Annotated in this window: 84 protein-coding genes and 2 pseudogenes; 33 read left to right on the top strand and 53 right to left on the bottom strand. The window is 67.4% G+C overall.

From position 1 onward, the window contains the following. Nucleotides 1–173 precede the first annotated feature (173 nt). Nucleotides 174–575 carry a DoxX family protein gene (locus IEW22_RS11735; protein ID WP_188586785.1) on the top strand — a complete coding sequence of 134 codons (402 nt, stop codon included), beginning with the start codon at nucleotides 174–176 and terminating at the stop codon, nucleotides 573–575. Here the strand turns inward: IEW22_RS11735 and IEW22_RS11730 are convergent. Both IEW22_RS11730 and IEW22_RS11725 read right to left on the bottom strand, forming a co-directional pair. Beyond that, nucleotides 544–3924, bottom strand: coding sequence for an ATP-dependent helicase (locus IEW22_RS11730; RefSeq protein WP_188586784.1), 3381 nt, complete (start codon nucleotides 3922–3924; stop codon nucleotides 544–546). The genes IEW22_RS11735 and IEW22_RS11730 overlap by 32 nt on opposite strands. Next, entirely contained in the window at nucleotides 3917–7264 is a 3348-nt protein-coding gene (locus tag IEW22_RS11725) for an ATP-dependent helicase (protein ID WP_188586798.1), read from the bottom strand. The genes IEW22_RS11730 and IEW22_RS11725 overlap by 8 nt, the downstream gene beginning before the upstream one ends. A gap of 140 nt (nucleotides 7265–7404) precedes the next feature. Here IEW22_RS11725 and IEW22_RS11720 point away from each other — a divergent pair, with 140 nt between their 5' ends. The 5 genes from IEW22_RS11720 (at nucleotide 7405) to IEW22_RS11700 (ending at nucleotide 10602) form a co-directional block, all read left to right on the top strand. Next, on the top strand, nucleotides 7405–8190 hold the full coding sequence (locus IEW22_RS11720; protein WP_229742517.1) for an alpha/beta fold hydrolase: 786 nt from the start codon (nucleotides 7405–7407) through the stop codon (nucleotides 8188–8190). Between the two features lie 4 nt (nucleotides 8191–8194). Further along, the gene (locus IEW22_RS11715; protein WP_188586782.1) at nucleotides 8195–8494 is read left to right on the top strand and encodes an MGMT family protein; all 300 of its coding nucleotides are present in this window, start codon (nucleotides 8195–8197) and stop codon (nucleotides 8492–8494) included. A 44-nt stretch (nucleotides 8495–8538) separates the two neighbouring features. Then, nucleotides 8539–9477: a universal stress protein gene (locus tag IEW22_RS11710; RefSeq protein ID WP_188586781.1), complete on the top strand. Its 939-nt coding sequence runs from the start codon at nucleotides 8539–8541 to the stop codon at nucleotides 9475–9477. Between the two features lie 244 nt (nucleotides 9478–9721). After that, complete coding sequence (locus tag IEW22_RS11705; protein ID WP_188586780.1) at nucleotides 9722–10108, top strand: DUF5313 domain-containing protein; 387 nt, start codon at nucleotides 9722–9724, stop codon at nucleotides 10106–10108. Between the two features lie 11 nt (nucleotides 10109–10119). Beyond that, entirely contained in the window at nucleotides 10120–10602 is a 483-nt protein-coding gene (locus IEW22_RS11700) for a MarR family winged helix-turn-helix transcriptional regulator (RefSeq protein ID WP_229742516.1), read from the top strand. A 5-nt stretch (nucleotides 10603–10607) separates the two neighbouring features. On the opposite strand, the gene IEW22_RS11695 is transcribed toward IEW22_RS11700, so the two are convergent. The 3 genes from IEW22_RS11695 to IEW22_RS11685 form a co-directional block, all read right to left on the bottom strand. Continuing rightward, entirely contained in the window at nucleotides 10608–11468 is an 861-nt protein-coding gene (locus IEW22_RS11695) for a TIGR02569 family protein (RefSeq protein ID WP_188586779.1), read from the bottom strand. A gap of 159 nt (nucleotides 11469–11627) precedes the next feature. Continuing rightward, nucleotides 11628–12803, bottom strand: coding sequence for an adenylyltransferase/sulfurtransferase MoeZ (gene moeZ / locus IEW22_RS11690; protein WP_188586778.1), 1176 nt, complete (start codon nucleotides 12801–12803; stop codon nucleotides 11628–11630). Between the two features lie 97 nt (nucleotides 12804–12900). Beyond that, a complete protein-coding gene (locus IEW22_RS11685) occupies nucleotides 12901–14091 on the bottom strand; it encodes a DUF3152 domain-containing protein (protein ID WP_229742515.1) in 1191 nt (396 codons plus the stop codon). 200 nt (nucleotides 14092–14291) lie between these two features. Here IEW22_RS11685 and IEW22_RS11680 point away from each other — a divergent pair, with 200 nt between their 5' ends. After that, complete coding sequence (locus IEW22_RS11680) at nucleotides 14292–14936, top strand: TetR/AcrR family transcriptional regulator (RefSeq protein ID WP_188586776.1); 645 nt, start codon at nucleotides 14292–14294, stop codon at nucleotides 14934–14936. A 228-nt stretch (nucleotides 14937–15164) separates the two neighbouring features. Here the strand turns inward: IEW22_RS11680 and IEW22_RS11675 are convergent, their stop codons facing one another. Both IEW22_RS11675 and IEW22_RS11670 read right to left on the bottom strand, forming a co-directional pair. Continuing rightward, nucleotides 15165–15401: a DUF3107 domain-containing protein gene (locus IEW22_RS11675; RefSeq protein ID WP_188586775.1), complete on the bottom strand. Its 237-nt coding sequence runs from the start codon at nucleotides 15399–15401 to the stop codon at nucleotides 15165–15167. A gap of 131 nt (nucleotides 15402–15532) precedes the next feature. Continuing rightward, nucleotides 15533–16273 carry a ferritin-like fold-containing protein gene (locus IEW22_RS11670; protein ID WP_188586774.1) on the bottom strand — a complete coding sequence of 247 codons (741 nt, stop codon included), beginning with the start codon at nucleotides 16271–16273 and terminating at the stop codon, nucleotides 15533–15535. Between the two features lie 532 nt (nucleotides 16274–16805). Between IEW22_RS11670 and IEW22_RS11665 the strand changes: the two genes are divergently transcribed. The 4 genes and pseudogenes from IEW22_RS11665 to IEW22_RS20100 all read left to right on the top strand — a co-directional run. Continuing rightward, nucleotides 16806–18677, top strand: a complete 1872-nt coding sequence (locus tag IEW22_RS11665) for a DEAD/DEAH box helicase (protein WP_188586773.1) — start codon at nucleotides 16806–16808, stop codon at nucleotides 18675–18677. Nucleotides 18678–18804: 127 nt separating this feature from the next. Then, nucleotides 18805–20076, top strand: coding sequence for an Rv3212 family protein (locus tag IEW22_RS11660; RefSeq protein ID WP_229742513.1), 1272 nt, complete (start codon nucleotides 18805–18807; stop codon nucleotides 20074–20076). A gap of 80 nt (nucleotides 20077–20156) precedes the next feature. Then, nucleotides 20157–21350 carry an alpha/beta hydrolase family protein gene (locus IEW22_RS11655; protein WP_188586772.1) on the top strand — a complete coding sequence of 398 codons (1194 nt, stop codon included), beginning with the start codon at nucleotides 20157–20159 and terminating at the stop codon, nucleotides 21348–21350. A gap of 238 nt (nucleotides 21351–21588) precedes the next feature. Next, nucleotides 21589–21933: pseudogene (locus IEW22_RS20100) on the top strand (helix-turn-helix domain-containing protein); the annotation flags it as partial. A gap of 52 nt (nucleotides 21934–21985) precedes the next feature. On the opposite strand, the gene IEW22_RS11645 reads toward IEW22_RS20100, so the two are convergent. Continuing rightward, nucleotides 21986–22774: a ParA family protein gene (locus IEW22_RS11645; protein WP_188586771.1), complete on the bottom strand. Its 789-nt coding sequence runs from the start codon at nucleotides 22772–22774 to the stop codon at nucleotides 21986–21988. Between the two features lie 175 nt (nucleotides 22775–22949). Between IEW22_RS11645 and IEW22_RS11640 the strand changes: the two genes are divergently transcribed. Together IEW22_RS11640 and IEW22_RS11635 are read left to right on the top strand one after the other, a co-directional pair. Further along, nucleotides 22950–23606, top strand: a complete 657-nt coding sequence (locus IEW22_RS11640) for an acid phosphatase (protein WP_188586770.1) — start codon at nucleotides 22950–22952, stop codon at nucleotides 23604–23606. Between the two features lie 54 nt (nucleotides 23607–23660). Beyond that, complete coding sequence (locus tag IEW22_RS11635) at nucleotides 23661–24182, top strand: GNAT family N-acetyltransferase (protein WP_188586769.1); 522 nt, start codon at nucleotides 23661–23663, stop codon at nucleotides 24180–24182. 181 nt (nucleotides 24183–24363) lie between these two features. Here the strand turns inward: IEW22_RS11635 and IEW22_RS11630 are convergent. Next, nucleotides 24364–24738 (bottom strand): annotated as a pseudogene (locus IEW22_RS11630) (hypothetical protein); the annotation flags it as partial. A gap of 140 nt (nucleotides 24739–24878) precedes the next feature. Between IEW22_RS11630 and IEW22_RS11625 the strand changes: the two are divergent. Further along, complete coding sequence (locus IEW22_RS11625; protein WP_188586794.1) at nucleotides 24879–25811, top strand: diacylglycerol/lipid kinase family protein; 933 nt, start codon at nucleotides 24879–24881, stop codon at nucleotides 25809–25811. A gap of 286 nt (nucleotides 25812–26097) precedes the next feature. Continuing rightward, entirely contained in the window at nucleotides 26098–26352 is a 255-nt protein-coding gene (locus IEW22_RS11620) for a WhiB family transcriptional regulator (RefSeq protein ID WP_188586768.1), read from the top strand. Between the two features lie 193 nt (nucleotides 26353–26545). Here IEW22_RS11620 and IEW22_RS11615 read toward each other — a convergent pair whose 3' ends face one another. Both IEW22_RS11615 and IEW22_RS11610 read right to left on the bottom strand, forming a co-directional pair. Then, on the bottom strand, nucleotides 26546–28027 hold the full coding sequence (locus tag IEW22_RS11615; protein WP_188586767.1) for a sensor histidine kinase: 1482 nt from the start codon (nucleotides 28025–28027) through the stop codon (nucleotides 26546–26548). An 18-nt stretch (nucleotides 28028–28045) separates the two neighbouring features. Beyond that, nucleotides 28046–28261 carry a biotin/lipoyl-binding carrier protein gene (locus IEW22_RS11610; RefSeq protein WP_188586766.1) on the bottom strand — a complete coding sequence of 72 codons (216 nt, stop codon included), beginning with the start codon at nucleotides 28259–28261 and terminating at the stop codon, nucleotides 28046–28048. Between the two features lie 249 nt (nucleotides 28262–28510). Between IEW22_RS11610 and IEW22_RS20560 the strand changes: the two genes are divergently transcribed. Next, a complete protein-coding gene (locus IEW22_RS20560) occupies nucleotides 28511–28585 on the top strand; it encodes a 50S ribosomal protein bL37 (protein ID WP_373279550.1) in 75 nt (24 codons plus the stop codon). Between the two features lie 99 nt (nucleotides 28586–28684). Here IEW22_RS20560 and rsrA read toward each other — a convergent pair whose 3' ends face one another. Both rsrA and IEW22_RS11600 read right to left on the bottom strand, forming a co-directional pair. Next, a complete protein-coding gene (gene rsrA / locus IEW22_RS11605; RefSeq protein WP_229742520.1) occupies nucleotides 28685–28960 on the bottom strand; it encodes a mycothiol system anti-sigma-R factor in 276 nt (91 codons plus the stop codon). A 56-nt stretch (nucleotides 28961–29016) separates the two neighbouring features. Next, entirely contained in the window at nucleotides 29017–29895 is an 879-nt protein-coding gene (locus tag IEW22_RS11600) for a sigma-70 family RNA polymerase sigma factor (RefSeq protein WP_373284174.1), read from the bottom strand. A gap of 172 nt (nucleotides 29896–30067) precedes the next feature. Between IEW22_RS11600 and ybaK the strand changes: the two genes are divergently transcribed. Further along, nucleotides 30068–30550 (top strand): Cys-tRNA(Pro) deacylase, encoded by a 483-nt coding sequence (ybaK, locus tag IEW22_RS11595; protein ID WP_188586764.1) that lies wholly within the window; start codon nucleotides 30068–30070, stop codon nucleotides 30548–30550. Nucleotides 30551–30586: 36 nt separating this feature from the next. Here ybaK and IEW22_RS11590 read toward each other — a convergent pair whose 3' ends face one another. The 3 genes from IEW22_RS11590 to soxR all read right to left on the bottom strand — a co-directional run bounded on the left by IEW22_RS11590 (nucleotide 30587) and on the right by soxR (nucleotide 32693). Continuing rightward, complete coding sequence (locus tag IEW22_RS11590) at nucleotides 30587–31258, bottom strand: HAD family hydrolase (RefSeq protein ID WP_188586763.1); 672 nt, start codon at nucleotides 31256–31258, stop codon at nucleotides 30587–30589. Beyond that, complete coding sequence (locus IEW22_RS11585) at nucleotides 31255–32091, bottom strand: SOS response-associated peptidase (protein WP_188586762.1); 837 nt, start codon at nucleotides 32089–32091, stop codon at nucleotides 31255–31257. Before IEW22_RS11585 ends, IEW22_RS11590 begins: the two co-directional genes overlap by 4 nt. A gap of 146 nt (nucleotides 32092–32237) precedes the next feature. Then, nucleotides 32238–32693 (bottom strand): redox-sensitive transcriptional activator SoxR, encoded by a 456-nt coding sequence (soxR, locus tag IEW22_RS11580; protein WP_188586761.1) that lies wholly within the window; start codon nucleotides 32691–32693, stop codon nucleotides 32238–32240. 164 nt (nucleotides 32694–32857) lie between these two features. Here soxR and aroA point away from each other — a divergent pair, with 164 nt between their 5' ends. After that, entirely contained in the window at nucleotides 32858–34135 is a 1278-nt protein-coding gene (gene aroA / locus IEW22_RS11575; RefSeq protein WP_188586760.1) for a 3-phosphoshikimate 1-carboxyvinyltransferase, read from the top strand. Continuing rightward, a complete protein-coding gene (gene rsgA, locus IEW22_RS11570) occupies nucleotides 34096–35196 on the top strand; it encodes a ribosome small subunit-dependent GTPase A (protein WP_229742511.1) in 1101 nt (366 codons plus the stop codon). The genes aroA and rsgA overlap by 40 nt, the downstream gene beginning before the upstream one ends. A 59-nt stretch (nucleotides 35197–35255) precedes the next feature. On the opposite strand, the gene IEW22_RS11565 is transcribed toward rsgA, so the two are convergent. The 4 genes from IEW22_RS11565 to IEW22_RS11550 all read right to left on the bottom strand — a co-directional run bounded on the left by IEW22_RS11565 (nucleotide 35256) and on the right by IEW22_RS11550 (nucleotide 40389). Continuing rightward, complete coding sequence (locus IEW22_RS11565) at nucleotides 35256–36434, bottom strand: polysaccharide pyruvyl transferase family protein (protein WP_188586759.1); 1179 nt, start codon at nucleotides 36432–36434, stop codon at nucleotides 35256–35258. Further along, complete coding sequence (locus IEW22_RS11560) at nucleotides 36431–37651, bottom strand: fatty acid desaturase family protein (protein WP_188586758.1); 1221 nt, start codon at nucleotides 37649–37651, stop codon at nucleotides 36431–36433. The genes IEW22_RS11565 and IEW22_RS11560 overlap by 4 nt, the downstream gene beginning before the upstream one ends. 171 nt (nucleotides 37652–37822) lie before the next feature. Then, on the bottom strand, nucleotides 37823–39121 hold the full coding sequence (locus tag IEW22_RS11555; RefSeq protein ID WP_188586757.1) for a fatty acid desaturase family protein: 1299 nt from the start codon (nucleotides 39119–39121) through the stop codon (nucleotides 37823–37825). A 146-nt stretch (nucleotides 39122–39267) separates the two neighbouring features. Beyond that, nucleotides 39268–40389 (bottom strand): ferredoxin reductase, encoded by a 1122-nt coding sequence (locus IEW22_RS11550; protein WP_188586756.1) that lies wholly within the window; start codon nucleotides 40387–40389, stop codon nucleotides 39268–39270. A gap of 149 nt (nucleotides 40390–40538) precedes the next feature. On the opposite strand from IEW22_RS11550, the gene IEW22_RS11545 reads away from it, so the two are divergent. Both IEW22_RS11545 and IEW22_RS11540 read left to right on the top strand, forming a co-directional pair. Continuing rightward, entirely contained in the window at nucleotides 40539–41837 is a 1299-nt protein-coding gene (locus IEW22_RS11545) for a lipase family protein (RefSeq protein WP_188586791.1), read from the top strand. A 148-nt stretch (nucleotides 41838–41985) separates the two neighbouring features. Then, on the top strand, nucleotides 41986–42585 hold the full coding sequence (locus IEW22_RS11540) for a GNAT family N-acetyltransferase (protein WP_188586755.1): 600 nt from the start codon (nucleotides 41986–41988) through the stop codon (nucleotides 42583–42585). Here the strand turns inward: IEW22_RS11540 and IEW22_RS11535 are convergent. The 9 genes from IEW22_RS11535 to mtrA all read right to left on the bottom strand — a co-directional run bounded on the left by IEW22_RS11535 (nucleotide 42528) and on the right by mtrA (nucleotide 54525). After that, nucleotides 42528–43136 carry a DUF6912 family protein gene (locus IEW22_RS11535; protein ID WP_188586754.1) on the bottom strand — a complete coding sequence of 203 codons (609 nt, stop codon included), beginning with the start codon at nucleotides 43134–43136 and terminating at the stop codon, nucleotides 42528–42530. The genes IEW22_RS11540 and IEW22_RS11535 overlap by 58 nt on opposite strands. After that, a complete protein-coding gene (locus tag IEW22_RS11530; protein ID WP_188586753.1) occupies nucleotides 43133–44521 on the bottom strand; it encodes a wax ester/triacylglycerol synthase domain-containing protein in 1389 nt (462 codons plus the stop codon). Before IEW22_RS11530 ends, IEW22_RS11535 begins: the two co-directional genes overlap by 4 nt. A gap of 120 nt (nucleotides 44522–44641) precedes the next feature. Continuing rightward, entirely contained in the window at nucleotides 44642–45202 is a 561-nt protein-coding gene (locus IEW22_RS11525) for an Rv3235 family protein (RefSeq protein WP_188586752.1), read from the bottom strand. Nucleotides 45203–45346: 144 nt separating this feature from the next. Then, nucleotides 45347–48157 (bottom strand): preprotein translocase subunit SecA, encoded by a 2811-nt coding sequence (gene secA / locus IEW22_RS11520; RefSeq protein ID WP_268235481.1) that lies wholly within the window; start codon nucleotides 48155–48157, stop codon nucleotides 45347–45349. 160 nt (nucleotides 48158–48317) lie between these two features. Continuing rightward, nucleotides 48318–49076, bottom strand: a complete 759-nt coding sequence (gene hpf / locus IEW22_RS11515) for a ribosome hibernation-promoting factor, HPF/YfiA family (RefSeq protein ID WP_188586750.1) — start codon at nucleotides 49074–49076, stop codon at nucleotides 48318–48320. A 433-nt stretch (nucleotides 49077–49509) separates the two neighbouring features. Next, nucleotides 49510–50175 carry a ComF family protein gene (locus tag IEW22_RS11510; protein ID WP_229742507.1) on the bottom strand — a complete coding sequence of 222 codons (666 nt, stop codon included), beginning with the start codon at nucleotides 50173–50175 and terminating at the stop codon, nucleotides 49510–49512. A 182-nt stretch (nucleotides 50176–50357) separates the two neighbouring features. Continuing rightward, entirely contained in the window at nucleotides 50358–52127 is a 1770-nt protein-coding gene (gene lpqB / locus IEW22_RS11505; RefSeq protein WP_229742505.1) for an MtrAB system accessory lipoprotein LpqB, read from the bottom strand. Between the two features lie 23 nt (nucleotides 52128–52150). Next, nucleotides 52151–53851 (bottom strand): MtrAB system histidine kinase MtrB, encoded by a 1701-nt coding sequence (gene mtrB, locus IEW22_RS11500; protein ID WP_188586748.1) that lies wholly within the window; start codon nucleotides 53849–53851, stop codon nucleotides 52151–52153. Continuing rightward, a complete protein-coding gene (gene mtrA, locus IEW22_RS11495) occupies nucleotides 53848–54525 on the bottom strand; it encodes an MtrAB system response regulator MtrA (protein WP_188586747.1) in 678 nt (225 codons plus the stop codon). Before mtrA ends, mtrB begins: the two co-directional genes overlap by 4 nt. A 138-nt stretch (nucleotides 54526–54663) precedes the next feature. Here mtrA and IEW22_RS11490 point away from each other — a divergent pair, with 138 nt between their 5' ends. Together IEW22_RS11490 and IEW22_RS11485 are read left to right on the top strand one after the other, a co-directional pair. Then, a complete protein-coding gene (locus IEW22_RS11490) occupies nucleotides 54664–55296 on the top strand; it encodes a dTMP kinase (protein WP_229742503.1) in 633 nt (210 codons plus the stop codon). A 229-nt stretch (nucleotides 55297–55525) separates the two neighbouring features. After that, nucleotides 55526–56068: an Rv0361 family membrane protein gene (locus IEW22_RS11485; RefSeq protein ID WP_188586745.1), complete on the top strand. Its 543-nt coding sequence runs from the start codon at nucleotides 55526–55528 to the stop codon at nucleotides 56066–56068. Between the two features lie 44 nt (nucleotides 56069–56112). Here IEW22_RS11485 and ahcY read toward each other — a convergent pair whose 3' ends face one another. The 3 genes from ahcY to IEW22_RS11470 form a co-directional block, all read right to left on the bottom strand. Beyond that, a complete protein-coding gene (gene ahcY, locus IEW22_RS11480) occupies nucleotides 56113–57585 on the bottom strand; it encodes an adenosylhomocysteinase (RefSeq protein ID WP_188586744.1) in 1473 nt (490 codons plus the stop codon). 178 nt (nucleotides 57586–57763) lie between these two features. Next, nucleotides 57764–59230, bottom strand: a complete 1467-nt coding sequence (locus IEW22_RS11475) for an APC family permease (RefSeq protein WP_188586789.1) — start codon at nucleotides 59228–59230, stop codon at nucleotides 57764–57766. 213 nt (nucleotides 59231–59443) lie between these two features. Next, entirely contained in the window at nucleotides 59444–60394 is a 951-nt protein-coding gene (locus IEW22_RS11470) for a cation diffusion facilitator family transporter (RefSeq protein WP_188586743.1), read from the bottom strand. A gap of 257 nt (nucleotides 60395–60651) precedes the next feature. On the opposite strand from IEW22_RS11470, the gene IEW22_RS11465 reads away from it, so the two are divergent. Together IEW22_RS11465 and IEW22_RS11460 are read left to right on the top strand one after the other, a co-directional pair. Then, entirely contained in the window at nucleotides 60652–62565 is a 1914-nt protein-coding gene (locus IEW22_RS11465) for a MinD/ParA family ATP-binding protein (RefSeq protein WP_229742501.1), read from the top strand. Between the two features lie 317 nt (nucleotides 62566–62882). Continuing rightward, complete coding sequence (locus IEW22_RS11460) at nucleotides 62883–63923, top strand: alpha/beta fold hydrolase (protein ID WP_188586787.1); 1041 nt, start codon at nucleotides 62883–62885, stop codon at nucleotides 63921–63923. Between the two features lie 110 nt (nucleotides 63924–64033). Here IEW22_RS11460 and IEW22_RS11455 read toward each other — a convergent pair whose 3' ends face one another. Continuing rightward, the gene (locus IEW22_RS11455; protein ID WP_188586742.1) at nucleotides 64034–64756 is read right to left on the bottom strand and encodes a VIT1/CCC1 transporter family protein; all 723 of its coding nucleotides are present in this window, start codon (nucleotides 64754–64756) and stop codon (nucleotides 64034–64036) included. A gap of 150 nt (nucleotides 64757–64906) precedes the next feature. Between IEW22_RS11455 and IEW22_RS11450 the strand changes: the two genes are divergently transcribed. Continuing rightward, the gene (locus tag IEW22_RS11450; RefSeq protein WP_188586741.1) at nucleotides 64907–66091 is read left to right on the top strand and encodes an arylsulfotransferase family protein; all 1185 of its coding nucleotides are present in this window, start codon (nucleotides 64907–64909) and stop codon (nucleotides 66089–66091) included. 129 nt (nucleotides 66092–66220) lie between these two features. Beyond that, nucleotides 66221–68542: a glycosyltransferase family 39 protein gene (locus IEW22_RS11445; protein ID WP_188586740.1), complete on the top strand. Its 2322-nt coding sequence runs from the start codon at nucleotides 66221–66223 to the stop codon at nucleotides 68540–68542. Between the two features lie 149 nt (nucleotides 68543–68691). Here IEW22_RS11445 and truA read toward each other — a convergent pair whose 3' ends face one another. The 8 genes from truA to infA form a co-directional block, all read right to left on the bottom strand. After that, nucleotides 68692–69525 carry a tRNA pseudouridine(38-40) synthase TruA gene (gene truA / locus IEW22_RS11440; protein ID WP_188586739.1) on the bottom strand — a complete coding sequence of 278 codons (834 nt, stop codon included), beginning with the start codon at nucleotides 69523–69525 and terminating at the stop codon, nucleotides 68692–68694. Nucleotides 69526–69591: 66 nt separating this feature from the next. Further along, nucleotides 69592–70194 carry a 50S ribosomal protein L17 gene (gene rplQ, locus IEW22_RS11435; protein ID WP_188586738.1) on the bottom strand — a complete coding sequence of 201 codons (603 nt, stop codon included), beginning with the start codon at nucleotides 70192–70194 and terminating at the stop codon, nucleotides 69592–69594. A gap of 51 nt (nucleotides 70195–70245) precedes the next feature. Beyond that, nucleotides 70246–71301, bottom strand: coding sequence for a DNA-directed RNA polymerase subunit alpha (locus IEW22_RS11430; RefSeq protein ID WP_188586737.1), 1056 nt, complete (start codon nucleotides 71299–71301; stop codon nucleotides 70246–70248). Nucleotides 71302–71389: 88 nt separating this feature from the next. Beyond that, complete coding sequence (gene rpsD, locus IEW22_RS11425; protein WP_188586736.1) at nucleotides 71390–71995, bottom strand: 30S ribosomal protein S4; 606 nt, start codon at nucleotides 71993–71995, stop codon at nucleotides 71390–71392. A gap of 26 nt (nucleotides 71996–72021) precedes the next feature. After that, nucleotides 72022–72429, bottom strand: a complete 408-nt coding sequence (gene rpsK, locus IEW22_RS11420) for a 30S ribosomal protein S11 (protein WP_188586735.1) — start codon at nucleotides 72427–72429, stop codon at nucleotides 72022–72024. A gap of 3 nt (nucleotides 72430–72432) precedes the next feature. Beyond that, a complete protein-coding gene (gene rpsM / locus IEW22_RS11415; protein WP_188586734.1) occupies nucleotides 72433–72804 on the bottom strand; it encodes a 30S ribosomal protein S13 in 372 nt (123 codons plus the stop codon). Between the two features lie 188 nt (nucleotides 72805–72992). After that, nucleotides 72993–73106, bottom strand: coding sequence for a 50S ribosomal protein L36 (gene rpmJ, locus IEW22_RS11410; RefSeq protein ID WP_026917227.1), 114 nt, complete (start codon nucleotides 73104–73106; stop codon nucleotides 72993–72995). Nucleotides 73107–73408: 302 nt separating this feature from the next. Next, complete coding sequence (gene infA, locus IEW22_RS11405) at nucleotides 73409–73630, bottom strand: translation initiation factor IF-1 (protein ID WP_188586733.1); 222 nt, start codon at nucleotides 73628–73630, stop codon at nucleotides 73409–73411. 366 nt (nucleotides 73631–73996) lie between these two features. On the opposite strand from infA, the gene IEW22_RS11400 reads away from it, so the two are divergent. Then, nucleotides 73997–75367: an inorganic phosphate transporter gene (locus IEW22_RS11400; protein WP_188586732.1), complete on the top strand. Its 1371-nt coding sequence runs from the start codon at nucleotides 73997–73999 to the stop codon at nucleotides 75365–75367. Nucleotides 75368–75396: 29 nt separating this feature from the next. After that, the gene (locus IEW22_RS11395; protein ID WP_188586731.1) at nucleotides 75397–75789 is read left to right on the top strand and encodes a phage holin family protein; all 393 of its coding nucleotides are present in this window, start codon (nucleotides 75397–75399) and stop codon (nucleotides 75787–75789) included. A 28-nt stretch (nucleotides 75790–75817) separates the two neighbouring features. On the opposite strand, the gene IEW22_RS11390 is transcribed toward IEW22_RS11395, so the two are convergent. Continuing rightward, a complete protein-coding gene (locus IEW22_RS11390) occupies nucleotides 75818–76645 on the bottom strand; it encodes an LLM class F420-dependent oxidoreductase (RefSeq protein WP_188586730.1) in 828 nt (275 codons plus the stop codon). Nucleotides 76646–76715: 70 nt separating this feature from the next. Between IEW22_RS11390 and dtd the strand changes: the two genes are divergently transcribed. Together dtd and IEW22_RS11380 are read left to right on the top strand one after the other, a co-directional pair. After that, the gene (dtd, locus tag IEW22_RS11385) at nucleotides 76716–77153 is read left to right on the top strand and encodes a D-aminoacyl-tRNA deacylase (RefSeq protein ID WP_188586729.1); all 438 of its coding nucleotides are present in this window, start codon (nucleotides 76716–76718) and stop codon (nucleotides 77151–77153) included. Nucleotides 77154–77214: 61 nt separating this feature from the next. After that, nucleotides 77215–77736: a dihydrofolate reductase family protein gene (locus tag IEW22_RS11380; RefSeq protein WP_188586728.1), complete on the top strand. Its 522-nt coding sequence runs from the start codon at nucleotides 77215–77217 to the stop codon at nucleotides 77734–77736. Nucleotides 77737–77960: 224 nt separating this feature from the next. On the opposite strand, the gene IEW22_RS11375 is transcribed toward IEW22_RS11380, so the two are convergent. Then, entirely contained in the window at nucleotides 77961–78605 is a 645-nt protein-coding gene (locus tag IEW22_RS11375) for a maleylpyruvate isomerase family mycothiol-dependent enzyme (RefSeq protein ID WP_229742497.1), read from the bottom strand. Between the two features lie 65 nt (nucleotides 78606–78670). Here IEW22_RS11375 and add point away from each other — a divergent pair, with 65 nt between their 5' ends. Beyond that, nucleotides 78671–79720 (top strand): adenosine deaminase, encoded by a 1050-nt coding sequence (gene add / locus IEW22_RS11370; RefSeq protein ID WP_188586727.1) that lies wholly within the window; start codon nucleotides 78671–78673, stop codon nucleotides 79718–79720. 84 nt (nucleotides 79721–79804) lie between these two features. Here the strand turns inward: add and map are convergent, their stop codons facing one another. From map to IEW22_RS11320, 10 genes are all read right to left on the bottom strand, one after another. Then, nucleotides 79805–80599 (bottom strand): type I methionyl aminopeptidase, encoded by a 795-nt coding sequence (gene map, locus IEW22_RS11365; protein ID WP_188586726.1) that lies wholly within the window; start codon nucleotides 80597–80599, stop codon nucleotides 79805–79807. A 62-nt stretch (nucleotides 80600–80661) separates the two neighbouring features. Next, a complete protein-coding gene (locus IEW22_RS11360) occupies nucleotides 80662–81207 on the bottom strand; it encodes an adenylate kinase (protein ID WP_188586725.1) in 546 nt (181 codons plus the stop codon). Next, complete coding sequence (gene secY, locus IEW22_RS11355; protein ID WP_188586724.1) at nucleotides 81204–82529, bottom strand: preprotein translocase subunit SecY; 1326 nt, start codon at nucleotides 82527–82529, stop codon at nucleotides 81204–81206. The genes IEW22_RS11360 and secY overlap by 4 nt, the downstream gene beginning before the upstream one ends. Nucleotides 82530–82788: 259 nt before the next feature. Next, nucleotides 82789–83229, bottom strand: a complete 441-nt coding sequence (rplO, locus tag IEW22_RS11350) for a 50S ribosomal protein L15 (RefSeq protein WP_188586723.1) — start codon at nucleotides 83227–83229, stop codon at nucleotides 82789–82791. Further along, nucleotides 83226–83411, bottom strand: coding sequence for a 50S ribosomal protein L30 (gene rpmD, locus IEW22_RS11345; RefSeq protein ID WP_188586722.1), 186 nt, complete (start codon nucleotides 83409–83411; stop codon nucleotides 83226–83228). Before rpmD ends, rplO begins: the two co-directional genes overlap by 4 nt. A gap of 5 nt (nucleotides 83412–83416) precedes the next feature. Then, entirely contained in the window at nucleotides 83417–84067 is a 651-nt protein-coding gene (rpsE, locus tag IEW22_RS11340; RefSeq protein ID WP_188586721.1) for a 30S ribosomal protein S5, read from the bottom strand. A 37-nt stretch (nucleotides 84068–84104) separates the two neighbouring features. Further along, nucleotides 84105–84509: a 50S ribosomal protein L18 gene (gene rplR, locus IEW22_RS11335; RefSeq protein ID WP_188586720.1), complete on the bottom strand. Its 405-nt coding sequence runs from the start codon at nucleotides 84507–84509 to the stop codon at nucleotides 84105–84107. 3 nt (nucleotides 84510–84512) lie between these two features. Further along, complete coding sequence (rplF, locus tag IEW22_RS11330) at nucleotides 84513–85049, bottom strand: 50S ribosomal protein L6 (protein ID WP_188586719.1); 537 nt, start codon at nucleotides 85047–85049, stop codon at nucleotides 84513–84515. Between the two features lie 17 nt (nucleotides 85050–85066). Next, a complete protein-coding gene (gene rpsH / locus IEW22_RS11325) occupies nucleotides 85067–85465 on the bottom strand; it encodes a 30S ribosomal protein S8 (protein WP_188586718.1) in 399 nt (132 codons plus the stop codon). A gap of 340 nt (nucleotides 85466–85805) precedes the next feature. Next, nucleotides 85806–87206 (bottom strand): MFS transporter, encoded by a 1401-nt coding sequence (locus IEW22_RS11320; RefSeq protein WP_188586717.1) that lies wholly within the window; start codon nucleotides 87204–87206, stop codon nucleotides 85806–85808. 141 nt (nucleotides 87207–87347) lie between these two features. Here IEW22_RS11320 and IEW22_RS11315 point away from each other — a divergent pair, with 141 nt between their 5' ends. Continuing rightward, entirely contained in the window at nucleotides 87348–88196 is an 849-nt protein-coding gene (locus tag IEW22_RS11315) for a LysR family transcriptional regulator (protein ID WP_188586716.1), read from the top strand. The last annotated feature ends 115 nt before the right edge of the window (nucleotides 88197–88311 follow it).

The raw sequence follows: 88311 nt of genomic DNA, 5'->3' as shown, positions 1-88311 counted from the left end.
GTCGCGGAACTCCTGGGGATAGGGCTTGGGCACAGCTGGCATCCTTCCAGGCCGCCCGGCAGGGCAAGCCAGATCAGATGTCACCTACTCGTGCACCAGCCCCGATCGACGGGGTGCTGCACGGCGTCACCAGCCAGACACCTGCGTGAACACCCGGATGCAACACTGAAGCCATGACCTCAACTGCACACACCATCTCGTCCACCGACCGCGCGACCAGCCGCCGCGCGCGTGCCCTGTCGGCGCTGCTACTGAGCACGGGCGTGCTGCATTTCGCGGCCCCGGCGCCGTTCGACTCGATCGTGCCCGAGTCCGTGCCGCTCTCGCCGCGATCGGCGACCTACCTCTCTGGCGCGGCCGAGTTGGCGATCGGTGCTGGTCTGGCCACCTCGCGGACCCGCCGACTGGCCGGTGCGGCAGCGGTCGCACTGTTCGTGGCGGTGTTCCCCGCGAATGTGACGATGGCCGTGCAGTGGTGGAACAAGGGCGCGGTGCCGCGTGCCATCGCCATCGGGCGTCTTCCCCTGCAGATCCCGCTGATCGTCACCGCTGCACGCGTCGCTCGTTCACGCTGAGCAACTCGGCCAGCTCGGTCTCGCCGGGCAGGTCGCGAGGTTCGAGTGTGCGGCCGCTGCGGACGTAGTGGAAGGCCGCACGCACCTTGTCGACGTCGATCCCCCGCAACCGGGCCCACGCGATGCGGTAGGCGGCGAGCTGTATCGCCGCCGACTCCCGCTGATCCGGTGTCGGTTCGGCGCCGGTCTTCCAGTCCACCACCGTCCACCGCCCATCCGGCTCGGCGAACACCGCGTCCATCCGGCCCCGGATCTTGATGCCGCCGATGGTCGTCTCGAACGGCACCTCGATCTCCTGCGGTGTCCGGTCGGCCCAGCGCGATTCGAGGAATCTGCGCTGGAGCAGTTCGAGGTCGGCGTCGGATCCGTCCTCGGCGTCGGCGGCACCGGGGAGTTCGTCGAGGTCGAGCAGTCGGGTGGCGCCGAAGCGCCGCTCGACCCAGGCGTGAAATGCCGTGCCACGGCGCGCCATCGGGTTGGGACGCAACGGCACCGGACGGCGGATGCGCCGAGCGAACGCCTCCTCGTCGCGATCGAGGTCGACCAGCTGACTCACCGACAGATGCTTCGGCAGTTCCACTGCGGCGACCGTCGCGATCTGGCGGCGTTCGTTGAGGAGCGCCTCGAGCTCCCTGCGCCACGCGTCGATCTCCGGATCGGCACCGTCGGCGGCCAGCACACCGGGGTCGAACAGTGTCGAGGCCGCAGCGGAGTCCCGTGCCGCCCGTACCTGTTGCGCGGCACGTTCGTAGGCCTCGCGGTAGGTGCCGAGATGATCGACCGGCCACACCCGACTCTCATCGACATCGTCGAGCGGGTTGTCGGCGCCGTCGGCAATCGGGTCGGGCCAGCCGTGCACCCGCATGCCCGGCGGCGGGCCGACATCGGGCCCGCCCGAGACGATCTGGTGGAGTTCGGTGAGGAAGGCCGACGGTCCGCTGGGCTTCTTGCGACCGGGCATCCAGTGGCTGCCGGAGATGATCAACGCATCGCGTGCCCGCGTGAGCGCGACGTAGAGCAGCCTCCGGTCCTCGTCGAGACGCCGGTCGCGTAACGCCTGCTTGTGGTCCTCGATCGCCACCTCGAGCTCTTTGCGGTCGGCGACGCTGTCGATCTCCAGCGGGGGGAAGCCCTCACCGCCGACCTCCTCGGCCAGGTCACCGCGCAGCTGCGCCGGCAGTTCGGCTGCGCTGCCGAGCCAGGTGGTGTCGGATCGATCGCTGGGGAACACCCCGGCCGTCAGATGCGGGATGGCCACCACATCCCACTCGAGCCCCTTGGCGGCGTGCACGGTGAGGATCTGCACGCGATCGTCGGCGATGTCGATGCGACCCTGCTCGAGTCCGCGTTCGATCTCGTCGGCGGCGTCGAGGTAGGCCAGCAGACCCGCGAGTCCACCTGACCCGCGGTCGGCGTAATCGGCGACGTAGTCGGCGAAGGCGTCGAGATGTTCACGCCCGCTGATGTTCCCGCGCATCCGACGCGCCCGCACCGACACCTCGACGTCGAGCCCGAGTTCGTGTTCGACCTCACCGACGAGATCGGGAAGCGGGGCACCGACCCGGCGACGCAGCATGTCGATCATCTCGCCGAGCCGACGGATCCGCCGATAGCCGGCCGGGCTGTATCTGTCGGGCGGGCCCGGGTCGGCCAGCGCGTCACCGAGTCCGGCGACGTCGGCGAGTTCGCCGGGCAGTGCTGCGTCGAGGGCGGCGTCGAGTTCCTCGGGAGCGGTGACCGCGCCGGTGGTCGCCATGAACTTGTCGGCGGCGAGTTCGCGGGCACGTCGCCACAGTGCGGACAGGTCGGCGGCGCCGAGTTCGAACTTCGCGCCGGTGAGCAGGCGCATCGCCGCTGACCCCGCCAGCGGGTCGGCGATGAGCGCGAGCATCGCCACCACATCGGCGACCTCGGGGACTCCGAGGAGTCCGCCGATGCCGACCACCTCCACCGGGATCCCCCGCTTCTCGATCTCGGCGGCCAGCGGCGCCGAGTCCTCGTTGCGTCGCACCAGCACCGCGGTGGCCGGCGGTTTCTCACCGTTGTCCTCGGCCAGCGTCCAGCGCTCGGAGATGCGATCAGCGACCCACTCCCGTTCGGCGACAACGGTCTCGGCGAGCATCAGGTCCACGGTGCCCGCCGGCGCGCCGGGACGCGGCTGCAGCGTGGAGACCGGAACGCCACGCGCCCGCAGGTCCGCCGACACCGCGTTGGCCAGGTCGAGTGTGCCGGAACTGTTGCGCCAGCTGGTGAGCAGCTCGAGTCGGTGTGCGGGTCGTCGGTCGCTGCGGCGGAAGTCGCCGGCGAACCGGGGCAGGTTGGCCGCCGAGGCCCCGCGCCACCCGTAGATCGACTGGATCGGGTCGCCCACCGCGGTGACCGCGATGCCGGGACCTGCCGACGGGGACGCGCCGGGAGTTCCGAACAGATGCGACAACAGGATTCGTTGTGAGTGGCCGGTGTCCTGATACTCGTCGAGGAGAACCGCCCTGGTGTCAGCCCGCTCGGTCGCCACCACCTCGGGGTGGTCGCGGACCAGTCGCGCGGCCAACGACATCTGGCTGGCGAAGTCGAGCATGTTGTTCTCGCGCAACACCTCGGCCAGACGCACCACCAGCGGCAGCAGCGCCCGGCGTTCGGCGATGACGTCCTGATGTCCGCGCAATTTCGCACTCGGAGCATCGCGCTGTCCCTTGCCCTTGGGCAGCGCGTCGATGAGGTCGTACAGCTCGTCGCCGCTGCCCTGCAGCTCGTCGAGGTCGACGAGATGCTCAGCCGCCTCGCCGTAGAGATTGAGCACCGCACGAGTCACTCCGGCAGGACCGCGACTGGTCGCGATGTCCTCGGGCCAGGCGGCCACCACCGAGTAGGCCAACTGCCACAGTTCGGTCTCTGAGAGCATCGTCGACGACGGCTCCACCGGCAGCAGCAGACCATGATCGGCGACCAGTCGTCCCGCATAGGCGTGATAGGTGCTGATCTCGGGTTCTGCGCTGCGCAACTGATCCCGCAGTGATCCGTCGACATCCCATCGCGACAGTTCCCGGGTGCCCGCGAGCATCGCCAGCCGGGTGCGCACCCGCTGGGCCAACTCGGAGGCCGCTTTGCGGGTGAAGGTCAACCCCAGTACCTCGTCGGCGGTGACGAGGCGGTTGGCCACCAGCCACACCACCCGTGAGGCCATCGTCTCGGTCTTGCCCGCACCAGCACCGGCGACCACCAGCAGCGGCTCCAGCGGCGCCTCGATCACCGCGACCTGTTCGGGGGTCGGGGGCGGACGACGTAGGGCACGCGCGAGATCCAGTGCGCCGATCGTCGCCACCGGGCTCTGGCCGATCGTCTCAGTCATCGGTCACCGACTTCCCCGACGGACGCGCCGGACACGACGACGTGACCGGGCAGTGGCCGCATCCAGGATTCGGTGTCGCCGCGAATGTGGGACCGATGGTGCGCCGTGCGATGGCGCGGATGTGAGCGATCCATTCGTCGATCATCTCCGGGGTCATCGGACTCTGACCGCGTACGGCCGACCCCGTCTTGTCGGTACCGGAATTGACGTAGACCAGCTCTCCCCCACCGGGTTCGACCGCGCCGAGCTCGTCGACACCACCCAGCGCGATCGCGGTCTGGTAGGTGCGCAGCTGCGGATGCTCCTGTGCGTCGTCCTTGGTGACCACCGTCTTGCCGGTCTTGACGTCGACCACCACCGGGCGCCCCTGCTCATCGCTCTCGAGCCGGTCGATCCGGCCGACGATGCTCACCGGCAGGTCGTCGGAATCGTCGGGCGGCAGATCGGCGCGGACCTCGACCTCCACACCGAGTTCGGTGAACCGCGACCGCGACAACGTCAGCCACGCCCGAAAGTGTTCGAGCATCTGTTTGGTGCGCTCGAGCTCGTGCTCGGAGTACCACTGGGCACCGTTGTCGATACGTTCCCACACCGTCTCCAGCGCCGCATCGACATCCTCGGGCGGCACCTGACCGGCCAGCGCCTGTACGAGGGTGTGCACCACGGTGCCCGCGACCGCGGGCGAGGAGTCGTCGGCGTCACGACCGCCCGCGCGTTCGAGCATCCACCGCAGCGAACACCGTGAGAGCGTCTCCACCGACGACGGCGACATGAGCACCGGCGCCATCACCCCGTCCTCACCCGGAGCCCGCAGCGGCGCGTCGGTACTCGACCCGGCCAGCCCGAACCACTCGTCGGGATCGGCGCCCGCGACGCCATCGGCAGCCAGCCGTGCCAGCAGCTCGGTGGCCGCCTCGGCACGTGCCCGGACCGCCGGATCGGACGCATCGCCCCGGTATGCCTCGACGAGTTCGGCGCGCAATGTGGCGACCAGTGACGGCAACGACAGCACGCGCCGGACACCCGGATCCACCGGCAGCGACTCCAGCGGCACATCGGATCCGGAATCGCCAGTGCTGGGATCACCGGCGGCGGAATCGCCGGTGCCTGCCCCACTCACCGAAACCCGTTGGCGCGCAGCGATCTCACCGATGAACCGGGACGGCGCAGCATCCCCACCGGCGTCGTCGACGGCGGTCACCAGCAACCGGCTGCGTGCCCGCGAGCAGGCGACCAGCAGCAGCCGGCGTTCCTCGGCGACGGCGACCGCGTTACGCGAGATGGTCGCCAGCGCGGATGCGTCGATACCGTCGAGCAGATCCACCAGCTCCGCGGTACGCAGCACGCCGCCGCGGCTTCTCAGCGACGGCCACAACCCGTCGAGTACGCCGGCCACGGCGACCACGTCCCACTCCCGGCCCGCCGCGGTATGCGCCGAGCACAGCGTCACCGCCTCCGATCGCGCACCGACCGTGGGCGCCGAACCCCCGATCTGCATGGCGTTGACGTAGTCGATGAACCCGATGACCGAAGCGGCCGGCAGGTTGTCGCTGTAATCGGCGGCCGCGTCGAACAGCGCGATGGCCGAGTCGAGATCGCGATCGGCCTGATCTGCGGCGACACCGCCGCGCACCGACGCACCCGTCCACAACCGCTCCAGTCCGCTGGCTTCCCACACCGCCCAGAGGATCTCCTCGAGGGCGGCGTGCCGACCGGCGGCCGAGCGTCCGGCGGCCACCACCCGCAGTACCCGGTCGAGTTGGGTGCGTTCGATCTCGGTGAGTGCGGTGATCGCCGGCTCCTCCGACCCGGCGATTGCGTCGGCGATCACCTGCAGCGAGTCGCGGTCGTCACCGGAGCCGTCTGCATGCAGGCGGCGCACACCGCGCCGCAGGCGTCGCAGGGCGGTCGGGTCGGCGCCCCCGATCGGCCCGGTGAGCAGCGTGTACACCTCGTCGGCGTCGAGCGTCTCGACTGCCGCGCGCAACGCGGTGAGCAGCGCGACGACACTGCGCTGACGACTCAGCGGGGTCTCGCCGGATGCGGTGGTCACCGGGATGCCGACCGACCGCAGCGCGCGCCGCAACGGGACGGCCGTTCGTGAGACCGAGCGCACGATCACCGCCATCTGCGACCACGGCACCCCGCCGAACAGGTGCGCTCGGCGCATCGCGTCGGCGATCGCGGTCGCCTCCTTGGCGGCCGAACCGTAGACCGCGACGGTGACGGCGTCAGCGGACGCGTCCCCGGTACGCGCCGACACGGCCACCGGGTGGATCCGCGCTCCGGGCAGGCGTGCGGTGATCGACCCGGTGATCTCGCAGATCGGCTCGACCGAACGGAAATTCTCGGTGAGCACGATGTCGCGGTCGCTGCCGGCCGGCACGAGATCCTCGAGGAATGTCGACGACGCACCGCGGAAACCGAAGATGGACTGGTCGGGGTCGCCGGCGACGACGGTCTGCGCTGTTCCGGTGCCGATGAGTCTGATCAGCTGCGCGGCCTGCGGATCGAGATGCTGCGCGTCGTCGACGAGCAGGTGCCGGATACGCATGCGCTCGTTGCCCAGCAGCACCGGGTCGGTGGCGAACGCGTCGAGTGCAGCCCCGATCATCTCGGCCGCGTCGACCGCCGGCGCCGAGGCCTGCGGAGCCTCGGTACCCACCGACCCGCGCAGCAGGGTCACCTGCTCATACTGGCGATACTCCTGACCGGCTGCGATCCATTCTGGGCGAGAGTGCTTGCGGCCCAAGGCAATCAGCTGTTCCGGGCCGACCCCGCGTTCGGCGGCGCGCATCAACAGGTCACGCAGCTCCTGCGCGAAGCCGTCGGTGAGCAAGGCCGGCCGCAGGTGCTGCGGCCAGCGCACGCCGCTGCCGTCGGCGTCGCCGGCGAGCAGCTCCCGCAGCACCACGTCCTGTTCGGACCCGGTGATGAGCCGCGGCGGCGGGTTGTCGTGCGCGGCAGCCTGCAGCCGCAGCACGCCGAAGGCATAGGAGTGGATGGTGCGCACGAGTGGTTCCCGAGTGGCACTCACGCGTGCCGCGGCGCCCAGGACACCGTCGCTGATCTGCTCGCGAACCCGGGCCGCAGCACGCTTGTCGGACACCAGAACCAGGACGCTACCCGGATCGACCTGGCCATCTCGCAGCCGCGCGATGGCCAGATCGGTGATCAGCGACGTCTTACCCGTTCCGGGACCGCCCGTGACGCGCACGGGATCCCACGCGTTCTCGCTGCGCCGCACGCGATCGCCCGACGGCGTGTCGAGCAGTCGTGACACCTCCGGCGCCCAGGACCTCACCGGCGCCTCGGGCGGATCGCTGCGGACGAGTTGCATGGCGTCGATGCTGTCACGGACCCCCGACACCGTGCGATCGACACCGTGCGATCGCACCGACTCCGCACAGCCGAGCCGACCCCCCGCGCGACCGGCACCGTCGTGGCGCTGCGAGGAGATCAGCGGGCAAGATGTCGGACATGGCACGCCTGCACGTCGAACGCTACGGCGCACCCGACGCCCCGACCGTCCTCGCGATCCACGGCATCACCGGACATGGGAAGCGCTGGGAGTCGTTGGCGCACAACCAACTTTCCGACTACCGCGTGCTGGCCCCCGACCTGATCGGGCACGGCAGCAGCGACGCGAACCCGCCCTGGTCGATGGAGGCGCAGATCGCCGCGCTCGCCGAACTGCTCAGTGCGGAGCTGCCCGCGGGCACCTCCTCGGCCGACGTCACCGTGGTCGGGCACTCCTATGGCGGAGCGCTGGCCATACATCTGTCGCGCCACATCCCGGTGCGAGGCCTCGTCCTGCTCGACCCGGCCATGGCACTGGCTCCCCACCTCGCGCGGGCGATGGCCAACCACACCCTCGCCGATCACGACTACGCCGACATCGACGAGGCGCGGGCGGCGAAGAAGGCCGAGGCGTGGGGTGAGGTGGCCGATGAACTCCTCGACGCCGATCTGCACACCGACCTCGTCCCCACCGACGACGGCCGGGTCCGGTTCCGTTTCGACCCCGCGGCCGTGATCGCGACGTGGGGGGAGCTCGCTCGGCCCACCCAACTGCCTGCCGCGGGCATCCGGATCGAACTGGTCCGGGCCGCCAAGGTGGTACCCCCCTACATCCCCGACAGCTATGTCGATGCGCTGCGCGCCTCACACGGCGATCTGCTCACCGTGCACGACATCGACACCGATCACATGGTCCCCCAGGTCGTTCCCGACCTCGTGGCCGATCTCGTCGCCGCGATCGGCTGAGTCGATGGCGGCGATCACCGACGAGGATGTGGAACGCGTGCGCGCACTCGTGGTGTCGGTCCCGACCGGTTCGGTGACCACCTACGGCGATCTCGCGGCGGCGGCCGGACTGTCGAGTCCGCGCGTGGCGGCCACGATCATGCGTACCGACTCCGCCGACATCCCCTGGCATCGGGTGCTGCCGGTGTCGGGGATCCCGGCACCGCATCTGCGCGAGAGACAGCTGTCGGCACTGCGCGCGGACGGTGTGCCGATCACCGACGGCCGCGTGGTCATGCGTGTTGCGCGTCACCGATTCGATTGAGCCGTAACGGCGTCAGATCCGGTCCGCGCGACGATACTGAGATCATGAGCGGGGCATATGCGCGGCCACGGTCCGGGGTTCTCGTCGGCGTCGACGGGTCGGAGCCGTCGATGGCGGCGTTGCGATGGGGCGCCGAGACCGCCGTCCTGCACGAGACGGATCTGACCATCGTCGCGGTGGTCGCCGGCACCGCAGGTGCCGAGGTTGCCGACGCCCGCACGGCACTACTCGCGGAATCGCAGCGGATTGCCGCGAAGACCGCCGCCGAACTCGGCGGCAAACTCGAGATCACCACCGAACTGACCCGCGGCGACCCGGCAGATGTGCTGCTCAACCGGGCGCGGACATCCTGTGTGCTGGCCCTGGGTCCGCGCGGGCTCGGCGAGTTCTCCTCGGGTCTGCAGACCTCGGTCACCTCCCGTATCGCCGAGGTGTGTCCCACGGCGCTGGTCATCGTCTCCCGCTGGCCCGTTCCACCGACCGGCGCGGCAGATCTCACCGCCCGCGGGCCCGTGGTGGTCGGTGTCGACGGGTCGGCCGCCGGAACACCTGCGGTGGCGACCGCCTTCGATGAGGCGTCGGTGCGCGGTGTACCACTGGTCGCGGTCTACGCCTCGCGCGACGCGGCCTTCCACGATCCCAGCGGCCACGATCCCAACGGCCACCACCCGAGCGGACCCGACACCGACAGAGGCCCGGGCGCCGGCCAGGGGTCGGGTACCGCCGGTCCGGAGACGACCGGCCACGAGATCCTCGAGAACGCGATCGACGAGTACCGGGTACGCCACCCCGAGGTGAAAGTGATCACCGAGGTCACCGTCGACCGACCAGTGCGGCGGCTGGTGGAAGCCAGCGAGACCGCACAGCTGCTGGTGGTCGGCAGCCGGGGACGCGGCGGCTTCACCGGGATGCGGCTGGGGTCGGTGAGCACCGCTCTTCTGCACGCCAGCGCATGCCCGCTGATGATCGTCCGCGATCACTGATCCACCCGACCACCGACCCCTGCCCACCCGACCACCGACCCCTGCCATCCCTCCGACCCGTGCGCCCGACCACCGAATCGTGGTGTGCCTGGATGTGTCACTGGTTCCCGGGTGTACTAATGGTTAGTGCGATAAGTGTTGCCGGCCGACCACCGCGCCGCATCGCTGGTGACTGCATGCGCCACCACACCACCACCGCAACGACAACGACAACGAACAAGCAACAACAACGAGGGGCTGTCCCATGAACGCCAAGGCTGCAGCAGATCGGCCGAACATCGTTCAGTACGTGCTGTACTGCTACGGAAAGCGACTTCCCGCATCGATGTCGGACTGGGTGATCCGCGACCTCAGCGGCCCCGGCGCGGCGTTGCGCATGGTGATCCGGTGGGCGATCCCCTGCATCCTGTTGTTGCTGCCGTTCATGTTCGTGCCCGGCGGGTGGTACGTCCGTTCGGGGATGACCATCCCGATCCTCATCCCCTACATCTATTTCGCGGTCGCCTTGAACGGCGTCTATCGCAGGCATCGTCTGTCCCAGCACGGTCTGGACCCCGAACTCGCCGGATTGCAGGCACGCAAGCGCGATGAGCTCAGGCGGATCGAGTACGAGCGTCAGCACCGGTGGTGAGCAGCGACCGCGTGAACAGCGACGGTGTGAACGCCGACACCGACCCGCTGACGATCGAGCGGCAGGTGTGCTTCGCCCTTGCCGTCGCCAACAGGTCGGTGCTCGGGGTGTACCGCCCACTGCTCGAACCGCTCAACCTGACCCATCCGCAATACCTGGTGATGCTCGCGGCCTGGGAGTCCTCGCCGCGATCGGTCAAGGACATCGCCGAGACGCTGCAACTCGATTCGGCTTCCCTGTCGCCGCTGCTCAAACGACTCGAATCGCTGGGCTATCTCACCCGCACCCGTGCACCCCACGATGAACGGGTGCTGCTGATCGAACCGACCGCCACGGGGTGGGAGTTGCGCCAGTCCGCACTGCGGATCCCCGAGCAGGTCGTCGAGCGGCTCGGCGTACCGCTGGCCGAACTCGAGGAGCTGCGGGCGATGCTGCAGCGAATCAACCAGCAGGCGCTGTCGGCACGCGCGCGCTCGTCATCGGTCGGGGTCTAGCGGCTCTAGACCATCAGTCGCACGATGTCCACCACATGTTCCAGACCGGGCAGCGCCGCAGCCGTGGAACTCGGATGCAGTGCGTGGACGCCGAGTCGGAACATCGTGGCCCGCAACATCATCTGCGGCCACTCGGGCTGATCCGACCACCGGTCCACCAGATCGATGTCGGCATCCCCCCAGGCCAGCGCATCCACCACCACCACCGCGGCCGCCCAGGACGCCGGCCGCCAGTAGGGCACCAGATCGGTGATCCCGGGTGCGGCCGAACCGGCGAACAGCACCGTCCCGAACAGGTCACCGTGGACCAGTTGCGGCTGGACGTCGACATCCTTGCGCAGCGTGGCCAGCATCTTGAGCAGCTTGACGCTGCGCTGACCGTCCGGCGAGGTCGGCTCGGCGATCCCGGCCGCCCGCGCCGACCGCAGCGGCTGCTCCTCCCACGCGCCTCGGTCGGCGGCGCTGAACACGTCGACGTCGGTGATCGGCGGCGCCGGTGGCTGCAGCAGGAAACGCGGACGTTCGAAGTCGGCGGTCACCCGGTGCAGCCGGTCGGCAAGTGCCACGATCTCGTCGTAGCGCGGTTCGGGCAGACCCGCCACGTAGGTGTCCGCCCGCCACCCCGACACCACATAGCGTCCGTCGGTGGCGCGGACGGGGCGGGAGACCCGCAGACCGTCGACCGAGAGGTTCTCGCGGACCGCGGCAGACCAGGCGGCGCGGGCGTGATCGGCGACCGGCGTCAACACGATCTCGCCGACGCGGAAACCGCCCTCGGTCACGTCGTCGAGAGGCAGCGGCTCGGATTTCCCGAGGCCGAACGTCTGCAACACATGGGCCGGTGGTGGGGTCGTCGGTGCGGTCACAGACCTCAGGTTAAGCCAGGCAGTCGCGTTGACCGGGGATCTGGTCGCGCGATTGCGACACTGATCGTCTGGTCGCGCGATTGCGCCACGATCGCTCTGAATCCGGTCGCCGTGCACACGCCCGGTCCTCGAAGCGCCCGACACCGACCTCGCGACGCGTCAGTAGACGGGCAGCTCGGGTTCGATTTGGCTGACCCACGACAGCACGCCGCCCTGCAGATGCATCGCATCGGCGAAGCCGGCGCGCTTGAGTGCTGCGAGCGCCTCGGCCGAACGCACCCCCGACTTGCAGTAGAGCACCGTCGGGCGGTCATGCGGCAGCTTGTCGAGAGCAGCACCCGAGAGGATCTCGTCCTTGGGGATGAGCGTCGCACCGTCGATGTGGACGATGTCCCATTCCACCGGCTCGCGTACGTCGATGAGTTCGATCGGATCACCGGAGTCCAGCCGCGCCTTGAGCTCGGCGGCGGTCAGCGTCGAGCCGTCGGCCGCCTCGGCGGCGTCGGTGGAGACCACACCGCAGAAGTCGTCGTAGTCGATGAGGCCGGTGATCGGTTCGGCATCGGGATCCTTGCGGATCTTGATCGTCCGATAGGTCATGTCGAGTGCGTCATAGACCATCAGCCGGCCGAGCAGCGGCTCGCCGATACCGGTGATCAACTTGATCGCCTCGGTGCCCATGATCGATCCGATCGAGGCGCACAGGATGCCCAGCACGCCGCCCTCGGCGCAGGAGGGAACCATTCCCGGCGGCGGGGCCTGCGGGTAGAGGTCGCGATAGTTGAGCCCGCGTCCGTCGGGGGCGTCCTCCCAGAACACCGACGCCTGACCCTCGAAGCGGTAGATCGAACCCCACACATAGGGCTTGTGGGCGAGTACGGCCGCGTCGTTGACCAGATACCGGGTGGCGAAGTTGTCGGTGCCGTCGAGGATCAGGTCGTACTGGGCGAACAGCTCCACCGCATCCTCGGGTTCGAGTCGCTGCTCGTGGAGGTTCACCGTCACGAACGGGTTGATCTCGGCGATCGACTCGGCGGCACTGAGCGCCTTGGACTTGCCGATGTCGGACTGCCCGTGGATCACCTGACGTTGCAGGTTCGACTCGTCGACGACGTCGAATTCGACGATGCCGATGGTGCCCACGCCGGCCGCGGCGAGATACAGCAGTGTCGGTGATCCGAGTCCGCCGGCACCGATCACCAGCACGCGCGCGTTCTTCAGTCGCTTCTGCCCGTCCATTCCCACGTCCGGGATGATGAGGTGGCGGCTGTAGCGGGCCACCTCGTCTTTGCTGAGCTCTCCGACCGGATCCACCAGTGGCGGCAACGATGACACGACGTTCCTCCCAAGCTCGTCAGATGCTGATCGGACAACGCCGGGCACGCGGCGAAGATTCCGCCGGGCCGGGCGCGCGGCGAAGATCCCGCCGGGATCAGCGGTCGGGGTAGGGCCAGGGATTGGGGCGGCACACGAAGCTGGGGTCGCCGTGCAGATCCGGGTCCAGCGAGAGCACCTGTTTGTTGGCCACCCCGAAGGACTGCTGCATCATGACCGGGGCGAGCGCCCCGTTCTCCCGGCACGGTTCGTGGTGCGCGTAGCCGATCGCATGCCCGACCTCGTGATTGACCTGATACTGCCGGTAAGCCAGACCGTCGCCCCCGAAGGCCTTGGCCCCACGCACCCAGCGGGCCTCGTTGAGGACCACGCGCGTGTCGGGCGGGTAGTAGCAGGACGATTCGAGCTTGATCTCGTAGCCGCACAGTTCGCGCGTGGTGTCCGAGGAGCTCAGCGAGATACGGAAATCCGGGTCGCCGCTGTCGACGCGCTGAAAGGCGACCTGACCACCGCCGATCCAGCTCTTCGGATTGGACAGGGTCTGCGTGACCATGTCGGCGAACATGGCGTCGTCCCCGTAGTCCGAGGCATGCAGCCCGTCTTCCACTTCGATCGTGTAGCGGTACACCTTGGCCGCGGTCCCGATCTTGGGGGTGGTCCCGGGGACCACGTGGTAGACCCGTTCGCCGCTTTGTGAATACGGTCCGCCGGCGGGCAGTGCACCGGAGTCGGTGAGCGCGCTCTGGTCGATCTTGCCGACCGGCGAACCGATCGCCTTGGTCTGCGCCGACACATCGGTTTCGCGCGCCTGGGCCGGTGTCGCCGAGTGGTCATGCGATCCGGCGTCGCCGATCGTCATCACGATCAGCACCACCGTGAGGATCGCGAGCACCGGGATCGCATAGGCCCGCCAGCCGTAGGTGTCGACGAACCGCCCCACCGACGTGCGGCGGCGCACGTTCTTGCGAGCGTGCGGGTCGCTACGTTTACGACCGCCACCCGCCTCGATGGGGTCCCATTTCGCCCGCAACGGCTGGTCGTCGGCCGGTCGCCACCGCGGGCGGACACCCTCGTCCCGCGCCTCGTGCGGACCTACCCGGCTTCCGTCCGTGCGAGGGCGGCCTGCGAATGTGCCATCGGCGATCCGACCATCGGGAAATGCCCCGGCGGGAGATGTCAACGGGCGGTCGTCGAGCGGCCCGGAGCCGTACGACGGCTCGTGCGAGAACCTGTCGCTGTCTGGTCCCCCGTCGGACGTCGGCCCGGTACCGCGGTGTGCGGTGTCCACGTCCGTCAGCTTCTCACAACCGCCACATCGATCACAGGACTGCGCCCGGCCACGTCGGGCCCAGTCCGCGCGGGTGCGGACGGACATGTCAGCGCGGTCCGCACAGGAGCGTATGTGTCGCAGGTCGCATCACCGAGCCATTGTGCGTGAGCACCCATATCCGGCATCCGCGCTCATATCCCGACAGGTATTCTCGATCCATGTCCACTGCCGCAGGCGATTCTCCGACCCGCCGTGGCACGCGTATGCCACGTAGCGCGCGCCGGCTCCAACTGCTCGACGCCGCCAGCGAGATCTTCGTCGAACGCGGGTACCACTCGGCGGGTATGGATGAGATCGCGGTACACGCGGGTGTATCGAAACCTGTTCTCTATCAACATTTCCCGAGCAAGCTCGATCTCTATCTGGCAGTGCTCGACTCCCACGCCGAAACGCTGGTGTCCCAGGTCCGCAAGGCATTGCTGACCACCACCGACAACAAGCAGCGCGTGCGCGCGGCCGTCGGCGCCTTCTTCGATTTCGTCGACTCCGACAACCAGGGGTACCGGTTGATCTTCGAGTCCGACGCACTCGATCCTGCCGCGATCCGACGTGTGGAAGGTGCCACCGAGGCCTGCGTCGACGCGGTGTACGGCCTCGTGATGCACGACTCCGGCTTCGACCCCTACCGATCGCGGATGCTGGCGGCCGGTCTCGTCGGCGCCAGTCAGGTCAACGCGCGCTACTGGCTCGACGCCAAACGCCCCATCAGCAAGGAGGAGGCGGTGACCACCACCGCCGGCCTGCTGTGGGGCGGCCTGTCGCGAGTTCCACTGCAGGCGGGCTCAGGCGAACTCGACGACTGACCGGATACAGAGCTCCGGCGACCGCGATACGGCAACAGAGATGCGGCCGCCGGACCGAACACGGCCAGCACCACTACAGACAGCGCCACACACAGAAGGGGCCGGAGCGTCACACGCTCCGGCCCCTAATCTGTCTGGTCCTTCTGTCTGGTCGCCGCCCGCATCTGTCGTCACCCGTGCGGTCGTCGCATCTGCCACGGGCCGCCCAGCCGATCAGACCCGCACTCGTCAGACGGCGGTGCCGAATCCCACCCGTCGGCTCTCGGGGACACCCACCTCCACATAGGCGATGCGCTCGACGGGAACGAGCACACGAACACCTTTGTCGTCGGTGAGCGAGAGGATCTTCTCGTTTCCGGTGAGCGCGGCCTGGACCAGCGCATGCGCATCATCGCTGGACTGATCGGTGTGCACCACGAGCTCACGCGGACTCTCGGTGATTCCGATCTTCACGTCTACGGCCACAGCCACCCTCCTGATCGATCTGGTTCGGCGGATCTCGAGCATCCGCTCACCCAGGCTAGTGGAGCCCGACCCGGCACCTCCGAGGACTCCGCTCTCAGCGGAGCCGACGTGGCGGAAGCCGATCCCCGGCATCACCCCAAACCGAGGTCGGCCATCCGCGCAGCGTGGCGTTCCTGGATCGCGTCGAAGAACCGGGTGAGCATCGACAGATCCGACATGCCGCTGAAGAGCATGTCGGTCAGCGATTCCTCGGCCGCGAGCGCGTACTGCGTCTGGGTGATCGCCTCCCCGAGCAGTCGCCGACCCCACAGTGTCAGAGGCGAACGCAGCGCCGGATCGTTCTCGAGCGCGCGGTGCACCTCCGCGCAGGCGAATTCGGAGTTGACGGTGGCACTCATGACGTCGCGGACCACCTGCTGAGCGGGCGCCGGCAGTGCCTCGGCGACCTCGACGTAGAAGTCGGCGGCCAGCGCATCACCGATGTAGGCCTTGACCACCGACTCCAGCCAGTTCCTGGGCGTGGTCGATCCGTGGTAGCGCTCGATGACGTCGGAGTAGCGTTCGATCGCCGACATCACGTCGACACCGCGCTCCTCGAGTGCGGCACTCAGTGTCTCGAAGTGACCCATCTCCGAGGCCGCCATCCGCGCCATCGCGACCTTCGCGCGCATCGATAGCGCCATCGTGGCCTCGCTGGTCAGCCGGTAGAACGCGGCGATCTCACCGGCGGCCAACACTCCGAACAATGCGCTGATCCCCGGGTGGTCGACGGCGACGGAGGCGCGTGCCGTCCCGAGGTCGGTGGTCGGGGCGGAGACCGGGTCCCGGGACTCGTCGGTGGTCTGGGTGTCGGCAGACGATCGCGTGGTCATGACCGCATGCTACTGCCGTCGGGGGCGCAGATTGCGCCCATCGCCACACACCGCGCGGACCCGGTCGACACGGGTGTGGTGGCGCCCCGGGGCAGCGGGACGTACAACGCCATCCGGCGCTCGCCGGAGGGGATCCACGCCGCAGTCAGAGCCACCGCGTACCGGCACACATCGTCGAGACAGCTCCACGTGATACCTCGTGTCGGGGTGCTGCGGGTACACTTCGACGTGGTGGATCAGAAATGAACCCCACGATGCTCGCCGCCGTCGGTGGCACGGCCATCGGTTCTCTCGAGTTCCGATCCGCCGGTGAACCGCAGCGGATGGCGCATCGACGGGCGTTTTCCTCCACCGGGCAATGTGCGCGCACCCAGGTTCGACCCCGAACCGGGCCGACGCGATGTAGCAGGCGAAGTCCCTGTGCAACGTCGCACGACTCGCCTCCCGTCGCACCGACGGAATCCTCTTCGGCGAGATCCTCGGAAGCCTTATGTGCGCGCTGGCGCACAACCGAACGCAGTTATGACCTGCGATGAAAGGCTTTTCCGTGACCGAATCCACGTCCAGCACCCCCGCCACGGCGACGGCCGACGACCTCGAACCCCAGACGACGCTCGTCGACGACGAACATGTGGCCCCCACCTTTGCCGAACTCGGTGTCGACGCACAGATCGTCGAGGCACTCGAGGCCGACGGCAAGACCCACACCTTCGCGATCCAGGAACTGACCCTTCCGCTGGCCCTCGCGGGCAGCGACCTGATCGGTCAGGCCCGCACCGGCATGGGCAAGACCTTCGGATTCGGTGTGCCGTTGCTGCACCGCATCGCCCGGACCTCCCCCGCCGTGGACAGCGACTCCTCCGATGGCGAGTCTGACTCCTCCGATGGCGACTCCTCCGATGGCGACTCGACCGCGACCACCTCGACCGGCCTGCGTCCCCTCGACGGAACACCGCGCGCGCTGGTGATCGTGCCCACGCGCGAACTGTGTCTGCAGGTGACCGGCGACCTCGAGGTGGCCGCCAAGAACATCACCCTCAACGTCAAGGGCACCAACCGCCCGCTGCGCATCGCGTCGATCTACGGTGGCCGCCCCTACGAGTCCCAGATCGCCGAGCTGCAGTCGGGCGTCGATGTGGTGGTCGGTACCCCGGGCCGACTCCTCGACCTCGCCCAGCAGGGCCACCTCATCCTCGGCAAGGTCCAGATGCTGGTGCTCGACGAGGCCGACGAGATGCTCGACCTGGGCTTCCTGCCCGACATCGAACGCATCATGTCGGCGCTGCCCGCCGAGCGTCAGACGATGCTGTTCTCGGCGACGATGCCGGGTCCGATCGTCACACTGGCCCGCACCTTCTTGCACAAGCCGATGCACATCCGCGCCGAGCACGTCCACGACTCGGCGGTGCACGAGCGCACCACCCAGTACGTCTACCGCGCACACGCGCTCGACAAGGTCGAGCTGCTCTCGCGGGTTCTGCAGGCCGAGGGTCGCGGCGCGACGATGATCTTCACCCGCACCAAGCGCACCGCACAGAAGGTGGCCGACGATCTCGCCGAGCGCGGTTTCGCCGTCGGCGCCGTCCACGGCGACCTCGGTCAGGTGGCACGCGAGAAGGCGCTCAAGCGTTTCCGTGAGGGCACCGTCGACGTGCTGGTGGCCACCGACGTCGCCGCCCGTGGCATCGACATCGACGACGTCACCCACGTGATCAACTACCAGACCCCTGAAGACGAGAAGACCTACGTGCACCGCATCGGCCGCACGGGTCGCGCCGGTCGCACCGGCATCGCGGTCACCCTGGTGGACTGGGATGAGCTGCACCGCTGGGAGCTCATCGACAAGGCGCTCGGTCTGGGCATGCCCGAGCCGGTGGAGACCTATTCGAGTTCGGCGCATCTGCGCAGTGACCTCAACATCCCCGAGGGTGTGACCGGCCGCGTCGGCGCCTCGACGAAGGCCCCCGGCAAGGACGGCGGCACGGATTCCCGCAAGGATTCGGACTCGCGCGGTTCGCGTCGTGGCGGATCGCGCGGTCGCGGTGGCGCTTCCGACGGTGCTGGTGCTGGGTCCCACGGTGCCGGATCCCACGGTGCTGGGTCCCACGAGGCCACCGACGGCGAGCGCCCCTCACGCAATCGCAACCGGTCGCGCCGCCGCACGCGTGGCGGACGTCCCGCCGAGACCGCCGGCACCGCGACCGGTTCCGTTGCCGACGGCGCCACCGCCGCGTCGGCCGACGGATCGCCCGCGACCGCGTCCGGCGCACCCGGGTCGGGATCCGGGGAGTCTGCCTCGACCGGCGCACCGCGGCGTCGCCGTCGTCGCGGTCCTCGCTCCGGCGCCTCATCGACCGGCGCGGGCGCGACATCCACCGGCGCCGAGAGCAACACTGCACAGTGACACCGCCGCGTCGCTGATGCCGCCCCGATGGCACCATCGGTAGCGTGAATCGGCCACGCAGACGCCCCGGAGACAGATCTCCCGGAGACACGGGGCTGCCCCCGACGCCCGGCTGCGGAGTCCGCGCGTGCTGAAGAAGCGCGAACGGTCCGCGCCGGAGCGGCGCACGCGGCTGGACCTGACGATCTGCGCGGTGATCGCAGTGGTGGCGGTGGTCATCGGGGTGGTGGTGTGGCAGGTGTCCGACGAACGCCACTCGCACTCACACCCGGCAGACGCCGCCCTCACCATCCCGATGGCAGCCGCGTCTGCACCGGCGGTGCTGTCACCGGCGTGGTCGGTGCCGAGTCCGGCGACCAGTTCACCCGCGCTCGGCGGGGCGGTGTTCGTGACCGGCAACGGCGGCACGGTGTCGGGCATCGACCCCGTCACCGGTGACACCCGGTGGAGTTATGACCGCGACCACGAGCTGTGCGCAGTGACCGTGACCGGAAACGACACCTCCGCATTGGCCGTCGCCGCCTACCGCAACTCCCGGGGATGCGGCGAGGTGAGCACCATCAAGGCGCTCACCGGCACCCGCGGCCCCACCCGTTCCAGCGATGACGACACCTCGATCACGCTGTCGTCGGACGGCGACTACACACTCGCGCAGGGACCGACGCGCCTGGAGACGTGGGGAAACACCATGATCCGGGGCGTCGAGTACGGACGGGTCGACGCACCCGTCAACCCCGATGTCCAGCCCCGCAGCGGATGCACGCTGCTGTCCTCAGGTGTCGGGTCGGGGCGTGTCGCCGTCGTCGAACGATGCCCCGGCGACGTGGGCTATCGGCTGACCGTGATCGCCACGACTCTCGACAGCAACCAGAAGGTCCAGCAGTACGGCTCGCAGATCGTCACCGCATCGACAGACACCCCGGCACCCCGCGTCGTCGGCGTCGGCACGAATGCGGTTGCGCTCTACGACGGTTCGCCGACCGGGGTCAACGTCGACGGTCCGGTGATCCGGCTGTATTCATTCGAGGTGACGCTGATGAGCACCCATCGGGTGTCCGGCGCGGCGGCCGCACCGGCCGACAGCGTGCCAGTGACCTCCGAGGGTCTGACCTGTTTCTGGACCGGCACCGACACCGTGGTCCTCGACGCCAATTCGCTGGTGCCGACCTATCAGGTGCCCGGCACGCTCGGTCCGGGATCGATGATGGGCTCGGACCTGGTGATGCCCGAGCCGGGCGTACTGGCCGTTCTCGACCCGGCAACCGGTGCCAAGGTGCGCGCCATCGCGGTCGACCGCGGCGCACACACCTCGGGGGCGGTGTCTGTGGGCGTGATCGGCGACGTGGTCGCTGAGCTCTACGACCACACTCTGCACGGATTGCGATCCAGAACACCTTGATCGGCGTTCGGTAGGACCCGGACGGATGTCCGGCTTAGGGTTAGCTGGCTACTGCACATTCTTTCAGGAGGTCACACCCTATGCCCCAGCGAAGTCGTCGACGGGCATCGTTGCTCCGCCGTGCCGTTCTCGCCCTCGGGACCACCGCAGTCGTGGCCGCGACCTCGGCGACCACGGTCATCGCAACCGCCCCGGCGTCGGCGTCGACGCTGCCCGGCACAGTCACCGCGGTGGGCCCCCTGGCCCAGCAGGTGACACTGCCGGCAGCGGCGTACGGCAAGCGCATCACGTACTGGACCAAGGGCGTCAAGGATGCCCCGGCCCTGTCGAGTGCCGCGATCTACTTCCCGCCGGGTAAGCCGCCGGCGGGAGGCTGGCCCGTGATCGCGTGGGCGCACGGCACCACCGGTCTGGCCGACCACTGCGCCTACTCGATCGGCGGACCGATCGAGGTGCAGCGCGACTGGAGCTACCTGGGCACCTGGATGAAGCAGGGCTATGCCATCGTCGCCACCGACTACGTGGGTCTGGGCACCCCCGGGCTCATGCCCTACCTGAACGGCAAGGTCGAGGCGCACAGCGTCGTCGACTCGGTCAAGGCCGCCACCGACCTCTACCCGTCGCTGGCGAAGAAGTATGTGGTGATCGGTCAGTCGCAGGGTGGCGGCGCGGCCATCACCACCGCGCGGTACGCCACGCAGTTCCAGGCCAAGGGGCTCAGCTACAAGGGCGCGGTGGGCACCGGCGTGCCCGCCTACATCGAGGATCTCGTGCCGCTGGTCGCACGGCCGGAGGTGAAGGTGACACTGGGCGCCAACAGCACCAGCTACATCCTCTACATCCTCTCCGGGCTGCGGACGTCGTTCCCGGAGTGGAACCTCGACTCCTACCTCACCCCCTACGGCAAATACTGGGTGGACAAGAGCGAGACACTCTGCGACACCCAGGCCGAACTCACCGGACTACTCGATCGCAACAAGGTGCAGATCGGGAAGCTGTTCAGCCGTCCGCTCGACCAGATCCCGAATCTGTCGGCGACACTGAAGAGCTACATGGGCATCCCCGAATCCGGTTATGACAAGCCGTTCTTCATCGGGCAGGGCGGTCTCGACACCGACGTCAACACGCCGGGAACGCTGGCACTGGTCGCCAAGATGAAGGCCAACGGCCAGCCGGTGACCTTCCGGCTCTACCCCGACAAGGATCACGCCGGTACGGTCAACGCCTCGAAGGTCGACTCGGTGCCGTTCGTGAAGAACCTGTTCGCCCACTGACCAGTGGAGTGATCCTCCACCGCGCCCGCATCTGAAACGGCGGTCGGACATCGGTCCGGCCGCCGTTTTCGGGTACGAAGACACATCACCCGGGGCTCTGGGTGGCGCGGACCGTGCACCCGTCGCAAGATCGGCACAGTCGGTGTTGCGCTGCCCGCACAGACGATCACCGTGGTGGCACCCGACGGTCGCCCCCTTCCCGCCGGGGTGGCCGGCGAGGTCGTCATCAGCGCCACTGAGCGCATGCGGCACCGTCGTCGGATACGGCGACCGCGGGGTCGGGGTGATCTCATTGCTCGCCACCGACATCGAATCCACCAGGTCGTGGGTTGCCGACACGCTGGGAGCCCTCGCCGAGGACACCCCGGCCGCCGGCGTACTCCGCAGCACCCTGTCGTCGTTCTTCGCGAACGGGCAGAGCCATCTGCACACCGCCACGAAACTGAATCTGCATCGCAACACTGTCAGGTACCGGGTGGACAAAGCGCTGGCCGAGGTACCCGGTCACCGTGATCACCTCGACCTCGCACTCGCCCTTCGAGTATGCGAGCTTCTCGGCCCCACGATATTGGCGCCAGAGTGAGTCGGCTCCACACTCACCTGCCGGTCGGCGTCCGTACCGGTCGTCGTTGACGTCACCCCTCGAGGGTGAGCAGCCCGGTTCCGTTCTTCCAGAACTCGGTGAGGTTGGCGGCGAGGTCCCGATATGCCGTGGCGCCCTTGTTCTTTCGGCCCGACAACACCGTGGCGCCGGAGGCCGATGCCTCGGCGAAGCGCACGGTCCGCGGAATCGCCGGTGCCAGCAATTCGATGTGATAGCGATCCACGATGTCGGACAACACATCTCGAGAATGCGTAGTGCGCGGGTCGTAGAGCGTCGGCAGGGCGCCGAGCAACCGCAGCTCCGGATTGGTGATCTGCTGTACCTCGCCGACCGTACGCAGCAGCTGACCGACTCCGCGGTGGGCGAGCGTCTCGCACTGCAGCGGCACCATCACCTCGTCGGCGGCGGTGAGCCCGTTGAGGGTGAGGATGCCCAGCGACGGCGGGCAGTCCAGGATCACCACGTCGTAGTCGTCGCCGAGTTCGGCGAGGGCACGTTTGAGGGCGTACTCACGACCCGGCCGCATCAGCAACAGCGCCTCGGCGCCGGCGAGGTCGATCGTGGCCGGCAACAGTGTCACCCGGTCGCCGGTCTCCAGGAGCGCATCACCGATGTCGGCCTCGCGCAGCAGCACCTCATGCACCGACACCTCGAGTTTGTCGGGGTCGTGACCGAGGGAGAACGTCAGGCAGCCCTGGGGGTCGAGGTCCACGACGAGGACGGAGAGGTCCAGATCGGCCAGTGCCGCCCCCAGTGAGGCGACAGTGGTGGTCTTGGCAACCCCGCCCTTCTGATTCGCCACGGCCAGCACGCGCGTCATGAGCCGAGCATAGGTGCCTTCGGTGCGACGTGACCGCACACACGGCGAATCCCCCCGATCAGACGAACCCGAGTAATCACACTCCTGCGACGAACGAAACCCCGCACCGGTGCGGTGATGTCAGGATGGAGCCATCGACCACCGACAGCCAGCGGCGACAAGTGAGGATCATCAAGTGACGAGCACACAGGCGACATCGGCACCCACACACCGGCTGTTGCTGATCCGGCACGGGGAGACCGAATGGTCACTGAGCGGCCAGCACACCGGTAACACCGACAAGCCGCTCACCGAGAACGGCAAGCGGCAGGCGCAGGCGCTGGTCAAGCCGCTCGAGGAACTCGACCTGTACCGGCCCTACGTCATCTCGTCGCCACGTACCCGCGCCAAGACCACCGCGGAGCTGGCCGGGCTGAGTATCGACGCCGTCTGGGATGAGGTCCACGAATGGGACTACGGCGACTACGAGGGGCTGACCAACGCCCAGATCCGCGCCGAGAACCCGGGCTGGAACCTGTGGAGTGACGGTTGTCCCGGCGGCGAGTCAGTGGCGCAGATGAGCTCTCGCGTGGACGGCGTCATCGACGCGGCCATCCCGCTGATGTCGGATCGAGATGTCGTGATCGTCAGTCACGGCCACTTCTCCCGGTCGTTTCTGGCCCGGTGGGTGGAGGCTCCCATCGCCCGCGGCGAACGCTTCCAAATGCTGCCTGCCTCGGTGGCCGCGGTCGGCTTCAACGGTGAGTTCCACCAGCTGATGACCCTGGGCATCACCGGATACTCCAGCGCCAACTACGTCGACGCCTCGCGGCCGTCGCGCCCAGCCCGGTGAACCTCACGCGGCGAGAGCGCGGTGGCGAGACCGCGCACCCCGTACGGTGAGCCCATGATCCGGACCGCAACCCGCGAGGACATCCCGGCGATGGTGTCGCTGGTCTACGAGCTCGCCGAATACGAGCGCCTCGTCGACCAGTGCCATCTCACCGAGGACCAGCTCGCCGAGGTCATGTTCGGTGCGCGCCCCACCGTCTACGGACTGGTCGCCGTGGACGACGACAGTGCCGCCGACGGCCGGGACGACAGTGCCAGCCAGGGCGGGGACGACGTGGTGGGTATGGCGATCTACTTCCTGAACTTCTCCACCTGGGAGGGCGTCAACGGCATCTACCTCGAAGACCTCTACGTGCGCCCGCACATGCGTGGCAAGGGATTCGGCAAGGCGCTGCTGACGCGGTTGGCCGCCGAGTGCACGCGCAACGGCTACCGGCGACTCGAATGGTCGGTGCTCGACTGGAACACCCCGTCGATCGCCTTCTACGAATCGCTCGGGGCACGTCCGCAGTCGGAGTGGACCACCTACCGACTCACCGGCGACCCTCTCGACGCGCTCGCTGCGACCGACCGCTAGCGCCACGGGTGTTGTCCCGGCGGGCATCGGCGGCGGCCTGTCGGCCGGTGCGCGACGGGCCGCGCTCGGACTGGTCGGGCTCGGACTGGTCGGGCTCGGACTGGCCTGGAGAAGACCCGTCGGAATCGGACTGGTCCGGAGAAGAGTGGTCTGGGCCGGATCCGGCAGCCGGTGCGTCGGGGGCGTATTCGGCGGCGAACCATCGCAGCGCCGAGGGGCTGAACAGTGAGGCCAGTACTCCCACCACCACCACGAGGAGCGGGATACCCACCCAGGGCAGGTGACTGGCTCCGGCCATCGCCCAGCCCACCGGGATCAGCAGCAGTTGCAGCATCACCGCGATGGCACGTCCGCCGCGTCGGCCGCGACTGAGCGCGATGCCCGAGGCCGCCACGCCGAGTCCGATGACCCCGAACCAGCCCGCGGTCCCGTAGCCGTCGGCCACATTGCGGTCGGCTCCGGCCGCGGTCCGGATCACCATCACCAGCGCGACCACCACGAGCACGATGCCCTCGAGCGCCACCACGAGGCCGGCCCGGCGGATGGTCGCGGGCAGCTGCGCACGGGTGGGCGATGTCGACTGGTCGTTCACGAGGCATCAGCCTACGTCGCGTGGGGACCCCAGCCCACGTCGCGTGGCGGGCCGAGGGTGTGCGGCCGGACGGGCCCGCCTAGTGTCTACAGGTCGTGCGTGTCATGTTCATCGTCAACCCGTTCGCGACGTCGACGACTCCCGAGGGTCGCGACGCCATGGTGAACATGCTCGGCGGTCATGTCGAGGTGACCGTCGAACACACCACACACCGCGGTCACGCGGGCGAGCTGGGAGCATCCGCGCGCGACGGCGGGTTCGACGCGGTGATCGTCAACGGCGGCGACGGAACGGTCAACGAAGTGGTCAACGGCCTGATCGGGCGACCGGCGTGCTGGGCCCCGACCACCCGACGTCCACCCGCGCTCGGGGTGATCCCCGGCGGCAGCGCCAATGTGTTCGCCCGCGCACTCGGCATCGATCCCGACCCGCTGCGCGCCACAGCACAGCTGATCGATCTGCTCGAGGCCTCGTCCACACGCCGCATCGGACTGGGCCACGCCGACGACCGCTGGTTCCTCTTCAACGCCGGTATGGGTGTCGACGCGCGCGTGGTTCGCGCCATGGAGGAGTACCGGCGCGCCGGCCACCGCGCCAGCGACGGCTTGTATCTGCGCGCGACCGTGCGCGGATTCCTTGCCGAAGCCAAACGCGAACCGGCGTTGACCGTCACCGCCGACGACCTCGAACCCCTCGAGGACGTGTACTTCGCTTTTGTCAGCAACACCTCACCGTGGACGTATCTCGGTTCACGCCCGATCGAGGTGAATCCGGGCACCACCTTCGACGGCGGCCTGGGCGTGTTCGCCTCCACATCGATGAATGTGATGGGTAATCTGCCGCTGATCACCCGTCTGCTGATGAACCGTTCGCCGCATGCGCGACACGTGTTACGAGCAGATGACGTATCGGACATCCGTGTGGTTGCCGACCGGCCGGTGGACGTCCAGATGGACGGGGACTACCTCGGAGTTCGCTCCGCTCTGCATTTCGGGTGCCGCTCCGATGTCCTCGATGTGGTGGCTCCACGATCCTGAACAGGGATTTTCCGATAGATCTACGCCACATTCGACATTTCACCCTGTTGCGAGGACCCAGAGAGTAGTACAACGGATGTAGGTGCGTGTCGGGCACCCCCTGCACAGTGACGTTGGCCACGGTGTTAGCCCGAACCATTGACTTCGCCTGGATTCGTGAAAGTATTCACAAGCAACAGTGCGGAAACAATCGGTACGCACACATGAACAAACCGTTACACGGGATGCGGCTCACTCGCGCATCCCGTCGATGTGGTGCGACGAAGCACCTGAAGGAGCAAGAAAGATGGATTGGCGCCACAAGGCCGTGTGTCGCGACGAGGACCCTGAACTCTTCTTTCCGGTCGGCACCAGCGGTCCGGCCATCGCCCAGGTCGCGGACGCGAAGCTCGTCTGCGCACGATGCCCCGTCACCGCCGAATGCCTCTCGTGGGCACTCGAGTCCGGTCAGGATGCGGGCGTCTGGGGCGGCATGAGCGAGGACGAGCGTCGCGCACTCAAGCGTCGCAACAACCGCACCCGCACCCGCAGCACCGTCTAACTCACCACCGTCTGACCTACAGCGCGACCGCGCCGGATCGATTACCAGCCCGCAGCCCAACCGATTCCCGGCGGTCCCACAGACGAGCACTCGGCCCGACGATCTCAGCCTGATCGTCGGGCCGAGTCATGTCCAGGGTCCAAAGTCCCCGATCTCCCCTGCCCGGCTCGCCCTGCCGGCCCTGCCGGCCGGCTCAGCGCAGCGGCACGGTGAGCAAGGCCTCGGCGCCGGAGGCGGCGGTCTCCGCCGACTCGCGGTTGCGGATCTCCAGCGTGCCGCCGAGTTCGATCTCGGCGAGCGTGTGCACGATCTGCAGACCGAGCCGGTCCGAGGAGTGCGGGTCGAAACCCTCCGGGAGGCCCGCGCCGTCGTCGCGCACCACCACCGACAGTTTGCGTGTGCTGCGCTGACCGGCGATCACCACCTCACCGGTCTCCCCCGGCCGATAACCGTGCTCCACGGCGTTCTGGATCAACTCGGTCAACACCATCACGATCGGCATCGCCATCTCGGAGGCGAACACGCCGAGCGTTCCCTCCCGGCGCACCACCGGTCTGCCCGCCCCCGGCGCGACATCAGTCATGATGGGGAGCAGCCGATCGATGACCTCGTCGAGATCGACTTCCTCGTCCACACTCCCCGAGAGCATCTCGTGCACCAGTGCGATCGAGGCGACCCGTCGCACGGCCTCGTCGAGTGCGGTTCGCGCCTCCGCGTTGGAGGTCCGACGCGCCTGCAGACGCAGCAGCGCCGAGACCGACTGCAGGTTGTTCTTCACGCGGTGGTGGATCTCCCGGATGGTGGCGTCCTTGGAGATCAGCGCACGGTCGCGGCGTTTGACCTCGGTCACGTCGCGTACGAGCACCGCGGCACCGACGACCTGTCCCCGCGGGACCAACGGCAGAGCCCGGATCAGCACGCTCGCGCGGCGGGCGTCGGCCTCCATACGCATCCCGGCCTTGCCGCCCACGGCGGCGGTGATCACGCGGCGCGCATCGTCGGATTCGAACCGATCGGTCAGCAGCGACGCGGTGACCTCGGCGAGATCCTGACCGGCCAGGTCACGCTGCCAGCCCATCCGGTGATAGGCCGACTGCGCGTTCGGGCTGGCGTAGACCACGCGACACTGGGCGTCGACGCGGATGAAACCGTCACCGGCCCGCGGTGTCGACAAGCCGCGCGGGTTGCCCTCGTCCTGCGGGAAGGTGCCCTCGGAGACCATCTGGCACAGATCGTTGGCACAGTCCTGATACGACAGTTCCAACGGTGAGGGCATACGCAGATGTGACAGGTTGATCGAGCGCACGAGCACCGCGACCACCGCACCATCGAAACGGACCGGCACCGCCTCCCGCCGCAGCGCCGTCTGCCCGATCCAGGTGGGATCCTCTTCGCGCAGTATGCGTCCACCCGAAAAAGCCTGGGCCACTTGGGGATTCTCGGCATCGAGAACAACCGAACCCACCTCGTCGCGCGGGTGAACGGTGGGTGCGGTGTTGGGCCGGCACTGTGCGACACAGATGATGCTGCCGTCGTCGGCGCGCACGTACATGTGGAAATCGGCGAACGAGAGGTCCGCGAGCAGCTGCCACTCGGCGACCACCTGCTGCAGGTGCGCGGCCACCCGACCTGAGACATCGGTGTGTTCGGCGAGCAGATCCGACAGTGTCGACATGGGCGAGGGGCCGGTGGGCTATTCCATCACGGCGATGACGTCGCCGGCCTGGATCACATCGCCGACCTTGACCTTGATCTCCTTGACCACCCCGGGTTCCTCGGGATGCACCGGGATCTCCATCTTCATCGACTCGAGCATGACGACCGTGTCAGTGGTCTCGAGCCGCTGACCCGGCTCGGCGACCACATCGAGAACACTCGCGACGATCTCGGCAACCACGTCCTCAGCCATCTCCGGCTCCTCCCTGCAGACCCCACACCACACCGGTCTCCGGAGCGGCGGTCGGCCGCGCGCCGTGTGCAAGCCGATGCCCGCGCGCTGCCTAGACCCATAAACCTATCGCACGCGTGCGGTCACGGTGGCGAGCACGGCGAGGAGACCGAGCGGCGACGAGTCCGGCAGATCACGGGCCCGACGCCCGATTTCTGCTGTCGGCATCGGACATGGAACAATGGAGGGTCGGTACGGAAGGAGAACGTCATGGGAAAGCGCGGACGTAAGAAGCGCGCACGCAAGAAGAACGCAGCCAACCACGGTCGGCGTCCGAATTCTTGATGAGCGCATCACCGCAGATCGCGGTGCACAGACGATGAGAGCGACCCCGCGGGGTCGCTCTCATCGTCTGTATCGGGGGGGCCGTACGCCCCCGGCGTGTCAGGTGCGGTCGGGTCCGTCGATCTGTGTCTCGGTGATCGTCACCGACTGCCGGATCTGCACGGTGAGCCGTTCACGCAGACCCGCCGGCGCCTGGTCGCCACCGCACTTGCGGTTGATCAGCGCCTTGAGCTGCTTCTCGATCCCGTAGTGCTCGAAACACTGCTGGCAGGTCTGCAGATGTGCGGTCAGACGTGCCCGCACGTCCTGATCGCATTCGTTGTCCAGCAGAAGCCAGACGTCGGCGAGCACCGCCGAGCAGTCCAGGTTCTCCAGGTCGAAGGTGGGGTCGTGCGGCGGTACGTCGCCGCGGGCCTTCTCGTCGTGGGTGGTCACCGGGTCACCTCCTTGGAAGCGCCGGCAGCCGGCGTGCGATTGAAGCCTCGCTCCCGAGCCACGTCGGCGAGCAACTCACGCAGCTGCTTGCGGCCACGGTGCAGTCGCGACATCACAGTCCCTATCGGTGTGTCCATGATCTCCGCAATCTCCTTGTACGGCAGACCTTCGACGTCGGCGTAGTACACCGCCATCCTGAAATCCTCGGGCAGCGCCTGCAGCGCGGCCTTGATGTCGTCGTCGGGCAACGACTCGAGCGCCTCGATCTCAGCAGAGCGCAGGCCGGTGGAGGAATGCTCGGCGGTGGCGGCCAGCTGCCAGTCGGTGATCTCGTCGGTCGGATACTGCGCAGGCTGTCGCTGTCGCTTGCGGTAACCGTTGATGTAGGTGTTGGTCAGGATGCGATACAGCCACGCCTTGAGGTTGGTGCCCTTCTTGAAGGACCCGAACGCTGAGAAGGCCTTGACGTAGGTTTCCTGGACCAGGTCTTCGGCGTCGGCCGGGTTGCGGGTCATCCGCAGGGCAGCGCCGTACATCTGGTCGAGCAGCGGCAGCGCGTCGCGTTCGAAGCGACGCATCTGCTGATCAGCGGTCTCCTCGTCCTGGGGGATCGAGTCCTCGACATGAGCGGTCTCACCGATCACGTCGACGGGATCGTCCTGCGAGGACTGTGCCTGGGGTTCGCTCACAGCTATCCCTTCGGTCGGTGCGCCTGACGCGCGAGGCGTCGAGAAATCGTCTCTCGAGCCTACCGATACCTGCCCTCTGGGCAGTACACCGCCGACGATCGTCGGGTGGGTGACGGCAACACCGCCGGTCACCGGCGTGTCGGCGATCACAGAACGTGGCGCCCGTTCCGGGCACAACAGTGGCACCAGAATCCTCCCTCGTCGGCCGATGGCACATCTCGTCGATGCCCACCGGCGTCGCTGGACTACGCCCGAATATGCGGGCAGATCTGGAGATTGCAACAGCCCACGTCGTCCGATTGTTCCGTTACCCCGTCGATTCGTGCAGCGTGATCGGACCCACCGCTACCATCTGCGCATGTCAGCTACCGCGGCGATCGCAGCACTGGAATCGGCGAAGATCCCCCATGAGGTGCACCGATACGACCACGACCCGCGGACCACCTCCTTCGGCGACGAGGCCGTGGACGCGATGTGCGGCGCACTGGGAGTCGATCCCGACCAGATCCTCAAGACACTCGTGGTGGAGGCCGACGGTGCGCTGGCCGTCGCGGTGCTCCCGGTGTCCTCACAGCTGTCACTGAAGAAGGTCGCCAAGGCACTGGGCCGGAGCAAGGCGGCGATGGCCGACACCAAGAAGGTCACCCGCAGCACCGGATACGTCCTCGGCGGCGTCTCGCCGCTGGGTCAGAAGAACCCGCTGCCCACCGTGGTCGACGAGTCGGCGACCGGGTGGCCGAGCGTGCTGTTCAGCGGTGGGCGTCGCGGACTGGAGATCCAGGTCGACCCGGCCGAACTCGTGCGGCTGACCGACGCGACTGTCGCCGACATTCGAGCGTGAACGGAACGCCTGACATGCCGACCCGGCCGGGAAGGGTCAGAGCGACTCCCACAGATCGTCGAGGGAGTCGACGACGTCGGCGGGGTCGGTGAAGACCATCCTGGCTCCGGCGCTGAGCAACTCGTCCCGGGAGATGCCGCCGGAGAGCAGACCGATCGACCGCACACCGGCTGCGGTGGCCGCGATCGAATCCCACACGGCGTCGCCGAACATCAGCGCGGTCGATGCGTCGGCCCCCACCCGATCGAGCGCGACCTTCACGATGCCGGTGTCGGGTTTGGCGGTCTCGACGTCGGCGCTGGTGGTCACTGCATCGATCCATGCGTCGATGTCGAGTGCCGCACGCGCGGCATCGAGTTCATCGGCCGGCGACGACGACGCGAGCACCACTGTGGCGCCGCGATCCGAACATGCCTGCACCAGGTCGCGCGCACCCGGCAGCACCGACATGCGATCGGTGGTCGTGGCGAATGCGGTGGCATGCACCGTCGAGAGCACCGCGATCAGTTCGTCGTCGACCTCGATGTCGTGACGGGTCAGCAGATCGCGGACGAGAAGTGATCCGTCCTTGCCGATCTGGCGGTGGATCTCCCATTCCGGGATGGAGATGTCGCGCGAGTGAAAGGCTCTGTCCCAAGCATCCACATGCGCGTACACCGTGTCGATGAGGGTGCCGTCGACGTCGAAGAGGACGGTGGCGATGCTCATAGCAATGTCTCCTGTTCCGGCCGCTGGCCGCGGGCCGAGTCGGTGACCGGCGCGAGCAGCTCCGGTCCGTTGTTGGACACCCGGTTGACCAGTGGCGACACCTCGCGGATCGAGATCGCCGCGGCGACCTCCCGCGAGACAGGCGCCAGGAGTGTCGCCGGTGCCGGGTGATCGGGATCCAGCCACGCCGACCAGTTGTCGTAGGGCATGATCAGCGGCATCCGGTCGTGGACCTCGCGCAGGTCGCCCACCGCCTCGGTGGTGAGGATGGTCATGCTCATCACCGGCGGCGCCTGTGGCGGCAGATCACTCGGCCGCCACACCGACCAGAGTCCGGCCATGAACAACCGCGTGCCGTCCGACGGCGACATGTAGAACGGGATCTTCGCGGGCTTGGCTCCGGCCACCGCCGCACCCGGCATCCATTCGTACCAGCCGTCCATCGGGACCAGACATCTCTTGCGTGCCACCGCCGCGCGAAAGGCGCTCTTGGTGGCCGCCGTCTCGGCTCGGGCGTTGAACAGTAGCGGCCCCTTGCCCGGACCGTCGGCGATGCTGCCCTTCGTCCAGGGCGGGATCAACCCCCACCTCATCGCCCGGATGCGCAGTGTGGGATCGAGATCGGGATGCTCACGATCGTGGCGTTCGACCAGCGTCATGACCGTCTCGGTGGGCGCCACGTTGTAGCTCACCCCGGGATAGCTCACCCCCGGCCGGTCGGCGGCGACACCATCACCCGGCGGCGCGACCTCGTTGATCGCGTGAAGGTTGTTCGCGTCGAGCTCGGCGGCGAGTCCGGCCGGGTCGGTGGTGACCGCATAGCGTCCGCACATGACCCCATGCTGTCACGCGGCGCCGACATCGTGTGGCGCTCCGCGGCGCTGCAGCGCGTGTATGCACCGGCAATCGGGTCGAATCGCGCACGAACCGGACACCGGCACCGCAAGCGGCATCGGCGAGAACCGGGGAGCGACCAGATCTAGGGACCGAAGACGCGCTGGGGACCGGCTCTACCCGGCTCACCGAGTGCGTCGTCGGGGTTGGCCAGAGCGCAGGTCGCCAGCGAGAGGCATCCGCACCCGATGCAGTCGGTGAGCCGATCTCTGAGCAGCATCATGTCGTCGATGCGTGCGGTGAGCTCGGCTTCCCATGACGCCGACAGCCGCGCCCAGTCCGCACGCGTCGGGGTGCGTTCGGCCGGCAGTTCGTCCAGCGCGTTCTTGATCATCGCCAGCGGGATCCCGACCCGCTGGGAGATACGGATGAACGCGACGCGACGCAACGTGTCACGTGTGTAGCGACGCTGGTTCCCGCTGGTACGCCGGGAACTGATGAGCCCCTGACGTTCGTAGAAGTGCAACGCCGATACCGCGACACCGCTTCGCGCCGCGAGTTGCCCAACGGTGAACTCACGCCCGGATACCTCACCGGCCATGGTCACCGATCCTAGTGACCGTGATCGCTGGGTGCCCGGACCGATCGATCGGCCGCGGGCGCCCGCCACGATGTGCCACCTCGATCTGTCCCGTGGGCGCCGATCTGTCCCGTGGGCGCCGATGTGTCCCGAGGGCGCCGTGCGCGTCGTGAGAGACTGAACACATGAGTTGGTGGAGCGCACCTGTGGCAGCCGGGCCGGTGTCGGCAACGCTGGAACTTCCCGGCTCCAAGTCGATCACCAACCGTGCGCTGATCCTCGCCGCACTCGCCGACTCCCCCTCGACTCTCACCGGCACCCTGCGCAGCCGCGACACCGACCTGATGCTCGCGGGTCTGTCCGCACTGGGAATCGGCGTCGACCCCGATCCGCACGACCCCACCCGCGTCACCATCACGCCGGCGCCGATGCACGCCGCGAGTATCGACTGCGGCCTGGCCGGCACCGTCATGCGCTTTCTGCCACCGGCGGCCGCACTCGCCCAGGGCACGGTCATCTTCGACGGCGACGAGCAGGCCCGCAACCGACCACTGTCGACGATCCTCGACGCGCTGCGCGACCTCGGCGTGGTGATCGACGGGGATCGCCTGCCGTTCACGGTGCGAGCACACGGCGAGGTGCCGGGCGGCACGGTGACGATCGACGCCTCGGGATCCTCACAGTTCGTCTCGGGTCTGCTGCTGTCGGCCGCGCGATACCGCGACGGTGTGCGGGTGCGCCATCGCGGCGCCCGAGTGCCCTCGATGCCGCATATCGACATGACCGTCTCGATGCTGCGCGAGGCGGGCGTGGCGGTCGACACCGACACCCCCGACGTGTGGACGGTCGCCCCCGCCACCATCCACGCCGTCGACCGCCAGATCGAACCCGACCTGTCCAATGCGGCGGCATTCCTGGCCGCGGCCGCTGCCACCGGCGGACGGGTCACGGTGGCCCGCTGGCCGCAACACACCACCCAGCCCGGAGCCGAGATCACCGACATTCTCGCCGACATGGGTTGTCGCATCGACTATTCCGACGGGAATCTGAGTGTCACCGGCCCGCACCGGCTGTCGGCACTGACCCGCGACCTCCACGACGTGGGCGAACTGACCCCCACCATCGCGGCGCTGTGCGCGCTCGCCGAGGGACAGTCCGTACTCACCGGCATCGCACATCTACGCGGTCACGAGACCGACCGATTGGCCGCGCTGACCACCGAGATCACCGGACTCGGCGGGGTGTGCGAGGAGATCGACGACGGACTGCGGATCACCGGTGCGCCGCTGCACGGCGGACAGTGGCACTCCTACGCCGACCACCGGATGGCCACCGCGGGTGCGCTCATCGGTCTCGTGGTCCCCGGCGTGCAGGTGCATGACATCGCGACCACGTCGAAGACACTGCCCGACTTCCCCGGCATGTGGGACGAGATGCTGAGCGCGACGGTGGAGTCACACTGAATCGCAGGGATCTCGACGAGAGTGATGTCCGGATCCGTCCGGGCAAGGGAAGTCGTCCGCGCACCAAGATCCGCCCCACACACGCCGACGCCGCGAGTGCGATGGTGGTGTCGGTGGACCGTGGCCGGTGGGGTTGTGTGATCGACGGCGACCCGGACCGGCGCGTGGTGTGCATGCGCGCCCGCGAACTCGGACGCACGCCGATCGTGGTGGGAGACAACGTCTCGGTGGTGGGCGATCTGTCCGGGCGCCCCGACACCCTGGCCCGCATCGTCCGCGTCGCCGAGCGCACCACGGTGCTGCGGCGCACCGCCGACGACACCGACCCCTACGAGCGCATCGTCGTGGCCAACGCCGGACAGCTGCTCATCGTCACCGCTCTGGCCGACCCGCCGCCGCGGACGGGCTTCGTCGAGCGCGCACTGGCCGCGGCCTATGTGGGCGGGCTGCGGCCGGTCCTGTGTCTGACCAAATCCGATCTGGCCGACCCGCAGCCGTTCGCGCAGGCGTTCGCCGATCTGGACCTGCCCGTGGTCCTCGCCGGGCGCACCGACGATCTCGGCGAATTGATGGCGATGCTGCACGGTGAGACGACCGCGCTGATCGGCCACTCCGGTGTGGGCAAGTCGACGCTCGTCAATCGCCTTGTGCCCGAAGCAGATCGGGCCACCGGCGAGGTCTCCGGGGTGGGCAAGGGCCGGCACACTTCCACTCAGTCGGTGGCGCTCGCACTGCCCGGCGGCGGCTGGGTCATCGACACTCCGGGTATCCGGTCGTTCGGACTCGCCCACATCAGCCCCGAGAACATCATCGACGCCTTCGACGATCTGCACGAGGCGATCGAGGACTGTCCACGCGGCTGCACCCATCTGGGCCCGCCGGCCGATCCGGAATGCGCCCTCGACCGGCTCACCGGCGCGCCGCATCGGCGGGCGATGGCCGTGCGTCACATCCTCGCCGCGATCCGTGACACTCCCGTTCGTGACGCACCCGTGCGGGACACTCCCGACCGTGAGATGGCCGAACACGAACGGCTACAACAGAATCCACCGCAGGAGTGAATCGGCCGGCGCACTGCTGAGCCGATCCGCCCCAGCGCCACCCCTATCGGTGACAGCGGTCAGTGGTAGATCTTCTCGGCCACCGCGCGCTTGGTCTTGGCCAGCGTCGCGACCACGTCGGGTTCGAACCCACCCGCCGACGGCGGTGTGTCCCCGACGGCGTCGATGCCGATCCACTGCGACCCGGCGGCCATCAGCGAGCCGTGCTTGATCGGGTAGTAGTCGGCGCGACCGGAGACCACCACGCCCGAGGCCCCCGCCGCCGCGGCGACGAGGTGCAGGTGGAATCGCGAACTGACCCACACCTGGTCGGGATGGGCAGGGACGCCGTGATTCCACAGCGCGGTGAACGGCACGAAGGCCGCACCGGGCAGTCGCGGTGACAGTCGGTCGTAGAGGATCCGGTCGTTGCCCGGGATCCCCTCGACGAATGCGGCGTCGTCACCGGTGATCTGCCAGCGGTCGATGAGTTCGACGATCACCCGCTCGATGCCGTCGACTCCCCCGGCGTCCTCGACCAGATCCGACTGCAGACAGAACATGAAACGACGGTCGGCGATCGGCGAACCGGCGTCGTAGATGACCCGGGGATCGAGGTCGAGCCAGGCGTCGTCGGCCGAGAAGCCGACGGTGTCGCCGCCGATCACCGACATCGAGGGTTCGTCTCGCACATCGAACAGGTCGAAACGAGCACCGAGTGCGGCCAAGTGCTCGCCGCACCGTCCGTCCGGTGGCGGCATCAGCCCCTGGCCGGTAGCCACCACCCGGCCACCCGACACCGACCCGGCCTCCAGCGCCGATGCGAGCAACGCGGTGTGGTGGGGCCACACCGCGTTGAGGTAGCCGCCGCCGAGAAAATGGATCACCGACGCCGACCGCAGCAACTCCACGCCGTCGACCAGCCGCGGGTCGCGCCCGGGATTGCGGACCGCGTCGGCGGAGTACTCGACCGCGATGTCGACGGGCAGCCCGACCGTCGCGGCATTGATCCGCCAGATCGTGTCGGTGACGATCAGCCGCGGATGCGCACCGGCGAGCAGCACGGCCGCCTGTCCGGTGGTGTGACAATCGAGAACCACGGTGGCCTGCGGATGTTCGCGCGCCAGCCATCGCAGCCATCCGCGTGCGATGAGCTCGTCACCGAAGTTTGGGTTGCCACTCGGGGCCACCAGATAAATCACCGGATGTCCCGACGAGCGCCTGCGCAGGCGCGCATTCCATCCCCCGCGCCGGGTCATCGACGCAACGCCAGGCGCTCCCGACTGTGTCGGATCGCGGTGAGCAGACCGCGGCGGCGTGTCACGCCGTCGGACCGGCCGCGAGAATGGGTGTCGCCGAAGCGCCGTTCGGAGGCGGTCTCGGGAGCGTCGTCGGCGGTGGCCGTCAGGAACCGATCGGGCAGCGACAGCTTGTTGATGGTGCGGAAGGTCTGCCAGTACTGATGTGCGAGGCTGCCGGTGGTGTAGGGCAGGTCGTACTTCTCGCACAGCTCACGCACACGCTCGCCGATCTCGGCGTAACGGTTGCTCGGCAGATCAGGGAACAGATGGTGTTCGATCTGGTAGCAGAGGTTGCCGCTCATGAAGGCCATCACCGGACCTGCGTCGAAGTTCGCACTGCCCAGCATCTGCCGCAGGTACCACTGGCCGGGGGTCTCGTCCTCGAGCTCGGCCATCGTGAACTTCTCTGCGCCGTCGGGGAAGTGCCCGCAGAAGATCACCACATAGGTCCACAGGTTGCGGACGATGTTGGCGGTGAGGTTGGCCTTGAGGGTCGAACGCGCATTGCGTCCCGACAGCAGCGGGAAGAACACGTAGTCCTTGAACACCTGCCGCACGATCTTTTTGCCGAACAGCTGCGGCTGGGCCTCCTCGACGGACTTGTTGCCCTTGATGACCTCTTTGAGTTCGATGTCGTGCAGGCCGATACCCCACTCGAACAGCAGCGCCAGCACGATGTTGATCACCGGCTGGAACAGCTGTTTGGGGACCCACGGCTGGTCTCGGGTCACGCGCAGCACCCGATAACCGACGTCGTGGTCCATGTCGAGCACGTTGGTGTACTTGTGATGGATGAAGTTGTGGGAGTGCTTCCAGTGACTCGAGTGGCACACGATGTCCCACTCCCACGACGTGGAGTGCACCTCGGGATCGTTCATCCAATCCCACTGCCCGTGCATCACGTTGTGCCCGAGCTCCATGTTCTCGATCATCTTGGCCACCGAGAGCAGCGCCGTCCCAGAGATCCAACAGAGCCGATTGTCGCTGCGCAGCAAGATGATTCGCGACACGACCTCCATCGCGCGTTGCGCGGTGATCGTGCGGCGGAGATAGGTTGCGTCCCGGACGCCGCGATCGGATTCGATGTCGCGACGGATCTGGTCGAGTTCGACGCGCAGCGCCTCGACGTCGGCGTCGGTCAGGTGCGCGTAGGCATTGATATCGGAGATAGCCATCGTGACCATTCTGTCACTCGTTCACCTGCACGTCACCCGTGCGGTGCGCGAATTCCCTGACGACCCGGGCACCGACCGACGGTGGTCCCCCACCGGCGTGGGCATTCCAGCCCAGACGCGACAGCGAGGCGACCCAGACGCGCCGGCGGGGCGCATCGGGGCCGCCACCCGTCATGCCGCTTCGCGCGCCCCCGCATCCGCGGCGCGACGACGTGCGCGCAGACCCCGACGACCGCGCAGTGTCTCGATGGCGGTGCGCAGACCCTGCCGACGCCCGGTGGCGGGGTCGACGACGGCCTGCAGCCGCGACGACTCGCCGTCGGCCTTGAACCGACGCTCGGAGGCGGTCTCGGGAGCGTCGTCGGCGGTGGCCCGCAGATACTTGTTGGGCAATGACAGCTTGGCGATGGTCCGCCAGGACTTCGCGTACTGCACCGGCAGCGACCCGGTGGTGTAGGGCAGGTCGTATTTGTCGCACAGCTCGCGCACGCGCACCGAGATCTCGGCCAGTCGATTCGACGGGAGATCGGGATAGATGTGGTGCTCGATCTGGTAGCAGAGGTTGCCGCTCATGAAGGCCATCACCGGACCGGCGGTGAAGTTCGCGCTGCCGAGCATCTGACGCAGATACCACTGCGCCTGCGTCTCGGTGTCGATGTCCTCCTTGGTGAACTTCTCCGCACCGTCGGGGAAGTGCCCACAGAAGATCACCGCATTCGACCAGACGTTGCGGATCACGTTGGCCATCAGCGTCGCCGTGAGCGCCTTGCGCCAGCCGGTGACCGAGCGGGTGGCCACGCCGACCGCCGCCGGGTGGACCACGTAGTCCTTGAGCGCCTGCGTGCCCATCTTCTTCAGCGCCGTATCGAGGTCGGCGCGGAACTTCTCCTTGTCGACGCGTCCCTGCGCCGCCTTGCCCAGCTCCAGATGCTGGATGGCCACGCCGTATTCGAAGGCGACCGACAGGATCGTGTTGTAGACGAGGTTGCCCAGGTAGAAGGGCATCCAGCGCTGGTCGCGGGTGACGCGGAGCAGGCCGTAGCCGATGTCGTCGTCCATCCCGAGCACGTTGGTGTACTTGTGGTGCACGAAATTGTGGGTGTGCTTCCAGAACTCGGAGGTTCCGGCGTTGTCCCACTCCCACGTGCTCGAGTGGATCTCCGGATCGTTCATCCAGTCCCACTGCCCGTGCATCACGTTGTGCCCGAGCTCCATGTTCTCGATGATCTTGGCGACACCCAGGGCCGACGCGCCAGCCCACCACAGTGAGCGTCGGCGCGAGCCGTAGATGAGTGCCCGGCCGGCCAGTTCCAGGCCGCGCTGGAAGCGGATGGTGTTGCGCACGTAGCGTGCGTCGCGGTCACCCCGCGACGATTCGATCTCGCGGCGCAGCGCGTCGAGCTCGTCGCCCAGTGCGGCGACGTCGGCCTCGGTCAGATGTGCGTACTCGGGAACATCGGTGATTGCCACGGTGACCTCCCTGACGGATCATGATCGGATCCGACGGTTGCGTAACTTACGGTTTCGTAGGTTACTGCACCGTAGGTCGAGGTTCAACCCCTGCCATCTGCGATGTTGTCCGCACTCAGGTGCGGCAACGGGTGCACACCGATCACTCACACGTCGAGCGTGCAGTCTCCGGCGGCCACGCTGATGCAGGTCTGGATCCGCTCACCCTCCACGTGTTCGTCACCGTTGCGGAGGTCCCGGACAGCCCCCTTGTCCAGCGTCACCACACACGTCTGACAGATGCCCATCCGGCAGCCGAAGGGCAACTGGACACCCACCGACTCGCCGGCCTCGAGAAGCGTGGTGGCACCGTCGACCTCGACCTCGCGGTGCGCCTTCTTGAAGGTGACCGTCCCGCCCGCGGCGCCGACCGCACCGCGTTCGACCGCGAACCGCTCGATGTGCAGGCGGTCCTGGGCACCGATCTCACCGAAGTAGCTCTCGACCACCGACAGGAATGACTCGGGACCGCAGGCCCACACCTGCCGCTGGGCGATGTCGGGAACCAGTTCGGTGAGTGTGCGTGCATCCAGCCGACCCGACTCCCGCGTGTACTGCACGTGGGAGTCGATCAGTCCCGACTGCGTCATCGCCGACAACTCGTCGCCGAACAGCGCCGACGCGGCGTCGGGTGCCGAATGCACCACCACGATGTCCGCACTCTGTCCACGGTGTTCGATCGTGCGCAGCATCGAGATGATCGGGGTGATCCCGCTGCCTGCGGTCAGGAACAACAACTTCGCCGGAATCGGTTCGGGCAGAACGAATTCACCCGCCGGTGCGGCGAGCCGGACGATGGTGCCCGGCGTGAGGCCGCGCACCAGATGCCCGGAGAGGAACCCCTCGGGCATCGCCTTGACCGTGATCGAGATCTGCCTGCCCCGGGTGCGCTCGTCGGCACCGGGTGCCGACGTCAGCGAGTACGAGCGCCACGTCCACCGCCCGTCGACGAGTACGCCGATCCCCACGTACTGACCGGGCTGATAGTCGAAGGTGAAACCCCACCCGGGTTCGATGACGATCGTCGCCGAGTCCTCGGTCTCGTTGACGACCTCGACCACCTTTCCGCGCAGCTCACGTGCCGACCAGAGCGGGTTGAGCAGTTGCAGATAGTCATCGGGGAGCAACGGCGTGGTCAGTCGGGCGATCACGCCACGGGCGACGTTGCTCGTACGGCTCCTCGACGCGACCCCGCGCGCCGGGAGTTCGAGCTTCTCGAGCCAGTTCATATCCACACCTCACGACCGGGCCGACTACTACCTACGGGACCGTAGGTTACCTTGCGACCCCGGTGGTCCGACAACCCCGGCGGGGACGAAGGTCCACGAACTTACCGATGAGTAAGCTATACTCCCCCGATGTGAGACTCAAGACACATATGGCCACTGCTGTGGCTGCGCTTACGGCGCTCGGGGGGATATCTGTCGGAGGCGGGATCGCCGCAGCGGCACCACTGCCGACCCCACCGCAGCCCATCGCCCCGCACCCTGCACTCGCTCTCGGTTCGAGCAGCCCGGGCGGAGACTTCTACACACCGCCCGCGGTCGTCCCGCGAACCCCGGGCGCGGTGCTCAAGTCGGTGTCGACTCCTCTGCTGCTGCAGATCCCCGGACTCACGGGACAGTGGCCGGGCGACGCGAAGACCGTCATGTACTCCTCGACACTGCAGGACGGCGCCCCGACCGCGGTGACCGGAACGCTCATCGAGCCCAGCGCGGCATGGACCGGTCGCGGCGAGCGGCCCACCATCGTGTTGGCGCCGGGCACCATCGGTCAGGGCGATCAGTGCGCACCGTCGAAACTGATGACCTTCCCCGCCTCGGTGGACCTGTCGAAGCCCTCGCTCGGGGTGAACTACGAAGCGGTGTTCGCCTACGCACTGCTGCAGAGCGGCTACCGGGTGATGATGACCGACTACATCGGGCTGGGCACCCCCGGCATCCACACCTACGTCAACCGGGTGGAGGAGGGCCACGCCGTCCTCGACGCCGCACGTGCGGCGATCACCCTGTCCGGAGCGAAAGCCTCTGACCCGGTGGGTTTCTGGGGCTACTCCCAGGGTGGTGGAGCCGCCGCGTCGGCAGCCGAGATGGCCGCGACCTACGCACCCGAACTCCACGTGAAGGGCACCTACGCCGGCGCACCGCCCGCCGATCTGGCCAAGACGGTCTCCGGGATCGACGGCACCTTCATCGCCGGGGCGATCGGATATGCGATCAACGGGCTGGAGGCCCGCTATCCGCAGATCGCCCCGATCATCGACCGTGAGGTCAACGCGCGCGGACGTGCTGCGTTGAAGACGGTGTCGACCCAGTGCATCGTCGACACGGCCCTGACCTTCGGTTTCCAGCACACCCAGAGCTGGACGCGCAGCGGGACATCGCTGGCCGCGATCATCGCCGCGAACCCCGAGATCAAGCGGGTCGTCGACGAGCAGCGCATCGGCCGACTCAAGCCCAACGCCCCCGTCCTGGTGACCACCGGGGTCAACGACGACGTGGTCCCGCACGGCCAGGTGCTGCAGCCGGTGAAGGACTGGCGCGCGCAGGGTGCCGACGTGACGCTGATCAACGACCAGACGCCGCCGATCTTCCCCGGGCTGGTGGTCAACCATGTGCTGCCGGACCTGTTCACCTCGATCCCGGCGTGGAACTGGCTCAACGCCCACTTCCGCTGATCGCCAGGGCTCGTCTCATCGAGAGCTCGTCTCATCGAGAGCTCGTCTGATGGAGAGCTCGTCCGAGCTCGGGCAGCCCGCATGCGGGTTGCCCGCACCGCACCGCCCGCGCCGATGATGTCGCGGGCGGTGCTCTAGCGTCGCGGGAGTGATCGACTTCCCCATCGTGACCCGCCGTGTGGTGCTGTCGCCGCTGACGACAGCCGATCTGACCGAGTTCGTCGCCTACCGTCGCGACCCCGGCACCGCGCGCTTCCAGTCGTGGACCACCGATTACTCCCGCACCGACGCGGCGGAACTCGTGGCCGGACAACCGGACTCCATCGCCAGCCGATCGGGACAGTGGTTGCAGATCGGTGTGCGTCTCCGCGACGCCCCGACGCTGGTCGGCGATCTCGCGGTCCACGCACTCGCCGAGCAACCCGACACCTACGAGGTCGGCGTCACCGTCGCACCCGCAGGGCGCGGTCGCGGTCTGGCCACCGAGGCATTGGATGCACTTGTCGGTGAGCTGTTCGAAACCCAACGCGCACACCGCGTGTGCGCGATCACCGATGTCCGCAACGCCCCCGCAGCCGCTCTGCTCACACGCCTGGGGTTTCGTCACGAAGGGCGTGCCGTCGAGGCGGACTGGTGCAAGGGCGAATGGACGTCCACCGATTCATGGGCGATGCTGCGGCGTGATGCCGGTCAGAGCAGTTCGAGCAGGAACGGCAGCTCCTGCGTGGCATACCAGCCGAGGTCGTGATCCTCGACGTCGCCGATCACCAGTTCCGCATCCTCGTCGCCGAGGTCGGCGGCATCGACCACCTCCGTCGCCGCGCGCACGCTCGCCTCGGCGTCACCGCCGTCGACGTGAACCGAGGCCACCGACGACAACGGGATCGTCCCGCCCACCCGCACCACCGCGGCGTCGAGGTCAGGCCGCAGCGTCACGTCGTCGACGTCGGCGGCGACCACCGCGCGCCGCGTCGGCAGTGCACTCTCCCCCGCCGCCTTCCCGGATGCATCCGACTGCCCGGTGTCGTCGGACTGCCCGGTGTCGGAGTGCGCGGGCGCATCGGACTGCTCAGCGTCGGAGTGCGCAGGTGCATCGGACTGCTCAGCGGCCAGCAGACGCAGCGACGCCCGCGCCGCCTCACGCATCGCCACCTCCGACAACTCGTCGTCGTCGCCGGAGGTGTAGGCCTCGCGCAACGCGGGCGTGAGGGCGAAGCCCGTCCCGCTGACCGGCGTGAACTCCCCGGTCTCGTTCAACGCCATCAGCATCGCCAGTGTGGCGGGCAGATACACCCTCATCGTGTCCTCTCGTCGAGTTCGTCGAGCGATTCCTCGACGTAACCGGGCAGGGTCTCGAGATCCCACACCGCATCACGGTCGGCGGTGAAGGCGAAATGGAGGTCGCCGTCGTAGGCGGTCGCCCCGATCGCCAAGACGCGGTCGTTGACGAGCACCGGCACCGGGAGCGCGGCGAGCAGCCGGTTGCCTGCGAGATAGCGCGGACCCGACGAGCCGATCCCGACCGCGAACGGCACATTGAAGTCACCGTTGCGCAGCGTATGGACGGCGCGGGCGGCCAACGCGTGCACGGTCGCGGCCGAGGGCATCGGCCGCCCGTCGAATCTCCGGTCGAGAACCTGACGGTGTTTGGAACTCGAATGGGATATGTGGGCGATCCGGATCGACGGATTGGACTCTCCCACCGGCAGATCGACCACGGTGCCACGCAGCCCGTCGGCCACCCAGCGGCGGTCGATGTCGACGTCGTGCGGCTCAGCGGTCCCCGCCGGCCCGTCGGGCAACATCACGCGAACCGACTCCGAGGACGACACCGCGGGAACCCGCGAGGCCAACCAGCGGCGCAGTGCACCGCTGAGCGCGGCGAGCACGATCACGTCGACGCTCACCCCGTCGTCGGCGGCAATGGACTCGATCCGGTCGATACCCACCGAGACCACCGCGAAACGCCGGTGGTTTCCGACCGGACCGTTCAGTGCGTTCTGCGGCGCCGACGCCGAACCACCGAGCAGATCGCGGGCACGCCGAGTCACGCCCGCGATGGCCCGCCCCGCCAGCCATGAGGGCCCGAACAGATATGCGGTCTCGGCCACGCGCCACGGATGTGTCGCGAGCCGCATCAGCTCGGCGACCGCGAGTTCCACACCTCCGGGTTCGCGCTCGGGCAGCCAGATGTCCTCGGCGATGTGATCAGGGGTCACCGTGTCGTCGAGGAGCACCTCGGAGATGTCCGGCGACGACGCCGACACCACCGCTCGGTGCGTCTTGGTGATCACGGCGACCCGCCCACCGCTGAGCCCCTCGACGAGATTCATCTCCCACAGCGGCCTGGTGGGGTCCAGCGGCCGTGAGATCAGTCGTTCCACCAGGTCGTAGAGCTGCTCGTCGGCGCCGGGGCTGGGCAACGCCGATCGCCGTACGTGGTAGGTGATGTCGAAGTCGTGGTCGTCGACCCACGCCGGGTGCGACAGGCCGACACCGGTGCGCACACATTGCCGATAGCGCGGGGCGAACTGGAGCCGTTCCTCGACCGTGGTCATCAGCCGCTGGTAGTCGAGTCCGCGTTCACCGCGCTCGAGTACCAGCACGAACACCACGTGGTCGGTGGATCCGCGCTGATCCGCCTCGAAGAAGGCCGCGTCGTCGTCCGACAGCCGATTCACCATGTGGTGTCGGCACCCCCGGCCACCGTGATCCTGGGAAGGTCCGCACCCGCATCGTCGCGTCGGCCAGCGGATCCGGTCACCGCGAGCTCCGTCATAGGCATGAGGTGATGGTAGTGCCCGTCACCCCACCGCGAGGGCGACCACGGTCCATCGACGGACTTTGCGTCGCGGACCACCCGGCGTCACCCGCTCACGGACCTCACTGTGTTCGAGTCGGGCGGCGAGCGCATGGGTGCGCTCACCCCGCCGATAGGTGGCGAACACCTCGATGGCGCCGGAATCGCTGCGTTGCAGGTGAACTCGTGACACCACCGCGGCACTGCCGGCACCGGCCCGGCCGCGGGTGATCACGCGGAGCTGGTCGAGCACATGCGGCGCGCACATGGACGCGACCTGTTCGACGCGACGTCGCCGGTCGAGCACCTCGAGAATGCGCCGCACCGCGGTGGCCGCGAGTGGCCGCAGATCAGCATCCGGGGGCGCCGACACCGCCGCCGGCCGATCGGAACCGGCCGAAGCGGTACCGGCTGCGGGTGCGGCGTTGTGGGCTGCGGCGTTGTGGGCTGCGGCGTTGTGGGCTGCGGCGTTGTGGGCTGCGGCGTTGTGGGCTGCGGGCACAGCGAGGCCGACTGCGGGGCGACAGGTCGGCGCAGCAGAATCGATCAGCGCATGTGAGGTCATGCAACCTCAGACGCATGACCGGCGTCTGCGGTTGCAGATCGTCGGTTACGCGTCCGACAGTTGTCCGGTGACGCGCCCGCGAGCGGGCTCGGCGGCGCCTCTGAATCTAGCGGCGCTTCTGGGTCTCAGCGGCGCTTCTGGGTCTCAGCGGCGCTTGCGCGACTTGGCCGGCTTGTTGCGGCTGCCCCGTGCATCAGCGCGGGCGGCAGCGCGGCGTTCCCGGCGGCTCGCCGACGCGAGCGCTGTATCGGCCTCGCTGTCAGCACTCTCGGCGCCGCCTTCCTCCTCGGCGAAGGTGTGCGTCTGCAGACCGCCTCCCTCCGAGGGGCCGGAAAACAGCACCGCATCATCCTCGGAGTCCCCGCTGCCGTTGCCGCGCAACGCTTCCGGCAGCTGCGCATCGGCGATGGGACCCACCGCGGAGGCGATCGGCGCCTCGGCGGGAGCGGCCTCGACCTCCACGTGGAAGAGCATCTGAACGGTCTCTTCCTTCATGCCGTCGAGCATGCCGGTGAACATGTCGAAACCCTCGCGCTGGTATTCCACCACCGGATCACGCTGAGCCATCGACCGCAGGTGGATGCCCTCACGCAGATAGTCCATCTCGTAGAGGTGGTCACGCCACTTGCGGTCGATCACGGTGAGCAGCACGGTCCGCTCGAGCTGACGCATCGCACCCTCGCCGGCGATGCCGTCGATCTTTTCCTCGCGCGAATCGTAGACCGACAGCGCATCGGCCACGATGAGCTCGGTGAGGTCCTCGGGTGTGATCTCCTCGCGCTCACCGTATTCGTTCTCCGACACCACCTGCTTGTAGTCCAGGGTGATCGGGTACAGCGTGCGGATCGCCGTCCACAGCTCGTCGAGGTCCCAGTCCTCCACATATCCCTCGGCGGTCGCGCCGGTCACATAGGCCTCGATGACCTCGCCGATCATCCGACGGACGGTCTCGCTGTTGTCGGCACCCTCGAGGATCTTGCGGCGCTCGGCGTAGACGACCTTGCGCTGCTGGTTCATCACCTCGTCGTACTTGAGCACGTTCTTGCGGATCTCGAAGTTCTGCTGCTCGACCTGCGTCTGGGCGCTGCGGATGGCCTTGGAGACCATCTTCGCCTCGATCGGCACATCGTCGGGCAAGTTGACGCGGTTCATGATCGACTCGAGCGCGGCACCGTTGAAGCGACGCATCAACTCGTCGCCGAGCGAGAGGTAGAAGCGAGTCTCCCCCGGGTCGCCCTGACGACCCGAACGGCCACGCAGCTGGTTGTCGATGCGGCGCGACTCGTGCCGCTCGGTGCCGAGCACGTACAGGCCACCCACCTCGCGCACCTTCTCCGCATCGGCGGCCACCTCGGCCTTGACCTTGGCGTACACCTCATCCCACGCCGCCTCGTACTCGTCTGGGGTGTCGACCGGATCGAGACCAGCCTTGCGCAGCGCCATGTCGGCGATGATGTCGGGGTTGCCGCCGAGCACCACGTCGGTGCCGCGGCCGGCCATGTTGGTGGCCACGGTGACACCGCCCGTGCGGCCGGCCTGCGCGACGATCTGCGCTTCCTGCTCGTGGAACTTCGCGTTGAGCACCGTGTGCGGGATCCCGCGGCGTTCGAGCTGACGCGACAGGTACTCCGATCGCTCCACGCTGGTGGTACCGATGAGGACCGGCTGACCCTTCTCATGACGTTCGGTGACGTCGTCGACCACCGCGGCGAACTTGGCCTCTTCGGTCTTGTAGATGAGGTCGGTCTCGTCCTTGCGGATCATCGGCCGGTTGGTGGGGATCGGCAACACGCCGAGCTTGTAGATCTGGTCGAGCTCGGCGGCCTCGGTCTCGGCGGTACCGGTCATACCCGAGAGCTTGTCGTACATGCGGAAGTAGTTCTGCAGCGTGATCGTGGCCAGCGTCTGGTTCTCGGCCTGGATCTCGACGCCCTCCTTGGCCTCGATCGCCTGGTGCAGGCCCTCGTTGAACCGGCGGCCGTCGAGCACGCGACCGGTGAACTCGTCGACGATCATGACCTCACCGCCGCGCACGATGTAGTCCTTGTCGCGCTCGAAGAGCTCCTTGACCTTGATCGCATTGTTCAGGTAGCTGACCAGCGCCGAGTTGGCCGGCTCGTAGAGGTTGTCGATACCGAGCTGATCCTCGACGAACTCCACACCCGCCTCGTGCACGCCGACGGTCTTCTTGCGGATGTCGACCTCGTAGTGCTTGTCGAGCTCGAGCAGCGGAGCGATCCGCGCGAACTCCACGTACCACTTACTCGACGAGTCGGCGGGACCGGAGATGATCAGCGGGGTACGGGCCTCGTCGATGAGGATCGAGTCGACCTCGTCGACGATGGCGTAGTTGTGCCCGCGCTGGACGAGTTCCTCGAGGGAGTGCGCCATGTTGTCACGCAGATAGTCGAAGCCGAACTCGTTGTTGGTGCCGTAGGTGATGTCGGCGCCGTAGGCGACGCGACGCTCGTCGGGCTTCATCCCGGTGAGCACCGCGCCCACCTCGAGTCCGAGGAACCGGTGCACACGGCCCATCCACTCGGAGTCACGTTTGGCGAGGTAATCGTTGGTGGTCACCACATGGACGCCGTCACCGGACAGTGCGTTGAGGTAGGCGGCCAACACCGAGGTCAGCGTCTTGCCCTCACCGGTCTTCATCTCGGCGATGTTGCCGAAGTGCAACGCCGCTGCACCCATGATCTGGACGTGGAAGGGCTTCTGGCCCAGGACCCGCCAGGCCGCCTCACGGGCCGTGGCGAACGCCTCGGGCAGCATCTCGTCGAGGCTCTCACCCGCGGCGCTGCGCTCCTTGAACTCGGCGGTCTTGGCGCGCAGCTCGTCGTCGGTGAGGGCCTCGTACTCGTCGGACAGCGATTCCACATGCGTGGCCAACGCATCAAGGCGTTTGACCATGCGGCCTTCACCGACCCGCAGCACCTTGGTGAGAACTGACAAAATCCCTCGATCCGATCGACTTACACGTGTGACCCTCGGCAGATCGCCCACCATCGTACCGACCACCACACGGCCGTCGCCGCGACGGCCACCGCGCGCTGGGGTCGGGCATATCGCCCGACCCCAGCGCGCGGATCGTCGCCTCTCCCCCGGCGAATCGTCAGGCCAGCCGGATCAACCCGTAGTCGAAGGCATGGCGCCGGTAGACGACGCTGGGCCGGTCGGTCTCCGAGTCGTGGAACAGGAAGAAGTCGTGCCCGACGAGTTCCATCTGGTAGAGCGCGTCGTCGACGGTCATCGGCTCGGCCGGGTGGTCCTTGACCCGCACGACGTGGCCGGGTTCGTAGTGTTCGACCTTTCCCGCGTACGGGTCGGCACCGTCGAGCGGGTCGACCTCGACGTCGGCGTCGGCGGTCGCCTCGGCCACCGAGATCGGGGTGCGGCTGCCGTAGGACACCCGGCGCCGGTCCTTGATCCGGCGCAGGCGCGACTGCGTCTTGGCCAGCGCCGCCTCGAGTGCGGCGTAGAAGTTCTCCGCACACGCCTCCGCACGCACCACCGGCCCCTTACCCCGGGCGGTGATCTCCACATGCTGACAGCTCTTGGACTGGCGGCGGTTGCGTTCGTGGTCGAGTTCGACGTCGAAGTGGTACAGGGTCGAGTCATAGCGCTCGAGCCGAGCGAGTTTCTGTGCCACATAGCGCCGGAAGTGATCGGGGACGTCGACATTGCGTCCCTTCACCACGATCGTCGCGGTGGGCTCGGCCAGGGGTGACGTGTCGGTGTCGGTATCGCGCACATAGGTGGACGGAATCTCGAACGGATCCACGAGATCGCCGGGGTCGGTGGTTGTCTGATCTCGAGCGGATTGATCTCGAGTGGACTGGGCGCGGGTTGACTGGGCGAGGGATGATGACATCGTTACCTCCGATGTTGTCGGATCGACGCCCTCGGGACGCGGGTTCCGCAGTGCACGCCGCGCCGCTGCATCGCAGCGATGACTTCGCGCAGGGGAACGATTCACGCAGGCGTCTGTGTGCCACAGATACGTTGTGCCACAGATGAATTGGCGTCATGCCAATGATGTCGGCCCGCAGATGACACCACGGGCGACCTGGTGGTGAGTGATCACCTCCGTCCGGCTGCGGTGAGGGATTGTGCCGTTGAGTCGACCGTAGCGCCCAGACCCGCACCGCGCCATCATTTGGCCATGTCCAATTAGGTGACGATTGGCACGCGATTCACCTGTTGTCAACGCGGGGTGCGCGGTCCCCGCGCACGACCAGGCGGCAGTGATCAGACAGCAGTGATCAGGCGGGCGCGATCAGACGGCCGCGATCAGACAGCGACGATCAGGCAGCGGCGATCACCGCAACCACGTCGATCCCGATGCCGGCACCGGCGAGTGCGGCGATCGTGGCCGCACAGGTCGACCCGGTGGTGAGCACGTCATCGACGAGCACCACCGCCGCATCCGGTGGCGGTGGTGCGCGGCGACCGAGCACGTGTATCGCATCCGCCATGTTGGCGATCCGCCCGTCAACCGACAAACCGGTCGAATCGCGCGCTGTGGCAGCGGTTCTCACCATCGGCGATACGGTCACCCGGTCGCCGAGCAGTGATGCAGCCGCCCGCGCGACCCTGGTCACCGGATCACCGCCGCGGCGGCGCGCGGCCAGCACGCGGGTGGGGGCGGGCACGAGCACCAGCCGGTCACGGTCGGGGATCTGCCCGTGGCGGCCCATCCAGATCAGCAACGAGGCCAGACAGTGCGACAGCGGCCGCACCAGATCCACCCGCCGATATTCCTTGAGCTCGATGACCGCGCGGCGGTGTGGATCCCGATAGTGCGCCGCCGCCCAGACCGCGACCGGAAGTCCCACCCGAGGAGTGACGTGCAGCGGTGTGTCGCAGAGAAGATCGTCGCAACTGTCACACCAGTCCACACCCGGTCGTCCGCAGCCGCCGCAGGCGGCGGGGACCGCCAGGTCGACCAGCGCCCGACCGATCGCCGTCACATCCACAACGCAAGCCTCGCAGCACCCTCCCCCGTGCGGGGTGGGGTGGGCGCCCGGCGCGCCGGCTTGTCCACAATCGCCGGGATGTCCACAGCCGGGCCCGGCACTCAACCGCCGAGCGGCAGGGTCACTCAGGGCCGCGAGGCGGCAGGGTCACCAGGGCCGCGAGGCGGCAGGGTCAGTCAGGGCAACACCGGAATGGCGAGGGTGCCCATTGTCGGACCCACCTCGTTCCAGTACTGATCGGGCTCACCGTTGGTGGTTCCCAGCCGTAGGACGCCTCGGCTGTCACCGGCGTAGATCGTGGAGGTGTCGGCGACCACCGCCCGCACCGGCGGGGTCAGGTTGGTGTTGAGCAGGCCCACCGCGGGACTGCCGTTGATCGGGATCTGCACGATCGGGTTGTCCTGATCGTCGAGGGCGACCACCAGGGTGTCGCCAGACACCCAGTCCAGCGACACCGCCTCACCCGACAGATTCAGCCCGAGCCGACCCGGTTGCACCAGCGACATCTTGCCGTCGGAACCGTGCGCGATGGCGGCCACCACCACCTGCCCGCCGACGATCATCGCCGCCCGCGAACTGTCCCGCGACACTTGCAGCTCGGTGATCGCGCCGCGTGCGACACCCGGAACACTCGAGGCATCGACCGGATTGACCACTGTCTGGCCGGTCGTCGGGTCGGTGACCGCCGCGGTCACCCGCCCGTCGATCACCGCCCACACAGTGTTGTGGCCGCCCTCGAAGGACGGTCGGGTGATGGTCGCACCCCGTGCCACCTCCCGGTCGTCGGAGTTGTAGGCGCCCACCGCCAGGATCATGGCCCCGTTGCCACCGGCGCCGTCGTCGTGGATCACCCCGGCCGCGCGCTGGTCGTCCGAGGAGATCGCCGCCGACAACAGCCCTCGCGCGCTGCCCAAGGTCCCCGTCACCGGGGTGAGCGTCGAGTCGTCGACCTGACGCAACAATGCTCCGTCGCGGATCACGTGCAGCCCGATGGTCGAACTCGGCGCCGGCGACGGATCGTATTCGCCAACGTCACCGATCGCCCAGCCGTCGGCATATCGATCCATCAACGGAGCGCCGTCGGCGTCGATGCGGTAGGGACCGGCGACGTCGGCCTTGGCCAGCGTCCAGATCACCTCGGCGGCCAGCAGTTCCCTCGTCTTCTCCGACAGATCACTGAGACCCGAGAAGTCCAGTTCCACACCGCTTCCCGTCGCCACATCGATCGACCCGCGCAGTGACGCACCCGCGGGGATCGGATTCTGCACAGCCGGTCCGATACTGGCGGAGGGACCCTGCACGAGGTAGCCCACCAGCTGGTCGGCGAGCTGACTGCCCGGCTGGAACAGCCAGCGTGGGTCAGGTGTCAGCGTGTCGCCGTCGTGGTTGGGGAAGTACAGCTGCTGGGAACGGTAGAGCGACTGGAACACCGAACGGTCGAGCAACACACCCGAGGGCAGGCTGTCGATACGCCACTGACCGTTCTCGCGGATCAGGGTCAGCCGGGTCTCCACCCGGCCGCTGCCCGGGGTCAGATGACCGTCGGAGCCCAGGCTCCCGTCGTTGTCACCCACCACCCGTATCGAAAACGTGGTGTCACTGCGCTCGTCGATGAGCACGTTGATGTCGGAGATGATGATCGTGTCGCCGCGATCGTCCCAATCGCGCATCGCCGACGAGGTGAGGAACTGGCGGGCGGCGACATGCCCGGAGGCCGGGTTGGCGGTCGCCTTGAGGAATGAGCGCACCAGCGACTCGGGATCCATCCCCGGGCTCGGACGGGGCGCCGAGGGCACCACGTCGTGACGTTCCAGTGACTCGATCGGCTGCGGACTCGATGAATTCGGGATCGACACACAGCCACTCAGGACCAGCACCAGCAGCCCGACCAGTACGGCCGACACCGTCGCCGACCGTCGGCGCGCATGCCGCGGCACCGGACGCATCGACTTCTCAGATCTGCGACGACTCACGCCCCGACGCCCTTCCGCGAGTCCTCGCCACCGGCCCGCGGGCCGGTCACGGGCCCCGCCGGCGCGGCCTCGCCCACGACCGATGAGCCGGCATCGACGGGTCGCAGTGGCAGCGGACTCGTGTAGACCTTGTGGCCCCGCACCAACGGGAGGGTGAGGCGGAAGTTGGCGCCGTCGCCGGGCTCACCCCACGCCTCGAGCCTGCCCTGATGCAGCCGCGCATCCTCGATGGAGATCGCCAGGCCCAGTCCGGTACCGCCCGAGCGCCGGAACCGCGACGGGTCCGAACGCCAGAACCGGTTGAACACCAGCTTCTCCTCCCCCGGACGCAGACCGATGCCGTGGTCGCGCACGGTGATCGCCACCGCATCGTCGTCGGCGCGCATCGTCAGCACCACCGGCTTCTGCTCGCCGTGGTCGATCGCATTGGCCAGCAGATTGCGCAGTACGCGTTCGACCCGGCGCGGGTCGACCTCGGCGATCACCGGCTCCTCCGGCAGGTCGAGCACCACCTCGGTCTCGGTCTCCTGTGCCAGCCTCGCCACGGTGTCGACGGCGGCGTTGATCGGCAGGCTCATGTTGATCGATTCCGCCGACAGTTCTGCGACACCGGCATCGTGTCGGGAGATCTCGAGCAACTCGTTGAGCAGCATCTCGAATCGGCCCAGCTCCTTGTCGAGCAGTTCGACCGAGCGTTTACGCACCGGATCGAGTTCGTCGCGGCCCTCGTAGAGCACGTCAGAGGCCATCCGCACGGTGGTCAGCGGCGTGCGCAACTCATGACTGACGTCGGAGGTGAACTGGCGCTGGAGACTGCCGAACTCCTCGAGATGCTGGATCTGTTTGGACAGGCTCTCGGCCATGTCGTTGAACGACATGGCCAGGCGCGCCATGTCGTCCTCGCCACGCACCGGCATCCGTTCCTTGAGCCGGCCGTCGGCGAAGCGGACGGCAATCCGCGACGCCGAACGCACCGGGATCACCACCTGCCTCGACACCAGCCAGGCGATGGCCGCGAGCAGACCCAGCAGCACCAGGCCGCCGGTGTATAGCGTGCCGCGCACGAGTTCAACGGTGCGCTGCTCGTTGGCCAGCGGGAACACCAGGTACAGCTCGAGTCCGGCGATACCCGAGTTCACCGGCGTGCCGATGATCAACGCGGGAACCGTACGACCCGACTGCTCGGTGACCGTGGAATAGCGATAGGCCACCTGCCCGCCCTGCACCATCTCGCGCAGATTCTCGGGGATCTCACTCGTGGGCCCGACTCCGGTGAACGACGCGGGCCCGGAGTTGGGCACGATCAGCACGGTGTCGAAGGCGCCGATCACCCCGGAGGTGGTGCTGGTGGCGTCGGAGTCACGGTCGGTGAGGATCGAGCGGGTCTGGCGCAGCCGGTTCTCCACCGACGCCCCGGTCTCGGCACCGGAGAGGTCGCGTTCGACGGCGATGCGCGCCCGTTCGACCTCCTCGGTGGCCCCGCGCAGCTTCTGGTCGAGCAGCCGATCGGTGATCTGACTGGTGAGCACGAATCCGAGAACCGACAGCACCACCAGTGACAGCAGCAGGGTCGACACGACGACACGCAGCTGCAGCGACCGCCGCCACATGTGTCCGGCACGGCGGGCCCACGCCGCGATACGGCGCAGAACCCTTCCGAAGGTCCCGTTGACTCGTCTGCGCGATCGACGGATCACGGCGGGCCGGCCTTGTAGCCGACCCCCCTCACGGTCAACACGATTTCAGGATTCTCCGGATCGATCTCCACTTTTGCCCGCAACCTCTGTACGTGGACGTTCACCAGCCGGGTGTCGGCCGGATGGCGGTAGCCCCACACCTGCTCCAGCAGCACGTCGCGCGTGAACACCTGCCGCGGTTTGCGAGCCAGGGCGACCAACAGATCGAATTCTAGGGGTGTCAGCGAGATGAGCTTGCCGTCCCTGGTCACCTTGTGTGCGGGAACGTCGATCTGCACCGGCCCGATCGCCAGCACCTCGCTGGGCTCGTCGTCGGTGCGCCGCAGACGGGCGCGCACCCGAGCGACGAGTTCCTTGGGCTTGAACGGTTTGACCATGTAGTCGTCGGCGCCGGACTCCAGCCCGAGGACCACGTCGACGGTGTCCGACTTGGCCGTGAGCATCACGATCGGCACACCGGAGTCCGCACGCAGCACCCGGCACACGTCGATGCCGTTCATACCGGGCAGCATCAGGTCCAGAAGCACCAGATCGGGCCGGATCTCACGGACAGCCGACAACGCCTGCGTGCCATCGCCGACGACGTAGGGCTCGAATCCCTCGCCGCGCAGCACGATCGTGAGCATCTCCGCCAACGCCGCGTCGTCGTCGACAACCAGAATCCTCGGCTTCATAACAACATGGTGTCACTTCGCCGTAAGTTCGCGAGATCTGCCACGCCGATGAGCAGCCCGGCGACACCCGGCACCGGTACGTGCGTGGCGCGCGCGGCCTGCCGCCGATGGCGCCGCGGTGTGGTTACGATCGCCGACGTGGGATCTCTGGTGGCGATCGAAGGGCTCGACGGGTCGGGTAAGCGGACTCTCACCGAATCCCTCGTCGCACGGTTCACCGGTGCGGGCGCGCGCGTGGCGACGCTGGCCTTCCCGCGTTACGGCGAGTCCGACGCCGCCGACATCGCCGCAGAGGCACTGCACGGCGAGCACGGCGACCTGCGGACCAGTGTCAACGCGATGGCACTGCTGTTCGCCATCGACCGGCGCGACGCCGCGGCAGACATCCGCGGACTGCTCGCCACCCACGATCTGGTGCTCCTCGACCGCTACGTCGCCTCCAATGCGGCCTACAGCGCCGCACGGCTCGATGTCGGCGCCGACTCCGAGATCGTCGACTGGATCGGCGAACTCGAGTTCCACCGCTTCGGTGTGCCCGTCCCCGATCATCAGCTGTTGCTCGATGTCGGCGCCGAGGTGGCGGGTGTGCGGGCCAGCGGACGCGCCCAGGCCGACCCCACCCGGGCGCGTGATCACTACGAACGCGACGATTCGCTGCAGCGACGCACCTTCGCCGTCTACGAGGGGCTCGCCGCGCGGGGCTGGATGTCGCCGTGGTCGGTGGTGGACGCCGACACCGCGGCCGAGGCGGTCACCGCCGTCCTCGACTGACCCCCGGGACTGACCTCCGGCCGGCGCGACGGTCCGGCCACCCGCACCGGCCCCGCGCACAGCCGGTGGAGATTGAATAACGTTCACGTGACGGTCTGTACCTAAGCCGCAATTCACGACAGCGAACTCACACTTCGCTCCTAGCGTGGTGGATGTGCGGGGCGTTCCGACCCGGCGCATCACCGCTCGCCGCTCCCACCGTAGCTGGGAACGGTCGTGAGGAGGAGCGATGGCCACACCGTTGTCGTTGCCGACCATCGCGCTGCCCGGGCATCCACGACATGCCTCTGGTCGTGATGCAGCAGTCGGTGATGTGGCAGTCGCGAATGCACACCCGCACCACGAACGGGCCGCGCTCGTCGCGGTCCTCGCCGGGGTGGTGGTCACCAGCGTCGCTGTCATCGCCTTGGCCCTCGGTCTACGACCGGCCCCAGCCGGGCCGGCCACCCTCATCCGCAACGTCGTCGCCGAGCAGGTCGCCGCGCTCGAGTCGCGGGACGCCACCGCGCTCGCCGCGACCATGTGTCCGGCTCAGGCCGTGTCGGCCGGTCAGATCGTGGCAGCCCTCGGACCCGCCGGCGGACACCTGCAACTGGCCTCGGTGTCGGCGATCAGTGTCGACGGCGACATCGCCACCGCGACCGTGGCGCTGCGTCGCACCGGTGCCGCCGACTCGGCTCTGACACTCCCGGCGACCGGATCGACCACCACCTTCGTACACGGTGCCACCGGGTGGGTCACCTGCGACACCGCGCCCGCAGTCGGCCTCTGAGGGCCGCCTGGACGGGCGCGGATGCCGAGATCCCCGGCGGGCGATCAGTACCGGTAATGCTCGGGCTTGTACGGCCCCTCGACGTCGACGTTGATGTACTCCGCCTGTTCCTTGGTGAGCTTGGTCAGCGTGCCGCCGAGTGCCTCCACGTGAATGCGGGCGACCTTCTCGTCGAGATGCTTCGGCAGCCGGTAGACCTCGTTGTCGTACTCGTCGTTCTTGGTCCACAGCTCGATCTGCGCGATCACCTGGTTGGAGAAGCTGTTGCTCATCACAAACGACGGGTGACCCGTGGCGTTGCCGAGGTTGAGCAGACGCCCCTCCGACAGGACGATGATCGAGTTGCCGTTGTCGAACACCCACTGGTCGACCTGCGGCTTGATGGTGATCCGGGTGGCACCCGAGCGTTCGAGGCCGGCCATGTCGATCTCGTTGTCGAAGTGACCGATGTTGCCCAGGATCGCCTGGTTCTTCATCTTCTTCATGTGCTCGAGCAGGATGATGTCCTTGTTTCCCGTCGAGGTGATGACGATGTCGGCGTCGCCGATCGCGTCATCGACGGTCACCACGTCGAAGCCGTCCATCAGTGCCTGCAGCGCGTTGATCGGGTCGATCTCGGTCACCTGCACGCGGGCACCCTGACCGGCCAGCGACTCCGCGCAACCCTTGCCCACGTCGCCGTAACCGCAGATCAGCACCTTCTTGCCGCCGATCAGTACGTCGGTGCCACGGTTGATGCCGTCGATCAGCGAGTGGCGGGTCCCGTACTTGTTGTCGAACTTGGACTTGGTGACCGAGTCGTTGACGTTGATCGCCGGGAACTCCAGCTCACCAGCGGCGGCGAACTGGTAGAGCCGCAGGACGCCGGTGGTGGTCTCCTCGGTGACGCCCTGAACCGAAGAGGCGATCTGCGACCATTTGTTCTTGTCCGTCTCGAAACGCTCGCGCAGCAGGTTCAGGAACACCTTGTACTCGGCGGAGTCGTTGTCGTCTTCGGGCGGAACCACGCCGGCGCGCTCGAACTGCGCACCGCGCAGCACCAGCATGGTGGCGTCGCCGCCGTCGTCGAGGATCATGTTGGCCGGCTCGTCGGGCCAGGTGAGCATCTGTTCGGCGGCCCACCAGTACTCCTCGAGCGTCTCGCCCTTCCAGGCGAACACCGGAACACCCTTGGGTGCGTCGACGGTGCCGTGCGGGCCGACCACGATGGCGGCGGCGGCGTGATCCTGGGTGGAGAAGATGTTGCACGACGCCCAGCGCACCTGCGCGCCGAGTGCGACCAGCGTCTCGATCAACACAGCGGTTTGCACGGTCATGTGCAGAGAGCCGGAGATGCGAGCCCCCTTGAGCGGCAACACGTCTGCGTACTCGCGGCGCAGCGCCATCAGCCCGGGCATCTCGTGCTCGGCCAGACCGATCTCCTTGCGACCGAAGTCGGCGAGCGACAGGTCGGCCACCTTGAAGTCCAGTCCGTTGGCGGTGTCGGACGTGAGCTGTGGTCCCTGGACCGATGTCATGCACTATCTCCTGCGGCTCGATTGTGTGGGCGGGCGACATCCGCGACGCGTCGCGTGTTGGGTGGTCGCCGTACAGCACAAGGCTAACGAAGAGTCGCGCCCACCTGCGGCGGTACCCACACCCGATCGACCACACCCGTCCGGCGGGCACCGGCCCGCCAGTCCGAGGAGTGGCCCGTCAGTTCGAGGAGTGTGCCGTCGACACCGTCTCGGGTTTCTCGCCGCGGTCACGTCTGCCGACCAGTGAGTGGCGCATGCCGTAGAACACGTACACCAGCGCACCGATCGCCATCCACACCACGAACCGGATCCAGGTGAGCGCCGACAGGTTGAGCATCAGCCACAGACAGCTCAGGATCGCCAGGATCGGGATGAGCGGCATCAGCGGGACCCGGAAGCCGCGCGGGAGGTCAGGCTGCTTGCGCCGCAACACGATCACTCCGGCGGCCACCACGATGAACGCGAACAGCGTGCCCACGTTCACCATCTCCTCGAGGCGATCGATCGGGAAGAATCCGGCGACCACCGCGACGATCACGCCGATGAGGATCTGGATGCGCGCGGGCGTGCCGAATCTGCTGGTCTTGGCGAGTCCACGCGGCAGCAGGTTGTCGCGCGACATGGCGAACAGCACGCGGGACTGCCCCAGCATCAGCACCATCACCACGGTGGTCAGACCGGCCAGCGCGCCGACGGCGATGATCTTCTCCGCCCAGGTGACACCGTTCTGCCCGAACACATACGCGAGATTGCGCGAGGCCCCGCCCTCGGTGGCCAGTTGTTTGTAGTTGACCATCCCGGTGACCACGATCGTCACCAGCACGTAGAGCACGGTGACGATCGCCAGCGACGTGAGGATGCCGCGCGGCACGTCCTTGGCCGGATCCTTGGTCTCCTCGGCCGTGGTAGCCACCACGTCGAAGCCGATGAACGCGAAGAACACGATCGAGGCCGCCGCCAGCACGCCGTACCAGCCGTAGTGCTCGCCACCGGCCCCGGTCATCAGCGAGAACACCGTGGAGTCCACGCTGGCTTTGTCGCTGCCGCTGTCGGTGGCCGGCGGGATGTAGGGGTGGAAGTTCTCGGTCTTGATGTAGAAGAAGCCCACCACGATCACCAGCAGCACCACGCCGATCTTGATCGCGGTGATCACCGCGCTGACGGTGGAGCTGAGCTTGGTGCCCACCACCAGCAACGTGGTGACCACCGCGACGATGAGGATCGCACCCCAGTCGATGGTCCACCCGCCCACGTCGACCGCGCCGCCACTGAACCCGAACACCGTGCCGAGATAGCTCGACCAGCCCTTGGACACCACGGCCGCGCCGACCGCGAACTCCAAGATGAGATCCCACCCCAGGATCCAGGCGAGAACCTCACCGAAGGTCGCATATCCGAAGGTGTAGGCCGACCCGGCAACCGGTACTGCAGAGGCGAATTCGGCGTAACACAGCGCAGCGAACGCACACGCGACCGCAGCCATGACGAATGACAGCGAGATCGCCGGTCCGGCCTTGTCGCCGGCGGTGGAGACGGTCACGGTGAAAATGCCCGCACCGATCACCACCGAGACCCCGAAGACGGTGAGGTCCCACCAGGTGAGACTCTTCTTGAGCTTGGTGCCGGGGTCGTCGGTGTCGGCCATTGACTGCTCGACGGTCTTCACCCGTCGCCAGGGGCTGCGTGCTGTGGTCACGACGTCTCCTCGCACGTGGATACTGCCGGTGATGCCGAACCGTTCGAACGTACCTGGAATGTGCCTCTCACAACGGCATTCGACGAATGCGTGTGACACTCCGGCCCACGACGGTCTCGACGACCGGGCGACGCCTCAGCATGAGGACGGTGGGAGGGCCGCCTAGGAGGACGGCGGTGACGAGGGTGACGAGGGCACCGCCGCCTCGCCACGGTCGATGTCGGGTTCGAGATAGATGACCCGGGCCGCGGGCAGCGCCTCGCGGACACGCTTCTCGGCCCTGTCGATCGCGGTGGCGATGGTCTGTGCATCGGCACCGGCAGGAATCGCGATCTTCGCGGCCACCAAGAGCTCATCGGGTCCCAGATACTGCGTCTTCATGTGGATCACGCGGTCGACACCGTCGCCGGTGAGCGCGGCGCGCAGCACCTTCTCATCCTCCACGGTGACACCCTCGCCGATGAGCAGGCTCTGCATCTCCACGATGAGCACGATGGCGATCACGCCGAGCAGGATGCCGATGCCGATGGTCGCGATACCGTCCCAGCGTCCGTCGCCGGTGGCCGTCGACAGCCCCACACCGGCCAACGCCAGTACCAGACCCACCAGCGCGCCGGAGTCCTCCAGCAGCACGACCGGCAGCTCGGGGTTGCGGGTGGTACGGATGAAGCGCCACCACGAGGTGCCGTTGCGGAGCTTCTTCGACTCCTTGGACGCGGTGAGGAAGCTGTATCCCTCGAGCACGATCGCGATCACCAGGATGACCACGGCCACCAGCGGTGAGTCGAGTTCGTGGGGGTGCTCCACCTTCTCGATGCCCTCGTAGATCGCGAACAGCGAACCCAGGCTGAACAGCACCAGCGCCACCACGAATGAATAGAAGTACCGGCTGCGCGCATATCCGAAGGGATGGAGCTGGTCGGCATCCTTGCGCGCCTGTCGCTGACCGAACAGCAGCAGCGCCTGGTTGGAGGTGTCGGCAACCGAGTGGACACCCTCGGCGAGCATCGACGACGAGCCGGTGATCGCGAAGCCCGCGAACTTGGCCACGGCGATACCCGCGTTGGCCGTCAACGCGGCCAGGATCGCCTTGGTCGAACCTTCCGCGGACATACTGATCTCCCTTCGACGCGGATCGGACTCGCGAACCTTATCGTCGTTTTTCGCGGGCGGACGTGGCGGGCGGCCGCAGTCACGTCAGGGTCAGTCAAACGACCGATACCAGCGCATCCGGCTTCGCGAGCAGGCCTGATGACGCGCTAGTATGCGCTTCGTACTATGCGCGCGACAGCTGTGCGCGGTCTTTTCGGACTCCGCCGCAACACGTCACTACTGGGGGGGACGACTCGTTGAGCTCGAAGAATCAGGGAATGCCAGCCACGCCGCCGTGGCTGCAAGGCCGTACGCCGGAGGCCGACGCCCCCGCGCCGGGGACGGCTGCGTCGGAGGCTGCTGCAGAGCCGACGCCTGCCGCCGAGCCGGAACGCCCCGGAGCCGAGCCCGCCTCGGCGCGCCATCGCGACACCGCAGAGGTGCCCGAATCGGCGGCCACCGATGACGAGCAGGCAGGATTCGACGAGGCGATCGATGCCGGGCCGGGCGCACCGCGTCCGGGAACCGGGGTGAACCCCGCCGAGCTCTCCGAACGGATCAGTCCCCGGATCGGTGACGATGTGGTCGGGGGCGCGACCGCCGGTGGCGAGACGCTGCCGCCCACGGGTGCGCCCACTCCCTTCCCCGGGGCGTTCGGGCATACCGAAACACCCGGGACGGCCCCGTGGAACGTCGCACCCGAGCCCGGCCCCGAGACACCCGGGGCCCAGCCATCCGCGCCCCAGACACCCGCGCCCCAGACACCCGGCGCCGGACGCCACGACGGCAACACCGGCGCCTACGACCGGCCCGGATTCGACGGGCCGGGATATGCGCAGGGCGGATACGGGCAGCCCGGATACGATCAGCCGCACTCCTTCGATCAACCCCACTCGTTCGATCAGCCCCACTCGTTTGATCAGCCCCAGTGGGGTCAGCAGCGCCCCGGTTTCGACCAGCCGCCGGCACCCCGCTGGGATCAGGGACCTGACGCGCAACCGCCTTACGGCAACCCCGACCAACAACAGCCCTTCGGCGAGGCCCGCCCCTACGATCAGGGACAGCACGTCGATCGCGCGCCTCATTTCGAGCAAGGACCGCACTTCGATCAGGGACCCCAGTTCGCCGCCGGCCCGCAGGGCCCGCACGGCTTCGGACCCGGCCCCGGCACCGGACCGCAGCAGCGTCCCAGCGCCCCGCAGACGCCGCCGGGCCACGGTGCGGGTCCCAGCGGCATCGGCAACAGCGGCTCGACTCTCGACGAGGTCGCACTGCTGCGCAAGGCACGCCGCGCCCCGCAGAGCGGCTGGCGACGAGCGGTCCACAAGATGTCCGGCGGCGCGATCAACCCCGGTGACTCGGCCGACGACATCTACTACAAGCAGCTGGTCGAACGGGTGAACCGGCCGGTCCGCGGCGACTACCGCATCGCGGTGCTCTCACTCAAGGGCGGCGTCGGCAAGACCACCACCACCGTCGGCCTCGGCTCCACCTTCGCCTCGCTGCGCGGTGACCGCGTGATCGCCGTCGACGCCAACCCCGACCTGGGCACCCTCGCGCAGCGCGTCCCGCAGCAGACCACCTCCACGGTGCGTGACCTGCTCGCCGACGGGTCGATCTACCGCTATTCCGACGTGCGTGCACACACCTCCCAGGCGCCGAGCCGCCTGGAGGTGCTGGCCTCCGAGCGCGACCCCGCGGTCGCCGAGGCGTTCAGCGAGGAGGACTACCGCGGCGTCATGAAGGTGTTGCAGCGCTTCTACAACATCATCATCACCGACTGCGGTACCGGTCTGAGTCACTCCGCGATGAACGGCGTCCTCGACCTGGCCGATGCCCTGATCCTGGTGAGCTCGCCCGCCATCGACGGCGCCCGCAGCGCCGGTGCCACACTCGACTGGCTCGAGGCACACGGATACGGCAAGCTCGTGTCACGCGCAGTCGTGGTGCTCAGCTCGTCGCGGTCGGGTTCCTCGACCGTCGACATCCGCCAGCTCGGCCAGCACTTCCTCACCCGATGCCGTGCGGTGCAGACGATTCCGTTCGACGATCACCTGGCTGAGGGCGCGGAGGTCGATCTCGAATTGCTCAACAAGCACACCCGCCGGGCACTGGTCGAACTCGCCGCCGTGGTGGCCGACGACTTCTCACCGGCCTCGATGCCCCGCCAGAGCGAGCCCTTCTTCCAGTAGGGCTCGCTCGCGGGGCCAGGATCGTCCGCTGTCGGGTGTCAGACCCCGGTCAGCGGGTGATCCGAACCGGCGGCCGCACCGAAGGTGATCAGATTCAGCGAGCGTAAAACCGCAACCGGGTGTTTACTCGGGACCACAGGCGGCGTTGCGTCCGGACATATCCGACGTCGCGCCGTATCGGTTCATCTCGAGGAGCGACCACAGTGCCGGCGGACAATGGCGATGCCCAGCATGATGCGACAGGGCGTGCCCGGCTGCGTCCGGTCCCGGACATCGAACCGGGCGATCCTGCGGGTGGGGAACCGCGCGACGACGACCTGCCGCCAGCCGATGCCACCGGTCCGGCCACCACGGCGGTACGCATCGAGTACCGGACCATCCACGGCTACCGGCGGGCATTCCGCATCGCCGGCAGCGGTCCGGCGCTGCTGCTGATCCACGGCATCGGCGACAACTCCTCCACCTGGAACGGCATCATCGAGGAGCTCGCCGAGAACTACACCGTCATCGCCCCCGACCTGCTGGGCCACGGACGGTCGGACAAACCACGCGCCGACTACTCCGTTGCCGCATTCGCCAACGGCATGCGAGACCTGCTGGTGGTGCTCGGCTACACCAAGGTGACCGTGATGGGCCATTCTCTCGGCGGCGGGGTCGCGACCCAGTTCTGCTATCAGTTCCCGCGCTTCGCCGAACGCCTCATCCTGGTGGCCGCGGGTGGAGTGACCCGCGAGGTGAACCCGCTGCTGCGACTGGTGTCGATGCCGCTGGCGCATGAGCTCATCGAGGTCGTGCGCATCCCCGGCGTGCTGGCCGCCACACGCATGATGACCCACCTGATCGCCAAGACCCCCGACATTCCCGGACTGCCGAAATCACTGTCGCCCAAGCACATCCTCAACGACTCCGAGGACATGATGCGGGTCGTGAGTGACATCGCCGACCCGGAGGCCTATTCGGCGTTCGTCCGCACGCTGCGAGCCGTCGTCGACTGGCGGGGCCAGGTGGTCACCATGCTCGACCGCAGCTACCTCGCCGAACGCCTCCCGGTGCTGATGATCTGGGGAGACGAGGACCATGTCATCCCCTACAGCCATGCCCTGCTGGCACATTCGGCCATACCGCAGTCCGAACTGGTGACCTTCGAGGGTTCGGGACACTTCCCTTTCCACGACGATCCGAACCGATTCCTCGCCGTGGTCACCGCATTCCTCGCGGCGAACCCGCCGGCGGAATTCGATTCGACCCAGTGGCGTGAATTGATGTCGCGCGGTTCGGCACATGCCGAGCTCGTCGGCGACGACGACGCCGTCGAGGCCGTTCTCGAGGCCATCGACGATGAGCGCAACGCCACGTGAATCCGGTTGACGCCCTGCGGATCTCGGACCGACCCTTCTGAAACCCGCGCCGTCGGGACAGCCACGCTTCATCGCGAACCCCGAGCCTTCGTCACACCCGCGGCGACACCTCAGCCGATGGCGTGACCGGTCAGCGTGCCGATTCCGTAGGTGACGGCCATCGCGATCGCGCCGCCGAGGGTCACGCGCACCACCGCCTTGCGTCGGTCGGATCCGCCGATGGTCGCGCTGAGGAATCCGGTGAGCGCCAGCGCCAGGCACACCACCACGAAGGTCACCGGGATACGCCAGGACGCCGGTGGCACCAGGATGGCCACCAGCGGCAGGATGGCACCGGTGGTGAACGACACCGCCGACGACAACGCCGCGGCCCACGGATTGGTGAGAGCGTCGGGATCGATACCCAACTCGGCTTCGGCATGCGCGGCGAACGCATCGTGTTCGGTGAGTTCCACAGCCACCTGGTGTGCGGTTTCCGGACTCAATCCGCGGTCTTCGTAGATCGCGGCGAGTTCGTCGAGTTCCTCTTCGGGCATATCTCGTAACTCGGTGCGCTCCTTGTCCAGCAGCGCACGCTCGGTGTCACGCTGGGTGCTCACCGACACGTACTCCCCCAGCGCCATCGACACCGCACCAGCGGCCAGGCCGGCGATCCCGGCGGTGAAGATCGGGGCCCGGTCGGTGGTGGCGGCGGCCACGCCGACCACGATGCCCGCGGTCGACACGATGCCGTCATTGGCGCCGAGAACCCCGGCCCGCAGCCAGTTCAGCTTGTCGCCGATCCCCTCGTTGTGGGGTTCTGCCTCGTGAGAGGAGGTGCGCGTCCGTGTCATCCCGCAAGCCAACCAGCGGCCGGTCGCCCCTGTCCAGCAAGGCAGGCCACACTGACCTCCACGAACCGTCCGAGTCCAGTGGTTGCGGACTTTTGCTCTGTGACATCGATTGCTGGTGTACGGCGCGGGCTGCACTTAGCGTGCATCATCATGCGTCTGCACTCCGCGATCCGCCGCACACTCATCCCGCTGGCCGCCTCCCTCGCCCTGTCCCTCGCTGCCACCGGCATGGCCCTCCCCGCCGATGCGGCCACACCGACCGGCTATCACGTTGCGGTGGACCGGCTTTCCGCCGGCGAGGGCGTGATCCTGCTGGCACCGAACTCTCTCCTCGACAACCCCGCCGTCCCCCGTCTCGGCACGGTAGCGGAGTCGTCTCCTGCCGAACTGGACGTCCGTGAACCCTCGGGCCGGCTGGTCGCGCGCCACACACTCCCGCGCGGCGTGACGGCAGGCAACTTCCAGATCCAGACCCTCGATGGCCGGCCGGTGTACACGTGGTGGCAGGGGCAGACCGGCCTCGGACACGGTTCGGGCCGATACGTGGTGGCCGACAGGAACTTTCGAACACTCCACGAATTCGGCCTGCCGGCCGGGGCGTCCGGCGACATCCACGAGTTCCGTCTGCTCGACGGCGGTCGTGCTGCGGTGACGAGCTACGTCCCGGCACACACCGTTGTCGGCGGCGTGCAGGTACCGGTGATCGATTCACGCTTCTACGTCGTCGACGTCGCGACCGGTCACGTCGACGTCGAATGGAGTTCCCTCGCCCACGTTCCCGTGTCGAGAACCGTGACCGCCCTCGCGATCCCGGGCCAGGGGCTGGACTACTTCCACATCAACAGCGTCTTCCCGGATGGTCACGGCAACTATCTGGTGTCCTCACGAAACACCTCGGCGCTGTATCTGGTGGACGGACGCACGGGCGGCATCCGCTGGACGATCGGCGGAAAGGCGTCGACGCTGAAAGTGAACCCCGATGCCACCTTCGGCTTCCAGCACGACGCCGAATTCACCGCCGGCGGAAGCGAGATTCGCGTCTTCGACAACGACTCCGGAGCTCCCGGGACCGGCCGGCCGTCGTCGATCCTGACGATCCGACCGGATTTCGCCACCGGGCGCGTATCCCTCGTGTCCCGGATCACCCACCCGACCCACATCACCGCGTGGGCGATGGGCAACGCCCAGCAGCTCTCCGACGGCACGGTCTTCGGCGGATGGGGCACGACCGGCCACGTCTCGGCCTTCGATTCGCGTGGACAACTCGTCTACGACGCGACGCTCGACTCGGGCCAGACCACCTATCGCGCCTTCTACTATCCGCAGGGGATCTGAGGGCTGCGTTGGTGAGTCTTGCACGCCATCCCTTCGGTCCCGCCGGGCAATGACATTCGGTCCCGCCGGGCAATGACGGGGTAATCAATCGGCCATGTGACGGCATGCGATTGGTCACGGTACCGTCGAATGCGGCCAGGATGCACACGATCCCGTGATATCCACAGGTTCTTGACAGCAACCACGGATCGTTCGATCAGCAAACCACCGCAGCATCGAGTCGTGACCGCAACCGTGACATCGCCTGTGGGCGAGGACCATCCACACAACCTCCCCACCGCCCCGCACGCCGCAACGGCTCGAGACCGCATCCTGCTCGGCGTGTTGCTGATCGGGACCGCGATCCTGTATCTGGTCAACATCACCGCCAACGGCAACGCCAACACGTTCTACGCGGGTGCGGCCTGGGCAGGTTCGCGGAACTGGGAAGCGCTGTTGTTCGGTTCGGTCGACCCGTCGAACTTCATCACCGTCGACAAACCGCCGGTCTCCCAGTGGATCATGGGCCTCTCTGGTCAGCTGTTCGGCTACTCGTCGGCGGCGATGCTGATCCCCGAGGCACTGATGGGCGTGGCCACCGTCGCGCTGATGTATGCGATGGTGACCCGCATCGGCGGCCGCACCGCCGGTCTGATCGCCGGCACCGCGCTGGCGGTGACACCGGTGGCGGCCTTGATGTTTCGGTTCAACAACCCCGACGCGGCAATGGTGTTACTGATGACGGCGGCCGCCTATTGCACCGTCCGGGCCACCGCGTCGGCGTCCGCACGGTGGCTGGCACTCGCCGGTGCCGCATTGGGTTTCGCATTCCTGGCCAAGATGCTCGAAGGCCTCATGGTGCTGCCCGCGTTGGGTCTTGTGTACCTGATCCCCGCACCGAGTGGTCTGGGCAAGCGCATCCGCGACCTGCTGCTCTCGACCGTCGCGATGGTGGCGGCCGCCGGATGGTATGTGTTGCTCACCCTGTGGTGGCCCGCCTCGTCGCGGCCCTATCTCGCCGGGTCGACCGACAACAACTTCATGAACCTCGTGCTCGGGTACAACGGACTCGCGCGCATCGAAGGTCACACCGGCGCACACGGCGGCACAGGGGGCGACTTCTCCGCACGGATGTCAGAGCTCACGCGCGAGAACCCCGGCTTGGCACAACATTTCAGCGGCGGCGAGATGTTTGGTGCGAAGCCCGGTATCACCCGGCTGTTCACCGGCGAGTTCGGCGCAGAGATCTCCTTCTTTCTTCCGATGGCGCTGATCGCCTTCGTGCTGCTGCTCGTCCTGCGCGCACGCGCACCGCGCACCGACGCCGTGCGCGCCGGTGCGATCCTGTTCGGGATGTGGCTGCTCGTCGACAGCATCGTGCTGTCGTATATGAACGGCACAACTCACCCCTACTACTCGTTGGCGATTGCGCCGCCGATCGCCGGTCTGGTCGGACTCGGCGTCACCCAATGCTGGGCAGCGCGTTCCTCCACGGTCGGCTGGAAGGCACTCACCGGGCGCCTCGGACTCTCGACTCTCGTTCTCGCCGGCGGCGCCTGGAGCTTCGTCCTGCTCGACCGCGAGGCGGTGTGGCAGAGCTGGCTCAGGTGGGTGATCCTCATCGGCGCTGTGGTGGTCGCCGTCCTGCTCGCCGCGCCGGGACGAGTCGGTCGCGGTGTCGCGTTGGGCGCCGCAGCACTCGGCGTATTGCTCACTGCCGCTGCCCCGGCCGCCTTCGCGATCAACGGCGACACCGTCGCCCACACCGGCGGTTCGCCGTCGATCATCCCGAAAACGTCGGGCGCACACCCGTCAGCGGGTACGTCGGGATCGCGGCGGGAGACTGCAGCTTTCGGTGGAATGTCGGGTGGATTCGGCGGAGGTCGGGGCGGCTTCGGTTCCACCTCCTACCCCGCCGCAGTGGTCGCACTGGTGCAGAGTTCGCACACACGCTGGTCGGCGGCGGTCGATCGGACCGAGGCCGCATCGGGTCTCGAACTCGCCGCCCGGGTGCCGGTGATGGGCGTCGGGGGGTTCTCCGACGACCCAGCGCCGAGTCTCGCCCAGTTCCAGAAGTACGTGGCCGACAAGGACATCGGCTACTACGTGATGTCCGACACCGCCGGCGTCTCGCGGACCGGATCCGGCGGAACAACACGGGGCGAATCGACAACCGGCACCGGCACATCGGCGGCGCGGGGTCAGTTCGCCGACGCCAGGGGCGGAAAAACCACACGGGCGATCGACGCGTGGGTCACCGCCGAGTTCGCCGGACGCAAGGTAGGTGACTTCACCGTCTACGACCTCACCGTCGCCCCGTCACCGCAGTCCGACAGCGCCGCGACCACCGGCGGTTCACACGACACCAGGTCGTCGTCGAGTTCGATTGCGGCCCCGGAGCGCTCGACGCGCACACACCACCACCGCAGCGGTGAGGGCAGCGGTGAACATGCTGGCACGGTCCACGTCTGAAAGCCGCGGACCCACAGCGCAGCCGACTCGTGTACACAGATGACACGTGTACGCGTCACCGACCCGCTATACGGGGTCGGTGACCCGCACAGCTGTCATCTGTGTACATCGGCCGCGCGTACATCGCCCGTAACGGATGACGGGCCCGGTCACCCGCCGCAGCAGTCCCCGGAAATCGCATCGCGCACATCGCGCGTGACGGCGTTGCGCGCAGCCAACTTTGACGCATCCGGGTAGTTCACCCCGACCAGCGTCAGTCCGCGCGCCTGCGCGACCGGTACCTGCGCCGACCGGCTGCGCTCACGCAGCAACCCGGCGCACCAGTCGACGTCACGACGGCCGTCGCCGACCACCGCGACCGCGCCGACCAGTGACCGCACCATCGACCAGCAGAAGGCGTCGGCGACCACCGCGGCGACCAGCACTCCGTCGTCATCGCGTCGCCACGCGAAGCGCTGCAGGTCGCGGACCGTCGTGGCCCCCTCGCGGAACCGGCAGAAGGCGGCGAAGTCGTTGAGGCCCACCAGAACACGCGACGCGGCGTTCATCGCGTCCACGTCGAGAGGTCGCATCCAGTCCGCGGTGGTCCGCGCCGCAACCGGCTCGGCGCCGTAGCTGGCATCGGTCAGCCGGTACTCGTAGTGACGGCGCAGCGCCGAGAAGCGCGCGTCGAAATCGGCAGGCACTTCGGCGATGTTCTTCACCCGCACGTCGTCGGGCAGCATCTTGGCGAGCCGGCGCACCAGCCGTGACGGATCGCCGCCGATGGATCGAGTGTCCAGCGACTCCCGCGGCACGTCGCAGTGGGCCACCTGACCCGTCGCGTGCACACCGGCGTCGGTGCGCCCGGCGACGGTCAACCGCACCGGCACCCGCAGCACCGTCGCGAGCGTGTCCTCAAGGGTCTCGCACACCGTGCGCTGGCCGATCTGACGGGCCCAGCCGGCGAAATCGGTGCCGTCATAACCGATGTGCAGACGCAAACGAACGGACCCGCCACCTTCGAGGGTGGCGGGTCCGTTCGGCGTTGACGTGTTCAGGCGTCCGACTTACTTGTCGTCTGCCTTGTCGCCGTCGACGTCGGCATCGGCTGCCTGTGCCTCCGGCGCGGTGGCAGCGGTCGACTCGTCGTCGACAGCCTCGGCAACCGCGTCGGCGTTCTCGACAGCGGCGTCGGGAGCGTCGGCCTCGACGGCCTCGACGACGTTCTCGGCCTCAGCAGCCGGAGCGGACTCGTCGGCCTTCTTCTTCGACGCGGCCGCACGGGTGGCGCGGGTCGCCTCGGTCGACGCGGTCTTCTCGCGCACCAGCTCGATCACGGCCATGGGGGCGTTGTCGCCCTTGCGCGGCACGGTCTTGATGATGCGGGTGTAGCCACCCTCGCGATCGGCGAAGAACGGGCCGATCTCGGCGAACAGCGAGTGCACGACGTCCTTGTCACGGATGTCCTTGAGCACCTCACGACGGTTGGCCAGCGAGCCGCCCTTCGCATGGGTGATCAGCTTCTCCGCATAGGGACGAAGGCGCTTGGCCTTGGCCTCGGTCGTGGTGATGCGACCGTGTTCGAAGAGCGAGGTGGCCAGGTTGGCCAGCATCGCCTTCTGGTGTGACGCCGACCCGCCGAGACGGGCTCCCTTCGTGGGCTTGGGCATTGAACTAACTCCTAGGTGGGGCTCACGGCCTCTCGGCCGGGAGGAAAGTGGTTACAGCTGCTCGGTTTCCGCGTAGTCCTCGCCCGAGTCCGCATCCGAGAAGGCTGCGTCGTCGTGCCAGGTACCCGTGGCGGCGTCGTAGCCGGCCACCTGAGAAGGATCGAAGCTCGCCGGCGAATCCTTCAGCGACAGCCCCAGCGCATGGAGCTTGACCTTGACCTCGTCGATCGACTTCTGCCCGAAGTTACGGATGTCGAGCAGATCCGATTCGGTGCGTCCGACGAGCTCACCCACGGTGTGCACACCCTCACGCTTGAGGCAGTTGTAGGAGCGCACGGTGAGTTCGAGGTCCTCGATCGGCAAGCTGAACGAGGCGATGTGATCTGCCTCGGCCGGGCTCGGGCCGATCTCGATGCCCTCGGCCTCCACGTTGAGCTCGCGAGCCAGACCGAAGAGCTCCACCAGCGTCTTGCCGGCCGAGGCCAGCGCATCGCGTGCGGTGATCGAGTTCTTGGTCTCCACGTCGAGCACCAGACGGTCGAAGTCGGTGCGCTGCTCGACGCGGGTGGCCTCCACCTTGTAGGTCACCTTGAGGACCGGCGAGTAGATCGAGTCGACCGGGATACGGCCGATCTCGGCGCCGGTCGCCTTGTTCTGCACAGCCGGGACGTAGCCACGACCACGCTCGACGACGAGCTCGATCTCGAGCTTGCCCTTGTCGTTCAGGGTCGCGATGTGCAGATCCGGGTTGTGCACGGTGACGCCGGCCGGCGGCACGATGTCGGCGCCGGTGACCGTGCCCGGTCCCTGCTTGCGCACGTACATGGTGACCGGCTCGTCCTCATCCGAACTCACCACGAGGCCCTTGAGGTTCAGGATGATGTCGGTGACATCTTCCTTCACACCGGGGACGGTGGTGAACTCGTGCAGCACGCCGTCGATACGGATGCTGGTGACCGCTGCGCCCGGGATGGACGACAGCAGGGTGCGGCGCAGCGAGTTGCCGAGGGTGTAGCCGAAGCCGGGCTCCAACGGCTCGATGATGAACTTCGAGCGGTCGTCGGCGAGGACTTCCTCGGACAGTGTGGGTCGCTGTGAGATGAGCATTGATTCTTCTCCTTTGGCCGCCCGCTATATGACGGCCTCGAGGCGGAACCGAGCAGCGTGTGCTGCTTGGCGGTGAGTACGGCTCGAATTACTTCGAGTAGTACTCGACGATGAGCTGCTCGGAGAGCGGGACGTCGATCTGCGCGCGGTCGGGCACGTTGTGCACGAGGATGCGCAGGGTCGACGGGACCACCTGGAGCCAGCCGGGAACGGGGCGCTCGCCCTGGATCTCGCGGGCGATCTGGAACGGCACGGTCGACGCGGACTTCGACCGGACGTCGATGATGTCGTACTGGCTCACGCGGTAGCTCGGCACGTCGACGCGCACACCGTTGACCAGGAAGTGGCCGTGGGTGACGAGCTGACGGGCCTGACGACGCGTACGGGCCAGTCCGGACCGGTAGATGACGTTGTCCAGACGGGTCTCGAGGATGCGCAGCAGCTCGTCACCGGTCTTGCCGGAACGACGGTTGGCTTCCTCGTAGTAGCGACGGAACTGCTTTTCCATGACGCCGTAGGTGAAGCGTGCCTTCTGCTTCTCCTGCAGCTGGAGCAGGTACTCGCTCTCCTTGATCCGCGCGCGGCCGTGCTGGCCGGGCGGGTAGGGGCGACGTTCGAACGCCTGATCTCCGCCGACGAGGTCGACGCGCAGACGACGAGATTTACGGGTGGCGGGGCCGGTATAACGAGCCATTTTCTAGTTCCTCTTCCCTTCCCGCTCTAGACCCGACGACGCTTCGGCGGACGAGTGCCGTTGTGCGGCTGGGGGGTGACATCGGAGATGGTGCCGACCTCCAGGCCGGCGGCCTGCAGCGAACGGATCGCGGTCTCGCGGCCCGAACCCGGGCCCTTGACGAACACGTCGACCTTCTTGACGCCGTGTTCCTGCGCCTTGCGGGCAGCGTTCTCGGCGGCGAGCTGCGCGGCGAACGGGGTGCTCTTACGCGAGTTCTTGAAGCCGACGTGACCGCTGGAGGCCCAGCTGATCACGTTGCCCTGCGGATCGGTGATCGACACGATGGTGTTGTTGAACGTGGACTTGATGTGCGCAGCGCCGAAGGGGACGTTCTTCTTGTCGCGACGACGAGTGCCCTTCTTGGCGCCTGTGGCGCGTGACTTCGGAGGCATCGATTACTTCTTCTTCCCTGCGATGGTCTTCTTGGGGCCCTTGCGGGTGCGGGCGTTGGTCTTCGTGCGCTGACCGTGCACGGGCAGACCGCGACGGTGACGAAGTCCCTGGTAGCAACCGATCTCGATCTTGCGACGGATATCGGCCTGCACCTCGCGGCGCAGATCACCCTCGACCTTCAGAGAGTTGCTCTCGATGTACTCACGCAGACGTGCGACGTCTGCATCGGTGAGATCCTTGGCGCGCAGGTCGGGCGACAGCCCGGTGTCGGCCAGGATCTGCTGGGAAGTGGTGCGACCAATTCCGTAGATGTAGGTGAGCGCGATCTCCAGCCGCTTCTCGCGGGGGAGATCCACACCTGCAACACGTGCCATGTGGCGTTTCCTTACTTGTTCTCAGAGGTCTGCTCCTGGTCCGTCCCCCACTCTGCGGGAGGCTCCGGCCCCTGATCCGGAGGTAGGCGCGGGCTCGTGTGCCGGCGCTGGTGCCAGGAGTTCTTCGTGTCCGCCCTCAGGTGAGGGCGGGATTCAGTTGTTTCTCAAGCGACCCCGAAGAGCGCTGATCAGCCCTGACGCTGCTTGTGACGCAGGTTCTCGCAGATCACCATGACCCGACCGTTGCGGCGGATCACCTTGCACTTCTCGCAGATCGGCTTGACGCTCGGCTTGACCTTCACGTCAATCTCTCCTGCTGTCGGTATGTGACGCATGGCTGCTGCCAGGCGACTCATGTGTTGTCTTGCGACTCATGTGTTGTCTTGCACTGTGTGGATCCACGACACATCCCGGCATGAGATGGCATCGTGGCGGTACGCGACGTGTCCGATCCAGCAGGAGGCCCGTGGGGACACCTGATCGGTCAGGACACGCGAGTGTCGGCGCGCACAGAGCGCACCGACGTTCCATCGTACCCGTGCTCCCCCGAGGTACCAAAACCTCGGTTCGATGCACCGTCCGGCCTGATCACCAGGCCGGATGGTCACTTGTAGCGGTAGACGATCCGGCCGCGGTTGAGGTCGTACGGCGAGAGCTCGACCACGACCCGATCCTCGGGGAGGATTCGGATGTAGTGCTGACGCATCTTGCCGCTGATGTGTGCGAGTACCTTGTGGCCGTTCTCCAGCTCGATGCGAAACATCGCATTCGGCAGGGGTTCGACAACCCGGCCCTCGACCTCGATGGCCCCGTCTTTCTTCGCCATATCCTCCGCGCTCCCGGCGGTCGCGATGAGCCACCCGCACCGGCGGATCTCTCCGCCCGGCGAGCGGTACGCTCGCACCGCCTGGTTGAATCCCTGTGTTCGGTGGCCGCCGTCGGTGACGGCCTCCGTGTCTGCACGACCCGACAACATGGCCGGTTCACGTGCACACCGACCTTCCACAGTACGCGAAGTGCCTGGACAACGCCAAACCCGGCGAACCCGTCGGGTACCTCTCACCTCGGTCGATCCGCCGAAAGGCGGCATCCCGGCGCCCTGGGTGTCACCGACATGAACAGTGGCAAAAGTCTTCTGCACCACAGTGAATGAGGCTCCCGGCACCGCGGTCCGCCCGCCACTGTGGACCGGGTGGACATCACGACACTCTCCCTGATCGGGGTCATCGCGCTCGCCGCGCTGTTCGACTTCACCAACGGTTTCCACGACTCGGCGAATTCGATCGCCACGGTCGTCGCGACCCGGGTGCTCACACCGCGGGTCGCCGTGGCCTGGGCGGCCGGCTGGAACTTCGTGGCGTTCTTCATCGTCGGAACGGCTGTGGCCGACACCGTCGGCGAGACGGTCAACCGCCGGTTCTACAGCATCGCGGTGGTGTTCGCGGCACTGCTGGCCGCGGTGATCTGGAACTTCTTCTCCTGGCACTTCGGCATCCCCACCTCGTCGTCGCATGCGCTGATCGGCGGCCTCGTGGGTGCTGCGCTGGTCAAGGGCGGTATCGACGCCATCCGCGCGTCGAGCGTGGAGAAGACAGCAGCCTTCATCGTCATCTCACCGATCGCCGGGCTCATTTTCGGCGGCGCCATGATGCTGCTGTTACGTGCGCTGCTCTTCCGCGCGAGAGTGGTCCGCACCGAACGTGCGTTCCGTTATCTGCAGCTCGTCTCTTCCGGTGCCATCTCCCTGGCACATGGCGGCAACGACGCACAGAAGACGATGGGTGTGATCGCCGGACTGCTGGTGGCCACCGGGCATCTGCATCAGAGCGGTGGCACTCTGCCGGTCCCCGACTGGGTCGCGCTGGGGTGCTATCTGTTCATCGCGCTGGGAACCCTCACCGGCGGGTGGAGCATCGTGCGGACGATGGGGTCGGGTATCACCAAGCTGCGTCCGGTCAGCGGGTTCTGCGCCGAGACCGGTGCGGCGATCGCACTGTTCGGATCCACCGCACTGGGCGCCCCGGTGTCGACCACCCACACCGTCGCCGGTTCGGTCGCCGGTGTGGGGACCACCAACCGCAACAGCACCGTCGACTGGAGCGTCTTCCGCAAGATGGCCGTCGCGTGGGTGGTGACCATGCCGGCCGCCGCGGTGGTCGCGGCCATCGTCTACGGCCTCACCCAGCTGCCCGGCCGAGCTCTGTCAATCATCGTGCTCGGCGTGCTGATCGCGGGGCTGCTGGTGCTGCTGTGGAAGTCGCTGCGGGCCGCACCCCGGGCCAGTGACGTCGAGGAGGACCTCGACCGCCAGACCGAGGAGGAGTTCCCGATGCTCGCCGGCGCCGGGTCGATCATCTCCCGTCGCAGCGCGTCCAAGCGAAAACTCCCGCACCGCCACCACCGTGAGGAGCAGTCCGACAGCCCGACGTCGGCCGGGGGGTCGCCGGGCAGCGCGAAGCCCGAGGGCCCCGAACTGAGCGCCCGCCAGCTCGGTGTGCAGCGCAAATTCCTCGAGGACGCGAAGGCGGTCACCGCCGACCAGGCGCCCCAGATGTCCTGGTGATGGCGGCGGCCGGCTGGCACAATCACGACATGGCATTCCTGTTGCGCGTCATCATCTCGGCCGTGGCGCTGTGGATCGCGACCCTGATCGTGCCGGGTCTGGAGATCGTGGGCACCCACGGTGAGACCGGGCGCAAGATCGGCATCCTGCTGCTGGTCGCGCTGATCTTCGGAATCGTCAACGCGCTGGTCAAGCCGGTGGTGGCGATCCTGTCGATCCCGCTCTACGTGCTCACACTCGGCTTGTTCCACCTGGTGGTCAACGCGTTGATGCTGATGCTCACCGGGTGGATCACTTCCGAGACGTCGTGGGGGCTGCGCGTGAGCGGCTTCTGGTCGGCGTTCTTCGGGGCGATCATCGTCTCGTTGGTGAGCTGGGCGCTGTCGTCGGCGATGAGCTCGCCGACCGAACGCGCCGCCTGACCACCCGCCAGACCACCCGCTGGCAGGCTCAGCTCCGCAATTCCTCGAGCACCGTGGCGATGTCGTCGGCACCGAGCACCTGGATCGCCACATGGTCGGCACCGGCGGCGAGGTGTTCGTCGAGACGAGCGTTGACCTGCTCGGCGGTGCCATGCGCCACCAGGGCGTCGATCAGCGCATCCGATCCGCCGTCGGCGATGTCGGCGTCGGTGTAGCCCAGCCGTTTGAGGTTGTTCACGTAGTTGGACAGGTGCAGATACGGCCGGTCGACCACCGCGCGACCAGCGGCCCGCGCTGCGGCGGCATCGGTGCTCACCACCACCTTCTGCTCCGGCGCCAGCACCGCGGCGTCGCCGAGAATCTCACGGGCCGTACGGGTGTGGTCGGCGGTGGTCAGGTAGGGGTGCGCGCCCAGCGACCGGTCGGCGGCCAGCCGCAGCATCTTCGGACCGAGCGCGGCCAGCACCCGACGGTCGGTGGGCACACCTTCCTTGTCGAGTACGTCGAGGTAGCTCACCACCGCGTCGTAGGGCTTGCGGTATTCCGCGGTGGCCTCACGGTGACCCGCGCCGACGCCGAGTACGAACCGATCGGGGACGTCACGCTCGACGTCGTGGTACTCCCCCGCGATCGCCGACGGATCGGTGTTCCAGATGTTGGTGATACCGGTGGCCACCTTGATCGTGGACGTGGCATCGAGGATCGCGCGCACCGGCTCCAGCGTGGGTGGCGACCCGCCGAGCCAGATCGTCCCGTAGCCCGCCGACTCGATGCGCCGGGCCTGCTCTGCCGAGATGCCGTCGAAATGAACCCACACGCCGTAGGTGCCGAGGGAATGCCGATCGAAAGTCGTCATATGCGGTGCAACGTCGCCGGGCACCCGCGGCCATCCCGTTTCCGGGAATCGCGTGGGTAGATTGTGGTGAATGCGCGCAGTCCTACAGCGAGTGACATCGGCATCGGTCAGCGTCGACGGTGAGGTGGTGGGGTCGCTGGACCTCACCGGCACCGCCCAGGGCTTGGTGGCGCTGGTCGGCGTGACGCATGACGACACCCGCGAGCAGGCGCGCACGCTCGCCGACAGGATCTGGCGATTGCGCATCCTCGACGGCGAGAAGTCGGCGGCCGATGTCGATGCACCCGTCCTGGTGATCAGTCAGTTCACCCTCTATGCGAACACCGCCAAAGGCCGTCGCCCGTCGTGGAACGCCGCGGCGCCCCGCACGGTGGCCGAACCACTGGTCGATGAGGTGGTGTCGTCATTGCAAACGATCGGTGCCACCGTGGCGACCGGTCGCTTCGGTGCAGATATGGCTGTGTCGCTGACCAATTCGGGTCCGGTGACGATCGTCCTGGACGTCTGAGGCGGCGCGAGCGTGAGGTGGCGCCGACCCGTGACCGCCGACCCGTGAAAGGAGTGCGGATATGTCGACCGTCTACTTCACCGCGTCAAGTCTCGACGGGTTCATCGTCGATGACGACGGCAGTCTCGACTGGCTGCTGTCGCGCGACATCGATGCCGACCGCCCGCCAGGCGGCTACACCGACTTCATCGACTCCGTGGGGTCGCTGGCGATGGGCGCGTCCACCTATCGGTGGCTGCGCGACCAGGAGGAGTCGTGGCCCTACAGCCTGCCGACCTGGATCCTCACCCATCATCCGGAGATCCTGCGTGCCGGCGACCCGGTGCAGGCGTTCAGCGCCGATGTGGCGGCGCTGCACCCGCAACTGGTCGCCGCGGCGAACGGGAAAGACGTCTGGATCATGGGCGGCGGCGCCACGGCCGCGCAATTCGTGGATCGGGGACTCGTCGACGAGATGGTGATCAGCTATGCGCCGTGCAGCCTCGGCAGTGGCGAGCGTGTACTTCCGACCCGGTCGGAGTGGGAGCTGCTCGAGGTCGACCGCAATCGCGATTTCGTGGTCGCGCGCTGGCGCAGGCGCTGAGCGGTCGCGCCTCACATTCCCCGGAGTCCACCGTCGCCGTAGTCCCGACGAGCCGTCATCGGCTGCGGCAGTGCAGGGTTCGGTACGAGAACCCGGCACCACCGGAGCGTCGATGCCCACGGCGCCACGATCGACGTGGTACCCACGACCCGACGCCCCATCGTCATCAGGCAGGGAGCACACGTTCGGTGGCGGAGTACCCCAGGAGGACCTCAGGAGGACCCTCAATCGAGAAGACCCACACCATCTCCCTCGAGCCCCGCTGCGGCGCCGTGGCGACCGGTCAATGCGAGGATGATCGAACGCGCGGGCCCGCGCACCAACGGACCAGATCCGGAGGTGAAATCCACATCGGCTGCCTCCCAACGCAGTTCAGTTCCGACCGAGCCGTACAGTCCCGTGGCCGCAGGACCCGTGATGTAGTCGAGTGCCGCCAGAGCGACCTCCGCGTCGATCGGACGGTCGATCCCGGCGGGGATGCAGATGTCCTGACCGTGGACCACGATGTCGACCAGCGGGGCGCCGGCACCCTTACCCGGCGGGGTGAACCTGTTCTCGGCGTTGGCGGTGAGGAGCTCGGGGATCCGCTCGCCGTTGGAGTCGACACAGAAGCGCGTCATCATCTGATTGGCCGTGTCGAAATGTCCGCGCGCACGCAGCATGTACACCGCAAAGCGCCACATCGGGACCGTGAACGGCGCGATCAGATGCCCACCGACATCGCGGACGGTCCACCCCGCACACAGCGACTCCAGCGCCCATTGCTCAGGTGTCAGCCCGAGCAGTGTCGTTGCCAGCGACCGTCGCTCGTCGGCGATCATGGCGAAGACGGTCTCCTCGTCCACGCTGCCGGTTCTCCCACCGCTCATCGCCCATCCCTCATCTGTCGTCCCTCATCTCACTTCACTGCCGGTTGAGCCGATAGTGTCGGTGCATGCCTGCACCATCGTCTCCCACTGCCGAGTTCATCGCCGGTCTGCCGAAGGCCGAGCTGCACGTTCATCTCGAAGGCACCCTCGAACCGGAGGTGAAGCTCGCCCTCGCCGAGCGCAACGGGCTGTTCCTCGAACAGGACACCGTGGAGGAGGTGCAGGCCACCTATGAATTCGACTCGCTGGCAAGTTTTCTCGCCGTCTACTACCCCGCGATGGACGTGCTGCGGACCGAACAGGACTTCTACGACCTGGCAATGGCCTACCTCGTGCGCGCGAAGGCCGACGGCGTGGTGCACGCCGAGATGTTCTTCGATCCGCAGGCCCACACCGGGCGCGGAGTGGCTTTCGCCGATGTCATCACCGGGTATCACGGTGCCGCCGTCGACGCCGCACAGATCGGTGTCGACGCCCATCTGATCATGTGCTTCCTGCGTGATCTGCCGGCCGACGGCGACCCGAACTCGGCCGAGGCGACCCTCGACGCGCTACTGGCGTCACCGGAGTTCACCAGCTGGGTGATCGGCGTGGGACTCGATTCCGACGAGCGCGACAATCCGCCGCGCAAGTTCGCCGAGGTGTTCGCCCGCGCCCGCCAGGCCGGCCTGCATCTGACGATGCACTGCGACATCGATCAGCCCGACAGCATCGAACACATCCGCCAGGCCATCCACGAGATCGGTGTCGAACGCATCGACCACGGCACCAACGTGGTCGAGGACGACTCACTGGTCGCCGATGTCATCGACCGGGGACTCGGACTCACCTGCTGCCCGGTGTCCAACAGCTTCGTCACCGAGGACTCCAAGGCAACTGAGATCGTCGACCTGCTCGGGCGCGGGGTGACCGTGACGATCAACAGTGACGATCCGGCGTATTTCGCCGCCTATGTGGCCGGCAACTACGAGGCCCTCGCACAGAAGGCGCAGCTGAGCAGCGATCAGATCATCGAGTTGGCCCGCAACTCATTTCGGGCGTCGTGGCTGACGGATGAGGCGCGCGAGGGCTATCTCGCCGACATCGACGGCTACGTCGCCGACTTCACCGGCTGAGCCGGACGGGGGCGGCGCCAACCGGGACCCGATCCCGACCCCGATCCGGCGCGCCTCAGCGGGATGCCGGGACGCCGACGCCGATCACTCGGGACGGGTGGTGAGGATGCGGGGACCGTCCTTGGTGACGGCCACGGTGTGCTCCCAGTGCGAGGCGCGCGACCCGTCGTCGGTGATCACGGTCCAGTCGTCGTCGAGAACGGTGGTCTCGGTGGTGCCGAGGGTGAGCATCGGTTCGATCGCGAGTGTGGACCCCACCACCAGCAGGGGACCGCGGTTGCCCCGACCCTCGTTGGGCAGGAACGGGTCCATGTGCATCGCGGTCCCGATACCGTGACCGCCGTAGCCGGAGACGATGCCGAATTCGCGGCCGTATTTCTCCTCGGCGGCCCGGGTTTCCATCTCGATGGCGTGGGAGATGTCGGTGAGCCTGCCGCCGTCGACCATCGCCGCGATCCCGGCCTCCATCGCCTCGCGGGTGGCCTCGTTGAGATCGTGGTCGTCGCCGGAGAGCTCACCGACGCCGAATGTCCACGCCGAGTCGCCGTGCCATCCGTCATAGATCGCGCCGCAGTCGATGGACACCAGATCGTGTTCGGCCAGCACGACGTCGTCGCGCGGGATGCCGTGGACCACCACGTCGTTCACCGAGGCGCAGATCGATCCGGGGAATCCGTGATAGCCCTTGAACGAGGGAACCGCACCGGCCTCGCGGATCACCGTCTCGGCGACCTCGTCGAGGTCGAGGGTCGACACACCGGCCTTCGCCGCGTCACGCACGGCGACCAGCGCCGCGCCGACGATGGCACCCGCCGCCGCCATCGCGTCGAGTTCCGCATCAGAGCGAAACGGGACCGGTTTGGGCTTGCGGAATGCCATCGTGACGACCTCGTGCGATCAAATCTCGTGCGACCGAATAGTGCGTATGTGGAGCGAACGACTCAGGGCTGCAGTGCGCGCAGCACCCGCTGATGCACTTCCTCGACGTCGCCGACGGCGTCGATCGTGAGCACACGGTCGCCGTAGTACTCCAGCAGCGGTGCGGTTTCTTCCTCGTACACCTTCATCCGGTTGCGGATGACGTCCTCGGTGTCGTCGGCGCGGCCGCGGGCGAGCATGCGCTCGACCACCACGTCGGCGTCGATCACGAAGGACAGCACGGCGTCGAGGTTCTGGCCCTTTTCGTCGAGCATCGCGGCCAGGGCATCGGCCTGCTCCACCGAACGCGGGAAACCGTCGAGGATGAACCCGTTCTTGGCGTCGGGCTCGTCGAGGCGCTGGCGCACCATGTCGACGGTGATCTCCGAGGGCACCAGATTGCCGGCGTCGAGATACCGCTTGGCCTCGACGCCCACCGGGGTTCCCTGTGAGATGTTGGCCCGGAAGAGATCACCGGTGGAGATGTGCGGAATCCCGAGGCTCTCCGAGAGCTTCTCGGCCTGCGTACCTTTACCGGCCCCCGGGGGACCGAGAATCACAACTCTCACTTCAGGAACCCTTCGTACTTGCGTTGCATCAACTGACTCTGGACCTGCTTGACCGTATCCAGTCCGACGCCGACCATGATCAGCACCGCAGTGCCGCCGAACGGCAGGTTCTGGACTCCCCCATTGTTGCCGATCTCCAGGAAGAGGTTCGGCAACACCGCGATCACACCGAGGTAGATCGAACCCGGCAGGGTGATGCGACTGAGCACATAGCCGAGGTAGTCAGCTGTGGGCTGTCCTGGGCGGATCCCGGGGATGAATCCACCGTACTTCTTCATCTCGTCGGCACGTTCCTGCGGGTTGAACGTCACCGCCACGTAGAAGTACGTGAAGAAGATGATGAGAAGGAAGTAGACGATGATGTAGACGTAGTTGCTCGGGTCGACGAGGTAGGTCTGGACGAACTTCTGCCAGCCCGAGGCCGCCTGATTGCCGCTCGTGGTGAGCTGCACCAGCAGGTTGGGCAGATAGAGCAGCGACGACGCGAAGATCACCGGGATGACACCGGCCTGGTTGACCTTCAGCGGCAGGTACGTCGACGAGCCGCCGTACATCTTCCGGCCGACCATCCGTTTGGCATATTGCACCGGTATCCGGCGCTGCCCCTGTTCGATGAAGACCACACCCGCGATGATGATCAGCGCGGCCAGCAACACCAGGGAGAACACCAGCGCACCGCGGCTGTCGAGGATCTGCTTGCCCTCGGCGGGCAGACGTGCGGCGATGCCGGCGAAGATCAGCAACGACATGCCGTTGCCGATACCGCGTTCGGTGATGAGCTCGCCGAACCACATCACGACCATGGCACCGGCGGTCATCGTCAAGACGATGATGGTGAGGCCGAAGATCGACTGGTCGCGCAGGATCTGATCGCCCGTCGAACAGTCACGCAGCAGGTCGCCGCGGTCGGCGAGCGCCACGATGCCGGTCGACTGCAGCAGTGCCAGCGCCACCGTGAGGTAGCGGGTGTACTGCGTCATCTTGGCCTGTCCGGCCTGGCCTTCCTTGCGCAACTGTTCGAAGCGCGGGATGACCACCGTCAGCAGCTGCACGATGATGCTCGAGGTGATGTAGGGCATGATGCCGATCGCGAACACCGACAGCTGCAGCAATGCGCCGCCGGAGAACATGTTGATCAGCGAGTAGATACCGGCCGAGTTGCCCTTGGAGACCTCGTCGAGGCAGCTGTGGACCTGGCGGTAATCGACGCCCGGCGACGGAATCATCGCGCCCAGGCGATAAAGAATGATGATGCCCAGAACGAAGAGGATCTTCTTCCTCAGGTCCGGCGACGTGAATGCCGAGGTGACGGCGGAACGCACTAACCCCTCCTACCGATGTCGAACACCCGGTCGTGTCCACGGTCGTTCTGGTGGGTCGCGCGGTCGGTACATGACCGCAAGCGACGTTGCTTCAGGAATTGCATGGTGGTTGATCCTTCTGCGCTCAGATACCCGCGAGAGCGCTGGATGCGCGTGACGCGGAGATCGTCACGGCCGAGGGATCTGGTCGACACCGACTGTAACAGCGGCGGGGAGGCGACCCCGAGGGGTGCCATCCCCGCCGCTGTTGTCGGACTTGTCAGGCCTGGGTGATCGTGCCGCCGGCGGCGGTGATCTTGTCCTTGGCCGTCGAGGAGAACTTGTCGGCGGTCACCTGGACCGCAACCGACAGCTCACCCTCACCGAGTACCTTGACGGGCTGGTTCTTGCGAACAGCGCCCGCGTTCACGAGCTCGGCAACGCCGATGGTGCCACCCTGCGGGAACAGACGGGCGATGTCTCCCACGTTCACCACCTGGTATTCCACCCGATTGCGGTTGGTGAAGCCCTTGAGCTTCGGCAGCCGCATGTGGATCGGCATCTGACCGCCCTCGAACCCTGCCGGGACGTTCTTGCGCGCCTTGGTGCCCTTGGTGCCGCGGCCTGCGGTCTTACCCTTGGACCCCTCACCGCGACCCACACGGGTCTTCTCGGTCTTCGACCCCGGTGCGGGGCGAAGGTGATGGAGTTTGATCGTCATTTCGAAACCTCTTCGACTGTCACGAGGTGCCGCACCGTGTTCACCAGTCCACGGGTGACGGCGTCGTCCTCGCGGATGACGGTCTGACGGATCTTCCTCAGGCCGAGGGTCCGCAGGCTGTCACGCTGGTTGCTCTTGGTACCGACGGTGCCTTTGATCTGTGTGATCTTCAGCTGTGCCATTGTTCTCAGACCCCCTGACCCGCACGCGCCCGCAGCATGCCCGCGGGAGCGACATCCTCGATCGGAAGCCCACGACGTGCGGCGACCTCTTCGGGGCGCTGCAGCATCTTCAGGGCCGCCACGGTCGCGTGGACCACGTTGATGGCGTTGTCGGAGCCGAGGCTCTTGCCGAGGATGTCCTTGACACCCGCGCACTCGAGCACGGCACGCACCGCGCCACCGGCGATCACACCGGTACCGGCGCTGGCCGGACGCAGCATCACGACACCGGCAGCCGCCTCACCCTGAACCGGGTGGGTGATGGTACCGGCGATCAGCGGGACGCGGAAGAAGTTCTTGCGAGCCTCTTCGACACCCTTCTGGATCGCGGCCGGAACTTCCTTGGCCTTGCCGTATCCGACGCCGACCAGACCCTGGCCGTCGCCAACCACGACGAGTGCGGTGAAGGAGAACCGACGTCCACCCTTGACCACCTTCGACACGCGGTTGATCGCGACGACGCGCTCGAGCTGGTTGCGCTCCTGGTCGCGTCCGCCGCGGTTGTCGCGACGATCGCGGCCGCCGCGACGGTCGTTGCCGCGGGCGTCGTTGTTGTTGTTGTTCTCGTTGTTTCCGGCGGGTCCGTTTCCGCCGTCACGCCGCTGACGTCCCGGCATCAGATGGTCCTTCCGTTTACAAGCTTGTTCGTCATCATCAGAACTTCAGGCCTCCCTCGCGGGCGGCATCGGCCAGCGCCGCGATACGGCCGTGGTAGTCGTGACCACCACGGTCGAAGACGATGGTGTCGACACCGGCGGCCTTGGCGCGGGCGGCGATCAGCTCGCCGACCTTGCGGCCCTTGGCGGACTTGTCACCGTCGAGCGCGCGCACGTCGGCCTCGATCGACGACGCGGCGGCGATGGTCTTGCCGGCCAGGTCGTCGACCAGCTGCACGTGGATGTGACGGCTGGAACGCTTGACCACCAGACGCGGACGCTCGGGCGTACCGCTGATCTTCTTGCGAAGACGAGCGTGACGACGCGAGTTGGACACGCGGCGACGCGTGGAGACGTCCTTGCCGAGCGGGGTGCGATCGATCTTGGTTGCTGTATCACTCATGGCTTACTTACCCGTCTTTCCGACCTTGCGACGGATCTGCTCACCCTCGTAGCGAATGCCCTTGCCCTTGTACGGGTCGGGGCGACGCAGGCGGCGGATGTTCGCCGAGATCTGGCCGACTTGCTGCTTGTCGATTCCGGTGACCGAGAACTTCGTGGGCGACTCCACCGCGAAGGTGATGCCCTCGGGGGCCTCGATCGGAACCGGGTGGCTGTAGCCGAGGGCGAACTCGAGGTCGCGGCCCTTGGCTGCGACGCGATAGCCGACACCGAAGATCTCCATCTTCGTGGTGTAGCCCTGCGTCACACCGATGACCAGGTTGTTGATCAGTGAGCGGCTCAGGCCGTGCAGTGCACGGTTGCGGCGCTCGTCGTTGGGACGGGTGACAACGATCTGGTTGTCTTCCTTGGCCACCGAGATCGGCTCGGAGACAGTGAGGGAGAGCTCGCCCTTGGGGCCCTTCACCGTGATGTCCTGGCCGTTGACGGTGACGTCGACGCCGGCCGGGATGACGACCGGGTTCTTACCGATACGCGACATTGTTTCTCAGGCCTCCCTTACCAGACGTATGCGAGGACTTCGCCGCCCACGCCCTGGTTGGCTGCCTGACGGTCGGTGAGCAGGCCGGATGACGTGGAGATGATGGCCACGCCCAGGCCGCCGAGAACCTTCGGCAGGTTGTTGGACTTCGCATACACCCGCAGACCGGGCTTGGAGACGCGGCGCAGGCCGGCGATGCTCCGCTCGCGGCTGGGGCCGTACTTGAGCGAGACGACGAGGTTCTTGCCCACCTCGGCGTCTTCGGTGCGGTAATCGGTGATGTAACCCTCGCGCTTGAGGATCTCGGCGATGTTGGCCTTGATCTTCGAGTGAGGCAGGGTCACCTCATCGTGGTACGCCGAGTTGGCGTTGCGCAGACGGGTCAAGAAGTCTGCGATCGGATCAGTCATGGTCATGGTTGACCGTCAACCTTTCTCGTGGCGGTTCCCATACAGCACGCTCGCGCCGGTTCCTTCCCATCGCTGGAGAGGGCCTGGCACGTGGCGTCGTGGGCCTACTACGAAGCAGTTACGTGTCCGCACCGGCTGCTGCCGGTGAGGGGTGGTGCTGGTGAAGTGCTCGCGCACGTACACCCTTTTTGTGGCGATCTCCCGCCACCAAAAGTCGCTGTCACCTGGGACTTTGTCCAGACGTGCAGGCACGGCGTTACCCAGGCAACCGTTCTAGTGTAGAGAAGTCGCTGGCTGGGGCCAAATTCGCGGCGACGGGCCCACCCGCCCGCCGCCGCGGTGGGGTTCAGCGACGATGAGGTGCAACAACCATACCGATGAGTGCGACCGCTGCGACCGCCGCGACGGCAGTCATCGCCACCGGGTATCCGGTCTGGCCCCCGACCACGGCGAGAATCGCTCCGAGTGCGGCGACTCCGAATGCCCCGCCGAGTTGTCTGGCCGCGCTGAACAGCCCGCCCGCGGTGCTCTGTGAACCGGCGGGAGCGTGGGACACCACCAGGCCGGTCATCGGGACGATCACCGACGGCAGTGCAGCGCCTGCGACCACCATTGCCGCGATCAGCACCCAGAGTGGTGCGTTCAGGTACATCGCCGCGGCAACCCCGGCCGAGCCGCCGCACGCGAGGATCTGCCCGATCACGGCGGGCAACTGCGGTCCGCGGGCGGCGACGATTCGCCCGACCAGCGGACCGAGCAGGCATGGCCCGAAGGTGTAGCCGATCATCGCCAGCCCCGCCCGCATCGGCGCGAGGCCCCGGACGTCGATGAGGTAGAGGCTTCCGATGAACAACGTGGACGCCATCACCACCTGGATGGCGAATCCGTATACGGCACCGCGGCGCAGCTCCGACACGCGCAGCAGCGGCACCGGTATCGCCGGCGCCTCGCTTGCGCGATCCGACCGGTACAGCAGAGCACCGGCGCAGACCAGCGGGAGCAACGCCCACACTGCGGTCAGCGAGCGATCCCCGGCTTCGATGATCACCACGACGGTCAGCGCGCAGCACACCACCGCCAGCAGCTGACCACGTATGTCGAGCCGGGTTCCGGAGGTCCGGGGGTTGGTCTCGTCCGAGGGGAACACACGACTCCAGACCAACGCCAGCAGCCCGATGGGCACGTTGATCAGAAAGATCCATCGCCAGCCGCTCGCGGCGACCAGCAGGCCACCGAGCGCCGGACCGGCAGCGAATCCGACGCCGGTGACCAGCGCATACAGGCCGATCGCGCGATGCCGGGCGTCCGGTTCGGGATTCATCCTCGCGATCAACGCGAGCGTTGTGCCGGGGATGAGTGCCGCGGCGGCACCCTGGAGTGCGCGGAACACGATGAGCATCGTCAACGTCTGAGCCGCCGCACGCAGGGCCGAGAAGATCACGAACGCAAGGACTCCCATCCGATAGGTGCGCAGCGCTCCGTACCGGTCGGCCACCGCCTCGGAGCCGAGCAGCAGCGCGCCGAAGGTCACCAGGTAGGCGCTCAGCGTCCACTGCTGTCCGCTCGTGCTGCCGCCGAGGGAACTCGAGATGTCGGGCAGCGCGACGTTGAGCACCGTCGAGTCGATCAGGACGAGCAGGTAGCCGAGTGACACGCCGACATTGCCGAGGGTGCGACGACGTCGGCCGACGGTCGCGCGGAGGCCGGCAGCGGCCGGACGGCAGGGTTCAGATGTGGTGGCGGGCACCAGATCAGCGTGCGAGCACACCGCCGTCGCGGTCGACCGGAATACCCGCAGAGGGCATTCGGTTGTGCCGAACACCATGTCCCGACGACATCACCGGTCGGTCGACACACAGGTCTGTCGGCGCCAGCGAGGAGCCCCGGTATGGAGATCCGACACGTGCGCACGTTCCTCACCGTCGCCGAGTACGGGACGATCCTGGGGGCAGCGAACGCACTCCATCTCGCGCCGTCGTCGGTGTCGCAGCAGATCAGGGTGCTCGAAGGTGGACTGGGTGTCGAACTGTTCGAGCGCTCGCCGACTGGTATGCGGCTGACCGACGCCGGCCGGGTGCTGGCAGCCGACGCCCCCGAACTCATCGCCCGCTGGACACGGCTCGGTCGAGCGGTCACCTCGACCGCAACGACGACGCCACTGCGGGTGGCCAGTACCGAGCACATGGTGGCCGCCCAGGTTCCACGAGTGCTGCGCGAGTTCGGCATCCGCCACCCTGGTCGGCAGGTGGCCGCGGACGCGCTCCCGGACCCGTCCAGTGTCGTCGCGTCGGTGGCATGTGGCAGATCCGACGTCGGACTCGTGCTGGACACCCACCACGACGAGGCGGACCGCTGGCTGTTGCCGGCCACCCGGCGCGGCGACGTCGAATTCGCCGACCTGATCCCGGTGACGACCGCGGTTGCCGTTGCCACCGACCATCGGCTCGCTCTGCACGACCGTCTGACGGTCGATGACCTCGCCGGTGAACACATCGTCGGCGGCCCGCCGCGATGCTCATCGCATCTCGCGATCGACGCGCTGCTCCCTGGACAGATCGAATCCATGCCGAGCCTCATCGTCGCGGTGAGCTGGGCCGCTCACGGACTCGGCGCCGTGATCGCGCCCAGATTCGTCATCGGACAGGCTGCGACGACCGGCGGAGTCGTCGTCATCGACCTCGACACCACCGGCTACACGTCCTGGATCGGGGCTGGTGCACGAGTAGGTGACATCTGATCTGGCTTGTCCTGCCGGGCGGCCTGGAAGGATGCCAGCTGTGCCCAAGCCCTATCCCCAGGAGTTCCGCGACGACGTTGTCCGCGTCGCCCAGAACCGTGAAGACGGTGTGACT

Origin of the sequence: Gordonia jinhuaensis (assembly GCF_014639795.1) — a bacterium.
Lineage (GTDB): Bacteria > Actinomycetota > Actinomycetes > Mycobacteriales > Mycobacteriaceae > Gordonia_B > Gordonia_B jinhuaensis.
This window is presented reverse-complemented; position numbering and strand designations above follow the sequence as displayed.

Bases quoted from the DNA above. Each gene is read 5' to 3' on its own strand.
- IEW22_RS11735 (WP_188586785.1), top strand. From the start codon at position 174: ATGACCTCAACTGCACACACCATCTCGTCCACCGACCGCGCGACCAGC.
- IEW22_RS11730 (WP_188586784.1), bottom strand. From the start codon at position 3,924: ATGACTGAGACGATCGGCCAGAGCCCGGTGGCGACGATCGGCGCACTG.
- IEW22_RS11725 (WP_188586798.1), bottom strand. From the start codon at position 7,264: ATGCAACTCGTCCGCAGCGATCCGCCCGAGGCGCCGGTGAGGTCCTGG.
- IEW22_RS11720 (WP_229742517.1), top strand. From the start codon at position 7,405: ATGGCACGCCTGCACGTCGAACGCTACGGCGCACCCGACGCCCCGACC.
- IEW22_RS11715 (WP_188586782.1), top strand. From the start codon at position 8,195: ATGGCGGCGATCACCGACGAGGATGTGGAACGCGTGCGCGCACTCGTG.
- IEW22_RS11710 (WP_188586781.1), top strand. From the start codon at position 8,539: ATGAGCGGGGCATATGCGCGGCCACGGTCCGGGGTTCTCGTCGGCGTC.
- IEW22_RS11705 (WP_188586780.1), top strand. From the start codon at position 9,722: ATGAACGCCAAGGCTGCAGCAGATCGGCCGAACATCGTTCAGTACGTG.
- IEW22_RS11680 (WP_188586776.1), top strand. From the start codon at position 14,292: ATGTCCACTGCCGCAGGCGATTCTCCGACCCGCCGTGGCACGCGTATG.
- IEW22_RS11670 (WP_188586774.1), bottom strand. From the start codon at position 16,273: ATGACCACGCGATCGTCTGCCGACACCCAGACCACCGACGAGTCCCGG.
- IEW22_RS11665 (WP_188586773.1), top strand. From the start codon at position 16,806: ATGAAAGGCTTTTCCGTGACCGAATCCACGTCCAGCACCCCCGCCACG.
- IEW22_RS11655 (WP_188586772.1), top strand. From the start codon at position 20,157: ATGCCCCAGCGAAGTCGTCGACGGGCATCGTTGCTCCGCCGTGCCGTT.
- IEW22_RS11645 (WP_188586771.1), bottom strand. From the start codon at position 22,774: ATGACGCGCGTGCTGGCCGTGGCGAATCAGAAGGGCGGGGTTGCCAAG.
- IEW22_RS11635 (WP_188586769.1), top strand. From the start codon at position 23,661: ATGATCCGGACCGCAACCCGCGAGGACATCCCGGCGATGGTGTCGCTG.
- IEW22_RS11625 (WP_188586794.1), top strand. From the start codon at position 24,879: ATGTTCATCGTCAACCCGTTCGCGACGTCGACGACTCCCGAGGGTCGC.
- IEW22_RS11620 (WP_188586768.1), top strand. From the start codon at position 26,098: ATGGATTGGCGCCACAAGGCCGTGTGTCGCGACGAGGACCCTGAACTC.
- IEW22_RS11615 (WP_188586767.1), bottom strand. From the start codon at position 28,027: ATGTCGACACTGTCGGATCTGCTCGCCGAACACACCGATGTCTCAGGT.
- IEW22_RS11610 (WP_188586766.1), bottom strand. From the start codon at position 28,261: ATGGCTGAGGACGTGGTTGCCGAGATCGTCGCGAGTGTTCTCGATGTG.
- ybaK (WP_188586764.1), top strand. From the start codon at position 30,068: ATGTCAGCTACCGCGGCGATCGCAGCACTGGAATCGGCGAAGATCCCC.
- IEW22_RS11590 (WP_188586763.1), bottom strand. From the start codon at position 31,258: ATGAGCATCGCCACCGTCCTCTTCGACGTCGACGGCACCCTCATCGAC.
- IEW22_RS11585 (WP_188586762.1), bottom strand. From the start codon at position 32,091: ATGTGCGGACGCTATGCGGTCACCACCGACCCGGCCGGACTCGCCGCC.
- soxR (WP_188586761.1), bottom strand. From the start codon at position 32,693: ATGGCCGGTGAGGTATCCGGGCGTGAGTTCACCGTTGGGCAACTCGCG.
- aroA (WP_188586760.1), top strand. From the start codon at position 32,858: ATGAGTTGGTGGAGCGCACCTGTGGCAGCCGGGCCGGTGTCGGCAACG.
- IEW22_RS11565 (WP_188586759.1), bottom strand. From the start codon at position 36,434: ATGACCCGGCGCGGGGGATGGAATGCGCGCCTGCGCAGGCGCTCGTCG.
- IEW22_RS11560 (WP_188586758.1), bottom strand. From the start codon at position 37,651: ATGGCTATCTCCGATATCAATGCCTACGCGCACCTGACCGACGCCGAC.
- IEW22_RS11550 (WP_188586756.1), bottom strand. From the start codon at position 40,389: ATGAACTGGCTCGAGAAGCTCGAACTCCCGGCGCGCGGGGTCGCGTCG.
- IEW22_RS11545 (WP_188586791.1), top strand. From the start codon at position 40,539: ATGGCCACTGCTGTGGCTGCGCTTACGGCGCTCGGGGGGATATCTGTC.
- IEW22_RS11535 (WP_188586754.1), bottom strand. From the start codon at position 43,136: ATGAGGGTGTATCTGCCCGCCACACTGGCGATGCTGATGGCGTTGAAC.
- IEW22_RS11530 (WP_188586753.1), bottom strand. From the start codon at position 44,521: ATGGTGAATCGGCTGTCGGACGACGACGCGGCCTTCTTCGAGGCGGAT.
- IEW22_RS11525 (WP_188586752.1), bottom strand. From the start codon at position 45,202: ATGACCTCACATGCGCTGATCGATTCTGCTGCGCCGACCTGTCGCCCC.
- hpf (WP_188586750.1), bottom strand. From the start codon at position 49,076: ATGTCATCATCCCTCGCCCAGTCAACCCGCGCCCAGTCCACTCGAGAT.
- lpqB (WP_229742505.1), bottom strand. From the start codon at position 52,127: ATGCGTCCGGTGCCGCGGCATGCGCGCCGACGGTCGGCGACGGTGTCG.
- mtrA (WP_188586747.1), bottom strand. From the start codon at position 54,525: ATGAAGCCGAGGATTCTGGTTGTCGACGACGACGCGGCGTTGGCGGAG.
- IEW22_RS11485 (WP_188586745.1), top strand. From the start codon at position 55,526: ATGGCCACACCGTTGTCGTTGCCGACCATCGCGCTGCCCGGGCATCCA.
- ahcY (WP_188586744.1), bottom strand. From the start codon at position 57,585: ATGACATCGGTCCAGGGACCACAGCTCACGTCCGACACCGCCAACGGA.
- IEW22_RS11475 (WP_188586789.1), bottom strand. From the start codon at position 59,230: ATGGCCGACACCGACGACCCCGGCACCAAGCTCAAGAAGAGTCTCACC.
- IEW22_RS11470 (WP_188586743.1), bottom strand. From the start codon at position 60,394: ATGTCCGCGGAAGGTTCGACCAAGGCGATCCTGGCCGCGTTGACGGCC.
- IEW22_RS11465 (WP_229742501.1), top strand. From the start codon at position 60,652: ATGCCAGCCACGCCGCCGTGGCTGCAAGGCCGTACGCCGGAGGCCGAC.
- IEW22_RS11455 (WP_188586742.1), bottom strand. From the start codon at position 64,756: ATGACACGGACGCGCACCTCCTCTCACGAGGCAGAACCCCACAACGAG.
- IEW22_RS11450 (WP_188586741.1), top strand. From the start codon at position 64,907: ATGCGTCTGCACTCCGCGATCCGCCGCACACTCATCCCGCTGGCCGCC.
- IEW22_RS11445 (WP_188586740.1), top strand. From the start codon at position 66,221: ATGCGGCCAGGATGCACACGATCCCGTGATATCCACAGGTTCTTGACA.
- rplQ (WP_188586738.1), bottom strand. From the start codon at position 70,194: ATGCCCAAGCCCACGAAGGGAGCCCGTCTCGGCGGGTCGGCGTCACAC.
- IEW22_RS11430 (WP_188586737.1), bottom strand. From the start codon at position 71,301: ATGCTCATCTCACAGCGACCCACACTGTCCGAGGAAGTCCTCGCCGAC.
- rpsD (WP_188586736.1), bottom strand. From the start codon at position 71,995: ATGGCTCGTTATACCGGCCCCGCCACCCGTAAATCTCGTCGTCTGCGC.
- rpsK (WP_188586735.1), bottom strand. From the start codon at position 72,429: ATGCCTCCGAAGTCACGCGCCACAGGCGCCAAGAAGGGCACTCGTCGT.
- rpsM (WP_188586734.1), bottom strand. From the start codon at position 72,804: ATGGCACGTGTTGCAGGTGTGGATCTCCCCCGCGAGAAGCGGCTGGAG.
- infA (WP_188586733.1), bottom strand. From the start codon at position 73,630: ATGGCGAAGAAAGACGGGGCCATCGAGGTCGAGGGCCGGGTTGTCGAA.
- IEW22_RS11395 (WP_188586731.1), top strand. From the start codon at position 75,397: ATGGCATTCCTGTTGCGCGTCATCATCTCGGCCGTGGCGCTGTGGATC.
- IEW22_RS11390 (WP_188586730.1), bottom strand. From the start codon at position 76,645: ATGACGACTTTCGATCGGCATTCCCTCGGCACCTACGGCGTGTGGGTT.
- dtd (WP_188586729.1), top strand. From the start codon at position 76,716: ATGCGCGCAGTCCTACAGCGAGTGACATCGGCATCGGTCAGCGTCGAC.
- IEW22_RS11380 (WP_188586728.1), top strand. From the start codon at position 77,215: ATGTCGACCGTCTACTTCACCGCGTCAAGTCTCGACGGGTTCATCGTC.
- IEW22_RS11375 (WP_229742497.1), bottom strand. From the start codon at position 78,605: ATGAGCGGTGGGAGAACCGGCAGCGTGGACGAGGAGACCGTCTTCGCC.
- add (WP_188586727.1), top strand. From the start codon at position 78,671: ATGCCTGCACCATCGTCTCCCACTGCCGAGTTCATCGCCGGTCTGCCG.
- map (WP_188586726.1), bottom strand. From the start codon at position 80,599: ATGGCATTCCGCAAGCCCAAACCGGTCCCGTTTCGCTCTGATGCGGAA.
- rplO (WP_188586723.1), bottom strand. From the start codon at position 83,229: ATGACGATCAAACTCCATCACCTTCGCCCCGCACCGGGGTCGAAGACC.
- rpmD (WP_188586722.1), bottom strand. From the start codon at position 83,411: ATGGCACAGCTGAAGATCACACAGATCAAAGGCACCGTCGGTACCAAG.
- rpsE (WP_188586721.1), bottom strand. From the start codon at position 84,067: ATGCCGGGACGTCAGCGGCGTGACGGCGGAAACGGACCCGCCGGAAAC.
- rplR (WP_188586720.1), bottom strand. From the start codon at position 84,509: ATGAGTGATACAGCAACCAAGATCGATCGCACCCCGCTCGGCAAGGAC.
- rplF (WP_188586719.1), bottom strand. From the start codon at position 85,049: ATGTCGCGTATCGGTAAGAACCCGGTCGTCATCCCGGCCGGCGTCGAC.
- rpsH (WP_188586718.1), bottom strand. From the start codon at position 85,465: ATGACCATGACTGATCCGATCGCAGACTTCTTGACCCGTCTGCGCAAC.
- IEW22_RS11315 (WP_188586716.1), top strand. From the start codon at position 87,348: ATGGAGATCCGACACGTGCGCACGTTCCTCACCGTCGCCGAGTACGGG.